Annotated in this window: 112 protein-coding genes, 1 tRNA gene, 3 pseudogenes and 1 riboswitch (1 of these 117 cut by a window edge); of the genes and pseudogenes, 66 read left to right on the forward strand and 50 right to left on the reverse strand. The window is 69.8% G+C overall.

Annotated elements, in window-relative coordinates:
- The 7 genes from ACIBK3_RS40775 to ACIBK3_RS40805 form a co-directional block, all read left to right on the forward strand.
- Positions 1 to 303 carry the final stretch of a hypothetical protein gene (locus ACIBK3_RS40775; protein WP_399373156.1) on the forward strand. Its footprint begins 909 nt before the window's first position, so 303 of the gene's 1,212 nt are visible here — the last part of the coding sequence; its start codon lies beyond the left edge, outside the window; its stop codon occupies positions 301 to 303.
- A gap of 371 nt (positions 304 to 674) precedes the next feature.
- Entirely contained in the window at positions 675 to 2,309 is a 1,635-nt protein-coding gene (locus ACIBK3_RS40780; protein WP_399373158.1) for an IS200/IS605 family accessory protein TnpB-related protein, read from the forward strand.
- A gap of 16 nt (positions 2,310 to 2,325) precedes the next feature.
- Positions 2,326 to 3,063, forward strand: a complete 738-nt coding sequence (locus ACIBK3_RS40785) for a DUF2993 domain-containing protein (protein WP_399373159.1) — start codon at positions 2,326 to 2,328, stop codon at positions 3,061 to 3,063.
- 235 nt (positions 3,064 to 3,298) lie between these two features.
- On the forward strand, positions 3,299 to 3,406 hold the full coding sequence (locus ACIBK3_RS40790; RefSeq protein WP_399373161.1) for an Ms5788A family Cys-rich leader peptide: 108 nt from the start codon (positions 3,299 to 3,301) through the stop codon (positions 3,404 to 3,406).
- 130 nt (positions 3,407 to 3,536) lie between these two features.
- Positions 3,537 to 4,376: a sulfurtransferase gene (locus ACIBK3_RS40795; RefSeq protein WP_399373162.1), complete on the forward strand. Its 840-nt coding sequence runs from the start codon at positions 3,537 to 3,539 to the stop codon at positions 4,374 to 4,376.
- 49 nt (positions 4,377 to 4,425) lie between these two features.
- Positions 4,426 to 4,713: a DUF1416 domain-containing protein gene (locus tag ACIBK3_RS40800; RefSeq protein ID WP_010351646.1), complete on the forward strand. Its 288-nt coding sequence runs from the start codon at positions 4,426 to 4,428 to the stop codon at positions 4,711 to 4,713.
- A 120-nt stretch (positions 4,714 to 4,833) separates the two neighbouring features.
- On the forward strand, positions 4,834 to 5,094 hold the full coding sequence (locus ACIBK3_RS40805) for a DUF3099 domain-containing protein (RefSeq protein WP_030673468.1): 261 nt from the start codon (positions 4,834 to 4,836) through the stop codon (positions 5,092 to 5,094).
- 68 nt (positions 5,095 to 5,162) lie between these two features.
- Here ACIBK3_RS40805 and ACIBK3_RS40810 read toward each other — a convergent pair whose 3' ends face one another.
- Entirely contained in the window at positions 5,163 to 5,525 is a 363-nt protein-coding gene (locus ACIBK3_RS40810; protein WP_030673471.1) for a DsrE family protein, read from the reverse strand.
- 250 nt (positions 5,526 to 5,775) lie between these two features.
- Between ACIBK3_RS40810 and ACIBK3_RS40815 the strand changes: the two genes are divergently transcribed.
- The 3 genes from ACIBK3_RS40815 to ACIBK3_RS40825 are packed head-to-tail and all read left to right on the forward strand — an operon-like array spanning position 5,776 to position 7,817.
- Positions 5,776 to 6,351: an FABP family protein gene (locus ACIBK3_RS40815; RefSeq protein ID WP_399373165.1), complete on the forward strand. Its 576-nt coding sequence runs from the start codon at positions 5,776 to 5,778 to the stop codon at positions 6,349 to 6,351.
- Between the two features lie 16 nt (positions 6,352 to 6,367).
- On the forward strand, positions 6,368 to 6,841 hold the full coding sequence (locus ACIBK3_RS40820) for a Fur family transcriptional regulator (protein ID WP_399373166.1): 474 nt from the start codon (positions 6,368 to 6,370) through the stop codon (positions 6,839 to 6,841).
- A 10-nt stretch (positions 6,842 to 6,851) separates the two neighbouring features.
- Positions 6,852 to 7,817 (forward strand): YgfZ/GcvT domain-containing protein, encoded by a 966-nt coding sequence (locus ACIBK3_RS40825; protein ID WP_399373168.1) that lies wholly within the window; start codon positions 6,852 to 6,854, stop codon positions 7,815 to 7,817.
- Between the two features lie 24 nt (positions 7,818 to 7,841).
- Here ACIBK3_RS40825 and dtd read toward each other — a convergent pair whose 3' ends face one another.
- Positions 7,842 to 8,267 (reverse strand): D-aminoacyl-tRNA deacylase, encoded by a 426-nt coding sequence (gene dtd, locus ACIBK3_RS40830; RefSeq protein WP_399373169.1) that lies wholly within the window; start codon positions 8,265 to 8,267, stop codon positions 7,842 to 7,844.
- 189 nt (positions 8,268 to 8,456) lie between these two features.
- Between dtd and ACIBK3_RS40835 the strand changes: the two genes are divergently transcribed.
- The 3 genes from ACIBK3_RS40835 (at position 8,457) to ACIBK3_RS40845 (ending at position 11,494) form a co-directional block, all read left to right on the forward strand.
- A complete protein-coding gene (locus tag ACIBK3_RS40835) occupies positions 8,457 to 9,083 on the forward strand; it encodes an aerial mycelium formation protein (RefSeq protein ID WP_399373171.1) in 627 nt (208 codons plus the stop codon).
- A 72-nt stretch (positions 9,084 to 9,155) separates the two neighbouring features.
- Positions 9,156 to 10,142 (forward strand): asparaginase, encoded by a 987-nt coding sequence (locus ACIBK3_RS40840; protein ID WP_399373173.1) that lies wholly within the window; start codon positions 9,156 to 9,158, stop codon positions 10,140 to 10,142.
- Positions 10,143 to 10,240: 98 nt separating this feature from the next.
- A complete protein-coding gene (locus tag ACIBK3_RS40845; RefSeq protein ID WP_399373175.1) occupies positions 10,241 to 11,494 on the forward strand; it encodes a GNAT family N-acetyltransferase in 1,254 nt (417 codons plus the stop codon).
- A gap of 213 nt (positions 11,495 to 11,707) precedes the next feature.
- Here ACIBK3_RS40845 and ACIBK3_RS40850 read toward each other — a convergent pair whose 3' ends face one another.
- Positions 11,708 to 11,893 carry a hypothetical protein gene (locus ACIBK3_RS40850; RefSeq protein ID WP_399373177.1) on the reverse strand — a complete coding sequence of 62 codons (186 nt, stop codon included), beginning with the start codon at positions 11,891 to 11,893 and terminating at the stop codon, positions 11,708 to 11,710.
- Between the two features lie 174 nt (positions 11,894 to 12,067).
- Here ACIBK3_RS40850 and ACIBK3_RS40855 point away from each other — a divergent pair, with 174 nt between their 5' ends.
- Complete coding sequence (locus ACIBK3_RS40855) at positions 12,068 to 12,985, forward strand: winged helix-turn-helix domain-containing protein (protein ID WP_399373178.1); 918 nt, start codon at positions 12,068 to 12,070, stop codon at positions 12,983 to 12,985.
- A gap of 45 nt (positions 12,986 to 13,030) precedes the next feature.
- On the opposite strand, the gene ACIBK3_RS40860 is transcribed toward ACIBK3_RS40855, so the two are convergent.
- Positions 13,031 to 13,219 (reverse strand): hypothetical protein, encoded by a 189-nt coding sequence (locus ACIBK3_RS40860; protein WP_399373180.1) that lies wholly within the window; start codon positions 13,217 to 13,219, stop codon positions 13,031 to 13,033.
- 163 nt (positions 13,220 to 13,382) lie between these two features.
- Between ACIBK3_RS40860 and ACIBK3_RS40865 the strand changes: the two genes are divergently transcribed.
- The 6 genes from ACIBK3_RS40865 to ACIBK3_RS40890 all read left to right on the forward strand — a co-directional run bounded on the left by ACIBK3_RS40865 (position 13,383) and on the right by ACIBK3_RS40890 (position 20,349).
- On the forward strand, positions 13,383 to 14,288 hold the full coding sequence (locus tag ACIBK3_RS40865) for a GntR family transcriptional regulator (protein WP_399373181.1): 906 nt from the start codon (positions 13,383 to 13,385) through the stop codon (positions 14,286 to 14,288).
- Positions 14,288 to 15,055, forward strand: a complete 768-nt coding sequence (locus ACIBK3_RS40870) for an HAD family hydrolase (RefSeq protein WP_399373183.1) — start codon at positions 14,288 to 14,290, stop codon at positions 15,053 to 15,055. The genes ACIBK3_RS40865 and ACIBK3_RS40870 overlap by 1 nt, the downstream gene beginning before the upstream one ends.
- A gap of 104 nt (positions 15,056 to 15,159) precedes the next feature.
- The gene (locus ACIBK3_RS40875) at positions 15,160 to 16,248 is read left to right on the forward strand and encodes an aminoglycoside phosphotransferase family protein (RefSeq protein WP_399373184.1); all 1,089 of its coding nucleotides are present in this window, start codon (positions 15,160 to 15,162) and stop codon (positions 16,246 to 16,248) included.
- Between the two features lie 253 nt (positions 16,249 to 16,501).
- Entirely contained in the window at positions 16,502 to 17,506 is a 1,005-nt protein-coding gene (locus tag ACIBK3_RS40880; RefSeq protein WP_399373186.1) for an ATP/GTP-binding protein, read from the forward strand.
- A 46-nt stretch (positions 17,507 to 17,552) separates the two neighbouring features.
- Positions 17,553 to 18,158, forward strand: coding sequence for a TetR family transcriptional regulator (locus ACIBK3_RS40885; RefSeq protein WP_399373187.1), 606 nt, complete (start codon positions 17,553 to 17,555; stop codon positions 18,156 to 18,158).
- 49 nt (positions 18,159 to 18,207) lie between these two features.
- Positions 18,208 to 20,349, forward strand: a complete 2,142-nt coding sequence (locus ACIBK3_RS40890) for a HelD family protein (protein ID WP_399373189.1) — start codon at positions 18,208 to 18,210, stop codon at positions 20,347 to 20,349.
- Between the two features lie 138 nt (positions 20,350 to 20,487).
- Here ACIBK3_RS40890 and ACIBK3_RS40895 read toward each other — a convergent pair whose 3' ends face one another.
- Positions 20,488 to 21,330: a nitroreductase/quinone reductase family protein gene (locus ACIBK3_RS40895; RefSeq protein WP_399373190.1), complete on the reverse strand. Its 843-nt coding sequence runs from the start codon at positions 21,328 to 21,330 to the stop codon at positions 20,488 to 20,490.
- Positions 21,331 to 21,551: 221 nt separating this feature from the next.
- On the opposite strand from ACIBK3_RS40895, the gene ACIBK3_RS40900 reads away from it, so the two are divergent.
- The gene (locus tag ACIBK3_RS40900) at positions 21,552 to 22,175 is read left to right on the forward strand and encodes an RraA family protein (protein WP_399373193.1); all 624 of its coding nucleotides are present in this window, start codon (positions 21,552 to 21,554) and stop codon (positions 22,173 to 22,175) included.
- A gap of 129 nt (positions 22,176 to 22,304) precedes the next feature.
- On the opposite strand, the gene ACIBK3_RS40905 is transcribed toward ACIBK3_RS40900, so the two are convergent.
- Positions 22,305 to 23,216: an NAD(P)-dependent oxidoreductase gene (locus ACIBK3_RS40905; protein ID WP_399373194.1), complete on the reverse strand. Its 912-nt coding sequence runs from the start codon at positions 23,214 to 23,216 to the stop codon at positions 22,305 to 22,307.
- A 229-nt stretch (positions 23,217 to 23,445) separates the two neighbouring features.
- Between ACIBK3_RS40905 and ACIBK3_RS40910 the strand changes: the two genes are divergently transcribed.
- The gene (locus ACIBK3_RS40910; RefSeq protein WP_399373196.1) at positions 23,446 to 24,171 is read left to right on the forward strand and encodes a class I SAM-dependent methyltransferase; all 726 of its coding nucleotides are present in this window, start codon (positions 23,446 to 23,448) and stop codon (positions 24,169 to 24,171) included.
- A 328-nt stretch (positions 24,172 to 24,499) separates the two neighbouring features.
- Here the strand turns inward: ACIBK3_RS40910 and ACIBK3_RS40915 are convergent, their stop codons facing one another.
- The gene (locus ACIBK3_RS40915; protein WP_399373198.1) at positions 24,500 to 25,510 is read right to left on the reverse strand and encodes an ABC transporter permease; all 1,011 of its coding nucleotides are present in this window, start codon (positions 25,508 to 25,510) and stop codon (positions 24,500 to 24,502) included.
- Positions 25,511 to 25,549: 39 nt separating this feature from the next.
- A complete protein-coding gene (locus ACIBK3_RS40920; RefSeq protein ID WP_399373200.1) occupies positions 25,550 to 26,590 on the reverse strand; it encodes a substrate-binding domain-containing protein in 1,041 nt (346 codons plus the stop codon).
- A 172-nt stretch (positions 26,591 to 26,762) separates the two neighbouring features.
- Here ACIBK3_RS40920 and ACIBK3_RS40925 point away from each other — a divergent pair, with 172 nt between their 5' ends.
- Entirely contained in the window at positions 26,763 to 27,524 is a 762-nt protein-coding gene (locus tag ACIBK3_RS40925; RefSeq protein ID WP_399373202.1) for an ATP-binding cassette domain-containing protein, read from the forward strand.
- 176 nt (positions 27,525 to 27,700) lie between these two features.
- Positions 27,701 to 28,474, forward strand: coding sequence for an SAM-dependent methyltransferase (locus ACIBK3_RS40930; RefSeq protein WP_399373204.1), 774 nt, complete (start codon positions 27,701 to 27,703; stop codon positions 28,472 to 28,474).
- Between the two features lie 153 nt (positions 28,475 to 28,627).
- Here the strand turns inward: ACIBK3_RS40930 and ACIBK3_RS40935 are convergent, their stop codons facing one another.
- Together ACIBK3_RS40935 and ACIBK3_RS40940 are read right to left on the reverse strand one after the other, a co-directional pair.
- Positions 28,628 to 29,341, reverse strand: coding sequence for an N-acyl homoserine lactonase family protein (locus tag ACIBK3_RS40935; RefSeq protein ID WP_399373205.1), 714 nt, complete (start codon positions 29,339 to 29,341; stop codon positions 28,628 to 28,630).
- A 210-nt stretch (positions 29,342 to 29,551) separates the two neighbouring features.
- A pseudogene (locus tag ACIBK3_RS40940) lies at positions 29,552 to 29,665 on the reverse strand (histidine phosphatase family protein); the annotation flags it as partial.
- A 508-nt stretch (positions 29,666 to 30,173) separates the two neighbouring features.
- Between ACIBK3_RS40940 and ACIBK3_RS40945 the strand changes: the two are divergent.
- The 8 genes from ACIBK3_RS40945 (at position 30,174) to ACIBK3_RS40980 (ending at position 39,248) form a co-directional block, all read left to right on the forward strand.
- Positions 30,174 to 31,022, forward strand: a complete 849-nt coding sequence (locus ACIBK3_RS40945; RefSeq protein WP_399373206.1) for a putative RNA methyltransferase — start codon at positions 30,174 to 30,176, stop codon at positions 31,020 to 31,022.
- A gap of 260 nt (positions 31,023 to 31,282) precedes the next feature.
- Positions 31,283 to 31,504: a type II toxin-antitoxin system VapB family antitoxin gene (locus tag ACIBK3_RS40950; protein WP_399373208.1), complete on the forward strand. Its 222-nt coding sequence runs from the start codon at positions 31,283 to 31,285 to the stop codon at positions 31,502 to 31,504.
- Positions 31,501 to 31,920: a PIN domain-containing protein gene (locus ACIBK3_RS40955; RefSeq protein WP_399373210.1), complete on the forward strand. Its 420-nt coding sequence runs from the start codon at positions 31,501 to 31,503 to the stop codon at positions 31,918 to 31,920. Before ACIBK3_RS40950 ends, ACIBK3_RS40955 begins: the two co-directional genes overlap by 4 nt.
- A gap of 459 nt (positions 31,921 to 32,379) precedes the next feature.
- Positions 32,380 to 33,243 (forward strand): TnsA-like heteromeric transposase endonuclease subunit, encoded by an 864-nt coding sequence (locus ACIBK3_RS40960; protein ID WP_399373212.1) that lies wholly within the window; start codon positions 32,380 to 32,382, stop codon positions 33,241 to 33,243.
- A gap of 261 nt (positions 33,244 to 33,504) precedes the next feature.
- The gene (locus ACIBK3_RS40965; RefSeq protein WP_399373213.1) at positions 33,505 to 35,535 is read left to right on the forward strand and encodes a transposase; all 2,031 of its coding nucleotides are present in this window, start codon (positions 33,505 to 33,507) and stop codon (positions 35,533 to 35,535) included.
- 1 nt (position 35,536) lies between these two features.
- Positions 35,537 to 36,829: a hypothetical protein gene (locus tag ACIBK3_RS40970; RefSeq protein ID WP_399373215.1), complete on the forward strand. Its 1,293-nt coding sequence runs from the start codon at positions 35,537 to 35,539 to the stop codon at positions 36,827 to 36,829.
- Positions 36,826 to 38,040: a TniQ family protein gene (locus tag ACIBK3_RS40975; protein WP_399373216.1), complete on the forward strand. Its 1,215-nt coding sequence runs from the start codon at positions 36,826 to 36,828 to the stop codon at positions 38,038 to 38,040. The genes ACIBK3_RS40970 and ACIBK3_RS40975 overlap by 4 nt, the downstream gene beginning before the upstream one ends.
- 5 nt (positions 38,041 to 38,045) lie before the next feature.
- Positions 38,046 to 39,248, forward strand: a complete 1,203-nt coding sequence (locus tag ACIBK3_RS40980; RefSeq protein WP_399373218.1) for a TniQ family protein — start codon at positions 38,046 to 38,048, stop codon at positions 39,246 to 39,248.
- A 17-nt stretch (positions 39,249 to 39,265) separates the two neighbouring features.
- Here ACIBK3_RS40980 and ACIBK3_RS40985 read toward each other — a convergent pair whose 3' ends face one another.
- Positions 39,266 to 39,862, reverse strand: a complete 597-nt coding sequence (locus ACIBK3_RS40985; RefSeq protein WP_399373220.1) for a nucleotidyltransferase family protein — start codon at positions 39,860 to 39,862, stop codon at positions 39,266 to 39,268.
- An 81-nt stretch (positions 39,863 to 39,943) separates the two neighbouring features.
- Positions 39,944 to 40,444 carry an NUDIX hydrolase gene (locus tag ACIBK3_RS40990; RefSeq protein WP_399373221.1) on the reverse strand — a complete coding sequence of 167 codons (501 nt, stop codon included), beginning with the start codon at positions 40,442 to 40,444 and terminating at the stop codon, positions 39,944 to 39,946.
- A gap of 219 nt (positions 40,445 to 40,663) precedes the next feature.
- On the opposite strand from ACIBK3_RS40990, the gene ACIBK3_RS40995 reads away from it, so the two are divergent.
- The 3 genes from ACIBK3_RS40995 (at position 40,664) to ACIBK3_RS41005 (ending at position 42,503) form a co-directional block, all read left to right on the forward strand.
- Entirely contained in the window at positions 40,664 to 41,224 is a 561-nt protein-coding gene (locus ACIBK3_RS40995; RefSeq protein WP_399373222.1) for a helix-turn-helix domain-containing protein, read from the forward strand.
- A gap of 78 nt (positions 41,225 to 41,302) precedes the next feature.
- Positions 41,303 to 42,037, forward strand: coding sequence for a hypothetical protein (locus ACIBK3_RS41000; protein WP_399373223.1), 735 nt, complete (start codon positions 41,303 to 41,305; stop codon positions 42,035 to 42,037).
- Positions 42,038 to 42,167: 130 nt separating this feature from the next.
- Positions 42,168 to 42,503, forward strand: coding sequence for a DUF2516 family protein (locus tag ACIBK3_RS41005; RefSeq protein WP_399373327.1), 336 nt, complete (start codon positions 42,168 to 42,170; stop codon positions 42,501 to 42,503).
- Between the two features lie 126 nt (positions 42,504 to 42,629).
- On the opposite strand, the gene ACIBK3_RS41010 is transcribed toward ACIBK3_RS41005, so the two are convergent.
- The 3 genes from ACIBK3_RS41010 to ACIBK3_RS41020 all read right to left on the reverse strand — a co-directional run bounded on the left by ACIBK3_RS41010 (position 42,630) and on the right by ACIBK3_RS41020 (position 46,510).
- Complete coding sequence (locus ACIBK3_RS41010; RefSeq protein ID WP_399373224.1) at positions 42,630 to 44,045, reverse strand: PP2C family protein-serine/threonine phosphatase; 1,416 nt, start codon at positions 44,043 to 44,045, stop codon at positions 42,630 to 42,632.
- A 336-nt stretch (positions 44,046 to 44,381) separates the two neighbouring features.
- Positions 44,382 to 45,461: an NlpC/P60 family protein gene (locus ACIBK3_RS41015; protein WP_399373226.1), complete on the reverse strand. Its 1,080-nt coding sequence runs from the start codon at positions 45,459 to 45,461 to the stop codon at positions 44,382 to 44,384.
- A gap of 236 nt (positions 45,462 to 45,697) precedes the next feature.
- Positions 45,698 to 46,510 (reverse strand): class I SAM-dependent methyltransferase, encoded by an 813-nt coding sequence (locus ACIBK3_RS41020; protein WP_399373227.1) that lies wholly within the window; start codon positions 46,508 to 46,510, stop codon positions 45,698 to 45,700.
- Between the two features lie 335 nt (positions 46,511 to 46,845).
- On the opposite strand from ACIBK3_RS41020, the gene mshA reads away from it, so the two are divergent.
- Entirely contained in the window at positions 46,846 to 48,183 is a 1,338-nt protein-coding gene (gene mshA, locus ACIBK3_RS41025) for a D-inositol-3-phosphate glycosyltransferase (RefSeq protein ID WP_399373228.1), read from the forward strand.
- A complete protein-coding gene (locus ACIBK3_RS41030; protein ID WP_399373229.1) occupies positions 48,176 to 48,676 on the forward strand; it encodes a YbjN domain-containing protein in 501 nt (166 codons plus the stop codon). The genes mshA and ACIBK3_RS41030 overlap by 8 nt, the downstream gene beginning before the upstream one ends.
- Before the next feature lie 32 nt (positions 48,677 to 48,708).
- Here the strand turns inward: ACIBK3_RS41030 and ACIBK3_RS41035 are convergent, their stop codons facing one another.
- Positions 48,709 to 49,602: an AraC family transcriptional regulator gene (locus tag ACIBK3_RS41035; protein WP_399373231.1), complete on the reverse strand. Its 894-nt coding sequence runs from the start codon at positions 49,600 to 49,602 to the stop codon at positions 48,709 to 48,711.
- 58 nt (positions 49,603 to 49,660) lie between these two features.
- Here ACIBK3_RS41035 and ACIBK3_RS41040 point away from each other — a divergent pair, with 58 nt between their 5' ends.
- Entirely contained in the window at positions 49,661 to 50,086 is a 426-nt protein-coding gene (locus ACIBK3_RS41040) for a DUF2000 domain-containing protein (RefSeq protein WP_043204514.1), read from the forward strand.
- A 257-nt stretch (positions 50,087 to 50,343) separates the two neighbouring features.
- On the forward strand, positions 50,344 to 51,105 hold the full coding sequence (locus ACIBK3_RS41045) for a phosphoglyceromutase (RefSeq protein ID WP_399373232.1): 762 nt from the start codon (positions 50,344 to 50,346) through the stop codon (positions 51,103 to 51,105).
- Positions 51,106 to 51,183: 78 nt separating this feature from the next.
- Here ACIBK3_RS41045 and ACIBK3_RS41050 read toward each other — a convergent pair whose 3' ends face one another.
- Both ACIBK3_RS41050 and ACIBK3_RS41055 read right to left on the reverse strand, forming a co-directional pair.
- Positions 51,184 to 51,348, reverse strand: a complete 165-nt coding sequence (locus ACIBK3_RS41050; protein WP_399373233.1) for a hypothetical protein — start codon at positions 51,346 to 51,348, stop codon at positions 51,184 to 51,186.
- 201 nt (positions 51,349 to 51,549) lie between these two features.
- Complete coding sequence (locus ACIBK3_RS41055) at positions 51,550 to 52,461, reverse strand: LysR family transcriptional regulator (RefSeq protein ID WP_399373234.1); 912 nt, start codon at positions 52,459 to 52,461, stop codon at positions 51,550 to 51,552.
- Positions 52,462 to 52,670: 209 nt separating this feature from the next.
- On the opposite strand from ACIBK3_RS41055, the gene ACIBK3_RS41060 reads away from it, so the two are divergent.
- From ACIBK3_RS41060 to ACIBK3_RS41070, 3 genes are all read left to right on the forward strand, one after another.
- On the forward strand, positions 52,671 to 53,405 hold the full coding sequence (locus ACIBK3_RS41060) for an SDR family NAD(P)-dependent oxidoreductase (RefSeq protein ID WP_399373235.1): 735 nt from the start codon (positions 52,671 to 52,673) through the stop codon (positions 53,403 to 53,405).
- Positions 53,406 to 53,573: 168 nt separating this feature from the next.
- Positions 53,574 to 54,197 (forward strand): NADPH-dependent F420 reductase, encoded by a 624-nt coding sequence (locus tag ACIBK3_RS41065; RefSeq protein ID WP_399373237.1) that lies wholly within the window; start codon positions 53,574 to 53,576, stop codon positions 54,195 to 54,197.
- A gap of 180 nt (positions 54,198 to 54,377) precedes the next feature.
- On the forward strand, positions 54,378 to 55,244 hold the full coding sequence (locus ACIBK3_RS41070) for a PhzF family phenazine biosynthesis isomerase (RefSeq protein ID WP_399373238.1): 867 nt from the start codon (positions 54,378 to 54,380) through the stop codon (positions 55,242 to 55,244).
- Here the strand turns inward: ACIBK3_RS41070 and ACIBK3_RS41075 are convergent.
- From ACIBK3_RS41075 to phoU, 4 genes are all read right to left on the reverse strand, one after another.
- Positions 55,216 to 55,479 (reverse strand): hypothetical protein, encoded by a 264-nt coding sequence (locus tag ACIBK3_RS41075; protein WP_399373240.1) that lies wholly within the window; start codon positions 55,477 to 55,479, stop codon positions 55,216 to 55,218. The genes ACIBK3_RS41070 and ACIBK3_RS41075 overlap by 29 nt on opposite strands.
- Before the next feature lie 183 nt (positions 55,480 to 55,662).
- Positions 55,663 to 55,911 (reverse strand): SCO4226 family nickel-binding protein, encoded by a 249-nt coding sequence (locus tag ACIBK3_RS41080; RefSeq protein ID WP_399373242.1) that lies wholly within the window; start codon positions 55,909 to 55,911, stop codon positions 55,663 to 55,665.
- A 138-nt stretch (positions 55,912 to 56,049) separates the two neighbouring features.
- Positions 56,050 to 56,208, reverse strand: coding sequence for a hypothetical protein (locus ACIBK3_RS41085; protein ID WP_399373243.1), 159 nt, complete (start codon positions 56,206 to 56,208; stop codon positions 56,050 to 56,052).
- A gap of 109 nt (positions 56,209 to 56,317) precedes the next feature.
- Positions 56,318 to 57,019 (reverse strand): phosphate signaling complex protein PhoU, encoded by a 702-nt coding sequence (gene phoU, locus ACIBK3_RS41090; protein WP_399373244.1) that lies wholly within the window; start codon positions 57,017 to 57,019, stop codon positions 56,318 to 56,320.
- A 236-nt stretch (positions 57,020 to 57,255) separates the two neighbouring features.
- Between phoU and ACIBK3_RS41095 the strand changes: the two genes are divergently transcribed.
- Both ACIBK3_RS41095 and ACIBK3_RS41100 read left to right on the forward strand, forming a co-directional pair.
- A complete protein-coding gene (locus ACIBK3_RS41095; RefSeq protein WP_399373245.1) occupies positions 57,256 to 58,611 on the forward strand; it encodes a sensor histidine kinase in 1,356 nt (451 codons plus the stop codon).
- Entirely contained in the window at positions 58,608 to 59,288 is a 681-nt protein-coding gene (locus ACIBK3_RS41100; RefSeq protein ID WP_015659563.1) for a response regulator transcription factor, read from the forward strand. Before ACIBK3_RS41095 ends, ACIBK3_RS41100 begins: the two co-directional genes overlap by 4 nt.
- Positions 59,289 to 59,440: 152 nt before the next feature.
- On the opposite strand, the gene ACIBK3_RS41105 is transcribed toward ACIBK3_RS41100, so the two are convergent.
- Positions 59,441 to 60,109: a copper chaperone PCu(A)C gene (locus tag ACIBK3_RS41105; protein ID WP_399373247.1), complete on the reverse strand. Its 669-nt coding sequence runs from the start codon at positions 60,107 to 60,109 to the stop codon at positions 59,441 to 59,443.
- 634 nt (positions 60,110 to 60,743) lie between these two features.
- On the opposite strand from ACIBK3_RS41105, the gene ACIBK3_RS41110 reads away from it, so the two are divergent.
- From ACIBK3_RS41110 to ACIBK3_RS41135, 6 genes are all read left to right on the forward strand, one after another.
- The gene (locus ACIBK3_RS41110; RefSeq protein WP_003953493.1) at positions 60,744 to 61,226 is read left to right on the forward strand and encodes a CarD family transcriptional regulator; all 483 of its coding nucleotides are present in this window, start codon (positions 60,744 to 60,746) and stop codon (positions 61,224 to 61,226) included.
- Between the two features lie 337 nt (positions 61,227 to 61,563).
- Positions 61,564 to 62,328 carry a 2-C-methyl-D-erythritol 4-phosphate cytidylyltransferase gene (gene ispD / locus ACIBK3_RS41115; RefSeq protein ID WP_399373249.1) on the forward strand — a complete coding sequence of 255 codons (765 nt, stop codon included), beginning with the start codon at positions 61,564 to 61,566 and terminating at the stop codon, positions 62,326 to 62,328.
- Positions 62,318 to 62,815 carry a 2-C-methyl-D-erythritol 2,4-cyclodiphosphate synthase gene (gene ispF / locus ACIBK3_RS41120; RefSeq protein ID WP_399373250.1) on the forward strand — a complete coding sequence of 166 codons (498 nt, stop codon included), beginning with the start codon at positions 62,318 to 62,320 and terminating at the stop codon, positions 62,813 to 62,815. The genes ispD and ispF overlap by 11 nt, the downstream gene beginning before the upstream one ends.
- 107 nt (positions 62,816 to 62,922) lie before the next feature.
- The gene (cysS, locus tag ACIBK3_RS41125; RefSeq protein WP_399373251.1) at positions 62,923 to 64,323 is read left to right on the forward strand and encodes a cysteine--tRNA ligase; all 1,401 of its coding nucleotides are present in this window, start codon (positions 62,923 to 62,925) and stop codon (positions 64,321 to 64,323) included.
- A 101-nt stretch (positions 64,324 to 64,424) separates the two neighbouring features.
- Positions 64,425 to 65,366, forward strand: a complete 942-nt coding sequence (rlmB, locus tag ACIBK3_RS41130) for a 23S rRNA (guanosine(2251)-2'-O)-methyltransferase RlmB (RefSeq protein ID WP_399373252.1) — start codon at positions 64,425 to 64,427, stop codon at positions 65,364 to 65,366.
- A 119-nt stretch (positions 65,367 to 65,485) separates the two neighbouring features.
- Positions 65,486 to 67,318, forward strand: a complete 1,833-nt coding sequence (locus ACIBK3_RS41135; protein WP_399373254.1) for a DoxX family protein — start codon at positions 65,486 to 65,488, stop codon at positions 67,316 to 67,318.
- A gap of 138 nt (positions 67,319 to 67,456) precedes the next feature.
- Here ACIBK3_RS41135 and ACIBK3_RS41140 read toward each other — a convergent pair whose 3' ends face one another.
- From ACIBK3_RS41140 to ACIBK3_RS41155, 4 genes are all read right to left on the reverse strand, one after another.
- Complete coding sequence (locus tag ACIBK3_RS41140) at positions 67,457 to 68,188, reverse strand: NDP-sugar synthase (RefSeq protein ID WP_399373256.1); 732 nt, start codon at positions 68,186 to 68,188, stop codon at positions 67,457 to 67,459.
- Between the two features lie 117 nt (positions 68,189 to 68,305).
- Positions 68,306 to 68,758 carry a hypothetical protein gene (locus ACIBK3_RS41145; protein ID WP_399373257.1) on the reverse strand — a complete coding sequence of 151 codons (453 nt, stop codon included), beginning with the start codon at positions 68,756 to 68,758 and terminating at the stop codon, positions 68,306 to 68,308.
- Positions 68,759 to 69,031: 273 nt separating this feature from the next.
- Positions 69,032 to 70,168 (reverse strand): ABC transporter ATP-binding protein, encoded by a 1,137-nt coding sequence (locus ACIBK3_RS41150; protein WP_399373259.1) that lies wholly within the window; start codon positions 70,166 to 70,168, stop codon positions 69,032 to 69,034.
- A gap of 378 nt (positions 70,169 to 70,546) precedes the next feature.
- Positions 70,547 to 71,872: an RNA-guided endonuclease InsQ/TnpB family protein gene (locus tag ACIBK3_RS41155; protein WP_399373328.1), complete on the reverse strand. Its 1,326-nt coding sequence runs from the start codon at positions 71,870 to 71,872 to the stop codon at positions 70,547 to 70,549.
- A 173-nt stretch (positions 71,873 to 72,045) separates the two neighbouring features.
- On the opposite strand from ACIBK3_RS41155, the gene ACIBK3_RS41160 reads away from it, so the two are divergent.
- Positions 72,046 to 72,119 (forward strand) — tRNA-Thr (locus tag ACIBK3_RS41160).
- Positions 72,120 to 72,137: 18 nt separating this feature from the next.
- On the opposite strand, the gene ACIBK3_RS41165 is transcribed toward ACIBK3_RS41160, so the two are convergent.
- Both ACIBK3_RS41165 and ACIBK3_RS41170 read right to left on the reverse strand, forming a co-directional pair.
- Positions 72,138 to 73,130 (reverse strand): DUF4037 domain-containing protein, encoded by a 993-nt coding sequence (locus ACIBK3_RS41165; protein ID WP_399373261.1) that lies wholly within the window; start codon positions 73,128 to 73,130, stop codon positions 72,138 to 72,140.
- A 6-nt stretch (positions 73,131 to 73,136) separates the two neighbouring features.
- Entirely contained in the window at positions 73,137 to 73,631 is a 495-nt protein-coding gene (locus ACIBK3_RS41170) for a GNAT family N-acetyltransferase (RefSeq protein WP_399373263.1), read from the reverse strand.
- Positions 73,632 to 73,841: 210 nt separating this feature from the next.
- Here ACIBK3_RS41170 and ACIBK3_RS41175 point away from each other — a divergent pair, with 210 nt between their 5' ends.
- A complete protein-coding gene (locus tag ACIBK3_RS41175; RefSeq protein ID WP_399373265.1) occupies positions 73,842 to 74,486 on the forward strand; it encodes a dihydrofolate reductase family protein in 645 nt (214 codons plus the stop codon).
- Positions 74,487 to 74,518: 32 nt separating this feature from the next.
- On the opposite strand, the gene ACIBK3_RS41180 is transcribed toward ACIBK3_RS41175, so the two are convergent.
- Entirely contained in the window at positions 74,519 to 75,445 is a 927-nt protein-coding gene (locus tag ACIBK3_RS41180) for an aminoglycoside phosphotransferase family protein (protein ID WP_399373267.1), read from the reverse strand.
- On the opposite strand from ACIBK3_RS41180, the gene ACIBK3_RS41185 reads away from it, so the two are divergent.
- Positions 75,444 to 76,097: a rhomboid-like protein gene (locus ACIBK3_RS41185; RefSeq protein WP_399373329.1), complete on the forward strand. Its 654-nt coding sequence runs from the start codon at positions 75,444 to 75,446 to the stop codon at positions 76,095 to 76,097. The genes ACIBK3_RS41180 and ACIBK3_RS41185 overlap by 2 nt on opposite strands.
- A 55-nt stretch (positions 76,098 to 76,152) precedes the next feature.
- On the opposite strand, the gene ACIBK3_RS41190 is transcribed toward ACIBK3_RS41185, so the two are convergent.
- The gene (locus ACIBK3_RS41190; protein WP_399373269.1) at positions 76,153 to 77,133 is read right to left on the reverse strand and encodes a zinc-binding dehydrogenase; all 981 of its coding nucleotides are present in this window, start codon (positions 77,131 to 77,133) and stop codon (positions 76,153 to 76,155) included.
- 59 nt (positions 77,134 to 77,192) lie between these two features.
- Positions 77,193 to 78,353 carry an FAD-dependent oxidoreductase gene (locus tag ACIBK3_RS41195; protein ID WP_399373271.1) on the reverse strand — a complete coding sequence of 387 codons (1,161 nt, stop codon included), beginning with the start codon at positions 78,351 to 78,353 and terminating at the stop codon, positions 77,193 to 77,195.
- Between the two features lie 137 nt (positions 78,354 to 78,490).
- Here ACIBK3_RS41195 and ACIBK3_RS41200 point away from each other — a divergent pair, with 137 nt between their 5' ends.
- Positions 78,491 to 79,243 carry a pentapeptide repeat-containing protein gene (locus ACIBK3_RS41200; protein ID WP_399373273.1) on the forward strand — a complete coding sequence of 251 codons (753 nt, stop codon included), beginning with the start codon at positions 78,491 to 78,493 and terminating at the stop codon, positions 79,241 to 79,243.
- 202 nt (positions 79,244 to 79,445) lie between these two features.
- Here ACIBK3_RS41200 and ACIBK3_RS41205 read toward each other — a convergent pair whose 3' ends face one another.
- Complete coding sequence (locus ACIBK3_RS41205) at positions 79,446 to 79,946, reverse strand: hypothetical protein (RefSeq protein WP_399373275.1); 501 nt, start codon at positions 79,944 to 79,946, stop codon at positions 79,446 to 79,448.
- A gap of 41 nt (positions 79,947 to 79,987) precedes the next feature.
- Here ACIBK3_RS41205 and ACIBK3_RS41210 point away from each other — a divergent pair, with 41 nt between their 5' ends.
- Positions 79,988 to 81,526, forward strand: coding sequence for a M1 family metallopeptidase (locus ACIBK3_RS41210; protein ID WP_399373277.1), 1,539 nt, complete (start codon positions 79,988 to 79,990; stop codon positions 81,524 to 81,526).
- Between the two features lie 18 nt (positions 81,527 to 81,544).
- On the opposite strand, the gene ACIBK3_RS41215 is transcribed toward ACIBK3_RS41210, so the two are convergent.
- Both ACIBK3_RS41215 and ACIBK3_RS41220 read right to left on the reverse strand, forming a co-directional pair.
- Entirely contained in the window at positions 81,545 to 82,486 is a 942-nt protein-coding gene (locus ACIBK3_RS41215; RefSeq protein ID WP_399373279.1) for a GNAT family N-acetyltransferase, read from the reverse strand.
- Positions 82,487 to 82,565: 79 nt separating this feature from the next.
- Positions 82,566 to 83,141: a TerD family protein gene (locus ACIBK3_RS41220; protein ID WP_093721561.1), complete on the reverse strand. Its 576-nt coding sequence runs from the start codon at positions 83,139 to 83,141 to the stop codon at positions 82,566 to 82,568.
- A 147-nt stretch (positions 83,142 to 83,288) separates the two neighbouring features.
- Between ACIBK3_RS41220 and arfB the strand changes: the two genes are divergently transcribed.
- The gene (gene arfB / locus ACIBK3_RS41225) at positions 83,289 to 83,726 is read left to right on the forward strand and encodes an alternative ribosome rescue aminoacyl-tRNA hydrolase ArfB (RefSeq protein WP_399373281.1); all 438 of its coding nucleotides are present in this window, start codon (positions 83,289 to 83,291) and stop codon (positions 83,724 to 83,726) included.
- 118 nt (positions 83,727 to 83,844) lie between these two features.
- Here the strand turns inward: arfB and ACIBK3_RS41230 are convergent, their stop codons facing one another.
- Both ACIBK3_RS41230 and ACIBK3_RS41235 read right to left on the reverse strand, forming a co-directional pair.
- Positions 83,845 to 84,315, reverse strand: a complete 471-nt coding sequence (locus ACIBK3_RS41230) for a GNAT family N-acetyltransferase (RefSeq protein WP_399373283.1) — start codon at positions 84,313 to 84,315, stop codon at positions 83,845 to 83,847.
- A 51-nt stretch (positions 84,316 to 84,366) separates the two neighbouring features.
- Positions 84,367 to 84,951, reverse strand: coding sequence for a flavin reductase family protein (locus ACIBK3_RS41235; RefSeq protein WP_399373285.1), 585 nt, complete (start codon positions 84,949 to 84,951; stop codon positions 84,367 to 84,369).
- A gap of 392 nt (positions 84,952 to 85,343) precedes the next feature.
- On the opposite strand from ACIBK3_RS41235, the gene cdgB reads away from it, so the two are divergent.
- A complete protein-coding gene (gene cdgB, locus ACIBK3_RS41240) occupies positions 85,344 to 86,996 on the forward strand; it encodes a diguanylate cyclase CdgB (RefSeq protein ID WP_399373287.1) in 1,653 nt (550 codons plus the stop codon).
- 117 nt (positions 86,997 to 87,113) lie between these two features.
- A complete protein-coding gene (locus tag ACIBK3_RS41245) occupies positions 87,114 to 88,067 on the forward strand; it encodes a CBM35 domain-containing protein (protein WP_399373289.1) in 954 nt (317 codons plus the stop codon).
- A gap of 53 nt (positions 88,068 to 88,120) precedes the next feature.
- Here ACIBK3_RS41245 and ACIBK3_RS41250 read toward each other — a convergent pair whose 3' ends face one another.
- The 3 genes from ACIBK3_RS41250 to ACIBK3_RS41260 all read right to left on the reverse strand — a co-directional run bounded on the left by ACIBK3_RS41250 (position 88,121) and on the right by ACIBK3_RS41260 (position 91,396).
- Positions 88,121 to 89,050: a 1-phosphofructokinase family hexose kinase gene (locus ACIBK3_RS41250; protein WP_399373291.1), complete on the reverse strand. Its 930-nt coding sequence runs from the start codon at positions 89,048 to 89,050 to the stop codon at positions 88,121 to 88,123.
- 133 nt (positions 89,051 to 89,183) lie between these two features.
- Positions 89,184 to 90,311, reverse strand: coding sequence for an N-acetylglucosamine-6-phosphate deacetylase (gene nagA / locus ACIBK3_RS41255; protein ID WP_399373330.1), 1,128 nt, complete (start codon positions 90,309 to 90,311; stop codon positions 89,184 to 89,186).
- Positions 90,312 to 90,451: 140 nt separating this feature from the next.
- Positions 90,452 to 91,396 (reverse strand): ROK family protein, encoded by a 945-nt coding sequence (locus tag ACIBK3_RS41260; protein ID WP_399373293.1) that lies wholly within the window; start codon positions 91,394 to 91,396, stop codon positions 90,452 to 90,454.
- A gap of 121 nt (positions 91,397 to 91,517) precedes the next feature.
- Here ACIBK3_RS41260 and ACIBK3_RS41265 point away from each other — a divergent pair, with 121 nt between their 5' ends.
- The 3 genes from ACIBK3_RS41265 to otsB all read left to right on the forward strand — a co-directional run bounded on the left by ACIBK3_RS41265 (position 91,518) and on the right by otsB (position 93,982).
- Entirely contained in the window at positions 91,518 to 92,783 is a 1,266-nt protein-coding gene (locus ACIBK3_RS41265) for an ABC transporter substrate-binding protein (RefSeq protein WP_399373332.1), read from the forward strand.
- Between the two features lie 32 nt (positions 92,784 to 92,815).
- Entirely contained in the window at positions 92,816 to 93,052 is a 237-nt protein-coding gene (locus tag ACIBK3_RS41270) for a DUF3263 domain-containing protein (protein ID WP_399373295.1), read from the forward strand.
- A gap of 78 nt (positions 93,053 to 93,130) precedes the next feature.
- Positions 93,131 to 93,982 (forward strand): trehalose-phosphatase, encoded by an 852-nt coding sequence (otsB, locus tag ACIBK3_RS41275; RefSeq protein WP_399373298.1) that lies wholly within the window; start codon positions 93,131 to 93,133, stop codon positions 93,980 to 93,982.
- A 77-nt stretch (positions 93,983 to 94,059) separates the two neighbouring features.
- Here otsB and ACIBK3_RS41280 read toward each other — a convergent pair whose 3' ends face one another.
- Together ACIBK3_RS41280 and ACIBK3_RS41285 are read right to left on the reverse strand one after the other, a co-directional pair.
- The gene (locus ACIBK3_RS41280) at positions 94,060 to 95,457 is read right to left on the reverse strand and encodes a trehalose-6-phosphate synthase (protein WP_399373300.1); all 1,398 of its coding nucleotides are present in this window, start codon (positions 95,455 to 95,457) and stop codon (positions 94,060 to 94,062) included.
- Between the two features lie 72 nt (positions 95,458 to 95,529).
- On the reverse strand, positions 95,530 to 96,474 hold the full coding sequence (locus ACIBK3_RS41285; protein ID WP_399373302.1) for a glucosyl-3-phosphoglycerate synthase: 945 nt from the start codon (positions 96,472 to 96,474) through the stop codon (positions 95,530 to 95,532).
- Between the two features lie 186 nt (positions 96,475 to 96,660).
- A riboswitch (SAM riboswitch) is annotated at positions 96,661 to 96,819 on the forward strand.
- Positions 96,820 to 96,837: 18 nt separating this feature from the next.
- On the opposite strand from ACIBK3_RS41285, the gene thrC reads away from it, so the two are divergent.
- The 5 genes from thrC to ACIBK3_RS41310 all read left to right on the forward strand — a co-directional run bounded on the left by thrC (position 96,838) and on the right by ACIBK3_RS41310 (position 102,925).
- Complete coding sequence (gene thrC / locus ACIBK3_RS41290; RefSeq protein WP_399373304.1) at positions 96,838 to 98,154, forward strand: threonine synthase; 1,317 nt, start codon at positions 96,838 to 96,840, stop codon at positions 98,152 to 98,154.
- Positions 98,151 to 98,426: a MoaD/ThiS family protein gene (locus ACIBK3_RS41295; protein WP_399373306.1), complete on the forward strand. Its 276-nt coding sequence runs from the start codon at positions 98,151 to 98,153 to the stop codon at positions 98,424 to 98,426. Before thrC ends, ACIBK3_RS41295 begins: the two co-directional genes overlap by 4 nt.
- A 430-nt stretch (positions 98,427 to 98,856) precedes the next feature.
- On the forward strand, positions 98,857 to 99,063 hold the full coding sequence (locus tag ACIBK3_RS41300; protein ID WP_007493268.1) for a cold-shock protein: 207 nt from the start codon (positions 98,857 to 98,859) through the stop codon (positions 99,061 to 99,063).
- 391 nt (positions 99,064 to 99,454) lie between these two features.
- Positions 99,455 to 101,080, forward strand: coding sequence for a chaperonin GroEL (groL, locus tag ACIBK3_RS41305; protein WP_399373308.1), 1,626 nt, complete (start codon positions 99,455 to 99,457; stop codon positions 101,078 to 101,080).
- A gap of 285 nt (positions 101,081 to 101,365) precedes the next feature.
- Positions 101,366 to 102,925 carry a carboxylesterase/lipase family protein gene (locus ACIBK3_RS41310; RefSeq protein ID WP_399373310.1) on the forward strand — a complete coding sequence of 520 codons (1,560 nt, stop codon included), beginning with the start codon at positions 101,366 to 101,368 and terminating at the stop codon, positions 102,923 to 102,925.
- A 20-nt stretch (positions 102,926 to 102,945) separates the two neighbouring features.
- Here the strand turns inward: ACIBK3_RS41310 and ACIBK3_RS41315 are convergent, their stop codons facing one another.
- The 8 genes and pseudogenes from ACIBK3_RS41315 to ACIBK3_RS41350 all read right to left on the reverse strand — a co-directional run.
- The gene (locus ACIBK3_RS41315; protein WP_399373312.1) at positions 102,946 to 103,512 is read right to left on the reverse strand and encodes a hypothetical protein; all 567 of its coding nucleotides are present in this window, start codon (positions 103,510 to 103,512) and stop codon (positions 102,946 to 102,948) included.
- Positions 103,513 to 103,545: 33 nt separating this feature from the next.
- Entirely contained in the window at positions 103,546 to 103,797 is a 252-nt protein-coding gene (locus ACIBK3_RS41320; protein WP_399373314.1) for a type II toxin-antitoxin system RelE/ParE family toxin, read from the reverse strand.
- Positions 103,794 to 104,069 (reverse strand): type II toxin-antitoxin system Phd/YefM family antitoxin, encoded by a 276-nt coding sequence (locus tag ACIBK3_RS41325; protein ID WP_399373316.1) that lies wholly within the window; start codon positions 104,067 to 104,069, stop codon positions 103,794 to 103,796. Before ACIBK3_RS41325 ends, ACIBK3_RS41320 begins: the two co-directional genes overlap by 4 nt.
- A 47-nt stretch (positions 104,070 to 104,116) precedes the next feature.
- Positions 104,117 to 104,992: a hypothetical protein gene (locus ACIBK3_RS41330; RefSeq protein WP_399373318.1), complete on the reverse strand. Its 876-nt coding sequence runs from the start codon at positions 104,990 to 104,992 to the stop codon at positions 104,117 to 104,119.
- Between the two features lie 235 nt (positions 104,993 to 105,227).
- On the reverse strand, positions 105,228 to 105,761 hold the full coding sequence (locus ACIBK3_RS41335) for a DinB family protein (protein ID WP_399373320.1): 534 nt from the start codon (positions 105,759 to 105,761) through the stop codon (positions 105,228 to 105,230).
- A gap of 25 nt (positions 105,762 to 105,786) precedes the next feature.
- Positions 105,787 to 106,005 (reverse strand): DUF397 domain-containing protein, encoded by a 219-nt coding sequence (locus ACIBK3_RS41340; RefSeq protein ID WP_399373321.1) that lies wholly within the window; start codon positions 106,003 to 106,005, stop codon positions 105,787 to 105,789.
- A pseudogene (locus tag ACIBK3_RS41345) lies at positions 105,989 to 106,764 on the reverse strand (Scr1 family TA system antitoxin-like transcriptional regulator). The gene ACIBK3_RS41340 and the pseudogene ACIBK3_RS41345 overlap by 17 nt, the downstream one beginning before the upstream one ends.
- 33 nt (positions 106,765 to 106,797) lie before the next feature.
- Positions 106,798 to 107,421: pseudogene (locus tag ACIBK3_RS41350) on the reverse strand (RNA-guided endonuclease InsQ/TnpB family protein); the annotation flags it as partial.
- Positions 107,422 to 107,510: the final 89 nt, after the last annotated feature.

The following is a 107,510-nucleotide window of genomic DNA, read 5'->3' on the forward strand; positions in this document are numbered from 1 at the left end:
ACCGTGGGCGCCGCCGCGGTGGCGGTCGCCGTCCTGGCCCGGGCGCTGCCCCTGCCCACCCCGGTCTCCGTGCTCGTCTCGCTGCTCGCCGCGGCGGGGGCGGGCATCGCGGTCGGCGGGATGACCGGCCTGGGCGAGAAGGGCGCGCTGCTGGGCGCGGGCGCGGCGGTGTGCGCGCTGATCGGACACCGGGTGGCGAGCTACGACTACCCGTCGAGGTTCGTGCACTTCACGGCGGGCGTGGCGCTGCCGCTGGCCGCGGCGGCACCGGCCGTGTATGTGCTGGGGCGGGCGCTGGGGTAGGACCGCCGGCGGATCAGGTCCTGCGGGTCACCAGGGGTTCCTGAGGGGCGTCGCCGAGGCCCGGTGCCTGTCCTGGCCTGTCCTGTCCTGTCACAGATGATCGACAATTCCCCGAACCGCACAGCGGTCGGGGTCGGGAACTGCTGCCGGTTTACCGAGCGTAAGTGCCTTCTGGTCAGTGTGAGTGAGTGTCCGTGCTGGATGCACATGTTCCGTTGTGCGTCCAGCAGTGTGTCCTCCGGCCTGGGATGTCCTGTGGTCGTTTATTGTCGGGAGGGGAACGGGGGTTCCTGAGTCGAATGGGTGACCTTTGCGGGGGCTGCTCGTTGACTGCGGTGACGGGGAGCTTCGGCAGGGCGGGAGGGGAGCGGGTGGGTGCGCTGCGGGAGTTGGCGGCGTCGTTCGTGGTGCCCGGCCCGGCCGGGGTGGCTGTTCGGGCCCGGCTGCGGGTGAGCGAGCCGGACGCAACCGTTCTCACCGAGGTGGGCGTGTACCTGGGGTCGCTGGCTGCCGGGGATCTCGCCGAGCGCTGTGGGCAGGGGTTGGCGCATGATGCGGCCTCGTGGGCGGTGCGGAAACGGTCGCTGACGGGGAGGTCGTCGGCGCGGTGGGCGGGGAGTATCACCAAGGCCACCCATGATCAGTGGGCGCTGGCGCGGCGCGGGCAGGCCGCCCATGTGGCGTGGCTGCGTGGGCAAATCTCGTCCATCGAGGCGCGGCTGGCCCGGCCGCTGGGCGCCAAGGCGGACAGGCGGGAAGGGCTGGCGCGCGGGTATGCATCACGCGTGGAGTGGCATGCCAAGTCTCGCCGCCTGCAGATGCTCAAGGACCGGCTGACGGTGGTGGAGGCCGAGTGGGCGGCGGGCCGCGTCCGGGTGGTGCGCGGCGGCAAACGCCTCGCCCACACCCGCCACCACCTGCAGGCGGCCGGACTGAGTGAGCAGGCGTGGCGGGAGCGGTGGCGTTCGGAGCGGATGTTCCTCGCCGCCGACGGGGAGTCCGGCAAGCGCTTCGGCAACGAGACGATCCGGGTCACCGACACCGGACAGGTCTCCCTCAGACTCCCGGCCCCGCTGGCCCACCTGGCCAACGCACCGCACGGCCGCTACCTGCTGGACACGACCGTGACGTTCCGGCACCGGGGGCAGGAGTGGCGCGACCGGATAACCGCGAACCGGGCGGTGGCCTACCGCATCCACCACGACCCCGTACGCGGCCGCTGGTACGTCACCGCCTCCTGGCAGCGCGCCACCGCCCCCGTCCTGCCAATGGAAGCGGCGCTGGCCCGGGGCGTGGTGGCGGTGGACATGAACGACGACCACCTCGCCGCCTGGCACCTGGAAGTACACGGCAACCCAGTCGGTGAACCACAACGGTTCTTCTACGACCTGAGCGGCAGTACGGAGCATCGGGACGCGCAGATCCGGCACACGCTGACACGGCTGCTGCACCACACCCGGCGCTGTGAGGCGTCCGCGATCGCCATCGAGGACCTCGACTTCACCGACGGCACAAGCCGTGAGAAGCACGGCCGCAACAAACGCTTCCGCCGCCTCATCTCCCGCTTTCCCACCGCCAAACTCAAAGCCCGCCTCGTGTCGATGGCCGCCGAACAGAACGTGGCGGTCGTGGCGGTCGACCCGGCCTACACCAGCCGGTGGGGTGCCCAGCACTGGCAGAAACCGCTGACCACCCCACGACGCACAATGTCCCGGCACGATGCGGCAAGCGTCGCCGTCGGGCGACGCGCCCTCGGATATCCGATCCGGCGACGGACGGCACCGCCCCCACACGACCAGAGCGATCGTGTGGGGCATCGGACCGCCCAGGCCCGACCGGACACCCGTGGGCGTGAGGAAACCCGCCCCCACATTCCCGGACCGCGCACCGGATGCGCGCCGCCCGGCCGTGGAGCGAAAGCGGGCGACCAGGATGCCCAACACCGTTCGGGGCACCCGGCTGAGCACGGGTCCTCGCAACAGGACCCACTCCCACTCAGTCTTTAGGAACGGTAATCACCGCATGCGCGCCCTGCGAATCCTGCTGATCCTCGTCGTGATCCTCGGCGGCCTCTTCGTGATCGCCGACCGCGTCGCGGTCAACTTCGCGGAGGGCGAGGTCGCGGACAAGCTGAAGGCCAGCGAGAACCTGGCCGCCACCCCGGACGTCTCCATCAAGGGCTTCCCGTTCCTCACCCAGGTGGCCGGCGGCGAACTGGACGACGTCGAGGTCGGCATCGACGGCTACGAGGCGGACACCGGCACCAGGAGTGGAACGATCCGTATCGACGACCTCCGCGCCGACATGAAGGGCGTCGTCTTCTCCGGCGACTACAGCTCCGCCACCGCGGCCACCGCCACCGGCACCGCGTCGATCACCTACGCCGAACTGCTCAAGGCGGCGAAGTCCGAGCCCACCCAGGTCGCCCCCGGCGTCACCGCCAACATCGTCGGCCTCTCCGACGGCGGCAACGGCAAGATCAAGGTCGAGGTCGACGCGACGGTCCTCGGCACCAAGCTGCCGAAACCGGTCTACGTGCTGAGTACGGTCACCGTCCAGGGCGACACCGTGAAGGTGCACGCCGACTCGCTGCCCTCGTTCGGCTCTGCCGAACTCGCCGAGAACCGGGTGCGGACGATCACCGACTTCGAGCAGAAGATCGAGGGTCTGCCCGGCGGCATCAAGCTGGACAGTGTGCAGGCGGCGAAGAGTGGTGTGGAGATCACGGTGAAGGGTTCGGGCGTCAGGCTGGCGGGGTAGGACGGACCGGGTAATGGCCGGCCGTCGGTCACGGGCCACCACCCATCACCCACCACCCGCCGTCCGAGTGACGAGACGACTGTGTCCGTAGCGTAGATGTGAGCACAGGCGCATCCGCCCCCCAGTCGCGGACCACGGCCTGGGGCGACCTCTTCTTCTCACATCCCGGACGATCGCGTCTCAAGATACGACACACCGGTGACACGCCCGCCTGTCCGTCCCTACGATCGAGCCCATGCGGTGTTCGACGAGCGTCCTCCGGTCGCGGGGACAGGCGGATCTGACGAAGCGGCGGGCAGTAGACCTGTGCCGCGTCGCCGCCATGCTCTGTCGACCCTTCTGAGCGGAAGCACCGACTTCCGCATCCCCGACGCCCTGCCCAGGGCATCCGTGCGCGCATGCCCCTGACGGCCTGCACGCGCACGCCTCTCGACTCGCACGCCCCGCCGTAACTGCCCCGGAGGAGAAAGAGCATGAGCCGCAGCGACGTCCTGGTTGACGCCGACTGGGTGCAGGAGCACCTGGACGACCCCACCATCGCGATCGTCGAGGTGGACGAGGACACGTCCGCCTACGAGAAGAACCACATCCGCAACGCGATCCGCATCGACTGGACCCAGGACCTCCAGGACCCGGTCCGCCGTGACTTCATCGACCAGGAGGGCTTCGAGAAGCTCCTGTCGGCGAAGGGCATCGCCAACGACACGCTGGTGATCCTCTACGGCGGCAACAACAACTGGTTCGCGTCCTACGCCTACTGGTACTTCAAGCTGTACGGCCACGAGAACGTCAAGCTTCTCGACGGCGGCCGCAAGAAGTGGGAGCTGGACGCCCGCGAGCTGGTCGAGGAGGTCCCGGAGCGTCCGGCGACCACCTACCAGGCCAAGCCGCAGAACACCGCGATCCGCGCCTTCCGTGACGACGTCGTCGCCGCGATCGGCTCGCAGAACCTGGTCGACGTCCGCTCGCCCGACGAGTTCTCCGGCAAGCTGCTCGCCCCGGCCCACCTGCCGCAGGAGCAGTCGCAGCGTCCGGGGCACGTCCCGTCCGCGCGCAACATCCCGTGGTCGAAGAACGCCAACGACGACGGCACCTTCAAGTCGGACGAGGAGCTCAAGGAGCTCTACGCCGAGGAGCAGGTGGACCTGGCCAAGGACACCATCGCGTACTGCCGCATCGGTGAGCGCTCGGCCCTGACCTGGTTCGTCCTGCACGAGCTGCTCGGTGTCGAGAACGTCAAGAACTACGACGGCTCGTGGACCGAGTACGGCTCCCTCGTCGGCGTCCCGATCGAGCTCGGCGCCAACAAGTAAACCCCCCACCGACCTTTCAGCCTCTCTCAGGACCCTTCAGGAGTACGACATGTGTGGAGCGAAGGCCGGCGGCCCCGACGCCTCGACGATCAAGCCCGGTGAGACCACCATCCAGGGCCAGGTGACCCGTGACGGCGAGCCGGTGACCGGCTACGTCCGCCTCCTGGACTCGACCGGCGAGTTCACGGCGGAGGTCCCCACCTCCGCGACGGGCCAGTTCCGCTTCTACGCGGCGGAGGGCACCTGGACCGTCCGTGCCCTCGTTCCCGGCGCAACCGCCGACCGCACGGTCGTCGCCCAGCAGGGCGGCCTGGCGGAGGTCGCGATCGCGGTCTGAGCAGAGATCGCGGTCTGAGCAGAGATCGCGGTCTGAGCAGAACCTGACGGCCGAAGGGCCGCACTTGGCGCTGGACGCCTTGGTGCGGCCCTTCGGCGTTCTCCGGCCTACCCTGGACGTATGTTGGCCCGCCGACGACGCGCTTATTTCGCGATGATGGGCACCTGCATCGCGCTGTTCGTCCTGGCCTGGGGAGTCGTCCGCATCTGGTCGGTTCCCGTGGCCGTCGGAATGTGTGTGGTGGCCATGGTCATCCCGCCGCTCGCCGCGATCGTCGCGAACCGGCGCGGTCCCGACGACCGCTGGTGGGACGACCCCTCCGGCGACCCGACGTCCGACGAGTGGTGGGACGAGCTGGACGGCAAGAAACGGCCCAGGTAGGCAGAGAGTCGAGCCGCCCCCCGTAGACCTCAGTAGACCTCAGTAGACCTCGGTAGACCTCGTAGTTCTCAGTACACGAGCGCCTGTGTCTCGTCCCCCAGGGCCTCCTGGACGAAGACCTGGGCGCCGGCGATGCGGACGCCCTCGATGACGTCCTTCTCCGCGATGTCGCGGCGCGCCGCGCACTGGGTGCACAGGGTGACGCGGCCGGCCGCGAGGACGGAGTCCAGGAGATCGGGGAGCGGGGCCGCGTGCGGCAGCTCGAACTCGGCCGCCCGGCCCGGCAGCGCGAACCACGCCGACTCCCCGGTCAGCCACAGGGACACCTCGACCCCGCTGGCCACGGCCACCGCCGCCACCGTGAACGCCTGCGAGCAGCGCTCGGGGGCGTCCGCCCCCGCCGTCACCTTGATCACGAGCTTCTTCGCCATGACCGAATCGTAATGGGCGTACCTCACACGAAGGCCCGGGTCCCGGCCGCGTAAGCTGGGGCCCGGCTCTTGTCCACTGCCGCGTGTCTTGTGCACTGCCCCACCACGATCGTCCGAGGAGCACCCCCGTGGAGACCTTCTTCGAAGCCCTGCTGATTCTGGTGTGCGTCGGTGTGCTCGCCTTCGCCTGGCTGACCGTGAAGAAGCTGTACCAGGGCCAGCGCTGACCCACGTCGAGGAACCGCCACTCATGATCGAGATCCCGTCCGACCTCCACAAGGACCTCGTGCCCCTCGTCTTCCTGCTCGGCAACTGGGCCGGCGCGGGCGTGCACGACTTCCCCGGCTCCGAGAAGTGCAACTTCGGGCAGGAGGTCACCTTCACCCACGACGGCCGGGACTTCCTGGAGTACCGCTCCCACACCTGGGTGCTGGACAACGAGGGCAACAAGGTCCGGCCCCTGGAGTCCGAGTCCGGCTTCTGGCGCGTCGACGCCCACCGCAAGGTCGAGGTGACGATGACCCGCGACGACGGTGTCGTCGAGATCTGGTACGGCGAGCTCGCGGCCAAGAAGCCGCAGATCGACCTGGTCACCGACGCGGTCGCCCGCACCGCCGCCTCCGGCCCGTACACCGGCGGCAAGCGCCTGTACGGCTACGTCAACAGCGACCTGATGTGGGTCGGCGAGAAGCAGACCCCCGAGGTGGAGCTGCGTCCCTACATGTCGGCCCACCTGAAGAAGGTCGTCACCCCGGAGGACGTCGAACGCTGGGCCAAGGCCCTTCCCGACGACATGCCGGACGACGGCATCGCCTTCTTCAAGTAGTCCTAGACTCGTGGGTGTGGTGAGCACCGACTGGAAGAGCGATCTGCGGCAGCGCGGTTACCGGCTGACCCCGCAGCGGCAACTCGTGCTCGAAGCCGTGGACACCCTGGAGCACGCGACCCCCGACGCCATCCTCGTGGAAGTACGCAAGACGGCGTCGGGGATCAACATCTCCACGGTGTACCGCACGCTGGAACTGCTGGAGGAGCTGGGGCTCGTCTCGCACGCCCACCTCGGGCACGGTGCGCCGACGTACCACCTCGCCGACCGGCACCACCACATCCACCTGGTCTGCCGGGACTGCACCAACGTGATCGAGGCGGATGTGAGCGTGGCCGCCGAGTTCACCGCCAAGCTCCGGGAGGAGTTCGGCTTCGACACGGACATGAAGCACTTCGCGATCTTCGGCCGGTGCGAGGACTGCGCCCGCAAGGCCTCCCACACGGCCTCCCGGACTTCTTCACTCAAGGGTTCAACTACCGAGTCGTAGGCTTAGGCATATGAAAAGCCCCCTGCTGACCCTGCCCGGCGCCGTCCCCGCCGAAGGTGTGGACGAAGGCGTCGCCGCCCACTACGGCGACCTGTTCCGTGAGCAGCGCGCCCTCGCCGACGGCACCGGCTTCGTGGACCTCTCGCACCGCGGAGTCGTCACCGTCTCCGGCGAGGACCGGCTGAGCTGGCTGCACCTGCTGCTCACCCAGCACGTCAGCGACCTCCCCACGGGGCAGGCGACCGAGGCACTGATCCTGTCCGCGCACGGCCACATCGAGCACGCCCTGTACCTGGTCGACGACGGCTCGACGACCTGGGCGCACGTCGAACCCGGCACCCAGGACGCGCTGATCGCCTACCTGGAGTCGATGAAGTTCTTCTACCGGGTCGAAGTCGCCGACCGGACCGAGGAGTTCGCGGTCGTCCACCTGCCGGCCGGTTCCATCGCCGACGTCCCGGAGGGGGTCGTCGTACGCGAGACGTCGTACGGCCGTGACCTGTTCCTTCCGCGCGTCGAACTGGAGTCGTACGCCGAGAAGTCCGGCCCCGCGGTCGGGATCCTCGCCTACGAGGCACTCCGCGTCGAACAGCACCGCCCCCGCCTCGGTTTCGAGACCGACCACCGGACGATCCCGCACGAGCTGGGCTGGATCGACACCGCGGTGCACCTCCAGAAGGGGTGCTACCGGGGTCAGGAGACCGTCGCCCGGGTGCAGAACCTCGGCAAGCCGCCGCGTCGGCTGGTCTTCCTGCACCTCGACGGCAGCGAGGTCCATCTGCCCCCGGCCGGCACCGAGATCCGGCTCGCGGACGAGGGCCCCGACGGTCGCAAGATCGGCGTCATCACGACGTCCGTACGCCACCACGAGCTCGGCCCGATCGCCCTCGCGCTGGTGAAGCGGAACGTGCCGCTGGACGCGCGGCTGGTGGCGGACTCGACGGCGGCGGCCCAGGAAGTCGTCGTAGCGCCCTGAGACGCCTGGCCGAGGCCTGGAGACCTAGATCTCGATCAGGACCGTGAACGGGCCGTCGTTCGTCAGTGAGACGCGCATCTGCGCGCCGAAGCGGCCCGTCGCCACCGTCGCCCCGAGGGAGCGCAGCCGCGCGACCACCTCGTCGACCAGCGGCTCGGCCACGTCACCCGGGGCGGCGGCGTTCCAGGTGGGACGGCGGCCCTTGCGGGCGTCGCCGTAGAGGGTGAACTGGCTGATGACGAGGAGCGGGGCGTCGATGTCGCTGCACGACTTCTCGTCCGCCAGCATGCGGACGGACCACAGCTTGCGGGCGAGTTGGGCCGCCTTCTCCTTGGTGTCCTCGTGGGTCACGCCGACGAGCACGCACAGCCCCTCGCCGTCGAGCTCCCCGACCGTCTCGCCGTCCACGACGACGCTCGCGCCGTCCACCCTCTGCACCACTGCCCGCATACGACCATCATGCCGGGCGTCCGATCGCGCTCCGCACCAACCCTCTTCCTTGTCCTCAACCTCCCACCAACCCCCCATCAACCCCTCATCTGGGGCCGTTCGGGGCTGATCGGGGGCGCTCGGTCACATAGCGGCCACTTGGGGTGGCACGATGCTTTCCACACGCCGGTCGAGGGGACGGTAGAGCACATGAGCACACCGAGTACCGGGCAGCTTGGCATGACCAGCCAGCGGCCGCCCGTACAGCGCACCGACAGTCCGCCCGTACAACGCACCGACAGTCCGCCCTGCGCGCTGCGCGCCGGCCCGCCCGAGCCCGAACTGGCCGTGCTGAGCCTGCCCGAACTGCGCACGCTGCGCCGGGAAGCCCAGCGCGACGAGGCCGACCTCAGCTACGTACGGCGGCTGCTGCAGGGCCGTATCGACATCCTGCGGGCCGAGTTGGCGCGGCGGACTCCCGCGGGCGCCGCGTCCGTGCCGGCGCCGGGGGAGGCGTCCGTGGTCGAGCGGCTGTCGGAGATCCTCACCGACGCCCCGGCCCGGCACCGTTCCTCCGCCCGGCATGTGACGCTGGGCACCCCGCACAGCGAGGAGTACCGGCTGCTGGCCGCGGAGATGCTCGCCGAGGTCGAGCTCTCCGACCTGGACGCCCGCACGGACCTGGAGCTGAACACCGCGATGGGGCGGCTGGTGCGGTACGAGCAGCAGGTGTCCCGGCGTCGGCAGCGGCTGCAGCGGACGGCGGACGACTGCAGCGCGGAGATCGCCCGCAGGTACCGTGAAGGGGAAGCACAAGTCGACGACCTGCTCATGTGACACGGCGGCCGTACCGGCGATCCCGGGGCCCGTGGCCGGGGCGGGTCCCCTCCGTCCGGAAGGCCGCCGCCGATGCCCGCGTCCGCTGTCATACCGCCCGTGTCGTCCCTGGAAGAACGTGTCCCGCCCGTCCTCGCCGAGGTCGTCCGCTCCGGGTTCGTCGAGGGGCGGCACCGGGGGAGTCTGGTCCTGCTGGACGCGGACGGGGCGGTGGAACTGGCGCTCGGGGACGTGACCTCGCCCGTCTTCCCGCGCTCCTCCAACAAGCCGATGCAGGCGGCGGGCGTGCTGAGGGCGGGCCTGGACCTGTCCGGCGTGCGGCTGGCGATGGCCGCCGCCAGCCACTCCGGCGAACCCTTCCACCGCGACCTGGTCCACAAGATGCTGGACGAGCAGGGCCTGGACGAGACGCTCCTCCAGTGCCCGCCGGACCTCCCGCTGGACGCCGAGGAACGGGAGACGTACCTGGCGTCGGGCGAGGTCCGCTCCCGCGTCACCATGAACTGCTCCGGCAAGCACACCGCGATGCTGGCGGCGTGCGCGCTGCGGGAGTGGCCGCGGGACTCCTACCTGGACCCGGCCCACCCGCTCCAGCAGCTCATCCACCAGGTGGTGGAGGAGGCGGCGGGCGAGAAGGTGGCGGCCGTGGGCACGGACGGCTGCGGGGCGCCCCTGCTGGCGATCAGCCTCACCGGCCTGGCCCGCGCCTACCGCACCTTCGTCCTCGCCGACCCTGCCTCCGCCGAGGGCCGCGTCGCCACGGCCATGCGCACCCACCCCGAGTACGTCGCCGGAACCCGCCGCCCCGACACCTGGCTGATGCGTGCCGTCCCCGGCACCCTCTCGAAGATGGGCGCGGAGGCGGTCCAGGCGGTGGCCCTCCCCGACGGCCGGTCCCTCGCGTTCAAGGCTGAGGACGGCGGCGGCCGCGCGCTGGGCCCCGTCCTGGCACGCGCACTCCGGCTCATGGGCGTGGAGTCGCCGGTGGTGGAGCGGATCGGGCGGGCGCCGGTGTCGGGGGGAGCGGGGGTGGTGGGGGAGATCCGGGCCACTTTCTGAGACGGAGCAGGAAGCGGGACTCAGGAATGGGGGATCGGGGGTGGCGGGGGTGAGGAAAAACACCGGCACATCCACGCCCCCGCCCCTACCGTGGCCGCATGACCCGTCCGCGCCCCGACATCGACGTACGCCCCATCACCGAACCCGAACTCGTCGACTGGCTCCGTGCCGTCAGGACCGGCTTCCTCCGCGAGCCCACCGTCCCGGACAGCGAACTGGAAGCCCGCCGCAGCCAGTTCCAACCCGGCCGCTATCTCGGCGCCTTCGACGGCGGCCGCTGCGTGGCCACCTTCAAGTCCTTCGACCAGCAGGTCACCGCCGTGGGCGGCGCGGCCGTCCCGGCCGACGCCATCACCGGTGTCACGGTCACCGCCACCCACCGCCGCCGGGGCCTGCTGACCCGCATGATGGCCCGGGACCTCGCCGCCGCGAAGGACCGCGGCGACGTCGTGGCCACGCTGATCGCCGCCGAGTACCCGATCTACGGCCGCTACGGCTTCGGCCCCGCCACCTGGATGACCGAGTGGACCGTCGACATCCCGCGCACCGGCCTCGACCTCCGACGGCCCGTCCCGGACGACGGCGGCCGTATCGACCTCGTCGACGGTGACGACGTCCGCAAGCTCGGCCCCGACCTCCATGAGCGGATACGCCGGTCCCAGCCGGGCGCGGTCAGCCGCGACGAGATGTGGTGGCGGTCCACGACGGGACTCGTACGGCTGGAGCCGTCGTGGACCGAACCGTTCTACGCCGCGTACCGCTCGCCGGACGGCGAGGTCGAGGGACTGGCCAAGTACTACACGGACGACAACTGGCACGACAAGCAGCCGCACGACACGGCGAGCGTGAACTGGCTGATCGCCTCCACCCCGGCCGCCGAGCGCGCCCTGTGGCGCTACCTCTGCTCGATCGACTGGATCACGCGGGTGAAGAGCGGCTGGCGTGCCCCGGACGACCTGCTCCCGTTGGTCCTGCCCGACCCGAGGGCGGCCAGGATCACCGCGCAGTCGGACTGGCTGTGGGTGCGGCTCCTGGACGTCGTACGGGCGCTGGAGTCGCGGACGTACGCGGGGGAGGGGGCGCTGGTTCTGGAGGTGAGGGACCGGGACGGGCTGACCGGCGGGCGGTACCGGCTGGAGGCGTCGCCGGAGGGCGGGTCCTGTACGCGGACGACCGCGGACGCCGACCTGACGCTCGACGTGGCCGACCTGGCGGCCCTGTGGCTCGGCGACGAGTCGGCCGTACGGCTGGCGGCGCTGGGGCGGGTACGGGAAGAACGAGAGGGCGCCGGCCGGTCGGCCGACGCCCTGCTGCGCACGTCCAGGCGTCCTTGGTGCCCGGACATGTTCTGACGCTCCTTCTCCTCGGGGACAGGTGCTGCTCTGCATCCGTAGCGAGCTGTTCCGTTGTGGCTGTTCCGTTGTGCTTGTTCAGTTGTGGCTGTGCTTTCGTACGTCCGTGCGGACGCCGGTATCCAGTTGTGGCTGTGCGAGGGTGCTGACGTTCTTCAGTTGTGGCTGTGCGGACCGACCGGGCTCCCGGCTCCCCTCCGGAAGGGAGCCCGGTCAGCCGGACTGGGCGAGCAGCATCACGAGGATCACCGCTCCGATGCCGCCGATCGCGACGCTCTTTGCCTTGATCCCGGCGGTGAGCGCGACCAGGGCGACGATGCCCATCGCGCCCAGCTTCCACTGGACGAGTTGTTCGAAGCCGACGGCGAGGGCGGCGATGGCGAGGGCGATCAGCGGCATGTCGGTCCTCCTCCGGGACGGTGGTCCCTGTCGGTCGCCTTGCTGGCCAACCTTGTGGAAGATTGACCATGTTGCTCAAGTTGGCGACCAACTTCACTGTACTTATCTCCGCTTGGATGAGGCTTGTAACCACCCTTCGATGAGCTGCCGAAAGATGGCGAGAAGTTGTAGTGTTTGGTCGTGGACCCGAAACACGCCGCCGTCAATGGGCGGAAGAGGGCACAGCGGCCACACAAGTCCCATCGCGAGGTGGCCGACGAGCTGCGCGCCCGGATCCGGTCCGGGAAGCTGCGACCGGGCCAGCGCATGCCCACGCAGGCCAAGCTGGCCGACGAGTTCGGGGTCGAGCGGGGCGTCGTACGGCAGGCGCTGTACATCCTGCAGTCTGAGCACCTGCTGACCAACGTTTCGAAGGGAAGCCCGGCGACCGTCGCCCCGGATCCTGACCTGACCAGGCCTCAGACCGGGCCCGCCGCCCCGCCGCTGCCCACCACGGTGGCCCTCGCGCCCCGTACAGCGGCCGCCTTCGCCGCCCCGCACGTCGAGATCGACGCCCTGTGCCTGACCTCGGTCTCCCTCACCCTCGCCATCGGCGAGCCGCTGCGCCAGATCCACGCCGGGCGAATGAAACCGGCCAAGGTCGACGTCCGCGTCCTGCTCCCGTCACGGGACATCGACCTCGCCTTCCCGGTGGCGGTCGACGGGCGCGGGGACGGCGACCTGGTGCACGAGCGCTGGCTGGCCATGCGCAACGCCCAGGGCCAGGTGCTGCGGCACAACCTGCTCGCGCTGCGCGCCACCCATGGCATCGATGTCCACGTCTCCTTCCGGGCGCTGCCCTTCACGCCGCCGGTGAAGCTGTACCTGCTCAACGGGGAGGAGGCGTTGTTCGCGTACTACACGCTGGGCCGTCATGAGGCGGAGATCGACCAGGAGTACTTCCAGACGTACGACGCCGAGGGCACCCAGTCGATGCTGTTCGCCTTCGAGCAGGGCGTCGCACTGCGGGACACGACCTTCGTCGAGCAGTCCCACCTGTGGTTCAACGCACTGTGGGAGACGATCAGTTCGGAGCTGACGCTCACGACCTGACGTCTCCCACAACGAGCTGACCGGGCTGCCGTCGACCTGGTCGACTCATAGGGCGGGACCCGCGACCAGCAGTGCGAGAACGACCGCCCCCGCGGAGCTGACGGCCGGGTTCTTGGCCTTGATGCCTATGGTGAGAAGGAGCAGACCGGCGACGCCGACGACGCCGTACTTCCACTTGAGGGTCTGTTCGACGCCGACGACGAACACGGCGGACAGGAGGGCGAGAGCAGGCACGGTGTTCCCCTTTCGGATCCGGGTCCTGCCGGCGAATGAGGAGGCAAAGCGTCCGCCAACTGAACCAAGTTGGTAACCAACTCAATACTAGTTGTCCCCACTTGGTCGCCACTTCAAAACAACTTTCAAACAACTCCACATAGATGGATAGAAGTTGTAGCGTTTGGTCGTGACCCAGGAGGACGTGGCGGAGAACGTGGCGGAGAACGTGGCAGTGAACGGCAGCAGGAAGCTCTCGCCCCAGGAGATCGCCGACAACCTGCGGGAACGGATCCGCACCGGCGACCTCAGGGCGGGTGACCGCCTGCCCACCCAGGCCGAGCTCGCCGAGGAGTTCGGCGTGGAACGCGGCACCGTTCGGCAGGCCCTGCGCGCCCTTCAGGACGACGGCCTCCTGAGCAACGTCAGCAAGGGGAGCCCGCCGAGGATCGCGGAACCGCCCCGCACGGTCGGGGAGCAGCCGCAGCCGACGATGGTCGGACTGGCCCCGAGGCTGGTCGAGGGCTTCTCGGTGCCGCGCGTCCGCGTGGATGTCGTGTGCCACACGGCCGAGACCCTGATGCTGGCCCTCGGCGAACCGCTCCGCCAGATCCACGAGGGCCGGATCCACCCCGAGTCGGTCGATGTCCGCATCCTGCTCCCCTCGCGCGACATCGACCTCGCCTTCCCGGTGGCGGTCGACGCGAGCGGGGACGACAACCCCGTGCACGAGCGCTGGCTGGCCATGCGCAACGCCCAGGCGCAGGTGCTGCGGCACAACCTGATGTCGCTCCGCTCCTCCCACGGCATCGACGTCCACGTCTCCTTCCGGGCGCTGCCCTTCACCCCGCCGGTGAAGCTGTACCTGCTCAACGAGGAGGAAGCGCTGATCGGGTACTACATGCTGACCCGGCGCGAGGAGGAGTGGGGCAGCCAGACCCTGGACATGTACGACGCCCTCGGAGCCAAGTCCCTGCTCTTCTCCTTCGTCAGGCAGGCCGACCGGCGTGACGCCGCCTTCGTGGTGGAATCCCAGAAGTGGTTCGACGCCCTCTGGGAAACCATCACGACGGACCTGACACTCTCCTAGTGACTTCTGATACGACGCAGACTGAACTGGTGACAGCGGAGACCGAGGCACTGCGAGGGCTGATCACGCGCGCGCGTGTCGTGCTCTGGGACTTCGACGGCCCGATCTGCCGCCTGTTCGCCGGCCACGCGGCGGACAAGGTGGCGGACGACCTCGTGGAGTGGCTCGAGGGCCGCGGCCTGCACGGGCTGCTGACCGACGAGGAACGACGGTCCCTGGACCCGCACATAGTGCTGCGCGCCGTCGACCGCAGACATCCCGGCAGCGACCTGGTCGACGAGTTGGAGGAACGTCTCACCCAGGAGGAACTGCGGGCGACCTCCTCCGCCATGCCCACGGCGTACGCCGACCCGCTGATCCGCACCTGGAAGGCGGTGGGGGCCAGGCTGGCGATCGCCACCAACAACTCCCCGCGGGTGGTCCGCACGTACCTGGCGAGTCGCGGCCTCAGCTCCTGCTTCATGCCCCACATCTACGGCCGCACCCACATGCTCCAGCACCTCAAGCCCGACCCGTACTGCCTCAACCGGGCTCTGAACGCGATGGGTTCGGCACCCGGGGACGCCCTGATGATCGGTGACACCCCGTCGGACCTGCTCGCCGCCGTCGCGGCCGGCGTTCCGTTCCTCGGCTACGCGCGCAACGAACACAAGGAGAAGCTCCTGAGGGACGCGGGCGCCACGACGGTCGTCGCCTCGCTGGAGCAGGTGCTCGCTCTGGTCCGTGCGACGTCCGGCTGCTCACCGAATAGTTCAGGACAACTCTGAATTACTCCAAATAGGGTGTTTAGGCTGTGGGACATGCCACAGCCTTTGCAAAGTCATGCGCCAGCGGACGTGATCTTGAGGCCGAACCGCTAATCTCGGCCATCATGCCTCGTCTGTCACACGTAGCGCGCCGGGCGCTGGCGCACCGCCTGCTGGAGTCCCGCCGACTCCGGGGCAGGGGCGAGGTGCTCAGGGGCCACCACAACACCAACTACGTTCTGCGCGTGGGGTTGTGGCCGGCCCTGCTGCTGGGTGTGATGCCGTTCGTGCGGTTGAAGTACCGAGTGCCGCTGAACAGCGTGGAGGTCGTCCCCCGCATCTGGCCGCGCGAGGCCGAAGTGCTCGAGGTCGTCTGCCGTCATCTGCGCGAGGTACCGCGCTGTCTGGCCGTCCTGGGCGACCGCTCTGTGCACACGTTCCGCAGGGGCGACGCGCTCAGTGAGCTGAATCCCGACGGCGCCGTCGGCGAGAGCCTGATGCGGGAGTTCGCGGCGTTCTTCGTCCGGACCGCCCGCGTGCCGGTCGAGGACCTGCCGCCGCTCCCCGGGAACTGGCCGGCCGACGGCGACAGTGACGGGTTTCTGCACTGGCTCGTCGACTTCGCCGAGACGCGTGTGCACCAGCCCAACCGGGAACGGTTCGGTGATCTCTTCGCGGCCGTGGGGATCCCCGAGGACGCGATGACGAGGTTCAAGGAGAACCACCACGGCCTGACCTCCCGGCCCTTCACGCTCCTGCACACCGACGTCCACCGCGCCAATGTCGTGGTCCGCAGGGGCCGTATCGCGGTGATCGACTGGGAACTGGCCCTCTGGGGCGATCCCCTCCACGATCTGGCGACGCACATCGTCCGGATGAGGTACGGGAAGATGGAGCGGGACCGCATGGCCGAGCTGTGGGCCCAGGCCATGCGGGAGGCCGGCCGCGGGGAGCTGACCGCGGGCCTGCACCGGGACCTCCAGACCTACCTCGCCTTCGAGTACGCGCAGTCGGTCTACCCGGACGTCATGCGGGCGGCTCTCGCGCTGCCCGTCGACGCGGAGGAACAGCACTTCCGAGCGGCCGCACAACAGGTGAGCCGGGCCATGGGCCGAGCCCGTGAACCCTTGCGGCTCGTGGACGTCGCGGATGTGGAACAGATCGTGGAAGCCCTGCGGAAGTGGCACGGCATGTCCGCGCGTACGGCCGCGTGACGACCGTACGACGGGAGAACGGGCCACAGGAGAGCGGGCGTTCCGTGCGGACGGCCGCACGGCGCACTGTTCCTGCCGGCGCCCGGGGCGATGCTCTCCGACGACTTCCGGGTGAACCACTTCGAACGACTTCCCGGCCATGGTCTCCCGGCCCTGATCGCGCGGGCGATCGAGCCGTCCCCTTCCTGACCGCCCGGCTCAGCGGGCACCATGAGCAGGCTTGAGTCAAGTAGGCGGCTCACTGGGGGAATTGGTGTCGGACACAAGGCGGTCATGGGGTGCAGGACTGGCGGCCGGCTGGGAACGCGCGGAGTCCACGGTCACGCGGCTCTTCCTGGCCGTCGTGTTCGGCGTCGGACTGGTGGCCCAGTTCGTGAAGCCGGTCGGCGACGCGTTGCAGGACAAGGTCTACCTGGGCGGGGCGCTGCTCACCGTGGTGGGCTACGTGTTGTACGCCGAGGTGCAGCGGCTCAACGAGGCGCACTCGGCGCAGCGGGCGACCGAGGAGTCCCTGGCCGCCGTGGTACGGCGGCTCGACGACGAGGTGCGGAGGCTGAACTCCGTCCTGCGGCCACGGGCCGGAGCGGTGGTCACGTCGGAAGAGCTGAAGCGTGAGTTCCGGGAGGCGCTCCACGCCGGGGGAGAGGTCCGGCTCACGGCGATGGGATTCACCGGCGAGACGTTCGCCGGTCCCCTGATCAGCATTCTTCAAGGGCTGCCCAGAGACCCCCTGCGCAAGGTGAGCCTGCGCGTGCTGGTACCGGACTTCGCCCGGGAGACCGAGGTCCCGGGCCGGGTGGGCCCGGACGGCAAGGCCTGCGACTCCCCGGAATTCCGGGCGGACCTGAGGCGTCAGATCGCGGGCCACGAGAGCGCTCTGAACGGTCAGATAGGCCGGATGGCCTTTGCCGAGCGGGGAACGCTGACCGTCGAGTTCCGCGTGCTGCACATGTCACCCTCGCTCAAGCTGTACTTCATCGACAACGCCGTGGTGTACGAGGGGATCTACGACAAGATCGACCTGCGCCCCGACCCGTGGGCTCCCGCCGTCCCCACGGCGCCCGACTCCGGGGCGGGCGCCGGTCAACTCCTTGACCTCATCGGCAACGACTCCCTGCTGGCCCGCTGGTCCAGGGACGGCGGCGACCACGCTCTCGAGATCATCAGGCGTCGGAGCACCTTCTTCGAGACGCTCTGGAGCAAGGCTCACCCACTGTCACCCACGCCCCGCCTCCCACCCCGGCCGGATGTCTCCTGAACGCGGGCGGAGGGGGCACCGCGAAACCTGTGCGTAGGCTCGCCCCATGAGTGAGGCAGGCCTGCGGGAGCGCAAGAAGCAGCGGATGTACGAGGTCGTGTCGGAGGTGGCGATCGGGCTGTTCCTGGAGAAGGGCTTCGACGCCGTGTCGGTCGCGGAGGTGGCTGCCGCGGCCGAGATCTCCAAGCCCACGCTCTTCCGGTACTTCCCGGCCAAGGAGGACCTCGTCCTGCACCGGTTCGCCGACCATGAGGACGAGGCGGCGCGTGTCGTCGCCGGGGCGGACTCGCCGCTCGGGGCGCTGCGGCGGCACTTCCTCGACGGACTGGAGCGGGGCGATCCGATCACCGGCCTCAACGACCACCCCCAGGTGCGCGCCTTCTACGCACTGCTCTACGGGACGCCCGCGCTGGTCGCCCGGCTGTACGCCTACCTGGAGCGCTCGGAGGCCGCGCTCGCCGAGGCGCTCGGCGGTGATCTGCAGGCGCGGCTGGCGGCCGGACAGATCATCGCCGTCCAGCGGATCCTCGCCCAGGAGAACTGGCGGCGGATCACGGGCGGGGAGCGGGTGGCGGACGTACGGGCGGACGCGCTCGCGGCGGCGGAGCGGGCGTTCGATCAGCTGGCGAGCGGACTGCCCCATCTCACCTGAAGCAGAGTAACGAATTTAACCTGGTTACATTTTCCCCTATGCTCAGGGAATGACGTCACCTCACCCAGGTCTCCAGGACGCCCTCCACCACGAACGCACCCACCACGACCGCTGCCGTACCGCGCTCGCCGCCATGGTCGCCGGGGCGCAGGAACACGTCGTCACCGGCGAGGACGTCTCCGCCTCCGGTGCCGACGCCGAAGTTCTCGGGTATCGCCTGCGCACGCAGGCCAAGGAGCTGCGGGACCTTCCGGAAGGGCCGCTGTTCTTCGGGCGGCTGGACTTCGCCGAAGGCGCCGCCGCGGACCACTCGGGGCAGAGCTACCACATCGGGCGGCTCAGGATCAGCGAGCATCCGGCCGCCCCGCCCCTCGTCGTGGACTGGCGCGCACCCGTCTCCCGCGCCTTCTACCAGGCGAGCGCGCACGACCCGCAGGGCGTCGCCGTGCGGCGCCGGTTCGGCTGGGCGTCCGGCAGCCGGGGCGACTCCGCCGACCTCACCGGCCTGGAGGACGAGCACCTCGGCCGGGGGGAGTCGGGGGCCGGTGGCATCGTCGCCCGTGAGATCGAGCGGCCCCGGGTCGGCCCCATGCGGGACATCGCCGCGACCATCCAGCCGGAGCAGGACGATCTCGTACGAGGAGACCTGGACGTCTCGGTGTGCGTGCAGGGCGCCCCGGGCACCGGGAAGACCGCCGTCGGGCTGCACCGGGCCGCCTACCTGCTCTACACCCACCCGCAGCGCATCCGCCGCGGCGGACTGCTCATCCTCGGCCCCAACCGGACCTTCCTCTCCTACATCGCCGAGGTGCTGCCGGCGCTGGGCGAGACCGGCGTACGGCAGTCGACCCTCCAGGAGGAGATCGCCCGGCATCCGGTCACCGGCGCCGACACCGAGCGGGCCGCCGTCGTCAAGCACGACGCCCGGATGGCGGAGGTGCTGCGGCGGGCGCTGTACGCGCGGGTGTCTTGGGAGTCGGGGGAGAGGGGCGCCGATCGCGTCGTCCCTGATCGCGCCGTCCCGGATCTCACCGTCCCCGACGGCTCGTACCGCTGGCGGGTGCCCGGTGGCGAACTCGCGCGGATCCTGCGCGACGTACGCGCCGAGGAACCGCCGTACGGCGTCGGGCGGGAGCGGGTGCGCAGCCGGGTCGTGCGGTGTGTGCAGCTCCGGGCCGAGCGGCGGGCGGGCCCGCAGAGCGGCGCCTGGGTGCAGAAGATCTCGCGGTCGCGGGCGGTCGGGGCGTACGTGGACGCCGTATGGCCTCGAGTGCGGGCCGAGGAGGTGCTGGCCGAACTCCTCACCGACGAGCGGGTGCTGGCGGCCGCGGCCGACGGGCTGCTGGATGCGGACGAGCAGCGGGCGCTGCTGTGGGCGCGACCGCCGCGGTCATGGAAGTCGGCGCGCTGGTCGGCCGCCGACCTGGTCCTGCTCGACGAGGTCGCCGGGCTCGTCGAACATCCCGAGGGATACGGCCATCTCGTCGTCGACGAGGCGCAGGACCTCTCCCCGATGGAGTGCCGGGCGATCGCCCGCCGGGCCGCCTTCGGCTCGCTCACGGTCCTCGGCGACCTGGCCCAGGGGACCACGCCCTGGGCGGCCCGGACGTGGGACACGACCCTGCGGCACCTCGGGAAGCCGGACGCGGCCGTGATCCCGCTGACCATCGGGTTCCGGGTGCCGCAGGCCGTGGTGAAGCTGGCGAACCGGCTGCTGGAGAGGCTGGACGTGGAGGTGCCGGTGGGGCGCTCGCTGCGTACGGACGGGGAGTTGAGGATCCGCGAGGCGGGGGCAGGGGCGGATGCGGTGGGCGGGGTGCTCGACGTGGTCGTGGACGCCGTACGGGAGGCCCTGGCGCGGGAGGGATCGGTCGGTGTCATCGCCGCGGACGCGGACGTGGACCGGGTGCGTGCCGCGCTCGCCGCGGCCGGGATCGCGGCGGCGGGGCCGGACGAGCCGGCCGCCCGGCTGAGCGTCGTCCCGGCGACCCTGGTCAAGGGCCTGGAGTACGACCATGTCGTCGCCGTCGAGCCGGCCGCGATCGCGGAGGGGGAGGGGCAGGAGGAGGGGGACGGGGATGCGGAGGTGGGGGACCTCACTGGCGGCCGGGGGCTGCACCGGCTGTACGTCGTGCTGACGCGGGCGGTGTCGCGGCTGGATGTGGTGCATGGGCGGCCGTTGCCGTTCTGACGGCCGACTGCTCGGCGGGGGCTGCCCGGGAGGCCGGGCCGTTCGGTCGGTGGCTGCCCGGGAGGCCGGACCGTTCGGTCGGTGGCTGCCCGGGAGGCCGGACCGTTCGGCCGGTGGCCGCCCGGGGGCCCGGGGTGCTCAGGTGCCGGCGTCGAAGAGCGGGATGAGTTGCTCCTCCTCGTACGTCAGGTGGGCCTCCAGCTCCCTCGTGAGGCGCTCGACCTCCGAGCGCGCCGTGTCCCGGTCCGCGTTCTCGGCGGTCACCGCGTGGCGGAGGTCCTCGACGAGGGCCGCGATCTTCTCGTGCTCCTCGCGCAGGCGGGCGATCGCCGGGGCGGCCTTCGGGTGGCGGTCTCCGAGGAGGGGGAACATGCCGAGGTCCTCGCCGGTGTGGTGGTTGTGCAGGCCCTGGCAGAACGTCAGGCAGTTCACCCGGAGCTGGGCGCCGAGCGTGGCGGTACCGGTGCTCATCTCCTTGCGGATCTGGGCGAGTTCGCGGCGGAAGGCGTCGTGCACGACCTTGATCGCCTCGCCGAGGGAGCCGGCGTTGATGTTCGGCGGGCCGCTCTGTGCGACCTCGTGGAGGGCGACCACCGGGATCACCCGGTCCGTCTTCTCCTGGTACGCCGCCCAGCCCGGGTCCGCCTCCACGGCCCGCGCGAAGGCCTGGTCGCGCTCCTCGCCGGTGAGGACCTCGGCACGGGCCTCGTAGGTGAACGCACCGCTCTCCACGGTGACGTGGGGATCGGCGAGGAGGTTGCGGTACCAGTCGGGGTGGCGCGGGGAGCCGCCGGCCGAGGCGATGACGAGGATGCGGTCGCCGCCGTCGGGGAGGTAGCCGACGGGGGCGGTGTGCGGGGTGCCGGCGCGGGCGCCGGTGGTGGTGAGGAGGATCAGGCGGGCGCCCTCGAAAGCACCGCTCATCCGGCCCCTGTTGGCGCGGAACTCGTCGATGATCTGGTCATTGAAGGGATTGGGCACGCTGTCTTCTTTCTCTTTCTCTGTCGCTGGTGTCTTCGTCGCTGGTGTTCTGCGAACTTCGAAGGCGGCACAGAGAAAGAGGCGGGCTCCTGGCCCTCCCCCACTCCCGAACTCGCTCGAGCGGGGGGACCCCCGTCGGCCTCACTCAGAGGCCGGGCACCCAACTCGCTCACGGCACAAGGCCGACCCGGCAGTCATACGGGCAAGGTAGCGTCGGCCGCGTGATCGACACCACCGAGTTTCTGGACATCCCCACGACCACTCTGGCCGATCTGCTCGGCCGTGAGCGGGTCATGGACATCGGCATACGGCCGCTGTGGGAGCCGGTACCGCGGATCGCCGGGCCGGCGTTCACCGTACGGTGCCCGGTCGGCGACAACCTGATGCTGCACGCGGCGATCCACCGGGCCGCGCCCGGTTCGGTGATCGTCGTGGAGTCCGGCGACCTCGACTACGCGCTGGCCGGCGGCAACGTCTGTGCCGTCGCCCAGCGCCGGGGCATCGCCGGTTTCGTCGCCGACGGGCTGATCCGCGACCTCGCCGAGGTACGGGCGATGCGCTTCCCGGTGTTCGCCCGAGGCGTCATCCCGATCCCGGCCGCCAAGTCCGCCGTCACGCGGTTCGGTGAACGGGTGCGCTGCGGCGGGGTCCCGGTCGACGCCGGCGACATCGTGGTCGCCGACGAGGAGGGAGTCGTCGCCGTCCCCGCGTCCCGCCACGAGGAGATCCTCACCGCGGCCCGCGCCAAGCTGGCCAAGGAGGCGGCGGAGACACTGGACGAGTGGGAGGCGGCACATCGGGCCCGGGTCGACGAGATCCTCGCGCGGGGCGGGTTCGAGGGCTGAGAGTTCTTGCCGCTCCTCCAACTCCTCCCGCCACTCCCGGCCCCTGCCCCTCCCTCGACTCCGGTCCCCGGTCCCCCTGGCACCCGGCCCCCGCCTTCGGCACCCGGTCCCGGGCCCCCCGCCCCCGTCTCACTGGCGGCCGAGCACCTCCGTGACCCGCATGAACCCGTCCGTTCCGTGGCCGAGGCCGATGACGCGGCGGGCCTGGCCCTCGGCGGCGCGCAGGACGGCGGCGTCGATGCCGTGGGCCTCCGAGGTCTGGATGATGTGTGCCATCGAGGAGACCGCCGAGGTGATCGGGTTGCCCTCGCCGGAGAAGGTGCCGCTGTCGACGTCCTCCGCCCACTCCTCGATGAGCGGCGGCAGGATCGCGGCGATGCCCTGTGCGAAGGGGGCCAGTTCGCGGGCGGTGACGCCTTCCGCGCGGGCCACCGCGAGGGCGTGCGCGAAGCCCGCCGTCGCCGTCCAGAAGAGGTCGAGCAGGGCGATGTCGTACGCGGCGGCCCGGCCGATGTCCTCACCGAGGTGGGTGTGGGTGCCGCCGAGCGTGTCCAGGACGGGCCGGTGCTCCCGGTAGAGGTCCTCGGGGCCGCTGTAGAGGAACACCGCGGCGGGTGTTCCGATGGTGGTGGTCGGCGTCATGATCGCGCCGTCCAGGTAACGGATACCGTGGGCGTCCGCCCAGCTCGCCGTGGACCGGGCGCGGTCGGGTGCGTCGGCGGAGAGGTTGACGACCGTACGGCCTTTGAGGGCGTCGGTGACCGGCGCGTCCCGCAGTACGGTGTCCGCGGCGTCGTAGTTCACCACGCAGACCACGGTCAGCGCACTCGCGGCGACCGCCTCCGCCGCCGACCGCGCACCGACCGCCCCGCGCTCGACCAACTCGCGGTCCCGGCCCGGCGTACGGTTCCAGACGGTGGTCCGTAATCCGGCCCTCAGGAACGCGTCGGCCAGCGCGCGCCCCATCGGACCCAGGCCCAGGACGGTGACGGTGGCGGTGGCGGTGGCTTCGGCGGCGGACCGGTCAGTGGACATGGGCATGCTTCAACTCCGGTAACTCAGAAGAGGGTTGTCGAGCAAGGCGAGCCGGGACGCGCGCCTTGCTTCGTGACGTCCTTCAGCCTCTGCCGCGCGCCGGATGCTGCCAAGTACGTACAAAAAAGTAAGTACCGCTCCGCCGGGCGAGGCGACGTGGCGGCTCTCGAAATCGGTTGCCGGGCGGAGGGGCGGTTGGGCAGCATCACGGGCATGCGATACCGGGAGCATGCGCATGGCTGACGAGTGTTTCGCACATCCACGGCTCGCCTCGATCTACGACGCCCTCGACCCCGACCGCGGCGACCTCGACGCGTACGTCCGGATGACCGAGGAGTTCGGGGCGCGCCGCGTGCTGGACATCGGGTGCGGGACGGGAGTCCTCGCCCTCCTGCTGGCCGGCCGCGGGCTCGATGTCGTCGGCGTCGATCCAGCCGCGGCCTCCCTCGATGTGGCCCGGGCCAAGCCGGGCGCCGACCGGGTGCGCTGGATCCACGGCGACGCGACCGCCCTCCCTCCGCTGCGGGTCGACCTCGCGACGATGACGGCGAACGCCGCCCAGCAGATCGTCGAGCCGGAAGCTTGGCGGGGGACGCTCCGCGGCGCCTACGAGGCACTCCGGCCCGGTGGCCGCCTGGTGTTCGAGACCCGGGTTCCGGCCAGGCGGGCGTGGGAGGAGTGGAACCGCGACGCGTCGTACGCGGTGACGGAGATTCCGGACGTCGGCGCGGTCGAGACCTGGGTCGAAACGGTCGAGGTGAGCGGCCCGCTGGTGACGTTCCGCCAGACTTATGTCTTCGCCGCGGACGGCCAGGTGCTGACGTCGGACTCGACCCTGCGCTTCCGTGGGCGGGAGGAGGTGGAGAGCGACCTGGCCGCCCAGGGATACGAGGTGGAGGACGTCCGCGAGGCACCGGACCGGCCGGGCAAGGAGTACGTGTTCGTCGCCCGTCGACCTTAGGTCCGACGTCGGCGTGACCGGGCCGGCCCGAGGTGGACCGTTCCTCGTCGGTGTCACGGCTGAGCAGCGCGTCGAGCTCGGGGTCGCGACAGGCCTACGCAGCAGTGGCAGTGGCAGTGGCACTGGCACTGCATGAGCCAGGGGGGATCACGGACATGCGCAAGACACCCGACCGGGCCGTCCAGCCGCAACGAGCCGCGCGACACCCGCTCATGGGCGAGGAGGACCGACGCCGTCTCGGGTGACGGCACCACGGCGCGGCCGACAACCGCAGAGAGCGGCGAAGGGCTGTGGAACACCACGGGCAGCCACGGCCTGAACCCCGGTGTCAGCGTGAGCCGCTTCTGCGGAGGACCTGGTCGATGCCGACCGCGACGACGATGAGGGTTCCGGTCGCGACATCCTGGTAGAGACTGTCGATGCCCGCCTGGGTGAGACCGGAGCGGAGCACGTTGACGATGACGGCCCCGATGAGTGTGCCGATGATGCTGCCCCGGCCGCCGAACAGGCTGGTGCCGCCGAGCACGACGGCGGTGATGCTCTCCAGGTTGGCCGTCCGGTAGGCGTTCGGGTCGGCGTTGGCGATGCGGCCGAGGGCCTGCCAGGCGGCGATGCCGTAGAGGAACCCGGCGGTCACGTAGACCGAGAGGACTGTGCGCCACACGCTGATGCCGGTCAGACGGGCGGACTCGGGTGCGTCGCCTACGGCGTAGATGTGCCGGCCCCAGGCGGTGTCCGCGAGTACGTACCAGAACAACGCGTAAAGGCCCATGAGCAGGAACGTCCCCCAGGTGAGGAGCACCGCCCCGAGCTGAATGCCCTCCCCCCAGAAGAGAAGCAGATCGGAGGTCACCTGATAGCTGCGCGACTGGGAGTAGAGACTGCTCACCGCGAAAACGACGGTCAGGGCTCCCAGGGTCACGACGAAGGGGGGCAAGCCCAGGCGGGCGACGAGCAGGCCGTTCACCAGTCCCAGGAACGTCGCCACGGCCAGGCCGAGAAGCAGGGCACCCCCGGGGTTGCCGCCCTCGAAGGCGATTTTGGCCATGACGATCGTGCCGAGGACCGCGATGGCGCCGTTCGAGAGGTCGATGCCGGCGGTGAGGATGATCAGCGACTGGCCCAGTGCCAGTGTGCCGATCACGATGGACTGCTGGAGCACCAGTGAGAGGTTCTGCGGGGTCAGGAACGTCTCCGTGGTGATCGAGAAGACCACCACGCAGATGAGCAGAGCGGCGAGAGGGCCGACGACCGGCGTGCGCAGGGCGTACCGGAGTTTCTCCCGGGACTGGGCGTGTCGTTCACTGCCGGCGGCACGACTGGTGACAGGTGTTCTCATCGGTCGTCCTGATCCCTTCGACCGCTCGGCGTCGGTACCTCATCCCCAGCAATGCTTCAGTCCCCAGTGCGTATTCTGGGAGGCCAGTCCGTCCGCCGGCTTGTCGGTGATGACCACGGCGCCCGTGTCCACGAGTCGGTGCGGCTTCTTCCCGCTCCTGGCGTACTCGACGACCGAGTCGACGCCTCGCGTGGCCATCGTGACCGGGAACTGCATCACCGTGGCCGCGTACTTGCCGGACCGGACGTCGCGGACGCCGTCGCACCCGCCGTCGATGGAGCCGATGGTCACCTTGTGGCTGAGGCCGCGGGCCGCCATGGCCGCGGAGGCGCCGCCGGCCACCGGCTCGTTGATCGTGTAGACCGTGTTGATGTTGCTCGTGCGCTCCAGAAGGTTCTCCGTCGCGGTCTGTGCCGGATTGCGTTCTCCATTGGTGTTCGCCTGCCCACGGATCGCAGGGGAGTCGTTCGCGATGCCGAAGCCCTTGAGGAATCCCTCGTGGCGCTGCTGGCTGACGGTGGAGTCGTCCGTGCCGTCGAGCATGATCACCTTGGGCGGCCGGCCGGCGAGAGCCGCCCTGAGATAGGCACCCTGGAGGCGTCCCGCCTTGACGTTGTCCGTCGCATAGGTGGCGTCGGTCGCGCTCGGCGGCTCGGTCGTGGAGTCCAGCGCGATCACCACGATGCCCTGGCGGCGGGCCTCCGCGATGGTGCTCAGGAGACCCGTGCCGTTCGACGGGGTGATGAGGATGCCCTGCACACCGCGGGAGATGAGGCTCTCCATCGCGGCGACCTGGCCCTCGTTGTCCCCGTCGAACCGGCCGGCCAGGGCGATGAGCTTTGCGTGGTTCTTCTTCGCCGCCGCCGCGGCGGCCTTGCGCAGGGTCACGAAGTACGGATTCGTCTCGGTCTTGGTCACCAGACCGATCGTGACCTTCCCCGACGCCGCGCCACCGCTGTGGCTCTGCCCCCCGCCGCATCCGGCGGCGCCGAGCAGGAGGCCACCCGCCGCGAGGAGCGCCACTCCCCGTCGGCAACGCCGCTGCTGTGCGCGCTTGCGGCTCGAACGGCCGTGTGCCATGGTCACGCCCTCCTCCGGCCGGTCCAACGTCCCACGGGCTTTTACCTCTGCCTCATGGGCGAGAGTATGCCGAAAAGTCACGTAAGCGAGCTTTGACCTACTGTTGACTAGGGGCGGATTTCCACCGAGCCCTGAGCTCTCAGCGCAGTCGCACGGGGAAGGCGAGGTACGCGTGACCGGTTCGCCGCTGCTCGCGCTGCGTGGCATCTCCAAGCGGTTCGGTGCCGTGCAGGCACTCAAGGACGTCGAGCTGGAAGTCCACCCAGGTGAGGTCGTCGCCCTTCTGGGAGACAACGGCGCCGGCAAGTCCACTCTCATCAGGGTCATCGCGGGTGTCACACCCGCCGACACCGGCGTGATCAAGTGGGAGGGCCGGGCGGTGCAGATCAGGACTCCTCAGGACGCCCAACGCCTCGGTATCGCGACCGTGTACCAGAACCTGGCGCTGTGCGACGGCCTCGATGTGGCCGAGAACCTCTTCCTCGGCCGGGAGCGGAGACGCCCCGGGGTTGTGGGCCGCCTCTTCCGGCAGATGGACAAGAGCAGCATGCGCGGGGAGGCACGTAGGCAGCTGGACGCACTGGGCATTCACGTCCCCGACGTGCGCACACCCGTGGCCACGCTGTCGGCGGGCCAAAGGCAGACGGTCGCGATCTCCCGCGCGCTCCTGGGCAAACCGAGGGCCGTCCTGCTGGACGAGCCCACCGCGGCACTCGGCATCCAGCAGGCGGGCCATGTCCTCGATCTGGTCGAGGAGCTCCGCGAACAGCGGATCGGGGTGATCCTCATCAGCCACAACATGGGAGACGTCAAGGCCGTCGCGGACCGGGCCGCAGTGCTGCGGCTCGGCCGCAACAACGGCTTCTTCCATGTGCCGACCGCACCTCAGGACCGGATCATCTCCTCCATCACGGGCGCCTCGAGCAACCCCTGACCCGCGCGGGACCCGCCCCCACGCGGGACCGGCTTGCGAGCGGGTGAAGCTGTGGGTGCGGCCGATCGGGGTAAATACGCGGCGGGCATACCAGGTGCGGGGCCGGTCGTCCGGGTCGGTCGAGCCGGATACAAATCGCTCGGCACGCCACTCGGGGAGAACTAATGTTCCACTCCATGGCAATCGCTTCCGATCTTCCCCCGCGTCTCGGCAGTCTGACCTTCCACGGACCGCTCTCCGAAGCCCGCGCCGGGCGCATCGTCGCGCGGCTCGCCGCCGTCTCGCCCTCCACTGTTCTCGACATCGGCTGCGGCTGGGGCGAACTGCTGCTCCGCGTTCTGGAGTCCGTCCCGGGATCGACAGGCGTCGGCCTCGACATCAACGCCGAGGATCTGGCCAGGGGCAGGGACCTTGCGAAGGGGCGCGGACTGGCCGGACGGGTCGAATTCAGCGAGGAGTCGGCCCTTGGCACGGCACGCGGGCCCGTGGACGCGGTGCTCTGCCTGGGGGCTGGGCAGGCGCTGTGCGACCCCGAGCAGCCGTACGATCCCAGCGTCGTACTGCACGAGCTGCGCCGCTTGGTCCGCCCAGGCGGACGTGTCGTCCTGGGCGAGGGCTTCTGGGATCGCACCCCGACGGACGAGGAACTCGCGGCCATGTGGCCCGGGGCGCAAGCAGGCGACCACCTGCGGCTCGGACCGCTCGTCGACCTCGCTGTCGAGGCGGGCTTCCGGCCGGCCTGGATAGAGTCGGCGAGCCGTGAGGAGTGGGAGGAGTTCGAGTCCGGATACCGCCACGACACAGAACTCTGGCTCGCCATGAACCCGGACCATCCACTCGCCGCCGAGACCCGCGAACGAGTCGACCGCCAGCGGTCGTCCTGGGCTGACGGCTACCGCGACATCCTTGGCATCACGTACTTGACCCTCGTCCCGGTTACCAGAGCCTGAACGCTGCCGAAATCCGTGTGTCCTGTCCCGGTTAAGCGTGGGTGATGCGAGGCCGTGACCTGGGGTGCTTCGTTTTGTCCGGGACGCGCTGACCGGGGTTGTCCCGCTCATGTGCGGGCAGTTCGGCGTGTGGCATGTGCCGGAGAGTCGGGTTCAGCGGACTTTGGTCTGCGGGGGTTCCCAGACCGAGCAGTCGTGGGCGAAGAGCACACGTCGTGGGTCGAAGTCGGCGAGTCGGTCCAGCCAGTGCTGATAGGGAGGAAGCGGCTGCTCCACGCCGTGGAGTGTCGCGTGGCGGGCCAGTTGCTCGGACGCGAAGTGGGAAGCGAAGTCGTGTGCCTGGCCGGCGAGGACCACTGTGCCGTCGCCTTGCCGGAGGACCAGTGACTGGTGCCCTTGCGTGTGCCCAGGCGTCGGAATGACCCAGACTCCTGGCCAGACCTCGGTTTCGCCGGCGACTTCCTCGTAGGTTGCGCCGGGGAAGTCGATCAGCTCGTCGAAGGTGTAGTCGCCCCGACGAGCGGTGGCCAGTTCGACGTCCTGGACCAGGATGGGCTTGCCGGCCAGGAGAGGGTTACCGCCGCAGTGGTCGAAGTGCAGGTGGCAGTTGACGACCATGGAGATGTCATCGAGGGCGACTCCGGACGCTGACAGGGCGTCCTGTAACGCGCGGCGTCGGGGTCGGTAGTGCGCTTCGGTCTCCGGGTCCGCGTCGCCGATGCCGGTATCGAAGAGGATCAGCCCGTTGTCGTGTCGCACCAGGTAGGCAAGGACAGGTTCGACTCGTGGCTGTGGGCCGCCCGTCTCCGACGCGGGCCGGACGAAGTATCCGAGATCGAGCCGACGCACCGCCATGTTCTTCCCCATAAGGCCATCCTGGCAGCAGGCCGCCGTACGACATCCAGCCGGTCTGCCGACAGCAGAACCGCCATGGACCTGCTGCGGGTCGCGTCGCGGACAGGAGGACTTCGATTGGTCAGATGTGGAGTTCGGGCGGGAAGCCGGTCCAGCGGAGTTCTGCGGGCAGGTGCCGCATGTCGTTGTAGACGTAGATCGCCGAAAGCGGCGTGTTCAGGAGCGTTCACCGAGCAGAACGGATTGGCGTCGGCCGCTTTCCGTCAGGGTTGTCTCATCTGCTGACGCTTCACCGTGCCGAGCGAGGTAGAGGTATCGAGTGGCTGCGTCTGTCATGTCCTGGGCTCCGTCGTCATCCGTGATCTTGTATGTCAGGGATGGACGCCGAGCTCTTTGTGCATAGTTCCGTCGCGGCTGTCCTGCCTCAGACCTGGGCTTTCGGAGGCCGATTGGGGGCAGGAGGGCTTCGAATGCCCCTTTGCGGACCTGCAAGGACTGGGCAGCTCGAATGGGACGAAACCCCTCGTCCAGGTGATTGCGCAGTCCGGTGCGATCCCCCGCCGCTGGTCCGCGTCTCTCAACTGCTGAGGGTGGCAAGGGGCTTTCGGCAAGCCTCGTAAGGTGTAGGCATGTGGACCCAGCACATCCAGGCTCTGTGATCACGAGGCGTTGAGGGCGATGCCGGAGGGCGTCGCCCTCCTTGGTGTGCCTGTTCCGTGATCCATCTCCCTGCGCCACCCGCGCTGAGGTGGCGGGATGCCGGGCGTCGTTCTTCTTGGGACGGCGGCTTCCGAGAGCGAGTACAGGCACGGTCCCTTCCCTTCGCCGTTGCCAGGAGTGCCTCGTGCCCGCGTTGCTTCCCCCTGCTCTCGAACCGTTTCTCGACGTGTTGCGCTGCCCGGTGTGCCGCGCCCGTCTCCGACCCGACCGTGGCTCACTGCGCTGCCCGGCGGGCCACACCTTCGACATCGCCCGTCAGGGTTACGTCAGCCTGCTGACGGGCATCCGCGCCACCAGCGGTGACGACGCGGCCATGGTTCAGGCCCGAAACCGGTTCCTGTCCACCGGCAGGTACGCCCCTGTCCACGAGACCCTGACCCGTATGACGGCCGACGTCCTGTCTGGCCAAGGCACGGTCGTGGACGTCGGATGCGGCACCGGCCACTACCTGGCCGGCGTACTCGATCAACTGCCCGGCACCCGCGGCCTGGGACTGGACACGTCAGCAAGCGCCCTGCGCTCAGCGGCCCGAGCCCATCCGCGAGCTGCGGCGGCGAGCTGGGACGTCTTCCGCCCCTTCCCCTTGGTCGACCAGGGGGTCGACATCGTGCTGGACGTGTTCGCCCCGCGCAACCCGTCCGAGTTCCACCGAGTGCTCCGTCCGACCGGCCGGTTGATCGTGGTGCGCCCCGTCGAGCGGCACTTGGCCGAGCTACGGGGCCAGGTGCCCGCGATGGTCACGATCGACCCGGACAAGGAACAGCGCCTGCAACAGGCGTTGGCCCCCCACTTCCGGGCCGCCGGTACCCAGCACGTCGAATACACCACACCACTGACCAGGCAAGAAGTCATCGATCTGGTGGGCATGACACCGAGCGCACGCCACCTGACCCACGCGGACCTGAGCGGTTACGGTCGCCTGCCCGACCAGGTGACCGTCTCCGTGCTGGCCACCTCCTACCAGCCTCGGTGACCAGGAGCGGCGGACACGCCTACTGCCCGACGAACCGAATGAGCGCGCTTGGCGCCCCACCCTTTCTGGCGACTCTGGGAGGGTGGGGAGTCCGAATGAACGGCATGCAGTCCGCCCGGGGCGAAGCCGCGACCTCGTCTGTCGGCGTTCAGCGAACCACGACAGGAGGTATGGGGGGTGGAACGCGCCGGTGGTCCGGGACAGGCACGCATCCGGCGGATACATATACTGAATGTTGTCCTTGAATAAAGGAGTCCAGTATGAGCGTGACGACGATCGACCTCGATGACGATGCGCTGGAGAAGGCCATGCGTGTCGCCGGTGGTGGCACCAAGAAAGACGTGGTCAATGCCGCCCTTCGCGAGTACGCCGAACGCCATGAACGGGCCGCGCTCGTAGCCAAGCACTTCCACGCCGCCCAGCAGTGGGACTACGAGGGCTGGCAGCAGCGCCGCGTCGACGAAAAGCAGGGTGGCGCGTGATCCACTACCTGCTCGACTCCTCGGGCCTGTGGCGCCTCCTGCGCGAGGAGCAGTTGAGGGACGCGTGGCTGGAGACCACCACCCTCCGGGCCATCGGGTCGTGCGCTCCCCAGCGGACCGAGTTCCGGCGCTCAGCGCGCAACGCAGTGGAGTACGAGGCCATGGGGGAAATGTTCATGGATCTGTACCCCGACGTACCTCTCCCGAAGAGGTTGTGGGACTGGATTGAAACAGCCCAGTACGCGCTCGCGGAGAAGGGGGCGCTCGGTGCGGCCGGGCCGCTCGACCTGATGATCTGCGCGACCGCCGTGCACCATGGACTGGTTGTACTGCACGACGACGCTGATTTCGTCACCGTGGCCCGCTTCCTGCCCGACGTCAGAGAGCGGAACGTGCGCAACGCTCCAGGCCTCTAGCATCCTTGGCCGTCGTGGACGCGCGGGTACACCGGAGCCCCGCCTTCATCACGCGCCCGGCCGAGCCGGCAGCGGGTACGTCGTGGAAGACGTACGCGACACTCCTGACAGGCCGGGCACGGAGTTCGTCTTCGTCGTGCGGCGCCCGTAAGAGAACCTGCGAGAGACCTCGCTGCCCCGATCGACCGGGACCCGATCACGTCACCGAGCAGATCCCGCGGAAGTCCGCACAAACACTGGGAACGGACAGACGAGACACTCGGGTGCGGCTCGGTGAGACGGAGCGAGCTAGTTGTCGTCAACTCGGCAGCCTGACCAGGGGGTTTCTGGACCGCTGAGCACGACAACTGTCGTCAGATTCGCATCGTTCTTGGCGTGGACCGCACTTATTGCAAGCAAGTTGTCGCCAACTCCGAAGACCACCGACTCCCGGGAAGGGGGTGCCGTTTGTCTGGCTACATGACTGATCTACAAGACGTCGCCGCCCCGTACGCCGGCGAGGGCGCGTCGTACAGCTCGGGTCCGTTGTGGTCTCACCGGTGTACGTGGGAGGACCTGCTGATACCGGTCTCGGTGGACGCCGGGCGGGACGGCCTGGATGTGTCCGACGGCTGGGCGGACCGGTGGACGGCGACGTGGAGGTACGCCGGGGACGAGGTGACGGGTCCGGTACGGCATCTGGGGCATGCGCCGGTGGCGGGCCGCCGGCCGATGCGGGGGTTCACCTGGCGGCGCGATCAGCGGCACCGGCCCGGTCTGGAATCGCTGCTGGCGACGGGGCGTCTTCACGGGTTCGAGAGTCTGGAGGAGGACCAGCTGCTGGTGGCCCTGGACTTCGCTGGTGATCTGGTCGAGGTGCTGTCGCAGCCGCTGTGTATCCGGTTCCGCACGCGGGAGAAGTGGCGCAGGCACACGCCGGACTTCTTCGCTGTCACGCGGGCGGGGGTCTGGCTGATTGATGTGCGGCCCAGACCGCTGATCGGGCCGGAGGATCTTGAGAGCTTCGCCGCGGCGGCGGAGGTGGCGTTGGTCTGTGGGTGGCACTACGTGGTGGCGGCCGAGTGGCGTCCTCATGTGAAGTCCACGCTCGACGCGATGTATGCACGGCGCCGTCCGCTCCGTGACGTGCTCGGTGTCCAGCCGGGCCTGCTCGTGCATGCCCAAAAGGGACTGCCCTTCGGGGAGTTGGCTCTGACGGAGACGTACTGGCCGGTGGCCCGCGCGCATCTCCTTCATCTGCTGTGGCATCGCCGCATCGGTGTCGATCTTTCTCAGTCGCTGACGGACGGCTCACGAGTGGTGCTGGCGGGAGGTGCCTCGTGAACGCGTTGGCCACGCTGGATCTCTCGCCCGGTGCCGGCATCGTGCTGGATGACGTGGAGTGGCGGGTCGAGCGGCAGGAGCCGCATCTGGGCCGGGTGCAGCTGGTGCGTCCGGACGGTGGCAGGCAGCGGGTGACTTTCCGCTTCCTGGTCAACCACCCGAAGTGCCGTCCCTCGTCGCGCACGGCCGCGGAGGGGGTCAACCGGGGGGGGGCGTCAGCCGGCGGCGTGGAGCGACGTCAAGCCGGAGAAGCGCCAGCTGGTGCAACAGCGCTTCGAGCACCTGATGGAGGTGAAGTGCGGTTTCCGCAGTGGGGATCCTCTGCGTCCCGAGCCGGGCGAGCCGCGTCCCGAGTACGACCCGGACCGCACGACGCTGACCGCGCGCCGGGCGGCGAAGGCGGCCGAGCTGGCGGCCTTGCGGCCTGCGGAGCTCAAGTTGCTGCTGGGTGTCGGCCACGTCGGGGTACGCACGCTGGAGCGGTGGGAACGCCGACGCAGGAAGTACGGGATGGTCGGCTGCGCCGATCACCGGTGGCTGCGGGAGAGCGGGGGCCATCCCAGCGTCGGTGAGGAGGTCCGTGAGGCGATCCTGGCGGTCAGGGAGGAGACGCGCCACCACCGCTCCAGGGTGAGTGGACGCACCCGCGAGAACATGATCCACCGCTACCTCCGGGAGACCTTCCCGGAGGAGGAGATCGAGATCCCGAGCTACCACACGCTGCTTCGGATCTGGAAGGAGTGGTTCGGTCCGGGCGGTGCCCGGCCGCGCTACGACCGGTCGGCCGAACTGCCCGCCAAGAACGGGCACGTGGTGGTGACCCGGCCCGGACAGGTCGTCGCCCTGGACACCACGATCTTGCCGGTGATGGTCCGCGAGAACGTCTTCGGCGATCCGGTGACCGTTCATCTCACGCTGGCCCTGGACGTCTACACCCATTCGATCTGCGCGTTCCGGCTGACTCTGGTGTCGGACTCCTCGGTGGACGTGGCGATGGTGCTGCGGGACGTCATGTTGCCGCTGCCGATGCGGGCTGAATGGGACGACGAGATGGAGTGGCCCTATCCGGGCCTGCCGGCCGCGGTGGTCGCGGAGTTCGCCGGGCACAAGGTGGCTGCCCTGCCGTTCTTCACGCCGGAGACGGTCACCTCCGACCACGGTTCCGTCTATCGCAACCACCATCTCGTGGATGTCCAGGAGGCGATGGGCTGCCGGATTCTGCCGGCTCGCGTCTTACGGCCTACTGACAAGCAGGCGGTGGAACGTGCGTTCGGCAGTTCTCGTTCGCTGCTGTTCGAGAAGCTGGCCGGCTACACGGGAGTCGACGTCGCCGATCGGGGCGCCGACCCGGAAGGCGACGCGGTGCTGACCATGAGCGAGATGGAGCATCTGATCGCGACCTGGGTCGTGAAAGTGTGGCAAAACCGCAGGCTGGGGGAGTTCGCGCCCTTCTGGGACCCGGGCGGCGATCACAGCCCCAACAGCCTGTTCGCGGCCTCTTTCGCCCAGGAGGGCTTCGCGATGGACATCCCGTCGCCGGATCTGTACTACCGCTTCCTGCCCGAGCACCATGTGAAGCGGATCTACCGGCGGGGCGTGAAGATCAAGGGGCTTTGGTACGACGCCGAGATGCTGCACGACCCCGACCGGCACTCCACACGGGGCGGCCGATACAAACAGACGTGGGTCATCCACCGTGAACCCCGTGACCGGCGCGTGGTGTTCTTCCAGGATCCCGAAACGCACGAGTGGCACACCCTGCGCTGGACGGGCCTGCCGTCCGAGGACGACGTTCCCGCCTTCGGGGACGCCCGTGTCGAAGAACTCCTCACACGCGTACGCGAGGCCGGGCTGAAGCCGCGCTCCGACACCGATCTTCTCCCGGTTCTCCTGGAGATGATCGGAGCCGTCGATCCCGTTGCGGGCTGGCCGTCGCAGATGACCAAGTCCCAGCGCGTCCAGCAGGCCCGTGAGATCGAGCAGGCCCGCGCGGCGGACGCAGACCGTCCGCAGGCTCCGAAGGAGCCGGGCGAGGAAGCACCTCTGGCGGCTGTCGGTACACCGGCAGCGGGTTCGTGGCAGGAGCGGGCCCAGCAGGCCGCCAGGAGCCTGGACTCCCACCGGCGCCGACGGCGCGAGGAAGTCCTGTCCTCCTCGTCTTCCTTGGCAGCGCCCGCACCGCTCGGCACCAGGCGCCGAGGCCGCAACCTGTTCCTCCTGGCGGACGACGAAGGCGACGACTGCGCCGAAGGCACCGAGCGCCCCGACTCGCAGACGACGGACGAGGAGTGAGATGAGCGACCACGGCATCTCCGCGGCGGACAACCCCGTCCCGTTCCTGCGCTTCGGCCCCAGGCCGGACCGGACCACCTACGAGGGCTGGCAGGAGTTCCGCAAGACCCGGGACCTGTTCGTGCCGGTCAAGAAGATCACCTTGGCCGAGTACCAACTGATGAGCCCGCGCAAGAAGTCCCTGCACGACCTGCACCGGGCCGCCACCCACGTCAACATGACGTTGCTGGAGACACCGATGAGCGTGGCGGTCACCGATCTGATGCGCTCGCGCATCCAGAACAACGCCATGCGCTTCGGTCCCGGCACCCTGGACGGGCTGATGATCAACGGCGGTGGCTACCAGGGCAAGACGGAGACCGCCTGCCGGACGGCCGCCGAGTTCGAGGATGACTGGCGGGAGCTCTTCGAGCAGTACCGATCCCACTACGTGGATGCGATGCCCGGCACCCGGGATCTGATCGCACCGATCGCTTACTGCCAGACGCCGGTGAAGGCCACCCCGATCGCTTTGTGCGAGGCGATCCTCGACTTCTACGGCGCCCCCTACGGCAAGAACCTGCGCGGCATGATCCGCAACGTCCGGGAGTCCATCAAGGTGCACGCCACCACCGTCTTGATGATCGACGACATCACGCGGCTCAGGATGCACCGTGAGGACGACCAGGACACCCTGGACCTCATCCGTGGCCTGATGGACCTGGACGTCACGCTTGTCCTCATCGGCGTGAACATCCCCCGCTCCGGGCTGCTCAGGGAGGGCTGGCACGATCCCCGCACCAAGCAGTGGGTCTACGCGCCCCTGACGAGGGGCAAGAGCTATAACCCCGACGCCTCCACTCAGACCGAGCGCCGCTTCGACCTGATCAACCTCGACCCCTTCGACTACAGCACCGACGCCGGCACCGAGGCGTTCATCGAGCACCTCGTCGGCATCGAGAACCAGATTCGGCTCTTTCACGCAGGCCCGGGCACTCTGTCCGAGGGCAACATGCCCGAGTACCTTCGCCGTCGCACGCACGGCATCGTCGGGCTTCTCCGGCGTCTGATCGAAGACGGCCTGGTCAAGGCGATGGACAGTGGCCTGGAAGACCTGACCACCGACCTCCTCGACGAGATCCCCATCAACCTCGGCAACGTCCCGGGCAAGGGCAACGAGCGCGACGCCGAAGCCGGGGAGATCCCCGACGTCGACACCGCGCCCCAGCCGAAGCAGAAGCCGCAGCAGGCGCCCAAGAAGGGCCGCAACAAGGTCTACGACGATCCGGGCACCCCCGCGGCGGTGGAAGCATGAACCGCCGCCCGCTCTCCCGCAGCCTGGTTCCGCTCGATGACGAGTCGCTGGCAGGGTTCGTGCTGCGCTTGGCCAAGTACACCGGGTGCTCGCCGGCCGTGATCGCTGATCGTATGGGCCTTGGCCAGTACTACCGGGCAGCCATGCCCGTCGGATCCCTGCTCACGCTCTCCTCCGAGCAACTCGCTGAATGCGCGCATGTCGCCCGCCTGTCCCATGCGGAGATGGAGGGCCTTCTCCTCGCTCCCCTGGGGCGGCGCTACGGCCCGCTCAACCACCAGCTCTGGCCCTGGTCCGGCCCTCAACAACTCACCTACCTGAGACGCTGGGTCTATCTCAGGAACACCCAGTTCTGCTCACGCTGCCTGACCTCGGACAACAGCGTTTTCGGGGTCCTGCTCGGCGGTTCGTGGAAGAGGCGCTGGCACCTTGCCGTCTCCTTCGCCTGCGCCGAGCACCGACGACTCCTCAAGCGGAACTGCCCCCGCTGCCAGCACCCGGCACAAGCCGCCCGAGCGGGCATCATCGAGCACGCCGCCGAGGAAGACCTTCACCCCACGCAGTGCCGCGCTTCGATCCACTGGAAAACGAGCAGCAAGAGCGGGTTGATATGCGGCACTTACCTGACGGACGGCCCGAACAATGCCCCGATCTCCAGTGACCCCAGTACCAGAAACGAGCTTCTGGCCCTCCAAGGACGTATCGACACCCTCCTGTCCACCAACGGACCTGACACAGCGGCCAGTTGCGGACAGCCAGTCCCGGTCGCCCAGTACTTCCTGGACCTGCGCGCCGTCGCCGCGCTGATCTTCATCTCGTGGCCCCAGGCCCGCCCCTCGGCCGTCACCCCGACCCTGGCCAGGGTCATCAGTGGAGAAGCCACCCGCCGCCGCCAACGAGCCTCGGACACACTCCGACGAGCCAAGAGCGCGCCCATAGGCGACATCTTCCTCGAACCCCCGACACGCCCCATGGCCACCGGGGCCGTCCTCAGCACCGCTGAACAACTCCTGAACGCCGCCTGCGACTCCGAGGGCCGAGCGGCACTCGCCGAGCTCTACCAGCAGTCGGAACAAGCACGTCCCACCGTCAGCCGAAGAATCGCCGACACTCCCGGCATCTCCCCGGTCTTGCGCAGTTCCTTCGGCCTGCCGGTCCGCCGCCCCGGCACCCGCCCACGCCGCCGGGCAACAGCACAAGAGGCGAGGTGAACCGCATGCGACCGCTGCCCCGCAGCCTCGACCCGCTGCCCGACGAGACCCTCACCGGATTCATCCTTCGTCTCGCCCACCGAACGGGCACCACACCCGGCGAGATCACCATCCGCACCGGCCTGGCACCCCACGACCGCCCCGGCCTGCCCACCCGCCTGCCACTCGGCTCCCTGCACCACCTCAACGACGAGCACGTCACCACCTTCGCCGACGTGACACACCTGACGCCCGGCGAAGTCACCGGACTACTGCTCGCCCCGCTCGGAGAGCGCTACGGACCACTGAACCCCGCACTCACGCCACGCAAAACACCCGCGCGGATGATCTACGACAACCCATGGGTCCTGACCCGCTCCACCCGCTACTGCCCGCCCTGCCTCGCCGGGGACGGAGATGCCATCCAGGACAGCCACGGCGGAGCCTGGCAACGCCTCTGGCGCCTCCCCGTGGTCTTCCTCTGCCTCCGCCACCAGCGCCTCCTCCAGCACGAATGCCCCGGCTGCGGAACACCCGTCCACTCCGTCCGGACAGCCAACGCCAACGCCATCGCGCGACTGTCCGACGACACGCTCCACCCCTGGCAGTGCCGCTTCCCGACCCGGCCGACCCCACAGCACCAGCCCGAAACCGCCTGCGCCACCGACCTGAACCGCCTTGATCCGCCTTCTGCGGAACCCGACACGATCACCATGACCGTGCTCCTACAGCTCCAACAACAGCTCGTGGACCTGCTCACGGCGGGCGGCGGCCCCGAGACGGCCATGAGCGCGGGTGCACCGGTCCCCGCCGCCCACTACTTCGCCGACCTGCGCGCCACGGTCGCCATGGTCTTCCGAACCTGGCCCGTCGCCCGTGAGTACGCCAGCACGCCTTGCCTGGCCGCCGCCCTCGACACGGAGTACACCTCCCGCATCGCGCAGGCCGAGCCGCTGCTCAACATCCCCGGCAAGAAGAAGACCTCCAAGCCCTACACCGCACCGCCCAGGGACTCCCTGGCCGCCGGCGCTGTCCTGGACATCGCCTCGCAGCTCCTCCAAGCTGCCGACCCGCCCGAAGCACGGAAGCGTCTGACCCCACTCGTCCAGCGACTGCGCGACGCCGACCGCGCTCTCAGCACCTACCTCAGACGCCCCGCATGGATCTCGCAACCACTCCGGGCCGCCGTCAAGGACAACTGGCCCGCCGGAGAGGAACTCGCCGCATGACCACTCGCATCCGATCGTCAGCCCGGCCACGGCAGCACGGTGAGCTGCGGCCACGTGTCCTTCCAGCGCGCTGCCTTGGCTTCGTAGACCTCCTGAGGGGCAAGCACCGGGTTGGGCCGGACCACGAGGTTGAACACGTCGGACAGCCCGTGGGGCGCATAGACACGCCACTCACCGCCGGGCTCCAGCCGCACCCCCAGACAGCACGTCGTCGCGGCGAACGAGTCGATCGCGGCCTCGGTGGAATCGTGAGGCGGGCAGGGCACGCCGAATTTCTGCTCGTACCAGAGATGCACACGGGCCTCGTTGCGGATCTCCACCTCGGCCGGCAGCCCGGCGAACACCTCCTGCCCTGCCTTGATCACGGCATCCTCTGCCTCCCAGGACAGGTCGGTGCCGTCGAAGTAGAAGATGTCGTAGTCCTTGATGCCGCTGGTCGGGGGCCTGTCGGTGACCACATTCCACACCGTCTGGAACAGGCAGCCCGCCGTCACATACCAGCCGGGCAGTTCCAACGTCGCCGCCCTGGTCATCACGTCGGTCAGAACCTCGTTCCGGGAGAGAACGGACCGCAAGCCATCGAGTTGCTCAACGAGCGGGAGTCGACCAAGCATCCGTACTCCCTATCACGATCAGCCGCTCTCACAAGGCGCGTTGGCCGCAAGCAGGCATCCCAGCCCGAGAGGCGAGAGAGGTCAGGACTGCGCGCTCCGGAACGCGAGATACCGGCTGAAGGCTTCGTGGCTGTCGGGGGTGAAGCGCCACTCCGACAGGGCCGAGTCGAGCTCCGGCTCGGTCAGCCAGCCATGCCAGGCGACCTCATCGGGATCGGGGACCACGGCGTCCGGCACCACGGCTTCGTGCACGCCGAGCCAGTGAGGGCTCAAGCCGCTGCGGTTGATGAACGTGAACAGCAGGCGCGGCAGCGCATGAATGCCCAGCTCTTCGGCCAGCTCCCGCGCGGCGGCCTGTTCATAGGACTCGCCGACATTTGCGGCGCCACCGACCTCGACCTCATAGAGCCCGGGGAAGCGCGATACCTGCTCCGACCGCCGGTGGACGAGGATCCGGCCACGGTCATCACGACACACCGTCACGGCGACCCGATGCAGCCAACCCTCCCGGATGGCCTCCCGGCGGCTGACCACCCCCAGCACGCGATCTTGACCGTCTACACGCTCCACCAATTCATCCACGACGCACACCCTGGCAGAGCCCACCGACAACGCCGTTTCTCGGCGACTCGCGGAGGCCGGCCCAAAAGCACCTGCACCAGGAGGCCGGACGCGGATGACGACAGTTGTCCTGCAAATACGACACCTATCGCGCTCAGGCTCACTCGGTCGCACGTGGCGTGACACACTATTGCAAGCGGGTGCTTGCAATAGTTAGCGGGGGTGGGGCAAGGTGGGGGCATGGCATCGCTCAACGTCGGCAATCTCGGTGAGTATCTGCGCGAGCAGCGGCGCACTGCGCAGCTGTCGCTCAGGCAGCTCGCCGATGCCGCCGGGGTGTCCAATCCGTATCTGAGCCAGATCGAGCGCGGGCTGCGCAAGCCGAGCGCGGAGGTGTTGCAGCAGGTCGCCAAGGCGCTGCGGATCTCCGCCGAGACGCTGTACGTGCGGGCCGGGATCCTCGACGCCGAGCGGGACCGGGACGAGGTGGAGACCATCGCGGTCATACTCGCCGATCCCGCGCTGAACGAGCGGCAGAAGCAGGTGCTGCTCCAGATCTACGAGTCCTTCCGCAAGGAGAACGGATTCGGGATCGACGAGGCGGGCGAGGAGGACGGCGGGACGGACAAAGGGGTCAAGGTCGGCGCTCCGGGTGACGATGCCCTGAGTGACGGCGACCCGGCCGCCCGGAACGGTGACCTCGCCGTACGAGAGACCCGCACGGCGGGCGGGCGCACGCCCACCCGACGTACTCGCACAACCGGCGGCAATGACGCCGACCCGCAGCAGACGGCCAGTTGAGCCGGACCAGGGCACCGGCCGCCTGACTGCGGACCACCACAACCCTCAGCCGAACGTGAATCCGGGAGGACCCTCACCATGGCCATCACCGACGACCTGCGCAAGACCCTCAGCGACCCGACTCCGCTCTACTTCGCCGCCGGCACCGCCGACCTGGCCCTTCAGCAGGCCAAGAAGGTGCCCGGTCTGGTGGAGCAGCTGCGGGCCGAGGCTCCGGCGCGGATCGACGCCGTACGCAACACCGACCCCAAGACCGTCCAGGAGAAGGCCCAGGCGCGCGCCAAGGAGGCCCAGGCCAAGGCGAAGGAGGCTCAGGAGAGCATCCAGGCCAAGGTCGGCGAGTTCCTCGGCGGCCTCGACGGTGACATCAAGAAGCTCGGCAGCACCCTCGACGCGGACCTGAAGAAGCTCGGCGAGACCGCCCAGGACTTCGCGCTGCGCAGCGTCGGCGTCGCCGCCGAGTACGCCGTCAAGGCCCGCGAGACCTACGAGAAGGTCGCCGAGCACGGCGAGCAGACCGTGAAGACCTGGCGCGGCGAGGCCGCCGAGGAGATCGAGGAACTGGCGATCGCCGTCGAGCCCGACGTCGCGCCGAAGTCGACGCCGAAGTCGACACCGGCGCCGAAGCCGGCGTCGACGCCGGCCCCGGCCGCGGTCAAGGCCGTGCCGAAGCCCGCCGAGACCAAGGTCGAGCCCGCTTCGGCGAAGAAGCCGGCCGCCGCGAAGAAGGCTCCGGCCCGCAAGCCCGCCACGACCACCACGGCCAACACGCCCACCGCCACCGCCAAGAAGGCCACGCCGCCCGCGAAGTAAGGCACCGCGGTACGGATCACGGGCCGGGCACTCTCGGAGTGCCCGGCCCGTTCAGCGGGTAGCGGGCTTCCGGGAACGGGTACGGTGACCGCGTGACGACGAGCCGAGTCTGGTGGTGGACGTAGTGCTGATGCAGGGATTCGCCGGGTTCATGTGGCTGCTGAGCATGGCCCTGATCCTTTTCAGTGGCTTCGCGCTGATCGACGCCGCCACGCGCCGTGAGGACGCCTACCGCGCGGCCGACAAGAAGACCAAGCCGTTCTGGCTGATCATCCTCGGGCTCGCCTTCGTGGTGAACCTGATCTTCAACATCCTGTCGTTCCTGCCGATCATCGGCGTCATCGCCACGATCGTGTACATGGTTGACGTACGTCCCGCCCTGCGCGGCCTCCCGGGCGGCGGGCGCAGCAGGCGCGGCGGCTCCAGCAGCGACGGGCCGTACGGGCCTTATAACGGCGGCCGCTGAGGAGACCGGTGGGTGGTGTCGACCGGCGGCCCCGCCGCGCGGGACCCGGGCACCTGCCGCGAACGCCCTCGATGACAAGGCGGGTTGGCCGAGCTTCACGGCCGGCGCGTCATCGTGTGTTCCCGCTCAGGCCGTCCGGTCCAGCAGCAGCACCGCCACGTCGTCCGTCAGTTCGCCCCCGTTGAGATTTCGGGCCTCGTTCACGGTGGCCCGCAGCAACTCCTCCCCGCGCAGCCCCTCGGAGAGCTGGCGGCGCACCAGCTCCACCATGCCGTCCTGCCCCAGCCGCTCCCGGCCCTCACCGACATGGCCCTCGATCAGGCCGTCGGTGTAGAGCATCAGGCTCCACTCGGCCCCCAGCTCCACCTGTGTCCGCGGCCAGCGCGCACCGGGCAGCATGCCGAGGGCGGGGCCGTTGTTTTCGTACGGCAGCAGCTGGACGGGCCGGCCGGGGCGGGCGATCAGCGGGGCCGGGTGCCCGGCGAGGCACAGGCCCGCGTGGCGGCCGTCCGGTGCGATGTCGACCGTGCACAGCGTGGCGAAGATCTCGTCGTCGGAGCGCTCGTGCTCCAGGACCTGCTGGAGCGTGCCGAGCAACTGGTCGCCGCACAGTCCCGCCAGCGTCAGCGCGCGCCAGGCGATGCGCAGCTCCACACCGAGCGCCGCCTCGTCCGGGCCGTGTCCGCAGACGTCGCCGATCATGGCGTGGACCGTGCCGTCCGGGGTGCGCACGGTGTCGTAGAAATCGCCGCCGAGCAGCGCGCGGGAGCGGCCGGGGCGGTACCGCGCGGCGAAACGGAGCGAGGATCCCTCCAGGAGGGGCGTGGGCAGCAGACCGCGCTCCAGCCGGCGGTTCTCCTGGGCGCGCAGCCTGCCCTCGGCGAGCCGCCGCTCGGCCGTGTCGGACCGCTTGCGCTCCACGGCGTACCGGATCGCCCGGCTCAGCAGCCGGCCGTCCAGCTCGTCCCGGAAGAGGTAGTCCTGGGCGCCCACGCGTACGGCTTCGGCGCCGCGCTCGGCGTCACCGGAGGCGGTCAGCGCGAGTACGGCGTGCCGGGGCGCGAGTTCCAGCACATGCCGGAGTACGGCCAGCTCGTCGTCGTCCTGGGCCGGGCCGGGGGTGGGCAGCGCGAGGTCCAGCAGGATGCAGTGGACGTCGTCGGTGAGCAGCCGCCCGGCCTCGGTGAGGTTGCGGGCGGTTCGCACCCGGATCGGCTTGCCGGCCGAGTCGAGCAGCTCGGGCACGACCGCGGAGGCGCCCGGGTCGTCCTCGATCACCAGGAGGGTGAGGGTGGGGGCACCCGCCTGGACGCCGGCGCCGGCAGGACCGGTGGTGCCCGAGGCGGCGATGGCGGTGCCGGCGTCGGTGCCGGGTGTGGCAGGGGCGGTGCGGCCGGTGGACCCGGCCGCGGTGTTGCCGGCCGGGGCCGCCGCCTTGCGCGAGGCCCCTTCCGGTGAGGGGCCGGCGCCTGAGGACGCGGCCTGCGCCTGACCACTCTCCGCGGCCGGGATCGCTCTCTGCCGCGGTACGGGTACGGGCATCGTCGTGGGTTCCTTCCCTCCCCCCGAGGGCATGGCAGGACGAGGGACCTCGGCCTACCGACGGGGACCATAGCGGTAGTCGGCGTCGCAACGGAATGGTGTGGGACACCCGGTATGGCCGCGCGCCGCTGTCATATGCCGCGATCCGTACCGCAGTTGGACAGGTCGCCAATGCTGCCAGGATGACGAACGTCACGTCCGCAGCAGGTTTGAGGTGGGCCAGGTCACGTGGCCCGCGCCACCTGCAGACGCTCACGCGCCCGGTCTCGCACGGCCCGCGCCACCTGCAGACGCTCACGCGCCCGGTCTCGCACGGCCCGCGCCACCCCCAGACGCTCACGCGCCCGGCCGCACCACCCCGAGTATCGGCATCGACCCGGCCCCCGTGACCGTCACCGTGCGCCCTGGACGCGGGGCGTGCACGACCGCGCCGTCGCCCAGATACATCGCGACATGACTGGCGTCGCCGAAGTAGATGATCAGGTCTCCGGGGCGCATGTCCTTGACGGGCACATGCTTCAGCTGCTGCCACTGCTGCTGGGAGGTGCGCGGGATCGGGCTGCCGGCGCTCGCCCAGGCCTGCGAGGTCAGACCGGAGCAGTCGTACGTGTCCGGACCCTCGGCACCCCATTCGTACGGTTTGCCCATCTGGGCCGTGGCGAACTCCACCGCCTTCCGGCCCGCGGCGGAGGCCTTGCCCTTGATCTCGTCGAGGACTCCGGAGTCCAGCCAGGCGGTCTGCGCCTTCAGCGCGGCCCGGCGGTCCAGCTCCGCGAGGCGCTCCTTCTCCTCCTTCCGCAGCCGCGACTCGAGCTTCTCGGCCGCCGCGATCTGCTCCTTGATCTCCTTCTTGGCCGCCGCCTTGGCCCTGCGGCCCGCCTCGAGCTTTCTCCACTGCGAGGAGGCGCCCTTGGCGTACTGCCGCAGGTCCTGCTGGGTGCGGGTCATTTCCCTGATGAGGGCCTTGGTCGCGCGCTGGCCCTGGAGCACCCGGCCGGCGCCGTCGAGGAACTCCTGCGGGTTGTCGCTGAGCATCAACTGCGCCTCGTCCGGCAGCCCGCCGCCGCGGTACTGGGCACGGGCCGCGGCACCGGCGCGGTCCTTCAGCCGGTCCAGCTTCTCCTCGCCCTCGACGATCCTCCTGGCCAGCGCGACGATCTCGGCCGACTGCCGCTCGGCCTTCTCCTCGGCGTCGTTGTACGCGTCCGTGGCCACCGCCGCCGCGTGGTAGAGGTCGTCCAGTTTCTTGCGTACGGCCTCAAGGTCCTTGTCGGACGCGGGCGTCGGGGAGGTGGAGGGGGTGGGGGCCGGCGTCGGCGTCGGAGCCGCGAACGCCGTGCCCGGTGCCGCCAGCACGGTCACCGCGCAGACGACGGTCACAGCCGCTGTGATCAGCCCGCGCTTGCCCGCTCGCATATCCCTGCCCCCAAAACTGATTAACCGTCAGTAACCTACGGACGCCTGGGGATGGTGCCATGTCATGGCGCAAAGCGACAGAGGCGGTGGCTTCCTCCCCCGGTTCCGGCCGTCGAATGACGATCCCCCTGTCTTTGTGACGAACGACTCACGGAGATCGTTCCGCGATCGTTCCGCGCACTTCAGCCGGACCCCGGAAACGAGGGAAGGGGCGTTGGCGTACCGGGGATGACCCGTCACCCTCGAGGCGCCAACGCCCCCCACGACACCGTCACTTCCCCCTGCCGCCAGCGCACCGGTCCGTCCGTCACCGGCCAGTCGGCGGCGAGGTCCCGTACCGCTCGCATCCAGCGCTGGCGGGCACCGTAGGAGGCGTAGGGCGCGGCGGCCGCCCAGGCGCGGTCGAAGTCGCGCAGGAAGGCGTGCACAGGCTCGCCCGGGACGTTGCGGTGGATCAGTGCCTTCGGCAGTCGCTCGGCGAGGTCGGAGGGGCGCTCCAGCGAGCCCAGCCGGGTCGCGAAGGTGACCGTGCGCGGCCCCTCCGGACCGAGCGCCACCCACACATGCCGGCGCCCGACCTCGTCGCAGGTCCCCTCGACGAGCAGCCCACCCCGGGAGCCCTGGCCGACCGGGGCGAGCCGGGAGCAGAGCCGTTCCCAGACGGCGGCCACCTCGCCCTCGTCGTACTGACGCAGCACATTGGCGGCCCGGACGAGCAATGGCCGCCCGGGCACGGGGACCTCGAAGCCGCCGTGCCGGAAGAGAAGCCCGTCCCGCTCGTACGGTCGCGCCGCCGTGACCCGCGCCGGTTCTATCTCGACGCCGACCACGCGCGCGCGGGGAGCGACGGTACGCAGGCGCAGCAGCAACTCGACGGCCGTCCAGGGGGCGGCACCGTAGCCGAGGTCGACGGCGACGGGATCGGCTGCGCGGCGCAGTTCGGCGCCGTGCGTCGCGGCGATCCAGCGGTCCATGCGACGCAGCCGATTGGGGTTCGTGGTCCCGCGCGTGACTGTACCCACGGGGCGGGTGGCGGCGCGGGGTGACATGCGTACGAGGGTATGCGGGTACTCGGCGGGTCCTTGCTCGACGACCTCGACGCCTCGATGACTTTGAGGACCTCGGCGCCTTTGGTGCCTTCGGTGCCTTCGAAGGCTGCGATGGCTGCGATGGCTGCGACGACTGCGACGACTCGGAAGGGTCCTCACCCGACGGCACCGTCCTTACAGAACGCACGTCGATCTCGAACGGTTGAGCGGCACCCGGTAACGCCTCGGCAAAAACCGCCCCGCCCGGAATGGGAACCCCTCCGTCCGGTGTTCCCGCTCATGGAGGGTGCCCCACACCCTCCGTCCGGCATGTCCGTAGCAAGGAGGAACGCCACGTGAGCCAGTACGTCAGCAGGCTCGGGCGTCGCTCTGTAACGGCACCCCCGCGCCTGCGACTGCACCGACGCCCCCGCCGCGTCGCCATGCTCTCCGTGCACACCTCACCGCTCCACCAGCCGGGCACCGGCGACGCGGGCGGCATGAACGTCTACATCGTGGAGCTCGCGCAGCGTCTCGCCGCGATCAACATCGAGGTGGAGATCTTCACGCGGGCCACCACGGCCGCCCTTGCGCCGACCGTCGAACTCGCGCCCGGCGTCCTCGTCCGGCACGTCGACGCCGGCCCTTACGATGGCCTCGCCAAGGAGGAGCTCCCCGCCCAGCTGTGCGCCTTCACGCACGGCGTGATGCAGGCCTGGGCCGGCCACCGCCCCGGCTACTACGACCTGGTGCACTCCCACTACTGGCTCTCCGGCCACGTCGGCTGGCTCGCCGCCCAGCGCTGGGGCGTCCCTCTGGTGCACGCCATGCACACCATGGCCAAGGTCAAGAACGCCAACCTGGCCGACGGCGACACGCCCGAACCCGTCGCCCGCGTCATCGGCGAGACCCAGATCGTCGCCGCCGCCGACCGCCTCATCGCGAACACGGCCGAGGAACGCCAGGACCTCGTACGGCATTACGCCGCCGAACCCGGCAAGGTCGCCGTCGTTCACCCCGGCGTGAACCTCGACCGCTTCCGCCCGGCCGACGGCCGCGCCGCCGCCCGCGCCCGCCTCGGGCTCCCTCAGGACGCCCTGGTCCCGCTCTTCGCGGGCCGCATCCAGCCCCTGAAGGCGCCGGACGTGCTGCTGCGCGCGATCGCCGTCCTCCTGGACGAGCGCCCCGACCTGCGCTCCCGGATCGTCGTCCCGATCGTCGGCGGCCTCAGCGGCAGCGGCCTCGCCAAGCCGGAGGGCCTGCAGAAGCTGGCGTCCCGGCTCGGTATCGCGGATGTCGTACGGTTCCACCCGCCCGTCAGCCAGGACCAGCTCGTCGACTGGTTCCGGGCGGCGTCGGTGCTGGTCATGCCGTCGTACAGCGAGTCCTTCGGCCTGGTCGCCATCGAGGCGCAGGCAGCCGGCACCCCGGTACTGGCGGCCGCGGTCGGCGGGCTGCCGGTGGCCGTGCGCGACGGACGGACGGGTGTCCTCGTACAAGGGCACAATCCCGCCGACTACGCGCGCGTGCTGCGCGATTTCGCCGACGAGCCCGCGCGACCGGCGCGGATGGGCGAGGCCGCCGCCCGGCACGCGCAGTCCTTCGGCTGGGACACCGCGGCCGCCGCCACGGCGGACGTCTACACGGCCGCCGCCCAGTCGTACCGGCGTCACGTACGCTCCCACCATGGCTGACGCGGACCGGACGGCACAGGTCATCGAGGCGTTCCTGAAGGACGCCGAACTGGAATGGGAGAGCCCCGCACCCGGCACCTACGTGGTGAAGCTCCCCGGCACCCGCAAACTGTCGACCACGGTGTCCCTGCTGGTGGGCCGCCACTCCCTGTCGCTCAACGCCTTCGTCATCCGTCACCCCGACGAGAACGAGCCCGGCGTCCACCGCTGGCTCCTGGAGCGCAACCTCAAGCTGTACGGCATCAGTTACGCCGTCGACCCGCTCGGCGACGTCTACGTCACCGCCAAGCTGCCCCTGGCCGCGGTCACCGCCGACGAGATCGACCGCCTCCTCGGCCAGGTCCTGGAGGCCGCCGACGGCGCCTTCAACACCCTGCTGGAGCTGGGCTTCGCCTCCGCCATCCGCAAGGAGTACGCGTGGCGGGTGTCCCGGGGCGAGTCGACCCGGAACCTGGACGCGTTCGCGCACCTGACCCGACGCTCGGACGGCTGATTCCGGGACCACCGACCGCGGCCGAGGTCTCCTCACATGCGGGAGCTGTTGCGGTACCGCCCCGGAGTCACGCCCACCAGCTTCTTGAAGTGCCGGGTGAGGTGGGCCTGGTCGTGGAAACCGGTCAGGGCGGCGACATCGGCGGGTCCCCGGTCCGCGAGCAGCAGCCGACGGGCCTGGTCGACGCGGCGGGCGTTCAGATACTGGTGCGGGGCGATGCCGTACGCGCTGCTGAACGCCCGTACGAGATGCGCCGGATGAGCCTGGACCAGCCGTGCCGCCTCCTCCAGCGAAAGCCCCTCGACAACGCGCTCGTCGAGGAGTTCACGCAGACGGCGGGCGAGGACCGGGTCGCGGCGCGGACCGCGTGACGCCTGCTGCCCCGGGCGCAGATGCGTGCGCAGCCGCTCGCCGACGAGGGTCAGCCTGCTCGCCGCCTCCAGCTCGTCGCCGGGCCGGGTGAGCGCGGTGTGCAGTTGCCCGACGCGCAGCCGCAGCAGGGGGTCGCGCAGGTCGGGCGCGTCGACGGCGGGCCCGATCAGGTCGTCCCCGAGCCGGCTGCTGTCGAGGTACAGCACCCGCTTGCGGAAGCCGTCCGGGGTGACGGGGGAGCCGTTGTGAGGCACGTGCGGCGGCAACAGGGACACCGTGTCGTGCGGGGTGCCGTGCTCGTGCCGGTCCAGGTCGTACCGTACGGCCCCGTCGTCGACGATGAGCAGCGTCCACGCGTCATGGACGTGCATCGGGTACGCGTACTCGGTGAAATGGGCGTGGAAGACCTCCACGACACCCGGGACGGCCGGATGCCAGGCGGAGACGTCACGCCGGCCTTGCGGAGTCTGCCGGCCTTGCGGAGTCTGTCGGCCTTGCGGGGTCTGTCGGGCTTGAGGGCCCTGCCTGGCTTGCCGGGCCTCTTGAGCGGCCATGCAAGAAACGTACAAGACGCTGTCGTACGACGTTCGGCAGTCTCGCTCCATGAGCTCCATGAGTACTGAACCCATCCGATTCGACACCAAGATCGCCGTCCTGCTGCGCGAGGACCTGGAGCCCTGGCAGCGGCTCAACGTCACGGCGTTCCTGGTCAGCGGCCTGGGCACGCAGGTTCCCGAGGTGGTCGGCGAGCCGTACGAGGACGCCGACGGCGTGCCCTACCTGCCGATGTTCCGCCAGCCCGTCATGGTCTTCGAGGCCACGAAGGAGACCCTGACGACGGCCCACGCGCGCGTGCTGTCCCGCGCCCTGCCGCGAGCCCTCTTCACGGGTGACCTCTTCGCTACGGGCAACGACCGCGACAACCGCGCGGCGGTACGGGCCGTACCGACGGCCGAACTCGACCTGGTGGGGCTGGCGGTGTACGGCCCGCGCAACGCGGTGGACAAGGTCGTCAAGGGGGCACGGATGCATCCGTGAGCGACTTCGGCGCCAGCCGGTTCCTCGGTCGGGTTCTCGACCGGTTCGGCCGTCGGCATACGCGGCATCAGGGCGGCGTAGCCGATGGCCGCCGCCGTGGCCGAGCACGGCCGCACGAGCACGACCAAGGTGGATCCTGTCGTCAGGTGGATCCGATGGATCAGGTGGATCCGGTGCATCCCGTCGGCCGAGGGCCGAACCGTCCGCCTACCGAGCGGCCGTATGCCCCGTCGACCCCGTGGATTACGCTCATCCACATGGCCGACGCACCGTACAAGCTGATCCTCCTCCGCCACGGCGAGAGCGAATGGAACGCGAAGAACCTGTTCACCGGCTGGGTGGACGTCAACCTCAACGAGAAGGGTGAGAAGGAGGCAGTCCGCGGCGGTGAGCTGCTCAAGGACGCCGGCCTGCTCCCCGACGTGGTCCACACGTCTCTCCAGAAGCGCGCCATCCGCACCGCTCAGCTCGCCCTGGAGTCCGCGGACCGCCTCTGGATCCCGGTCCACCGCTCCTGGCGCCTGAACGAACGCCACTACGGCGCCCTCCAGGGCAAGGACAAGGCCCAGACCCTCGCGGAGTTCGGCGAGGAGCAGTTCATGCTCTGGCGCCGCTCTTACGACACCCCGCCCCCGCCGCTGGCGAACGACGCGGAGTTCTCCCAGTTCGACGACCCGCGCTACGCGACGCTCCCGCCGGAGCTGCGCCCGCAGACCGAGTGCCTCAAGGACGTCGTCGTCCGCATGCTCCCGTACTGGTTCGACGGCATCGTCCCCGACCTTCTCACCGGCCGCACGGTCCTCGTCGCCGCCCACGGCAACAGCCTCCGCGCCCTGGTGAAGCACCTCGACGGCATCTCCGACGCCGACATCGCGGGCCTCAACATCCCGACGGGCATCCCCCTGTCCTACGAACTGGACACGAACTTCAAGCCGGTGACGCCGGGCGGGACCTACCTCGACCCCGAGGCGGCTGCGGCGGCCATTGAGGCGGTCAAGAACCAGGGAAAGAAGAAGTAAGTTTTGTGATCACGCCCCCGACCTGCGCATACGGCGCAAGTCAGGGGCGTTTTCATGGCCTGGATCCTCTGTGGGACCTCAGTGCCCGGAGTCCAGCTCGTCGACGCACAGTCCGAGAATCTCGCCCTGTCGCAGTCCGCGTCCGGCGCCCATGTCGACCATGGTCCGGAAGCGCTCAACCATGGCGTCACGGAGGGCGAAAACGCTGTCCGGCTGCCAGGTGACGACACGGGGCGTGCCCATTTCGGGGAGCGTCACGGTGCGCGAGTTGCATGGGGTCCGGCGCGAGTAGCCGTACTCCACTGCTGCGGAGAGAACAGCGCGGGCATTGGAGAAAATCACGCGGGCGTACGCGCCGGACAGGCCGGAGGCTTCGAGCTCAATTCCTTCGCCATTGCTGGGACCGCGTGCCTGCTTTGGCGCTGCTGTTGTCAGTCGGACTGCTCAGCCGCGTTTTGAAACGGCATCGCTTCCAAGCTGCCACATTTCATAGTTCCCGCATTCTGCCGTGATCTCGGCCGTTTCCTGAGCCGCGGTGAAGAAGTCATCGACCACCGGCGAGGTGCGCGATGCCGCCGCCGCGAGGCACACCTGGTCGGGTGCCAGATCCGGGATGGGCACATAGATGACGTCCGGATGTGAGTAGAACACGGACGCCGAACGGGCCAGGAACGAGATGCCCCGGCCGGCCGCGACATGCTCGAGTGTCTCGTCCACCCCGCGCACCAGGTACCCGGCGTTGGGGTGCGGGCGCCTGGTGGGCTGCGTGCTCGGGTCGGCATGCCAGACCAGCGGTTCGCCGGCCAGGTCGGCCTCGGTGACCTCCTCCTTGCCGGCCAACCGGTGGCCGGCGGGCAGCACCGCCACCCGCGGCTCGGCGTACAGCGGGGTGACGCGCAGGCCGGTCTCGTCGATGGGCAGCCGTACGTAGCCGACGTCGATGCGGCCGTCGAGCAGCATCGGGGCCTGGTCGTCCCCTTCGATCCGCTGCACGTCCACGACCACGTCCGGGTGCCGGGCCTCGAACGCCCGCGCCGCCGGGATGACCGGGATGCCCGCCCGGAAACCGACCATCAGCCGCCGGCTGCCGCGGGCGGCCACGGACACCCGGCGGCGGACCGCGTGCGCGGAGGCGAGCAGCGGACCGGCGTCGGCCAGCAGCTGTCGGCCCGCGTCGGTCAGCGCTACGCCGTGGCGATCCCTGGTGAACAGCGAGGCGCCGAGGTCCTGCTCCAGCGCGCGGATCTGCCGGCTGAGCACCGGCTGCGCGATATGCAGCTCATCGGCGGCGCGGCCGAAGTGCAACTGGTCGGCCACGGCGGCGAAGTAACGCAATTTGCGCAGGTCCAGATCCATCGCGTCTCCCCGTCCGGTGATGCCTTCAGGGTATCACCACGGCTAAAAGAAGTCTTGGACACCCCACTCGGGCCAATGGCAGCCTGAATAGGTGCCTATTGAGGCCGAATCGAATTCGGGACAAGGATTCGACATCGGAACTTGATAGCCGGGCCCGGGCCCAGAATGAGCACACTGTTTCAGATATCCATCAATTCAACGGAGTGATCGTGGGAAAGCTCGATGGCAAGGTAGCGGTGATCACCGGCGGATCCACCGGCATGGCACTGGCCGGCGCCAAACTGTTCGTCGAGGAAGGAGCGCACGTCTTCATCCAGGCCCGGCGGCAGGAAGCACTGGACGACGCCGTCAAGCTGATCGGCCGCAACATCACCGCCGTCCAGGGTGACGCGGCCGAACTGGACGACCTGGACCGCTTGTACGACACCGTCAAGCGGGAAAAGGGCTCGATCGACGTGCTGTGGGCCAGCGCCGGGATGGGCGAACCCGCCGTCCTCGGCGAGATCACCGAGGAACAGTTCCAGCGCGCCTTCTGGCTCAACGCGCGCGGCACCCTGTTCACCGTGCAGAAGGCGCTGCCGCTGATCAACGACAACGGCTCGATCTTCATGACCGGATCCAACGCCTCCCTCGGCGCCTTCCCCGGCTGGAGCCTCTACGCGGGAAGCAAGGCCGTCCAGCAGGCCTGGGCCCGCGTCTGGCTCAACGAACTGCGCGACCGCAAGATCCGGGTCAACGTCCTGACCCCGGGCCAGGTCGCCACCGCCAAACAGGAAGAACTGTTCGACGAGGCGACCAAGGACGCATTCGAGTCCCTCATCCCCCGCGGAAAGATGGGCCGCCCCGAAGAAATCGCCACCGTCGCCCTGTTCCTCGCCTCCGACGACTCCAGCTACGTCAACGGCCTGGAACTGGTCGCCGACGGCGGCACCACCGCCATCTGAACCACACCAGGAATGCCGTGGGCACACCCCACAACAACCCAGTCGCCACAACGAATTGCCGGGAAAGGCTCGGCAGTCGGCCCAGATGCGTCGCGGCCGACGCCTTGCGCCTGAACCGGCACGAACGAGACAGAGCGACACCTCGAGAACGGGAAGAGAGCACACCTCATGAGCAGCATCACCCTCATCGGTACGGGGAACATGGCCCGTACCATCGGCACGCTCGCGGTGGCGGGCGGCAACACCGTCGAGGTCATGGGACGCGATCAGTCCAAGGCCGATGACCTGGCCAAGGCTCTGGGCGGCGGCGCGACGACGGGCACGTGGGGCGCCGTCCCGGCCGGGGACATCGTCATCACGGCCCTGTTGTACGACGGTGTCGTTCCGGTCGTCGCCGAGTACGGAGACGCCCTCGCGGACAAGGTCATCGTCGACATCAGCAACCCCTTCAACGCCACGTTCGACGGACTGGCCCACAGCGAGGAGACGTCGATCGCGCAGGAAGTCGCCAAGGTGGCCCCGGCCGGCGCCAGCGTGGTGAAGGCTTTCAACACCATCTTCCGTAATGTCCTGGAGAAGGGCCGGCCCAACGTCTTCATCGCCGGCGACAATGCTGAGGCCAAGGCGGGCGTGGAGGCATTCATCGAGAGCCTCGGGCTGCGCCCGCTGGACGTCGGCGGCCTGAAAATGGCGCACTGGCTGGAAGGAATGGGCCTGGTCACGGTGGGCCTCGCCGGCAACGGGGTCGGCCACTGGGACTTCGCCCTCGGCGTCAACGAATTCACCGACTGAGCCCCCGGGTCGAGCAGTCGGTGAACAGGGCGCCGTGCGCCCGGACAGTGGTTGATGGATCACCGACTCGCTGATGTCGGACATCAATGCCGGCGGGAACACCCCACGTCCCCGCATCCGGGAACACCCCACGTCCCCGCATCCGGGAACACCCCCCGTCCCTCTCCACGTTGCCCCCACATGACGACCAACGCGCCGCGGCCCGACGTACTCCGATACACCGCCTTCTCCACCGATCCCGACGGTGGGAACCTTGCCGGCGTCGTTCTGGACGCCGGTGACCTCGACGACGCCGACATGCTGGCCATCGCCGCCGAGCTCGGGTATTCGGAGTCCGCGTTTCTGACCGCGCCCCCCGAGGGTCTCGACGGGCGGGCTTACACCATCCGTTTCTTCAGTCCGAAGGCCGAGGTGTCGTTCTGCGGGCATGCCACCGTGGCGACCGCAGTGGCGCTTGCCGAGCGGACGGGACCCGGGGAGTTGGTGTTCGCGACGCGGGCCGGGACCGTGCCGGTGGAGGTGGCCGAGGAGGGCGGGGTGCTGCGGGCCACGCTCACGAGTGTGGAGCCGCACGTCGAGGAGGTCGCCGATGCCGACCTCGCGGAGGCGCTCGGCGCGCTCGGCTGGCCGGTCGCCGATCTCGACCCGGCCTTTCCGCCCCGTATCGCCTTCGCGGGGGCCCGTCATCTTGTTCTCGCGGCGGCGACGCGGGCCCGCCTCGCGGATCTCGCGTACGACTTCGCCGGCCTCGAAGCCCTCATGCACCGCCTGGACCTGACCACCGTTCAGCTGGTGTGGCGGGAGTCGTCCACCGTCTTCCATGTCCGTGACCCGTTCCCCGTCGGCGGCGTCGTCGAGGACCCGGCGACCGGTGCCGCGGCCGCCGCGTTCGGGGCGTACGCCCGCGAGCTCGGCCTGGTTCCCGAGGACGCCGTCCTCACCCTGTACCAGGGCGAGGACCTAGGCCGCCCCGGCGAGCTCACGGTGACACTGCGCGCGGGTGACCCGCGGGTCCGGGTCAGTGGCGCGGGGGCTCGTATCGGCTGACGTGTCCGGCGGGTCCCTGTGCCGGGGCCCCGGCGAGGCGGTGGAACGCCTGCGTGGTGTCGGGGTGGGCGAGCTCGTCCAGAAGATGGCGCCAGTCGGGGTCCACGGCGGTGGGGTGGGCCAGGTCCCAGGCCGTGAGCAGCGGGGCCAGGTTGCTCTCGGTCGGGGGATCGGTCGGGGCCTCGGTTGGAGCGGCCGTCGTGGTGTCCGGCTTTGAGGGGACGAGCTGCTTCATCGGGGGTTTCCTTCCGGACGGGGCTGCCCCAACCTTGGGGATTCGTTGGGCTCGATGCACAACGATGCCGTCGTCCGCTTCCCGGGGCGATGGAGTGGGCCGCCCTGTCGAGAGTGTAGACAGCCGTACCCCGCGAGGGCGGGCGTCCCCCGGCGGCGCGGGGGCGCTCGCCGTCCGGCGGCGTCAGACCACCAGCGGGACCTCGTGGATCTCGTCGGCCCTGTGGCCCGCGCGTTCGTGGACGCGTTGGACCGCGTCGGCCGACGGTGCCTCGGAGAGGCAGTAGATCGTGCCGGAGTTCGGGTCCGCCCAGGAACGTTCGAAGTGCACGCCTTCGTCCTTCTCCATCGAGAGGTCGGCGTCGTGCGCCTGCCTCAGCTGGTCGGGCGTGATGCCCTCGAACCCGTGGTGGACATCCATGAACTGAGCCATGGCCTCGCACCTCCTTGTTCCTGTACCTGTCCCTCTTCCTTTCATGGTGCGCCCGTGCGCCGACTCCGGCGACAGGGACAGACGAAGGGCCCCGGCTCGCACCGGGGCCCGTACCGTCGTACGAAATTCAACGCACCGTCAGCCGCACTTGCACGCGTTGCCCGACTGGCAGCCGCAGCCGCAGCCCGAGCCGCAGCCGCACGCGCCGAAGAGCGGGAGGCTTCTGATCTCTGCGGGCTGCTCGGTCGGGCGTTCCTGCGTGGGGTCGGGGGTGGGAGTGCTGGGGAATTGGGTCATGTTCCCTCCTCAAGGCTGGTGCCTGCGCCCATTGGACGGCCGTTCCCCTGGGCGCATCAACGGCGCACTGTGGCTCGCCCGTGCCCCGGACAGAATCACCCCGGAGGAATCAGACCCCCTCCACCCCCGGCGCCGCCTGGATGTCCGGCTGCACATCCCCCTGCAGCTCGTCCGCGTGCTCGCCCGTCACCAGGAACACCACGCGCTTGGCCACCGACACCGCGTGGTCGGCGAACCGCTCGTAGTAGCGGCCCAGCAGGGTCACGTCGACGGCCGTCTCGATGCCGTGCTTCCAGCGGTCGTCGATGAGGTGCTGGAAGAGGTGGCGGTGCAGGAGGTCCATCTCGTCGTCGTCCTGCTCCAGCTGGAGCGCCAGGTCGACGTCCTTCGTGATGATCACCTCGGCCGCCTTGGCCATCAGGCGCTGCGCGAGCTGCCCCATCTCCAGGATCGTGGCGTGCAGGTCGTGCGGGACCGCGCGGTCCGGGAAGCGCAGCCGGGCCAGCTTGGCCACGTGCTGGGCCAGGTCGCCCGAGCGCTCCAGGTCCGCCGACATCCGCAGCGAGGTGACGACGATCCTCAGGTCCGTCGCCACCGGCTGCTGGCGGGCCAGCAGGGCTATCGCGCGGGCTTCCAGGTCGTGCTGGAGCTCGTCGACCTTCTGGTCGGCCTCGATCACGCTCTCGGCGAGTTTCAGGTCGGAGTCGAGGATCGCCGTCGTGGCGCGCCCGATCGCCGAGCCGACCAGCCGGGCCATCTCCACCAGTCCGTCGCCGATCGAATCCAGTTCCTCGTGGTACGCGTCCCGCATCAGGGGTTCCCTCTCGTACGTGATCTTCGGGGGGCACCGGGGCCGGGGCCCGGCGCGACTGTCGCGTGCAAAACCGGTGCTCGCACCCCACGCTCCCACGTTCCGGCCCGTACGCGTCCGTTTCCGGCACCCCAAATGAACCAATCCTGGCTCCAAGGTGAACTCTGGGCGACGAGTGTTCGAGGTCGCACTCGGACGGCTGTGGCCAGCGGCTCCGTCATGCCTAACCTGGGTGCATGGACGTGAACGCGGCGGTCGCCGCAGCGGCAGCGATCGCCGGTGTACTCACCGGTGTCATCGCCATGCTGGCGTTCCGCTGGAGCGAGCGGGAGCAGAAGCGCCCCACCCGCACATCCCTGCACACCGACCCGGTGCTTCCGCCGGGCGTGGACACCGTCCTGTCCGTACTCCGTTCCTCCGCCGTCGTCCTCGACGAGGCCGACGCCGTCGTCAAGGCCAGCTCCGCCGCGTACGCCCTCGGGCTGGTCCGCGGCGGCCGGCTCTCCGTGGAGCCCATGCTCCAGATGGCCCGGGACACCCGCCGGGACGGGGAGATACGGCAGGTCGAACTGGACCTGCCGAGGCGCGGGACCGGGCGCGGGGAAGCCCTCGCCGTCTCCGCGCGGGTCGCCCCGCTCGGCTCCCGGCTGGTGCTGCTCCTCGTGGAGGACCTCACCGAGGCCCGGCGCATCGAGGCGGTACGACGCGACTTCGTCGCGAACGTCAGCCATGAGCTGAAGACTCCCGTCGGCGCGCTCTCCCTCCTGTCCGAGGCGGTCATGGACGCCTCCGACGACCCGGAGGCGGTGGAACGCTTCGCCGGCCGGATGCAGATCGAGGCGACCCGGCTGACGAACCTGGTGCAGGAGCTCATAGACCTCTCGAGGGTGCAGAACGACGATCCCCTGGAGGACGCCGAACCGGTCCGCGTCGACGAACTGGTCGCCGAGGCCATCGACCGCTGCCGGCACCAGGCCGGCACCAAGCAGATCACGATGGCGGCGAGTGTGGGGGTGTCCGCTGGAGCCGATCAGGCAGGTGCGACACGCCACGCGGGCGGCAACGCCGACCTGCATGTCTGGGGCAACCGCGGCCAGCTCGCGGCCGCCCTCGGCAACCTCGTCGAGAACGCCGTCAACTACTCGCCCGCCCGCACCCGCGTCGGTATAGCCGCCCGACGGGTGAACGCGCCCGGCGGTGACATGATCGAGGTCGCCGTCACCGACCAGGGCATCGGGATCACCGACAAGGACAAGGAGCGCATCTTCGAGCGCTTCTACCGCGTCGACCCGGCCCGCTCCCGTGCCACCGGCGGCACGGGCCTCGGCCTCGCCATCGTCAAACACGTGGCCGCCTCGCACGGCGGGGAGGTCACCGTGTGGAGCGCCGAGGGACAGGGCTCCACCTTCACCCTGCGGCTGCCGGAGGCGGGTGCCGCCCGCGACCGCGCCCACCAGCACCCGGACCTCGACGGCGCCGACGGTGCCGACCGTCCCGGCGGCCTCGACGACGAGACCGGCCGATCCACCTCCCCCTCGTCCCCCCACTCATCCTCTTACGAACCGCTTACCGCCCCGGAGGTCCTTCCGTGACCCGTGTGCTCGTCGTCGAGGACGAGGAGTCCTTCTCCGACGCCCTGTCGTACATGCTCCGTAAAGAGGGCTTCGAGGTCGCTGTCGCGACCACCGGACCCGACGGACTCGACGAGTTCGAGCGCAACGGCGCCGACCTCGTCCTCCTCGACCTGATGCTGCCCGGCCTGCCGGGCACCGAGGTGTGCCGTCAGCTGCGCGGTCGCTCCAACGTTCCCGTCATCATGGTGACCGCCAAGGACAGCGAGATCGACAAGGTCGTCGGCCTGGAAATAGGAGCCGACGACTATGTGACCAAGCCGTTCTCCTCCCGCGAACTGGTCGCCCGCATCCGCGCGGTCCTGCGCCGCCGCGGTGAGCCGGAGGAGGTCACGCCGGCCGCCCTGGAGGCGGGCCCGGTCCGCATGGACGTCGACCGCCATGTGGTCACGGTCTCCGGCTCCAAGGTCGACCTCCCGCTCAAGGAGTTCGACCTCCTGGAGATGCTGCTGCGCAACGCCGGCCGCGTCCTGACCCGTATGCAGCTCATCGACCGGGTCTGGGGCGCCGACTACGTCGGCGACACCAAGACCCTCGACGTCCACGTCAAGCGCCTGCGCGCCAAGATCGAGCCTGACCCGGGAGCTCCGCGCTACCTGGTGACGGTCCGCGGCCTCGGCTACAAGTTCGAGCCGTAAACCGACCTCGCACCTCGCGTACGGCGTACGGCGTACGGCAGGGACGTACGACAGGCAGGGACGCAGGACAAGCAGGGACGGACAAGGCAGTAGGGCGGGGCCTCATCGAGAGGCCCCGCCCTACTGCCTTGTCACGTCTGCCGTACGACCGCTCAGTGGCCCGCCGCCGGTGACCCCGTGACGCTCGCGGAGGAGGCGTCGGTGGGGGTGGTCGAACCGGCGGGGGAGTTGGAGGTGGACGGGCTGGGGGAGCCCGACGTGCTCTCGCCGGCGCCCGGCGACCGGCTGGTGCTCGGCTTCGTCGACGGGACCGCGCTCGGGCCCCACTTGGTGAAGTAGTGGTCGGCCGGGACGACGAAGGCGCTCAGGCTCACCTCGCCGGTCTCGCTGAAGGTGAAGGTGACCTTCTGGGCGTTGCCGTCCTTGACGGACCGGCCGAGGTCGTTGATTGCGGCGGAGGGGTTGCCCTTGCCGCCGAGGATGACGGAGCCGCCGGCCGGGACGGTCAGCCTGCCCTTGCCCTTGGCGGGCGTGATCTTGGCGGCCCCGCCTCCGGCGACGCTGACGGAGTCCAGCGTCTGGGGGGTGTCGCCGTTGTTGAACACGGTGCCGGAGATCACCGCCGGACCCTTGGCCGGGGAGTTGGGCTGGGTGATGACCACGATGTTCTGGAGCTTGATGGGGCCCACGGTCGTGGCGGCGTTGTCCGGCTTGATCTGCAGGGTCTGGGCGTCGTTGCCGGCGCCGCACGCGGCGAGCGAGGCGATCGAGAACGCGATGGCGGCGGCGGCGAGGGCACCGCGTCGAAGGCTGCTGCTCACGGCGGCGGCAACTCCTTGACTCGAGCGAGGCGGCCGTAAAGCCGCGCTAAGTGTCTGTCAGCGACCTCAGGCTATCGAGCCGTTCCCACCGCGCCGCACCCGACCCTCCCCCTGCGGCTCCGCGTCCCTCAGTACGGCGCAAGTACGCCGCGAGTACGGCGCAAGTACGGTCCAGCCACTGCCGTCACAAGTGACTCCTGAGTCACATAGAGCCGGGTGATCGTCAGGCATTCACATAAGTCTCCCCGGTACGGCCCCGAGGATTTTCCGTGGAGGAATCCATGAAGCCGGGAATTGATCACCCTCGGCATGGCCGAGGGCCCGCTTGATCAATTCCGGATTGGTCCCGGACCCGACTCCGGCCGCCGAACGGAGTAACGTAAGTCGCACACTTGGAAGCGGACATATGGGGACGTTCGGCCGCTCGGGGAGGCCTCCGGATGCGTGTAACGTACGCGTTTCACCTCCCCCGGACAGCCGCTCCCACCTGCGAATACCTTCTTCCGCTCGCCGGACGAAGCACGTTCCTGTCGCAGTTGTCAAGCCCCGAGATGCGCCCTGACCTGCGAAAACGCCATTCAGAACACGCGGTTTCCGTGTTACTCTGGATAGCCACGGAAGGGGTACCTGTCACATGACGTTCAAGGTTGGCGACACCGTGGTCTATCCCCATCACGGGGCCGCGCTGATCGAGGCCATCGAAACTCGCCAGATCAAAGGCGTGGACAAGACCTACTTGGTGCTGAAGGTCGCCCAGGGTGATCTGACGGTACGTGTGCCAGCGGACAATGCGGAGTTCGTCGGCGTACGTGATGTGGTCGGTCAGGACGGACTGGACCGGGTCTTCGAGGTGCTGCGCGCGCCGTATGCCGAGGAGCCCACGAACTGGTCGCGTCGTTACAAGGCAAACCTGGAGAAGCTCGCCTCCGGCGATGTCATCAAGGTCGCGGAAGTCGTGCGTGACCTGTGGCGTCGTGAGCGCGAGCGCGGACTCTCCGCCGGTGAGAAGCGCATGCTCGCCAAGGCCCGCCAGATTCTGGTGAGCGAGCTCGCGCTCGCGGAGAACACGAACGAGGACAAGGCCGAGGCCCTGCTCGACGAGGTCCTCGCGTCCTGACGCCGACGCTGGCCGCAGCAAGCAGCCCGCCCAGCTCAGCACATTGAATGCCGCGGTGCCCGATGACGTAGGAAGTCGCCGGGCGCTGCGGCATGTTCGCGTTCCCACGCCGTACTCATGGTCATGTACCCATGGTCCTGGTCCCGGGCATGTACCCATGGTCCTGCTCACGTACCCATGGTCATCTCGGGAAAGCTCCCCCGATACTGTGCGTGCCGGGCCCGGGCAGCAGGCTCGACCAGGGTCACGGAAGGGTTCCGGTCAAGCTGTCGTACCGGGCACGCTTGAGGCCATACCCACCAAGGCCGAGCACACAAACCTGACCTGACAGGAACCGATGTCTGACGTTTCGCGCCCCTCGCCCGCAGAGGGCCGTACGACTCCTCGCACCGCCGCCGTGATCCCGGCCGCCGGCCGGGGCGTACGCCTTGGTCCGGGCGCTCCCAAGGCGCTGCGGACGCTGAACGGCACGCCCATGCTGATCCACGCGGTCCGCGCGCTGGCGGCGTCCCGCGCCGTTTCCCTCGTGGTCGTCGTGGCACCGCCCGACGGCGCCGCCGAGGTGAAGTCGCTGCTCGACCTGCACGCGCTGCCCGAGCGGACGGACTTCCTGGTCGTCCCGGGCGGCGAGAGCCGGCAGGAGTCCGTGAAACTCGGCCTGGACGCGCTGCCGCCCGAGTACGACATCGTCCTCGTCCACGACGCCGCCCGCCCCCTCGTCCCGGTCGACACCGTCGACGCCGTCATCGAGGCCGTACGGGAAGGCGCCGTGGCCGTCGTCCCGGCGCTGCCGCTCGCGGACACCGTGAAGGAAGTGGAGCCGGCCACGACCCCGGGCGACCCGGAGCCGGTGGTGGCCACCCCCGAGCGGGCCCGCCTCCGAGCCGTCCAGACCCCCCAGGGCTTCGACCGCGCCACCCTGATCCGCGCCCACGGGACGGTCACCGACAACGTCACCGACGACGCGAGCATGATCGAGCAGCTCGGCGAGACCGTCGTGGCCGTGCCCGGTCACGAGGAGGCCTTCAAGGTCACCCGCCCCCTCGACCTGGTCCTCGCGGAGGCGGTCCTGGCCCGCAGGAGGCTCAACGATGGCTTCTGAGACGGCCTACCCGCTGCCCCAGGTCGGCATCGGCACCGACATCCACGCCTTCGAAGAAGGCCGCGAGCTGTGGTGCGCCGGACTGAAGTGGGAGGGCGAGGGCACCGGCCTGGCCGGTCACTCCGACGCGGACGTCGTCGCCCACGCCGCCTGCAACGCCCTCTTCTCCGCCGCCGGCCTCGGCGACCTCGGACAGCACTTCGGCACCGGACGTCCCGAATGGTCCGGTGCCTCCGGCGTCACCCTGCTCACGGAGGCCGCGAGGATCGTCCGCGAGGCGGGCTTCACCATCGGCAACATCGCCGTACAGGTCGTAGGACCGCGTCCGAAGATCGGCAAGCGCCGGGACGAGGCGCAGAAGATCCTGTCGGACGCCGCCGGGGCCCCCGTGTCGGTGTCCGGCGCGACCACCGACGGGCTCGGCTTCCCCGGACGCGGCGAGGGCCTGATGGCGGTGGCGACGGCGCTGGTGGTGCGGACCGGCTGACGAGACCGGCCGATGAAACCGGCCGGCGAGACCGGCCGACGTCACGAATCTGTGCCCTTGGCGGCAACGGGCGCAAGACACCGCCCTACGCCTACTACCCTGGACTCGTGACGATTCGCCTGTACGACACCAGCGCCCGGCAGATCCGTGACTTCGCCCCGCTCCAGCCGGGCTGTGTCTCGATCTACCTGTGTGGCGCCACCGTGCAGGCCGCACCGCACATCGGGCACATCCGCTCGGGCCTGAACTTCGACATCATGCGCCGCTGGTTCGAGTACCGCGGCTACGAGGTCACGTTCATCCGCAACGTCACCGACATCGACGACAAGATCATCGCGAAGTCGGCCGACCAAGGCCGCCCCTGGTGGTCGATCGGCTACGACAACGAGCGCGCCTTCGACGACGGCTACACCGCGCTCGGCTGCCTCCCGCCGACGTACGAACCGCGCGCCACCGGCCACATCACCGAGATGGTCGAGATGATGCGCGGCCTCATCGAGCGGGGCCACGCCTACGAGTCCGACGGCAACGTCTACTTCGACGTCAAGTCGTTCCCGGAGTACCTGAGCCTGTCCAACCAGGAACTCGACAACCTGCTGCAGCCCTCAGGAGAGGGCGAGACCGGCAAGCGGGACGCCCGCGACTTCGCCCTCTGGAAGGCGGCCAAGCCGGGGGAGCCGAGCTGGGAGACGCCGTGGGGCCGCGGCCGGCCCGGCTGGCACCTGGAGTGCTCGGCGATGGCGCACAAGTACCTCGGCTCCGTCTTCGACATCCACGGCGGCGGCCTGGACCTGATCTTCCCGCACCACGAGAACGAGATCGCCCAGGCCAAGGCCTACGGCGACGAGTTCGCCCGGTACTGGGTGCACAACGCCTGGGTCACCATGAGCGGCGAGAAGATGTCCAAGTCGCTCGGCAACTCGGTCCTCGTGTCCGAGATGGTCAAGACATGGCGCCCGATCGTGCTGCGCTACTACCTCGGCACCCCCCACTACCGCTCGATGATCGAGTACAGCGAGGAGGCCCTGCGCGAGGCCGAGTCGGCGTTCGCGCGGATCGAGGGCTTCGTGCAGCGCGTGGTGGAGAAGGCCGGGGGAGCCGTCGAGCCCGCCGCCGACGTGCCGCCCGCCTTCGCCGAGGCGATGGACGACGACCTGGGTGTCCCGCAGGCCCTCGCCGTCGTGCACACCACCGTCCGGCAGGGCAACAGCGCGCTCGCCGCCGACGACAAGGAAGCCGCCGTGGCCCGCCTCGCCGAGGTCCGCGCCATGCTCGGCGTCCTCGGCCTGGACCCGCTCGACCCGCACTGGGCCGGCGAGGCCGACCGCGGGGACGATCTGCACGGCGTCGTCGACAGCCTCGTACGCCTGGTCCTCGACCAGCGCGAGGCGGCCCGCGCCCGCAAGGACTGGACCACCGCGGACGCCATCCGCGACCAGCTCAACCAGTCCGGACTCGTCATCGAGGACAGCCCGCAGGGACCGCGCTGGAGCCTCGGCCCGCGCTGACCCCTCTTGATCGATTCCTTGATCGATTGTGCCGCTCGGCCATCCGGGCGGCACACTGCATAGACGTACGTACTTCACCGCTTTTCACAGACAGGTAGGTCATGGCAGCCAACAACCGCCGCATGTCCGGCAAGAAGGGCGCGCAGGTCGGCAGCGGCGGCCAGCGACGCAGGGGCCTCGAAGGCAAGGGCCCGACCCCGCCCGCCGAGATGCGCAAGGGTCACAAGAAGAACCGCGTCGCGGGCGCCAAGGCCAAGCAGACGGTACGCCGGCCCGCACCCCGGGGCCGTGGCGGCAAGTCGGCGTCCGAGCTGGTCGTCGGCCGCAACCCGGTCGTCGAGGCGCTGCGTGAGGGCGTGCCCGCCTCCACGTTGTACGTCCAGCAGTTCATCGACAACGACGAGCGGGTCCGCGAGGCGCTCCAGCTCGCGGCCGAACGCGGCGGGATCAACCTCATGGAGGCCCCCCGCCCCGAACTCGACCGCATGACCAACGGCCTCAACCACCAGGGCCTCGTCCTCCAGGTCCCGCCGTACGAGTACGCCCACCCCGAGGACCTCGCAGGCGCCGCCTACGACGACGGCCAGGACCCCCTCATCGTCGCCCTCGACGGCGTCACCGACCCGCGCAACCTCGGCGCCGTCGTCCGCTCCGTCTCCGCCTTCGGCGGCCACGGTGTCGTCGTCCCCGAGCGGCGCGCGGCCGGCATGACCGCCGGCGCCTGGAAGACGTCCGCCGGTACGGCCGCCCGTACCCCCGTCGCCCGCGCCACCAACCTGACGCGCGCCCTGGAGGGCTACAAGAAGGCCGGCATCGTGGTCGTCGGCCTGGCCGCCGACGGCGAGGCCGAGGTCGGCGAACTGGCCGCACTGGACGGCCCGGTCGTCATCGTCGTCGGCAGCGAGGGCAAGGGCCTGTCCCGCCTCGTGAGCGAGACCTGCGACCACCGGGTGCGGATTCCGATGCCGGGCGGGGCCGAGTCGCTCAACGCCGGTGTGGCGGCGGGGATCGTGCTCTACGAGGCGGCGCGACGACGGGCGTGAACGGGTCTTCGACCTAGTCACCCACACGGGGTATTCCTGGCGTCCAGGGCAACCTTGACGGAGACCGGACAGATCCGCCCCGGTCAAAGCAGTGTCCTAACCACACGTCACTCGGTTAGATGAGTGTGGACACCAGAACACCCCGCACACCCACGGGGGACGGCCCGTCGGGATTCGACGACGCTCCCGCGCTGAGCATGGTGAAGGTGCCGAGCGATCCGGCGCAGGTCATCGTCAATCATGTGAGCTTCCGCGTGCAGTTGGGCGCGTCGACCCGACGCATCCAATCCCCGCGGATCGCACGGCACTTGAGTGCCGCCGTGGACACCGCGCGCATGCCCGCCGCCGGCGTGGCCGGCAGACCGGGCGGCAACGCCGCCGCCCGCCGCCGGCCCGTCGTGTGGAGCGGCAAGTCCGCCCCCGACGACACCGGCGCCCACCGCCTGCTCCAGGCCGTGCGGGGCGGCAGCGTCGGCCACGGCGAAGACTCCGCCCCCGCCCCGACCGCCGACGCCGGAGCCACCCAGGTCATCCCCCGCGTCGACGTCAACGGCGACTACAGCGACCAGAGTTACGCCGACGGCGGCTACGGCAACGGCGGCTACGGCAACGGCGGCTACGGCAACGACGGATACTCCAACGACGGCTACGCCAACGACGGATACTCCAACGACGGCTACGACGACGGTTATGGCGACCTCGCCCAGACCGTCGAAACCCCGGTCGTCGGCGCCCAGCGCACCCACGGCAGCCACCGCTCCGACGGCACCCGCCTCCTGCCGAACATGCGGACCGTGGGCAGTGCCTACGACGAACCCGCCTACACCGGCGAGGAGTACGAGGAATACGAGGAGTGCGAGGAGTACGACCACCGCGCCGCGGGTGCCGGCTCCGACTCCGACCCCGACTCCGCCGGGGACCGGCCCGGCAGGCCGCACGGCGACGACCCCTCACGGCACGCCTACTACCCCGGCCGCCGCATGAACCTCGGCGTCGTCCTCCTCCCCCTGCGCATCTTCCTCGGCTTCATCTCCATCTACGCCGGCATGGGCAAACTCTGCGACCCCGTCTACTTCGACGGCGGCGAACGCGGCTCCATGGTCAAGTGGCTCAACACCCTGCACCCCTGGGAAGTCGCCGAGCCACTGCGCCAGTTCGCCCTCCAGCACCCCATCGGCGCCGGCCTCGTCATCGCCTTCCTCCAGGTCATCGTGGGCGTCCTCACGATCCTGGGCTGCTGGCAGCGGGTCGCCGCGGTCGTCGGTGCCGGCCTGTCCGCCGCTCTCCTCGTCACCGTCAGCTGGAAGAGCGTCCCCGCCTACGACACCCCCGACATCATCTACCTCGCCGCCTGGTCACCGCTGATCATCGCCGGCGCCCCCGTCTACTCCGTCGACGGCCGCCTCGCCGGCGGCGCCTGGCGCCGCCTCGGCCCCCGCGCCGACATCTGGGACCTGCGCCGCCACGTCCTGCGCCGCGGCGCCCTCATCACCGCCGTCGCCACCGGCATCACCCTGCTGATCGGCTCACTGCTCGGCGGCGCCGTGCGCGACGCCGACCGGGTGGTCGTCCCCGGGCCCGGCGAACCCCCACGCAACGAACTCCCCGGCTCCCCGCTCCCACGGGACCCCGCCAAGCGCCACAGGACAACCCCGTCGGCCTCCGTCCCGCCCACCCGGAGCACCACCGCCGGAACCGCCGGCCCGACCGCCGGCACCACCACCCCGGGCGCCACCCGCGACACCGGCACCGCGACCGGCGGCGGCACCCCCAGCCAGACCCAGGGCACCGGCGGCCAGGTCCCGCCCCAGCACACCTCCCCGGCCCAGCAGGCCCCCAGCACCAGTTCCGGCCCCACCTCTGGCGGCAGCGCCTCCAGCGGCTCGACAGGCGGCACCGGCAGCGGAGACTCCACCTCCCAGCCGGGCCTGGTGGGCGGCCTGTTGGGGTAACCCCGCCGGTGGGCGGAATCCTGGGCACGCCTGCCGGCTGAACCACCTCTTGGCCCAAACGTCGATGGGGTCCCGCACTCAACAGTGCGGGACCCCATCGACGTAATACCTGCGGACGTAGAAACAGCTACCGGCCGGCTACCGCCCCATCGCGGCCAGCTCCTTCGCCGCCTCCGTCAGATCCTTCGCCGTGTCGATGGCCCGCCAGTACGCACCCTGCGGAATCGGGAAACCGGCCAGCTGCCGCTCCCGCGCAAGATGCGGAAACGTCGTCCGCTCATGATCCCCACGCTCGGGCAGCAACTCCACGAAGCCCGGCGAGAAGACGTAGACACCCGCGTTGATCTCGAACGTCGACGGCGGTGCCTCGATGAAGTCGGTGATGTGCCCGAAGCCGTCCGTCTTCACCGCCCCCCACGGAATCCGCGGGCGCGCCAGCGCGAGGGTCGCGAGCGCGTCACGCTCGGTGTGGAAGTCCGCCATGTCGCGCAGCGAGAAACGGGTCCAGATGTCGCCGTTGGTGGCGTACCACGGGCGGTCCGGGTGGGGCAGGTGCGCGGCGGCGTACTTGAGGCCGCCGCCACGGCCCAGCGGTTCCGTCTCGACGACCGTCGTGACGTTCACCGGCAGATCCGCGGACTCCAGCCACTTCTGCAGGACGTCGGCGAGATGGCCGCAGCTGATCACCACGTCCGTCACGCCCTCTTCCGCGAGCCAGACGAGCTGATGGCCGATGATAGGAGTCCCCGTTCCGGGGATCTCGACCATCGGCTTGGGCCGGTCGTCGGTGTAGGGGCGCAGTCGGGAACCCTGGCCCCCGGCCAGGACGACGGCTTGAACGGGGCGGGACGCGGCGTTCGGATCGGTCATGAATCGAACTGTACGGTGCGTCCCGCCCGGTGCTGGTTCCGGCAACCTTTCCTTAATCAGCCGTTACCTCCTTTCGGCGGGACGCCGGGAGATCCCGCGGGAAGGGAGGGGGCGCGCTCAGCTGTGCGCCGCCGCGACGCCCGACGCGAAGGACGTGTCGCAGACCGGGCGGGCGTACGACTGCGCGCGCGTGGGCCCGTACACACGGACCGCGGCACGGCCCAGCGCCCTGGCGATGGACGCGCAGTGCCCGGCCAGCTTCGGATGGCCGTTGACGGCCTCCTGGAGGTGCGTGAGCGCGACGCCCGGGTTCTTCTCCTGGAGTTCGGTCAGGAGCTGGTCGCGCAGCACGTCCTGGGGGGCGCGGGGCGCGGCGGGCTTGGCGTCCGACAGTGTGGCGTCCGATGCCGTGAGCACCGAGTTCGAGGGATCCCCCGACCAGTTGACCCGGGTGACCGCGAGGGTCCCGGAGAGCACCAGGACGACGGGCAGGACGAGGGCGAGGGAGCGGCCGATCCGGCGGGCGGGGCCCCGGCCGCGTCGCGTCTGTTGGTTAGTGGAGTACTTCACGCGTGTGAGGGTAGCGTGGGGTGATGATTTGGCGACATTGAGTCACCGGTTCGAGGGACGGGTTGCGCCACTTCTTGGGTAGCAGGTTGACGCACACTGCTCGAAATGACCGGTCTGCCGGGGTATTTGTCGACAACGAGAAGCACTCAACGAGTACGGGCCCAACGAGTAGGGGTCCAACGAGTAAGGACCCAACGAGAAGGGCCCCGCAGCAGCCTGCGGGGCCCCTCTTCGTCAACGTGGGTGAATCACCCGGGATCGCGCCACCCGTACTCAGTCGGAGAGGCGCTCGCCCGTGGAGGTCGAGAACACGTGGGTCTCGCCCGGCCGCGGCACGACGTGCAGCGTGGCGCCCTTCTCCGGGACCGCGCGGCCGCTGACGCGGACGACCAGGTCCTTGAGGTCGTCGCCGACCTTGGCGCTGCCGTAGACATAGCCGTCGGCGCCGAGCTCCTCGACGACGTTCACGGAGACCGCGAGACCGGCCGGAGCGTCCTCGGTGTCCTTCGACAGGGCGGAGGCGGCGGCGCCGTTGTGCTCCACGATGTCGAAGTGCTCCGGACGGACACCGACGGTGACGGTCGTGTCACCCTTGTCGGAGGCGGCCTTCAGGGCGTCACGGTTGATCGGGACGACCGAGTTGCCGAACTTCACGCCGCCGTCGGTGATCGGGACCTCGACCAGGTTCATCGCGGGCGAGCCGATGAAGCCGGCGACGAAGAGGTTCGCGGGCCGGTCGTACATGTTGCGCGGCGAGTCGACCTGCTGCAGCAGACCGTCCTTCAGCACGGCCACCCGGTCACCCATCGTCATGGCCTCGACCTGGTCGTGGGTGACGTAGACGGTGGTGATGCCCAGACGGCGCTGCAGCGACGCGATCTGCGTACGCGTCGACACACGGAGCTTGGCGTCCAGGTTGGACAGCGGCTCGTCCATGAGGAACACCTGCGGCTCACGCACGATCGCGCGACCCATGGCGACACGCTGACGCTGACCGCCGGAGAGCGCCTTCGGCTTGCGGTCCAGGTACTCCGTCAGGTCGAGGATCTTCGCGGCCTCCTCGACCTTCTGCCGGATCTCCGCCTTGTTGACGCCGGCGATCTTGAGCGCGAAGCCCATGTTGTCGGCGACGGTCATGTGCGGGTACAGCGCGTAGTTCTGGAACACCATGGCGATGTCCCGGTCCTTCGGCGGCAGATGCGTGACGTCACGGTCACCGATACGGATGGAACCGGCGTTCACGTCCTCGAGCCCCGCGAGCATCCGGAGCGAGGTGGACTTGCCGCAACCCGACGGACCGACGAGGACGAGGAACTCGCCGTCCTCGATGTCGATCTCAAGAGCGTCGACGGCGGGCTTCGTGGAACCCGGGTAGATCCGGGTCGCCTTGTCGAACGAGACAGTGGCCATGGTGAAGGGCCCCCTTCTACCGGCAGGAACGTGCCGGACGATCCGTTGTAGGAAGGTGGTGAGCCGCCCCGGGCATGCCCAGGGTGGTGTAGTCCACACGCGTGAACTGGGTCAGGACGGTACCTGGCGTTCGCCCGGCTGTCAGTACTCCGGGACATGTGAACTTCGCGGAAATTTTCGAACGGGGAAGAGCAACTCACTTTTGGCCATGCTTGGGCAGGGGCAAAGCACCGGCTTTTTGACCTCGCTTCAAGTTTCCTGCTTCACCGCCCACTGCCTGCCGCGCACGGCCCTGGTGAGCTGTGCCCGACGGGTCTTACGTGGGCTCCACAGGCATTCCGGCCGACGGCCCGTCGGTCCGTACCGCACCGGCCGCACCTACGCGGCCAGCAACCGCATCCCCTCATCGCGGAGATTCACGGCCGCATTCACATCTCGGTCATGGAGCACACCGCACTCGGCGCAGGTCCACTGCCGAACCGAGACGTCCAGCTTCGGCCCCATGACATGGCATGCCGAGCATCGCCGCGTAGAGGGAAAGAAACGGTCGACAACCACGAGCTTCCGGCCGTACCACTCGCACTTGTACCGCAGCTGCCGCAGCAACTCACCCCATGAGGCATCGACGATCGCCTGGTTCAGCTTCGCCTTGCGCTGCCTCCCCTTGCCGCGCCTCGCACGCATCAAGGTCACGACAGACAGGTCCTCCACCACGAGCACTTGGTTCTCGCGCACGAGGCGGGTGGTGAGCTGGTCCAGCATGTCCCTGCGTACGTCACCGATGAGCGCATAGAGGCGCGCGATCTTCTGCCTGACCTTCCCCCGGTTCTTCGACCCCTTCACCTTCCTGTGCAGCTCCCGCTGCAACCGCGCCAGCTTCTCCGCGTACCGCTTCAACAACCGCGGATGATCAAGTTTCGTCCCGTCGTCCAACGTGACGAGAGACGCCAGCCCCACGTCCACCCCGACCGCCTTCGGCTCCCGAGTACCCGGCACGAACACCGGCGGCAACGGAGCTATGCGCTCCTCCACCAACGTCGACACGAAATACCGGCCCGCCCGATCCCGCGTCACCGACAACCGCACCGGAACCACACCGGCGGGCAGCGCCCTCGACCACCGGACGTCCAACGGCTGCGACTGCTTGGCCAGCGTGATCAACCCCGTACCGGGCCGATCCGGATCCTCCACCCACTTGAAGCCCGTACGCACATACGTCGCCGCATCCCGCGACCGCCCCTTCTTCTTCCGCTTCGGATACTTCGCCTCCCCCTTGAAGAAGCGGCCGTACGCCTGATCCAGATGCCGCAACGACTGCTGAAGGACCGTCGACGACACCTCCTTCAACCACGCCGTCTCCTCGGCCCGCTTCCAACCCGTCAGCGCCCGACACGTCTCCGCGAACCCCACATTCACCCGATGCCGCTCCCACGCCCCGGACCGCAGCGCCAGCCCCTCGTTGTAGACCCATCGGCAGGCACCGAACGTCCGCTCCAGCTGCTCGGCCTGCTCCTTGGTCGGATAGAAGCGGAACCGGTACAGGCGGTGGTGTGTGTCCGGCTCCTTCGCGTGGGACTGCAGCCGAGTCGCCTCGCGCGTGTGGTGCTTACGGCGGTCACCGATGCCGAGGACCTCGCGCTTGACGCGCTGGGCCTCCTCGCCCTTCACCGCTGTCGGTTTCGGTTTCTCCGCAGTCTTCCCCATGGACCCCTCCCTGACGATCCGATCTTCGGAACGGCACGTCAGATCGATCAACGAACGGGTGCGCGGATGGTTACGCAGGGTTTTTCCGGTCGCTTGAGGGGGGAACTTCATGGCTTGGGGAAACGGTCTCTGTGTACAGTGGTGGCGCCTTCGCGTGCGGCGTTGCACGCGCTGCCTCCTTAGCTCAGCTGGAACGAGCGGCTGTCTTGTAAACAGCAGGTCGTCGGTTCGAATCCGACAGGGGGCTCAGCGAGAAAAGCCCAGGTCAAAGCCCTTCTGGCCTGGGCTTCTCCCTGCCCCGGCCCTCTAACGCCGCAGCGAACCTCTCCGCCCCCAGCACCCGGAATGGCCTGCTGTGATACGGCCGCACGCTCTGGTCGACCGGATCCGTCAGGCCGAGTTTGTTGTGCAGGCCCGCGACAGTCTCGTACGCCTGGCACAGGCGTTCCTCCCGGGTCCGCCAGTCCGTTGCCGCGAGGGCTGCCGTGAGGACCGGGGTGAGGCGGGCGCCTGTCGGGGTGCGGGTGAAGGCGGAGCCGAGCCATTTGCTGTACGGCGGGTAGCGGTGGTGCATGAGGAGGCACAGGCGCATCAGGTGGCGGGTCTGGCGGGCGGCGACGATCGCGGAGCCGAGTTCGTCGCCGACCTCGCCGCAGCGGCCGACGAAGGCTTCCTCCTCGGCGAGGTGCCGCCAGTGGTCGGCCAGGGTCCGGAGCCAGATGTCGTGGGGGTACCAGGCCAGGGACGCGCGGACGGGGGTCAGGGTGCCGAGGCCGTCGTGGAAGACGGCGCCCTCGGTGGCTTCGGCGAGGAGCTGGGTGGGGGTGGAGAGCCAGGTTTCCGGGGGTATGCCGGTCGTCGGGTCGAAGCCCAGGTGGTGGGTGAACCACGTCGGTACGTCGGCGATGTCGATGCGGTGGTGGACGGGGCCGTCGGTCCGTCGCATGACGCGGACGTGGGGTTCCTCGGTGGGGGCGAAGTGGGTGGGGTAGCCGAGGAAGGTTTTCGGGAGGTGTTCGGAGAGGTACGCGGAGAGTCGCTCGGCGTGGTGGGGTGCGTCCTCGGGGCGGAGAAAGAGCTGAAGGCGTGGGCCCCATTCGTGGTCGGCGGAGCGGGGGGTGTCGAAGCCGAGGACTTCTGAGCCGCTGCCGATGCGGGCGGCGGAGTGGGGGAGGCCGCGAGCGGTGTCCTCCAGTAAGGGGCGGACGGCTTCGGTGTAGAAGCGGCGGGAGAGTTCCAGGCCCTGGATGAAGGTCATGGGAGGTTATTTCCCCGTCGCTGGTGTGCCGGTTCCGAGGGTGGTGAGGGCTTTGTCTGTGAGGCGGTAGGTCGTCCATTCGGTCTGCGGGCGGGCGCCGATGGATTCGTAGAAGGCGATCGTGGGGGTGTTCCAGTTGAGTACGGCCCATTCGAGGCGGGCGTAGCCGCGTTCGACGCAGATGCGGGCCAGTTCGGTGAGGAGGGCTTTGCCGTGGCCGGTGCCTCGGGCGGTGGGGCGGACGTAGAGGTCTTCGAGGTGGATGCCGTGGACTCCGCGCCAGGTGGAGAAGTTCAGGAACCAGATGGCGTAGCCGACGGGTTCGTCTGTGGTGTCGTCGGTGGCGATGTGGGCGTGGGCTGTGGGGTGGGGGCCGAAGAGGGCGTCGTGGAGTTGGTCGGGGGTTGCCTTGGCTTCGTCCAAGGCTCTTTCGTAGTCGGCGAGTTCGCGGATCAGGGTGTGGAGGGCGGGGATGTCTGCGGGGGTGGCGGGTCGGATCATGGGGCAACGCTAGTGCGGTGAGCGCGGAGGTTGCCGGGGACGACGGTGGTCAGTCGGCGGCGGCGCCGTGCACGCGGTCAGGACGAGCGCGCCCGCGAGGCCGGCCCGTGCGGTGTGGGCCATGCGGCGTCGGCCGTGTCGGCGCGGCGATGAGTTTTCGGGGCCGGGGGAGTCTCATCATCGTTGTCGGCAACTCAGGAGGAGGAGTACGTGGCTCAGCTATTGAGAGTGCAGAACTTCGTCGTCTCCAGCGACGGCATCGGTGCCGGTGAGGACCAGAGCCTGGAGAGGCCGTTCGGTCATGTCGACCCGGGGAGGCTGTTCGCCTGGGCCGGGGCGACGGCGAGTTGGCCCAATCGCACGGAACCGGGAGGGAGCCGGGGTCTGGACGACTACTTCACCCGGGACTTCGCGCACAACATCGGCGCGGAGATCATGGGTCGCAACAAGTTCGGGCCGCAGCGGGGGCCCTGGCGGGACCTGGAGTGGCGGGGTTGGTGGGGGGAGGAGCCTCCGTTCCACACGCCGGTGTTCGTCATGACCCATCATGAGCGTCCTTCGTTCACGCTTTCCGACACCACGTTCCACTTCGTCGACGGCGATCCGGCCGCGGTCCTCGAGCAGGCGCGTGAGGCGGCGCGGGGCAAGGACGTCCGGCTCGGCGGAGGGGTCACCACGATCCGGGAGTTCCTGGACGCGGATCTTGTCGACACCCTGCATGTGGCGGTTTCGCCGGTGAAGCTGGGGTCCGGTCTGCGGCTGTGGGAGTCGCCCGATGAGTTGCTCGACCGGTTCCATCTGGAGGTCGTGCCCAGCCCGAGCGGTGTGACGCATCACCTGTTCTGGCGGAAGTGACATGAGACCCGCTTCCTTCGGTGGGGCGGGTCTTAACGGCCGGTGTCGCGCAGGCGTCTGGCGATTTCGAGTTGTTCGGGTTCCAGGGGGCGGCCGTCCTCGATTTCCCAGAGGCAGTTCTGGAGGACCCGTCCGAGGGTCCAGGCGCGGGCCCGGGCGGGGTCGAGGGTGAGGATGTCGGTCATGGTGTCGAAGCGGTGGCGGATGTCGGTGGGGTCGAAGCGGTTGTAGAGGGCGGGGAGGAGTTCGAAGGCGGGGTCGCCGGCGAGGGGTTTGGGGTCGATGGCGAGCCAGGGGGCGCGGTCGGCGGCGAGGACGTTCTCGTAGTGGAGGTCCCAGTGCAGGAGGCGGTCGCCGGGTTCGGTGGCGACTTCGCGTACGGCGGCGGCGCAGTCGGCGAGGAGGCGGCGGGCTTCGGGGTCGGGGACGTGGGTGAGGGCCTGGGGGGTGTCGTCGAGCATGGCCTGGGTGATGTCGCCGAGGCGGCGCAGGCCGGGTGGTGCGGGGGTGGTGGTGAGGTGGGCGAGGAGCCGGGCGATGACGGCGGCGGCTTCGTGGGTGTCGGGGTGCTGGGACAGCATGCGGGTGGGGTCGAGGCGTTCCAGGAGCATGGTGCCGGTGGGTTCGTCGTGGTCGAGCAGGCGTACTGCTCCGTCGCCGTTCCAGGCGCGCAGGGCGATGGGTTCGCCTCTGCTTTCGTCGTCGAGGAGTTGGAGTTTGAGGACGGCGGGGGTGTGGTCCGGGCGGTGGAGGACGGGGAGGACGAGGGCGGAGACGCCGTGCATGGGGCGTCCGTCGAGTTTCAGGTCCCAGCGGTCCAGGAATTCCGCCGCCAGGTGGGGCAGGCGGGCGATGAAGGCGCGTCCGGTGGTGCCGTTGTATTTCTCCTGTGCTGCGGCCAGTGCGTCCGGGATGTCGATCACGTACGGGACGATACTTGCGTGCGTGAATCGGCTCATGTGGATGGGTGGGCGCCTGGACCGGGTGGTGAGGTATGTCCGTGGTGCGCCGGGGACGTATGTCTGGCTGGCGCTGCTGTTCGTGACGACGGTCGCGGTGCGTCACATGTCCCCGGGTTTCGAGCGGGAGTTCCTGCTGGAGCGGTCGACGAACATTCAGGGGCTGTCGGAGAATCCGGCGCGGGCTCTGGTCGCGAGTGCGCTGTTGATCGACGGCGGGAGGTGGTTGCCGCAGGTCTTCCTCTACAGCGTCTTTCACGCGCCGGCGGAGCGCTGGCTGGGGACGGTGCGCTGGCTGGTGGTGTGTGTGACGGCGCATGTGCTGGCGTCGCTGGTCAGTGAGAGTGCGGTGCTGGTGGCGATGTGGGACGGGCGGGCGCCGGCGTCGACGGCGGACACGTTGGACATCGGGGTGAGTTACGCGCTGGCCGGGGTGGTCGGCGTGCTGGTGTACCGGATCGCGCGGCCGTGGCGGTACGGGTATGTGGTGGCGGTGCTGCTTGTGTACGGCGTGCCGCTGGTGGTGGGGCGGACGTTCACCGATGTCGGGCATTTTGTGGCGTTGTTGATCGGGTTTGCGTGTCATCCGGTGACGCGGGGGCGGGGGGAAGCGTGGGATCCGGGGGAGGTGTTTGCTGCTCGGAGGGGCTAGTTTTTCCATCTGGTACGTGGATGACGGGCTGCCTGCGGTGCGGGAGCCGGGGAGGTCATGGCTCCAGTACCACCTTTCCGGTGGTCGCGCGGGTCTCCAGGGCTCGGTGTGCGGCGGCCGCCTCGGCGAGTGGGTAGCGCTGCACGGTGGGGGTGAGGCGGCCGGCGGCGGCCTCGGTGAGGGCGCGCAGTTCGAGGGTGCGTACGGGGTTGGGGCCGGCCGCCTTCCGCATCATCACGGGGCCGAGGACCTGTTCGGAGAGGCCGTCGACGAGGTAGGGCGTGCCGTCGTGCGGGCCCTGGCTCGACCAGCCGAACACGATGTGCCGGCCGCCGGGTCCGAGCAGGGCGACGGCCTCGCGGGCGACGTCACCGCCGACGCCGTCGAAGACGACGGTGGGGGTACGCCCGTCCAGATACGCGCGGACCGTGTCCGGCCAGGTCGGGTCCTTGTAGTCGACGGCGAGGTCGGCGCCGTTCTTCTCGACGCGGGCCGCCTTTTCGGGGCCGCCCGCCAGGCCGATGACGGTGGCGCCGGCGTTCTTCGCGTACTGCACGAGCAGGGTGCCGATGCCGCCGGCGGCGGCCGGGATCACGGCCACGGTGTCCGGCCCCGGCTCGGCGAACTGCAGGATTCCCATGGTCGTACGGCCTGTTCCGATCATGGCGACGGCTTCGGCGAAGTCGAGGTTGTCCGGGATCTCGTGGGCGCGGTCGACGTCGGTGACGGCGAGTTCGGCGTAGCCTCCCGGTGCGAATCCGAGGTGGGCGACCACGCGTTTGCCGAGCCACAGGCCGGCGACGCCCTCGCCGAGGGACTCGACCGTGCCGGCGACTTCCCGGCCGGGGATCGTGGGCAGGGCGGGCGGTTCGGGCAGGGGGCCCCGGATGCCCTCGCGCAGGGCGGTGTCCAGGAGGTGGACACCGGCCGCTCGCACGGCGATACGGATCTGGCCGGGGCCCGGTGCCGGGTCCTCGGCCTGTTCGTAGGTGAGGTTCTCGGCCGGGCCGAAGGTGTGCAGGCGGACGGCGTGCATCGGGGGTCCCCCTCGGAAGTGGTGTTCTCGGTGGGCAGGTCACCGTCCACTGTTCAACCTCAAGCTTGCTTGAGGTCAAGGGTGTGCCGGCCGAGGGCGAGCGAGACCGCGGTCAGGGCGCTGTTGAAGGAGACCTCGGACAGCACGCCGGGGGCGGCGACCTGGTCGCCCGCGAGATAGACGCCGTCACCGCGGTCGATCGCGGGCCGGTCGCGCCAGCTGGTGCCCGGGAGGTCGACGGCGCCGGTACGGCCGTTCGCTACTGCTTCGCGCCGCCAGGTGACGCGCTCGCGCCAGCCGTCGAAGGCGAGGTCGAGGAGCTGTTCGGCGCGTGCGACGCCGTCGGCCTTGGTCTCGTCCGGGCCGATGGGGATCTGGCCCTGGATCAGCTGCTCGCCGGTGGGGGCGAGGGTCCGGTCCTGGGCGGTGAACCGTTCGATCCAGCCGGGGGAGTCGAGGTCACAGACGGCGAAGGCGTCCCCGCGCCGGGTGCGCACGGCGAGGTCGAGGAGTGTCGTACGGCCGCTCGGCCAGGTCAGTGACTCGTCGCCGAGGAGTCGCCGGGCGGCGTCGAGGGAGGTGGCGACGACGACGGGGGTGTCGGTGGGGAGGGTGTCGACGCGGGACAGCGTCTCCATCCGGACGCCCAGGTTCCAGGCCCGGGCGGCCATCCGGTCGATGAGTGCGCCCCAGCCGCCGCGCGGGTAGTGGGCCTCGGGCGGGAGCTTGGTGGCGCGGCGCAGCCGTTCCTGCACGAACGCGGCGGACAGGGCGCCCGGGTCGTGGTGGAACAGGGCGACGGCGCAGTAGTGGGCGGCGGCCCGGGCACCCTCCTCGCCGGCCTGATCGGTGGCCCAGGTCAGGAAGTCGACGTCGACGGGTGCCTCGCGGGCACCGCGGCGCAGCAGCTTGAGCATCGCGAAGGGCGGGGTGCGGCGCAGGACGCCCTGGTGGCGCAGCCGCAGCCGGGCCGCCTCCAGCGGGGGGAGGGGCGCGAGCGGTCCGATCAGGTCGCGCTGCCGGAGCCAGGCCCAGTGCGGGCCGCCGTTGTAGAGGGCGTGCGGTCCCTCGTTCGTCCGGTACGGCCCCTCGGCGGTCCGGGCCCGCCCGCCGAGGGTGTGATGGGCCTCGTGCACGGTGACCTTGGCGCCCGCCTCGGCTGCGGTGATGGCCGCGGTCAGTCCGGCGAAGCCGCCGCCGATGACGGTGATGCGGTGCATGTCTGTGGTCTCCCTCGGGGTCGGGGTCGCTTTCTCACCTTTCTCTCGGTACGACTCTTGCGGCGGCCGGAATGTGACATGGATGTGCCCCTTCGCAGGTCAGGGCGGTTGTCAGTGGTGGGGTGCAGCATGGGGGCATGGCGAGGAGAGCGGTGGGCGGGACGGGTGGGTCCGGCGGGAGCGGTGGTTCTGGCGGGAGTGGGTGGTCAGGTGGTGCGGGCAAGGCTGCCGGCTCCGGCGGGGTGAAGGCGGCGCGGCGGCCGGGGGTGCGGCTGCCTCCGCTGGAGCCGTACGGCGGTGGGGAGTTGGAGCCGGACGGGGACTATGACGGGCTGGAGTTCCGGGAGGTGGACTTCGTCGGGCAGGACGGTGGGGGCGCCCGTTTCATGGACTGCGCGCTGACGGGGTGCGCGCTGGACGAGACCCGGCTGACGCGGGCACGGGTCCTGGACTCGGTCCTCACCGGCCCGCGCGGCGTCGGCACCGAACTCGCGGAGGCGACCCTGCGGGACGTCGAGGTGATCGACGCCCGCATGGGCGGGGTACAGCTGCACGGGGCAGTGCTGGAGCGGGTCCTGATCCGCGGCGGCAAGATCGACTACCTGAACCTGCGTTCGGCCCGTCTCAGAGACGTCGTCTTCGAGAGCTGCGTCCTGGTCGAGCCGGACTTCGGCAGCGCCCGCCTGGAGCGGGTGGAGTTCGTCGACTGCGCGCTGAAGGGCGTCGACCTCGCCGCGGCGACGCTGACAGACGTCGACCTGCGCGGCGTCGCCTCGCTGGAGATCGCGCGCGGGGTGGACCGGCTGGCGGGGGCGGTGATCAGCCCGGCCCAACTGCTCGATCTGGCGCCGGTGTTGGCGGGGGCGCTGGGGATTCGGGTGGAGGGCTGACGGGCCTTCGAGGGGACGGGCCTTCGGGGGACGGGTCTTCGCAGACCTGGGCCGGAGAAGTCGCCGCCCCGCAGTCGGGACAGCCGGGGTTCGGGACAGTCGGGGTTCGGGACAGTCGGGGTTCGGGACAGTCGGGGTTCGGGACAGCCGGGACTCAGAGCGTCCCGGACTCAGAACATCCCGGACTCAGAGCGTCCCGGACTCAGGACACCCGGGGAAAGCGGGCCTGCAGGGTCCAGATCGCCGGGTTGTCGGCCAGGTCGTCGTGGAGGTCGGTCAGGTCGGCGATGAGGTCGTGGAGGAAGTCGCGGGCCTCGCGGCGGAGCTCGGCGTGGGAGAAGGTCAGCGGGGGCTCTTCCACCGGCATCCAGTCGGCCTCGATGTCGACCCAGCCGAAGCGGCGCTCGAAGAGCATGCGGTCGGTGGACTCGGTGAAGTCCAGTTCCGCGCGCTGGGGGCGGGCGGCGCGGGAGCCGGCCGGGTCGCGGTCGACGCGCTCGACGATGTCGCACAGGGCCCACGCGAAGTCGAGCACCGGAACCCATCCCCAGGCTGTGGACAACTCCCGGTCGGCCTTGGTGTCGGCGAGGTAGACGTCACCGCAGAACAGGTCGTGCCGCAAGGCGTGGACGTCCGCGCGGCGGTAGTCGGTCTGCGGGGGGTCCGGGAAGCGGTTGGAGAGGGCGTAGCCGATGTCGAGCACATACGTGATGGTGTCACGCGGCTAGTCATAGGATCACGGCCGTGTCCCGATCCGCACCGGTTGTCCCGGTCTTCGCCCCGGCCCGTGTCCCGGCCTGTACGTCGCTCCTCCTCGCCCTCGCTCTGGCCCTGACCGCGTGCGGCGGGGGAGCACACGGCAAGCGCGGGGGTTCCGGTGTCGGCGACCCGTACTTCCCGAAGGCGGGCAACGGCGGCTACGACGTCACGCACTACGACCTCACTCTCGCCTACGACCCGAACTCGAACCCGGACGCGGACTCGAACTCGGACGCGGACGCGAACCAGGACGCGGACCGGAACCAGGACGCGGACTCGAACCAGGACGCGAACCCGGACTCGGACCGCCTGTCCGGTACGGCCGTGCTCACCGCCCGCGCCACGCGGGACCTCTCCGCCCTCGACCTGGACCTCAAGGGCCTGGACGTCGAGAGCGTCACCGTCGAGGGCCGCCCCGCCCACTTCCACCGCACCGGCCAGGAACTCACCGTCCGCCCGCACGACGACCTCGACAAGGGCGAGACGTTCCGCGTCGCCGTCCGCTACTCCGGCACCCCCGAGACGATCACCGATCCGGACGGCTCCCAGGAGGGCTGGCTGCGCACGGCCGACGGGGCGCTGGCCCTCGGCGAGCCCACCGGATCCATGACGTGGTTCCCCGGCAACCACCATCCCTCCGACAAGGCGTCCTACGACCTCACCGTGACCGTGCCCAAGGGCCTGCGGGCCGTCTCCAACGGGGAACTGACGGGCGAGACGACCAGCGGGAACCGTACGACCTACACCTGGCACACCCCCGAACCCATGGCGAGCTACGTCGCCACGCTCGCCGTCGGCCGATACGACATCACGCGCTACGACATCCCCCTCTCCACCGCTCCCTCCGGCCTGCCGGTGTACGTGGCCGTGGACCCGACGCAGGCCGGGGCGAGCCGGAAGGTCCTCGCCAGGCTTCCCGAGATCATGGAGTGGGCGGAGGACAACTTCGGTCCCTACCCCTTTTCGTCCACCGGAGCCGTCGTCGACCGGGCCGACGACGCCGGATACGCCCTGGAGACCCAGAACCGGCCGGTCTTCCCCGGCCCGCCCGACACCGCGACCCTCGTCCACGAACTCGCCCACCAGTGGTACGGCGACTCGGTCACCCCGAAGACCTGGCGGGACATGTGGCTCAACGAGGGCTTCGCCACGTACGCGGAGTGGCTGTGGGACGAGGACCACGACGGCGACAGCGCCCAGCAGACCTTCGACGCGCTCTACGACCACGGCGAGGACAGTTACGACGACCTCTGGTCCTTCCCGCCCGCGAAGCCGGCGAGCGCCGCGCACATCTCCGACAGCCCGGTCTACCAGCGCGGCGCGATGGTCCTGCACAAGATCCGGCAGACGGTCGGCGACGACACCTTCTACGACATCATCCAGGGCTGGTCCGCCACCCACCGCCACGGCACCGCGGACACCGCGGACTTCACCGCGTACGTCGAGAAGAAGGCACCCGGCAAGGATTTCACCGGGATCTGGAGGGACTGGCTGTACGGGGAGGGGAGGCCGGCGCACGGTTGACCCGGAGGCTGAGGGGGGCTACTTCAACTCGTCCAGCAGCCGCGCCAGGTCGGGCGGCAACACCGGTTCGGCTGCCTCGGCCAGCTCCTGCCGGGTCCACCAACGCCAGGCGAGGATGCCCTCGTCGGTGTGGACGGCGGTCACGTCGGGGCCGGCCGGATCGCGGTGGGGGCCGTGGGCGACGTAGATGTGCTCGTGCTGGTGGATGAGGGAGTCGCCGTAGGTGAAGTCACGTTCCCATGTGCACAGGAGGGGACCCGGTTCGAGGTCCGTCCAGCCGGTTTCCTCACTCAGTTCGCGCAGGGCACCCTCGCGCGGGCTCTCGTCCGCCTCCAGGCCGCCACCGGGCAGCAACCAGTGCACGCCGGTCTCGACATTGTCGTACCGGAAGAGGAAGACCGCGCCGTCCGGATCCAGTACGGCGACCCGGGCCGCGCGGCGCGGGGTGCGGAGCGGTTTGCGCAGCACCGTGCAGGGGCGGCCCTTCCGCAGGTCCTGGCGGTGGGTGATCGGCTGGTAGCCGAGGCCTGTCCAGAAGGCGAGGGCGCGTTCGTTGCCGTCGAGGACGGCGAGGCGTACGGCCGTGCGGCCCGCGGAGCGGAAGCGGTCTTCGACGAGCGACGCCAACCGGCGGCCGTGGCCCCGGCGGTGGACGTCCGCCGCCACCATCAGCAGGCCGATCCACGGGTCCGGGTCGGCCGGGTCGGGGTGGTGGGACAGGGTGATCGCGATGCCGACCAGCCGGCCCTCGCTGCGGGCGAGCAGTACCTCCACGTCCGGGTGCGCCAGCTCCTCCGCGAGCGCGGCCGCGACCTGCTCCGGGCGGATGTCGTCCGGATCGGGGAAGTCACCGCTGAGGGCCTGGAACTCGCGGTTGTCGGCGTAGAGCGCGGTGAGTTCGGTGAGGAGGGCGGCCGGGATGTCGTGGTCCGGGGTGAGCGCGAGAGAGGTCAGGAGCACGCGGGCAACCTACCAAGACGCCGAAACCCCCGGCCGGAGCCGGGGGTTCACGTTCACCGTGGTGTACGGCGTGGTGTTCTCAGACGTTGACGCCGAAGTCCTGGGCGATGCCGACCAGGCCCGAGGCGTACCCCTGGCCGACCGCGCGGAACTTCCACTCGGCGCCGTTGCGGTACAGCTCGCCGAAGACCATCGCGGTCTCGGTGGCCGCGTCCTCCGAGAGGTCGTAGCGCGCGATCTCGGCGCCGCCCGCCTGGTTGACGATGCGGATGTAGGCGTTGCGGACCTGGCCGAAGTTCTGCGAGCGGTTCTCCGCGTCGTAGATCGAGACCGGGAAGACGATCTTGTCGACGTCGGCGGGGAGGCCCGCGAGGTTGACGTTGATCGCCTCGTCGTCGCCCGCGCCCTCGCCGGTGCGGTTGTCACCGGTGTGGACGATGGTCTGGTCCGGGGTCTGCTTGTTGTTGAAGAAGACGAAGTGGGCGTCGGAGTAGACCTTGCCCTGTGTGTTGACCGCGATCGCGGAGGCGTCGAGGTCGAAGTCCGTGCCGGTGGTGGTGCGGACGTCCCAGCCGAGGCCCACGGTGACGGCGGTCAGGCCCGGAGCCTCCTTGGTGAGCGAGACGTTGCCACCCTTGGACAGGCTTACAGCCATTGTTGGGAGTCCCTTCCCTCGTTATGTAACGGGCACGAAGCTACAGCTACCTCCTTGAACGCGGCGGGGGGTGGCCAAGGTTCCCCGTCTCTTTACTTTCTTTACCAAGAGATATTTGGGTGACGTGGACGGGTCAGGGGCGGGAACATGGACACCATGTCCGGTCCCTATCTCATCCGCGGCTCCGTCTCGCTCCCCGAGGCCGAGCTCGTCTGGCGTTTCTCGCGGTCGTCGGGACCGGGCGGGCAGCACGTCAACACCAGCGACACCCAGGTCGAGCTTCGCTTCGACCTCGCCCGCACCGAGGCTCTTCCCGAGGTGTGGAAGCAGCGGGCGCTGGCCAAACTGGCCGGGCGGCTGGTCGACGGTGTCGTCACCGTCCGCGCCTCCGAGCACCGCTCCCAGTGGCGCAACCGCGAGACCGCCGCCGTACGCCTGGCGTCGCTGCTGGCCGAGGCGACGGCCCCGCCGCCCAAGCCGCGCCGGGCCACCCGCATCCCCCGCGGCATCAACGAACGCCGCCTGCGTGAGAAGAAGCAGCGCTCGGACACCAAGCGGGGACGCCAGGGCCGCGACTGGGGGTGACGGTCCCCGCCCTGACCGGGCGCCTTGACCGGCCCCTCAGACCGGCGGCCTTGACCGGTCACCCAGACCGGCGACCCTGACCGGCCCCCCCCAGACCCGGCCCCCTCACCGTGCCGACTCAGGACAGCTCAAGTACTCCGACGGTCTGCCCTCCGCTTGTCTCCCCGTTCGGCCGGAAGCCGAGCCGCAGATAGAAGTTCTCGGGGCCGTCCGGTCCCGGGTGCCAGGTGACGTACATCTCCTTGTCGCCCCGGCGGCGCAGCTCGGCGGCGACGGATTCCACGGCGAACCGGCCGTAGCCCCGGCCCTGTTGCCCGGCCGCGATGTTCAGCCGCCACAGTCCGGAGCGGAACAGGGTGCCGTCCTCCTTCCAGTCGATGCCGAAGAAAGCCATGAGGAAGCCCACGGGACGGTCGCCGTCCACGATCAGCCGGGGCCAGGCGACGCCGGGATGGACGTACGCCTCCGCGAGCGACTTCACCACCGGGGCGACCGCGCGTTCCTGCTCGGGGCGGACCCGTATGGCGATCGCGGCCTCGACATTGCGGGAAGTGACCTCTTCGAGTCCGAGTGTGGGCGTCGATGTCATCCGGTGACGGTAAGCCGGACGTTCGACCGGCCGCCACGGGATTGCGGGCACTCACCCCAACTGCCGGTACCGCCCCCGGAAATACAGCAGCGGGCCGCCGTCCGCGCTCGGCAGGGACGCTGTCAGGACGCGGCCGATGACCAGGGTGTGGTCGCCGGCCTCCACGCGTTGTTCCGTGCGGCACTCCAGGGTGGCCAGGGCGCCGCCCACCAGGGGAGCGCCGGTCGCCTCGCCGCGGACGTACGGGACGTCCTCGAAGAGGAGGCGGTCGCTGATGCGGCCCTTCATGGCGAAGCGGCCCGCGATGTGCCGCTGGCTCTCGGAGAGCACCGACACCGCCCACAGGTGCTGCTCGTCCAGCAGGTCGTCCATGCGGGAGCCCTCGCGCAGGCTGACCAGGACCAGGGGAGGGTCGAGGGAGACCGACATGAACGCGGTCGCCGTCATGCCGACGTCCTCGCCGACGGGCGCCCGCGGGTCGTCCGGGTCGAGGGACGCCTCCTGCGCGGTCACCAGGACCACGCCGGCGGCCAGCCGGGACAGGGCGGCGCGGAACTCGTCGTTGCTCACCCCCACAGCATGCCCGGAGGCGAGCAGGGGGGCGGCGGCGGAGAGGGCGGGGGGAGTGTTCGGCACGGCTGAAACGCTAATCTCCGGGCCGCGCACGGCGCATCGGGCCTTGGGCCGATCATGGTCCTAGGACTCATGGCGGAGTTGTCTGTACGGTCGCCAGGTCAGGATCTCCCCGCCCCGGCCTCCGCGTCGGTCTCCCGGTCACGGACTCCACATCCGGGCAAGATTTATGTTCAGTAAACGCACCGGGAAAACACAGAAACCCCACTCAATTGTTCATCTTTAGCTGTGACTTGAGTCACAAGGGGCGGTAATTGTTGACCCTGTGTACCGAGTGGGCAGCGCGCTGTGATTCAGTGGCGGGGAACCTATAGGGGAAACAGCAAGCGCACCACCGACCAGAAGCGCCGAGAACAACCCTTGATTCGCTGCGAGGTCTCGGGGGGAGGGCGAGCATGGAGGCCGAGTCGGAACCCTACGTCCGTCTTGCGTCTCTGCGACAGCTGCACCAGGTCATGGCCGACATGAACACGGCCCGCAGCCTTGCGGACACGCTGCAGACGGTCGCCGAGGGCGTGGTCCAGGCTCTCGGGTACGAGCTGGCGTGCGTCAATCTCGTACGCCCCGACGGCGACCTCGTGGTCGCCGCCTTCGCGGGCAACTCCGCCGCCGAGGCGCTGATCACCGGGCGGGTCGGCTCGCGCGATTCCTGGGAGCGCCGGCTGAGCATGGGCGAGCACTGGGGCGACCTGGTGTTCATACCCCACACCGAGGGCTGGGTCCTCGACGACGACGACGTACCGCAGTGGTACACCGACGGTCCCGCGCCCCGCTTCGAGGACGAGTGGCACCCCTCCGACCGGCTCTTCGCTCCCATGTACACGCCCGCCGCGCCGGGCGGCGGGTCCTGCGGCGAACTGATCGGCGTGCTCTCCGTGGACCGGCCGCGCAACGGCCGCAGGCCGGGCGCGTGGGGACGCGAAGCGCTTCAGATGTACGCGTTCCAGGCCGCCATCGCGATCAGCAACGCACGTCTGCGCGCCAACATGCAGCGCGCACTGGTCAGGCTCGAAAGGGAGCAGCAGGCCCTGCGCGCCAGTGAGGAAAGCTTCCGGCAGGCCTTCGAGTACGCCCCCTCCGGCATGGCCATCGCCGAGATGGGCGGCGACCAGCACGGCCGGATCCTGCGCACCAACGACGCCCTGTGCCGGCTGCTGGGCCGCCCCGCGTCCGCGATGCGCCGCTACTCCTTCTCCGACCTCGTGCACCCCGAGGACATCGGCACCCTGCTGCGGACCTCGGCGGAGGGCGGCCGCGCCGAACTCCGCCTCGGGCGCCGCGACGGCACCTACGTCTGGGTGTCGCTGCGCAACTCCGTCGTGGCCGACGCCGCCGACGGGCCCCGCTTCCTGCTCACCCACGTCGAGGACATCGAGGAGCGCAAGCGCCGCGAGCTCCAGCTCGCCCACCGCGCCTCCCACGACTCCCTCACCGGCCTGCCGAACTCCGCCGAGCTGCGTTCCCGGCTGTCCTCGCGGCTGTGCCGGCGCGCCACGCACGCCGGCGAGCTGGAGTCGATCGACGCGGCCTACGGGCACCCCGCCTTCGACGCCAACGGCTTCGACACCTACCGGCCGGGCGCCGAGGCGTTCGACGCCTACGACCACCATGTGCACACCGTCGCCCCCGAGGGTGACCTCGACGACGGCACCAAGGGGCTCGCGGTGCTCTTCTGCGACCTCGACGGCTTCAAGTCGATCAACGACCGGTTCGGGCACAACGCCGGTGACGCGGTGCTCATCGAGGTCGCCCGGCGGCTGTCGCGGGGGGTCCGCGACGGCGACACCGTGGCCCGGCTCGGCGGTGACGAGTTCGTGGTGCTGGCCGACGGCCTCGGCCGGGCCGACGCCGAGGACCTGGCCGTACGGCTGCGCAACGAGATCATCCAGCCCATCCGGGTCGACGGACGGGCCATGCGGGTCGGCGCCAGCTTCGGCATCGGCTGGGCCCACTGCGGGATGACCGCGGACGAAGTGTTGAAATCCGCTGACGAGCGGATGTACGTCGAGAAACGATCCCGTCCCAAACAGCACAGACGCGCGGGATGATCCGCAGGTCAGCGAGCTGATGCGATCCGAGTCACCCGTTTGGGCCGTCAGGAGCGGGTAGGCTCGCCCTTCTCACCACGAACGCATCCGCACCGCACCCGCTGAGGAGACCTAGGGATGACGGCCGGCAACAACGGCGCGAGCACGCCCGAGGACGACGACCCGTTCGGCTACCTCTACGCCGACGGGCAGGCCAACGGCGCCCAGCCGCCGTCCGGCGGTGGCTACGGTTACCCGAACTCCATCAACCGGGCGCGAGCGGTCGGCCAGCGGCAGTACGGCCAGCCGGCCCAGGCCGCCGCGACCGCGCCGTACGGCCAGGTCCCGCAGCAGGCCCAGGCCCCCGGCCAGCCGAACACGCACTACGCGGCCCCCGAGACGTTCCCCGGCGGCCCCCCCACCCAGCAGCCGCCGTACGGCGGCGGCGATGGCGGTGGCGGTCGTCGCGGCCCCAACACCAAGGGCCTGCTGATCGGCGCGATCGCGGTCGTCGCCGCGGTCGTCATCGGCATCGGCGTGGCGATGATGAACGGCAACGGCAACGACGACGACAAGGCCGGCAACCAGGCGTCCAGCACGCCGACGACCTCCCAGAGCTCCGAGCCGAGCCCCTCGAGCAGCAACAGCGCGGCGAGCGAGGACGACCTGCCGAAGGCCGACGCCAAGGTGCTCAACCTCTCGCCCGGTATGACGACCGCCACGGATGTCAAGGGCGCCAAGGCCGACGGCGGAACCTACGTCACCGGCTTCAACCAGGTCGGCGCCGCCGTCACCTGGAACGTCGACGGCATCCCGAAAAAGGGCAAGTACACCATGTACGTCGGCTACAGCGTCCCCGGCAAGGACGCCACCGCCACCCTCACGGTCAACGGCACGGCCGCCAGCACGCCGGTCGGCATGGACAACTACGCGAACGCGGCCGAGGGCGACTACGAGAAGGGCTGGACGAGGACCTACAACTGGATCCAGCTCAACCCGGGCACCAACACGATCAAGATCTCCTGCGAGCAGGGCAACCAGTGCGACGCCCTCCTCGACCAGGTGTGGCTGGTGAAGGGCTGGGTCAAGTAGGGCTGGTCGGGCCGCGCCGACCGACCTCGCCGGCCTCCCTGGCCTCCTCGGTCTCAGGCCGCGCTGACCTCCCCGGTCACCGACACCCTTCCCAGCAGCTCCTCGTACGCCGCCCGGTCGAACTCGCCCGCCACCGGTGCCAGCACCGTCGCCGCCGACAGGGCGACCGCGCGGGTCAGCCGGTCCGGCCACGGCAGCCGCTCCACCAACCCCGACAGCAGGCCCGCGACCGCCGAGTCGCCGGCGCCCGTGGGGTTGCCGTGGACGCGGGCGGAGGGGGTGGCACGCCAGCGGCCTTCGGGGGTCACCGCGAGCAGACCCTCCGGGCCGAGCGAGGCGACGACCGCGTGGGCGCCGCGCCGGCGGGCGTCCTGGGTGGCGCGCGACGGCTCGTGGGAGCCGGTCAGTTCGGCCAGTTCGTCGGCGTTCGGCTTGACGATGTCCGGGCGGGCGGCCACCCCGCGGCGCAGGGGTTCGCCGCTGGTGTCCAGGAGCACCGGGACGCCGGCCGCCCTGGCGGTCCGTATGAGACCCGCGTACGCCCCCACCGGCACCCCCGGTGGCAGGCTTCCGCACAGGGCCACCGCGGCGGCGGACGGTACGAGATCCTCGTACGCCTCCTGGAAGGCGGACCACTCGCCCGGGGTGACCGTCGGGCCGGGCTCGTTGAGCTGGGTGGTGTCGCCGGTCTGCTCGTCCACCACCGCGATCGTGCGCCGGGTCGGGCCGCCGACCGGGACCAGGGCGTCCACCAGCCGCGGTGCGGCGGCGAGTTGGTCCTGCACGGCGCGTCCGGTCCCGCCGCCGGTGAAGCCGGTGACCGTCACCTCGTGTCCGAGGGCTGTGAGCACCCGGGCCACGTTCACGCCCTTGCCGCCCGGCCGTTCGGTCACCTCGGTGACCCGGTGGGAGGCGTGCGGGCGCAGGGACCGTACGCGATAGGTGATGTCGAGAGCGGTGTTCAGCGTGACCGTGAGGATCACCGGTCCGACCTCCCCCGAAGGAAACTGCGGTGAGCGCGCCTGCCGTCCGGCTGCCTGGATAGTCGATCATGCCAAACGGGCGGCGGCCGTCCCAGTTTCTCAGGACAACCGCCGTCCTCAACAGCGGGACAGATCATCCCAGTTGGGGATCGACCACCCATTCCCCGCGACGCATCACGCCCTTGAGGGCGAAGTCGGCGTCCAGCAGGACCAGGTCGGCGTCCTTGCCGGGCTCCAGGGAGCCGATGGCGTCGTACATCCCCAGCACCCGGGCCGGGTTGGCGGACAGGGCCGCGACCACGTCCCGCACCGGGAGCCCGTCGGTCGTCACCGCCCGCTGGAACGCGCGGTCCAGGGTGAGCGTGGAGCCCGCGATCGAGCCGCCCTGCACCAGGCGGGCCACGCCTTCGCTGACCTCGACCTCCAGCGGACCGAGCACATAACGCCCGTCGCCGAAGCCGGCCGCGTCCATCGCGTCCGTGATGAACGCCACCCGCCCCGCGCCCGCGTGATGGAACGCCAGTTGGAGGGAGGCCGGGTGCAGGTGCGTGCCGTCGTTGATCAGCTCCACGGTGACGCGCTCGTCCTCCAGGAGGGCGGCGACGGGGCCGGGGGAGCGGTGGCCGAGCGTCGGCATGGCGTTGAAGAGGTGGGTCGCCACGGTGGCGCCCGCCTCGATCGCCGCCACCGTCTGCTCGTACGTCGCGTCCGTGTGCCCGATCGCCGCGATCACGCCGTGCTCGGCCAGCAGCCGTACGGAGTCGATGCCGCCGGGCAGTTCGGTGGCGAGCGTGACCATCTTCGCCTGGCCGCGCGCCGCGTCGATCAGCTTGCGCACCTCCGCCGGGTCCGGGTCGCGCAGCAGTGCCTCGGAGTGCGCGCCCTTGCGGCACGGGGAGATGAACGGCCCCTCGAAGTGGATCCCGGCGATCTCGCCCTGCTCGGCCAGCTCGGACAGCAGCCCGGCCTGCCGGACCAGGAAGTCCATGTCGTCGGTGACGGTCGAGGCGACGAGGGTGGTGGTGCCGTGCAGGCGGTGCGTGCGGATGGCTTTCTGCACGTCCTCGGCCGGGCCGGAGAAGGAGGCTCCGCCTCCGCCGTGGTTGTGGATGTCGACGAAGCCGGGCACCAGCCAGTGGCCGGTTACGTCGACGACGTGGGCGTTTTCCGGAGTGGTGCCGGTGATACGGGTGCCGTCGATGATCACCTGGCCGTCTTCGACGATTCCGGTGGGGAGGACGACGTCGGCCCCGGAGAGGATGAGGGGCGCGTTGCCGGTCGCGGGGTGCGGGATCGTCGTAGCCGGTCGCTCGCCCACTCCCGGCTTCGCCCGGGCGGGGGAACCCCCGTCGCGGCCGAGCCGCATGTCGACGCTGTCCCGCGCCCCTGGGTCGGCTGCCATCAGGGGGTTACCTCCGTACGGTCGGTGTGGTCGAGGAGATCCCAGGCCAGGAGCCCGGCACCCAGGCAGCCCGCGGTGTCCCCCAGAGCCGCGGGGACGATCGACGGCAGCTTCTGGAACGTGACCCGTTGCCGGACGGCGTCCCGCAGGGGGGTGAACAAGGTCTCCCCCGCTTCGGCGAGGCCGCCACCGATGATCAGCGTGCGGGGATCCAGCAGGGTGAGCGCGGTGACCAGGCCGTCGGCGAGCGCGTCGACGGCGTCCCGCCACACCCGTACGGCGTCCGGGTCGCCGGAGTCGACGGCCTTCGCGCAGTCGGCCGCGTCCGCGTCCGGGTCCCCGCAGGCAGACGCCCACGCCTCGCTCACCGCCGCGGCCGACGCGTACCGCTCCAGACAGCCGCGCTGCCCGCACGGGCAGTCGGTCCCGCCGGGCCGTACGACGATGTGACCGATCTCGCCCGCGAAGCCGTGCGCACCCGCCTCGACCCGGCCGGCGATGCCGATGGCGCCCGCGATACCGGTGCCCAGCGGCACGAACAGGAAACGGTCGGCTCCCCGGCCCGCGCCGATCCGGCCCTCGGCGAGGCCGCCGGTGCGCACGTCGTGCCCGAGGGCGACCGGGACACCGCCGAGCCGCGCGCCGAGCAGGTCGCGCAGGGGTACGTCCCGCCAGCCCAGGTTGGCCGAGTACGAGGCGACACCGCGCTCCTCGTCGACGATGCCGGGGACGGCGACACCGGCCGCCGCCGCGGGCTCGCCGAGGTGTTCGGCGCCGTACGCGCTGAGCTCGGCGGCGAAGTCGAGGATGCCCTCGACCACCGCGTCCGGCCCGCGTTCGCGCCCGGTGGCGCGGCGGGCCTGGTGCAGGAGCTCGCCGTCCGCCCCTGCCAGGGCGGCCTTCATCCCGGTGCCGCCCACGTCGAGGGCGATGACATGTCTCACAGGGGACAGTGTGACCGAGGACCCGCGAGAGGTCTAGTCCACTTACGTGGTGTAGACCTTATGCTCGGTAATATGTAGGACCTTTCGAGAGTTTCGAACAGTGATCTTGGGGCGGTTGGCAGTGCAGCGGCGTAGGACGGGAACGATCGCGGTGGCGTCCGCGCTGGGCATGACGGCGGTCCTGGGCGGCTGCGGCCTCACCGGGAGCTCCGACGAGGTGACCCTGAAGCTGGTCGCCGCCGATTACGGCAACAGCGCGCAGAACAGCTCCCAGAAGTACTGGGACAAGCTCGCCGAGGAGTACGAGTCGAAGCATGAGGGCGTGAAGGTCGACGTCACCGTCTACTCGTGGAACGACGTCGACAGCAAGGTCAAGAAGATGGTCGACGCCGGCCACCCGCCCGACATGGCGCAGATCGGCGCGTACTCCGACTACGCGGCCAAGAACCTCCTCTACTCGGCCGACGACCTGCTCTCCATCCCCACCCAGGCCGACTTCGTCTCCCAGCTCGCGCAGGCCGGAGAGGTCAGGGGCGTCCAGTACGGGCTCCCGTTCGCCGCCTCCACCCGCGTGCTCTTCTACAACAAGACCCTCTTCAGCCGGGCCGGCCTCGACGCGCCGAAGACCTGGAACGACCTCGCCGCCGACGCCGAGGCGCTGAAGGCGGACGGGGTGAAGTACCCGTACGCGCTGCCCCTCGGGCCGGAGGAGGCGCAGGCCGAGACGATGCAGTGGCTGCTCAGCGGCGGGGGCGGCTACACCGCGGCGGGCGGCAGCTACGCCATCGACTCCCAGGAGAACGTCGACACGTTCACCTGGCTGAAGAACGACCTCGTCGGCAAGGGCCTGACCGGGCCGGTCGCGCCCGGCAAGCTCAACCGCGCCGCCGCGTTCGCCGCGTTCGCGGCCGGGGACGTCGGCATGCTCAACGGGCATCCCTCGCTGATGAAGATGGCCGCCGAGAAGGGCGTGAAGTACGGCATGGTGCCGATGCCCGGCGCCGACGGACCCAGCGAGGTCTCCATGGGCGTCGCCGACTGGATGGCCGCGTTCCGCAAGAACGGCCACGCCGACCAGATCGGCGAGTTCCTCGACTTCGTGTACGACAAGAAGAACGTCCTCGACTTCTCGCGCGAGTACGACCTGCTGCCGGTGACCACGTCCGCGTCCCAGGTCATGAGCGGGGCGAAGCGGGACTCGGACCTCAAGCCGTTCCTGGACGAACTGCCCGTGTCCGAGCTGCCGCCCGTCGGGCAGACGTCCTGGGCGCAGGTCAGCGCGGACATCAAGCAGCGGATCGGCCAGGCCGTCGCCCCGAACAGCAGCCCCACCTCGGTCCTGAACCAGCTCCAGGCGAAGGCGACCACGGCCCAGTCCGCGGAGTAGCGCTGTCAGTGGGGGCGGATACGGTGCCGGACATGAACCAGGAGCAGCAGCTCGGCCGCCGCGAGCGGGACATCCTCGCGCTGGAACGGCGCGGCTTCAGCGGGCCCGGCGCGAAGGAGCGGGCGATACGCGAGGAACTGGGCCTGGCACCGGTCCGCTATTTCCAACTGCTGAACGCCCTGCTGGACGACGAGCGGGCGCTGGCCCACGACCCCGTGACGGTGAACCGCCTGCGACGGATCCGGGAGAGCCGCCGCGGCGAACGCTGACACGGGGAAGGCTGGGGACGACCGAAAAGGCTGACGCTCGTCGGGAATGGGTGCGGCCGTCGCGGATATGGTCAGTCCATGGGCAGCCATGACACGCACTCCACGGAAGCCACCCCTCTCCCCACCCCCGCGACCGCGGCGGGCCGGGACGGCCTCGACGCCCTCCTCCGGCGGCCCTCGCGTGCCGTGATCGCGCTGGACTTCGACGGGACGCTGGCGCCGATCGTGGCTGATCCCGAGCAGGCGCGGGCGCATCCGGAGGCGGTGTCGGTGCTCGCCGCGCTCGCGCCGAAGGTGGCTGCCGTCGCCGTGGTGACGGGGCGGCCGGCCGGGGTCGCGGTGCGTCACGGCGGGTTCGCGGGCGTGCCCGGGCTGGAGCATCTTGTCGTGCTCGGTCACTACGGCGCCGAGCGGTGGGACGCCGTCACCGGTACCGTCGACGCCCCCGCCCCGCATCCCGGAGTCGCCGCCGCCCGCGCCGAACTGCCCGGCCTCCTCGACGGAACCGGCACCTGGATCGAGGAGAAGGGCCGCGCGGTGGCCGTGCACACCCGCCGGGCCACCGATCCCCAGGCCGCCTTCGAGGCGCTGCGCGGGCCCCTCACCGACCTGGCCGCCCGGCACGGACTGATCGTCGAGCCGGGGCGGATGGTCCTCGAACTGCGTCCGCCCGGCATGGACAAGGGCGTCGCCCTCCTCGAATACGCCCGCGAGATCTCCGCCGAGTCCGTCCTCTACGCCGGCGACGATCTGGGCGACCTTCCGGCCTTCGCCGCCGTGGAGAAGCTGCGTTCCGACGGCACGCCGGGCCTGCTCGTCTGCAGCGGCAGCGACGAGGTCACCGAGCTGAGGGAACGGGCGGATCTGGTGGTCAGCGGCCCGGAGGGGGTCGTAGGGCTGCTGCGAGGCCTGGCGGCCCGCCTGAGCTGACCGGCCGACTACCGGCTGACCGGCTGACTACCGCCTGACCGCCTGACCTCAAGCGCCTCCGACAAGCCCGACTCGCCTCACAGCGCGTTCAGCTGGTCCAGGAACCACTGCGCCGGCGGGAGCGCCGTCGCCGCCGCGGCCAGTCGCTTCGTGCGTTCCGCGCGTTCGCCCGCCGGCATCGACAACGCCTCGTGGAGCGCGCGGGCCGTGCCGATCACGTCGTACGGGTTCACGGTGATCGCCTCCTCGCCCAGCTCCTCGTACGCCCCCGCCTCCCGCGACAGCACCAGCACGCACCCCTCGTCGGAGACCACCGGCACCTCCTTGGCGACGAGGTTCATGCCGTCCCGGATGGGGTTCACCAGTGCCACGTCGCCGAGGCGGTAGGCGGCCAGGGAGCGCGCGAAGTCGTCCTTGACGTGCAGGACGACCGGGGTCCAACCCGGTGTGCCGTACCGCGCGTTGATCTCCTTCGCGACCCGCTGCACCTCGGCCGTGTAGTCGCGGTACACGGCGAGGTCCTGGCGGGACGGGTAGGCGAACGCCACGTGGACCACGCGTTCGCGCCACTCGGGGTGGTCGTCGAGCAGCTGTCGGTACGCCAGCAGGCCGCGCACGATGTTCTTGGACAGCTCGGTGCGGTCGACGCGGACGATCGTCCTGCGCGCACCGCCGTCGGGCGCCGTGCCGATCTCCTCCCGCAGTGCCGCCATCCGCTCGTCCACGTCCGCCTCGCGCGCCCGCTCGCGCAGGAAGTCCGCGTCCGCGCCCAGCCCGTGCACCCCGACCCGGGTACCGCCGAGCCCGTCGGCGAACTGCTCCGCGCACGCGGTGAACGCGTCCGCCCAGCGGTGGGTCAGGAAACCCAGCCGGTCGGCGCCCAGCATGCCGCCGAGGACCTGCCGCGCCACGTCGTCCGGCAGCATCCGGAAGTACTCCGGCGGCGCCCACGGCGTGTGCGAGAAGTGACCGATCCTGAGGTCCGGGCGCAGCTCGCGGAGCATGCCCGGCACCAGGGTGAGGTGATAGTCCTGGACGACCACGGCCGCACCCTGCGCGGCCTCTTGCGCCAGCGCCTCGGCGAACGCGCGGTTGTACGTCTCGTACGACGCCCACTGGCGCCGGAACTCCGCGTCGAAGACCGGCTCCAGCGGCGTCTGGTACAGCATGTGGTGAACGAACCACAGCACCGAGTTGGCGATGCCGTTGTACGCGTCGGCGTGCACGTCGGCCGGGATGTCGAGCATGCGGACGCCCGTTTCGCCGACGCCCCGCCGGACCGCTTCCCGGTCGCCCTCGGACAGCGCGGAGCACACCCACAGGCTGCCCGCGTCCGAACCGATCGCCGACAGGCCCGAGACCAGCCCGCCGCCACCCCGTTTGGTGTGGAGCGAGCCGTCCTCGCGCACGTCGTACGAGACCGGGCCGCGGTTGGACGCGACCAGCACCTGAGCAGCACTGTTGGTTGACGCCATACGCCACAACCTAGCCCGGCCCGGAAACGCTCAAACGTACGGATCCCCTCCGCGGGGGGCCGGTGCGGTCCGTCAGGCGACCTTCCGCTCCGCGTACTCGGCGATCTCCGCCATCGGCGGCCGTTCCTCGGTGTCCACGGAGTAGGTACGCGGCTCGAAGCCCGACGGTCCCCGTTCGAACTGGGTGAGGGACGGCCGGATCAGGTGGCCGCGGGCCAGCCGGAGCTGGGCGGTGCGGTAGATCGCCGCGGACATCCGGCCCAGCGCCTGGCCGTCCTGGTGGCGGTGCTTGCGGACGCCGACGTCGACCTGGGCGAGGGCGTCCAGGCCCACCAGGTGCAGGGCGTCGATCAGCATGCCCAGCTCCACCCCGTATCCCACCGGGAAGGGAAGCTGTTCCAGGAGCGAGCGGCGGGCCGCGTACTCACCGCCGAGCGGCTGCACGAAACCGGCCAGCTGCGGCCAGTGCATGTTCAGCAGCGGACGGGCCATCAGCTCGGTGACCCGGCCGCCCTGCCCGGCCGCGCCGGCCAGGGGACGGTCGTACATGCCCTTGACGAGGTCCACCCCCGGGTCGGTGAGCAGCGGCCCCACGATCCCGGAGACGAAGTCGGAGGAGAACTCCTTCAGGTCGGCGTCGATGAAGCAGACGATGTCCCCGCTCGTGACCAGCAGCGAGCGCCACAGCACCTCGCCCTTGCCGGGGACGGTCGGGATACGGGGCAGGATGTCGTCGCGGTGGACGACACGCGCCCCGGCCGCGGCGGCCACCTCGGACGTACGGTCGGTCGATCCGGAGTCGACGACGACGATCTCGTCGACGAGCGGGACCTGCTGCATGAGGTCGTGACGGATCACGGCGACGATGTCGCCGACCGTCTCCTCCTCGTTCAGCGCGGGCAGCACGACGCTGACCGACTGTCCCGTGGCGCGTTTCGCGGCCAGGATCTTGTGGAGCGGGCGGTCGGTCTTCGACCAGGAGCGGGTGCTCAGCCAGCGCTCGACTTCATTCAGCACAGTGCGCGGCTCCTCTGCGTTCTCTCGGCGAGCTGCGATCCATGGTCTCCGACGGGCCATGTGATCCATCTCGCGGTTCGGACGGCTCACTCAACTGTCCTGGCCTTCGGTTACAGTCTTGAACAACGCTGATGACCATCGCATGTCGGGGTCGGCGTTCCGTTTCAACGATCAACAACTTCATACCGCTCATCCAGAGGGGCAGAGGGATACGGCCCGATGAAGCCCCGGCAACCCTCCAGCCGGTCTCGTAGCGATCACCGTCGATCGTTTTCGCGAGGCTCCCCGGCTAGGGAAGGTGCCAAATCCGTCTCACGGCGAGATGCGTCGTGAGGAAGATGAGGAGAAAGGGCCTCGCCTCACATGGCTGCGCAGACTGTTGCAAGCACCACCGACAGCACGGTCGACACCACCGACCGTACCGCCGGCTCCCCCGTAGACCTCGGCCCCGCCGCCGCGCTGAGCTGCCGCGAGTGCGGTCACCGCGTGCCCCTCGGCCCGGTCTTCGCGTGCGAGGAGTGTTTCGGCCCGCTCGAGATCGCGTACGACTTCTCGGCCTACGACACCGAGGAGCTCCGCAAGCGGATCGAAGCGGGACCCTCGAACATCTGGCGTTACGCGCCGCTGCTGCCCGTCCCCGCCGACGTGGCCACCAAGCCGAACATCAACCCCGGCTGGACCAAGCTCGTCAAGGCCGACAACCTCGCGCGCGAGCTCGGCGTCACCGGCGGACTGTATGTGAAGGACGACTCCGGAAACCCGACGCACTCCTTCAAGGACCGCGTCGTCGCCCAGGCCATCGAGGCCGCCCGCGCCTTCGGCTTCACGACGCTCTCCTGCTCCTCCACGGGCAACCTGGCCGGTGCCGTCGGCGCCGCCGCCGCCCGGGCCGGCTTCCGTTCCTGCGTGTTCATCCCGCACGACCTGGAGCAGGGCAAGGTCGTCATGGCCGCGATCTACGGCGGCGAGCTCGTCGGCATCGAGGGCAACTACGACGACGTGAACCGGTTCTGCTCCGAGCTGATCGGCGACCCGGCCGGCGAGGGCTGGGGCTTCGTCAACGTCAACCTGCGGCCGTACTACGCCGAGGGCTCCAAGACGCTGGCCTACGAGATCTGCGAGCAGCTCGGCTGGCAGCTGCCGGACCAGCTGGTGGTGCCGATCGCCTCCGGCTCCCAGCTCACGAAGATCGACAAGGGTCTGAAGGAGCTCATCGAGCTCGGACTCGTCGAGGACAAGCCGTACAAGATCTTCGGTGCGCAGGCCGAGGGCTGCTCGCCGGTGTCCGTCGCCTACAAGGCCGGGCACGACGTGGTCCGCCCGCAGAAGCCGGACACCATCGCCAAGTCCCTTGCCATCGGCAATCCGGCGGACGGGCCGTACGTCCTCGACATCGCCCGCCGTACGGGGGGTGCGGTGGAGGACGTCGACGACGAGCAGATCGTCGACGCGATCAAGCTGCTCGCGCGGACCGAGGGCATCTTCGCGGAGACCGCCGGTGGTGTGACGGTGGGTGTGACCCGCAAGCTGATCGAGAACGGTCTCCTCGACCCGACGAAGACCACGGTCGTCCTGAACACGGGGGACGGCCTCAAGACCCTCGACGCGGTGGCCGACACCGGCCTGACCGCCACGATCCGTCCGAACCTCGACTCCTTCCGAGAGGCTGGCCTCGCATGAGCGTGACCGTCCGCATCCCCACCATCCTGCGCACCTACACCGGCGGCAAGGCCGAGGTCACCGCCGAAGGGGCCACCCTCGGCGAGGTCATCGGCGACCTGGAGAAGAACCACACGGGTATCGCCGCGCGTGTCCTGGACGATCAGGGCAAGCTGCGCCGGTTCGTCAACGTGTACGTCAACGACGACGACGTCCGCTTCGAGCAGGGTCTGGAGACGGCCACTCCGGACGGGGCCGGCGTGTCCATCATTCCGGCCGTGGCCGGCGGCTGATCATTACCTTCGGTAACATCAGTTACCGAGCGTTCATCGAATTGCCCCCTCCGTGAGAGAAGCGGAGGGGGCAATTCAGTGTGGTTGAGCGCGGTACAGTTGGGGAAGGCGCTGCCGCACAGCAGGTTGGCTGCCTTTGTTTCTGCCTTGTGCCCGACAAGATGTAGCCAAAGTGTGCGCCTCTTTCGCGGCTTTTGTGAGCTTTGCGGGGCCCGACTTGCCCTGAATTCAGGCGAATTCTCGCCACATTCCGGATCGCGCGCGTCCTGAATTCTCGTCCGATTGACCTGTTGCAGACGGCAGTTGGGCAGATACATTCGGCCGCGGTCGACGCGTTCCGGCGCACGCCCCCAATCATGTGGGGGGTGAGGTCTGACCCGGATCCACGAAGTGTGGATCTGTGCAAGGGCCAGTAATAGGGGAGTTAGGCATGGCTCAGGGCACCGTCAAGTGGTTCAACGCGGAGAAGGGGTACGGCTTCATCGCGGTCGACGGTGGTGCGGATGTTTTCGTCCACTACAGCGCCATCCAGATGGACGGGTACCGCACCCTGGAAGAGGGGCAGCGGGTCGATTTCGAGATCTCACAGGGTCAGAAGGGGCCGCAGGCGGACATGGTCCGTCTGGCGACCGGCTGAATCGCGCCGGGTAACTGCAGCGACGTTCTTCTGTTCTTCTTCGAAGGGCTCGCACCTCTCACGGGGTGCGGGCCCTTCGGTGTGTCCGGGGTGCCGGGGCGCTGCAGCGGGGCCCTGTTCACCTGCGGATCCCTCCAGGGCGCTTGCGCCCGCCCGTCGCCCGACCACCACCCCTCAACGAGCACTCGCTTCGCGAGTGCGCCTTGCACTCTCGGGGGGCGAGTGCTAATCATTGGCGTTAGCACTCTGAAGGTGAGAGTGACAACGAAGGACCGGGTCGGTGAGGCCCGCAGGCCGGGTGGGGCAAGGAACCACAGGCGTGCGAGCCGTCCGTCGCGGGCGCGGGCGCGGTCCGAAGGAATCACCCCCAGTCCTGGAGGGACCACTTCACATGGCCAAGATCATCGCGTTCGACGAGGAGGCACGGCGCGGCCTCGAGCGCGGCATGAACCAGCTCGCGGACGCCGTGAAGGTGACGCTGGGCCCCAAGGGTCGCAACGTCGTCCTCGAGAAGAAGTGGGGCGCCCCCACGATCACCAACGATGGTGTTTCCATCGCCAAGGAGATCGAGCTCGAGGACCCGTACGAGAAGATCGGCGCCGAGCTGGTCAAGGAAGTCGCCAAGAAGACGGACGACGTCGCCGGTGACGGTACGACCACGGCGACCGTGCTCGCCCAGGCCCTGGTCAAGGAGGGCCTGCGCAACGTAGCCGCCGGCGCCAACCCGATGGCCCTCAAGCGCGGTATCGAGAAGGCCGTCGAGGCCGTCTCCGGTGCCCTGCTCGAGCAGGCCAAGGACGTCGAGACCAAGGAGCAGATCGCCTCCACGGCCTCCATCTCCGCCGCCGACACCCAGATCGGCGAGCTCATCGCCGAGGCGATGGACAAGGTCGGCAAGGAAGGCGTCATCACCGTCGAGGAGTCCCAGACCTTCGGTCTGGAGCTGGAGCTCACCGAGGGTATGCGCTTCGACAAGGGCTACATCTCGGCGTACTTCGCCACCGACATGGAGCGTATGGAGGCGTCGCTCGACGACCCGTACATCCTGATCGCCAACTCCAAGATCTCCTCGGTCAAGGACCTGCTCCCGCTCCTGGAGAAGGTCATGCAGTCGGGCAAGCCGCTGCTGATCATCGCCGAGGACGTCGAGGGCGAGGCCCTGTCGACCCTGGTCGTCAACAAGATCCGCGGCACCTTCAAGTCCGTCGCGGTCAAGGCCCCGGGCTTCGGTGACCGCCGCAAGGCGATGCTGAACGACATCGCCATCCTCACGGGCGGCGAGGTCATCTCCGAGGAGGTCGGTCTCAAGCTCGAGAACACCTCCATCGACCTCCTGGGCAAGGCCCGCAAGGTCGTCATCACCAAGGACGAGACCACCATCGTCGACGGTGCCGGCTCCTCCGAGCAGGTCCAGGGCCGGGTCAACCAGATCCGCGCCGAGATCGAGAACAGCGACTCGGACTACGACCGCGAGAAGCTGCAGGAGCGCCTGGCGAAGCTCGCCGGCGGTGTCGCGGTCATCAAGGCCGGTGCCGCCACCGAGGTGGAGCTCAAGGAGCGCAAGCACCGCATCGAGGACGCCGTGCGCAACGCGAAGGCGGCCGTCGAGGAGGGCATCGTCGCCGGTGGTGGCGTGGCGCTCATCCAGGCCTCCAGCGTCTTCGAGAAGCTGGACCTGGAGGGTGACGAGCTGACCGGCGCCAACGCCGTGAAGCTCGCCCTGGAGGCCCCGCTCAAGCAGATCGCCGTCAACGGTGGTCTCGAGGGCGGCGTCATCGTCGAGAAGGTGCGCAACCTGCCCGTCGGCCACGGCCTGAACGCCGCGACCGGTGAGTACGTCGACATGATCGCCGAGGGCATCATCGACCCGGCGAAGGTGACCCGCTCTGCCCTGCAGAACGCCGCCTCCATCGCCGCGCTCTTCCTCACCACCGAGGCCGTCATCGCCGACAAGCCGGAGAAGGCGGGCGCTGCCCCGGCCGGCGGCGGCATGCCGGGCGGTGACATGGACTTCTGATCGGCCCCGGTCGATCACCGTCCTTCAGTACCGAGGGCGGCACTCCCTGGAAACGGGGGGTGCCGCCCTCGGGCGTGCTCGGGGTCACAGGGGTTGTCGGGGGCCGGTGGAATGCCCGGGCAGGCCCGGGTCGTTGAGGCGGGAGGGCGGTTGATGCGCGCGCACATACCGTCTGGAATGCCCAGCTGAGTACCCGAATCCCCGACTCCGGCGCGAGGCCTGGGTGACATCGTCGTGGGTGACAGCAATGATTCAGGCAAGCAACCATCGACCTGACGGCGAGGAGTGCCCACCGTGACGACGACCGAGGCCCGAAACCCGGAGGTCCGTACCGTGTCGGGTGCGGTGCGCGGGCGCGCCGAGGACGGGCTGACCGTCTTCCGCGGTATCCCGTTCGCCGCGCCACCGGTCGGCGAGGCACGCTTCCAGGCGCCTCGCCCGGCCGAGGCGTGGGACGGCGTCCGGGACGCGTACGCCTTCGGCCCGCCGCCCCCGCAGGACGCGGGGGGTCTGGGCGGTGGCGTCGCACCGGAGGTGCCCCCGGGTGACGACTGGCTGACGGTCAACGTCTGGACACCCGACCCGGATCCGGCCGCCCGCCGCCCGGTCATGGTGTGGATCTACGGCGGCGCCTACAAGCTCGGCCACACGGGCAGCCCCGGCTACGACGCCCACCGCATCGCGCGGGACGGCGACGTCGTGGTCGTCACCCTGAACTACCGCGTCGGCATCGAGGGCTTCACCCGCATCGAGGGGGCGCCCGCCAACCGAGGTCTGCTCGACCAGGTCGCCGCGCTGGAGTGGGTACGGGACAACATCACGGCGTTCGGCGGCGACCCCGGCCAGGTGACCGTCTTCGGCGAGTCGGCCGGCGCCGGATCGGTGGCGGCCCTGCTCGCCATGGAGAGCGCGTCCGGACTGTTCTGCCGGGCCATCGCACAGAGCGTGCCGGGCACGTACTTCTCCGAGGCGCTGGCCCGTGACATCGCGACGGCGATCGCCGCGGAGGCGGGCCTGCGTCCGACGGCCGCCGACCTGTCCACGATCGACCCGCACCGGCTGACCTCGGCGGGCGCGGCACTGGGCGCGAAGATGCTCCAGTACGTGGACAGGTGGGGCCGGGCCGCCCCCACCCAGACCCCGTTCTCCCCGGTGGTCGACGGCGAGGTCCTGCCGGTCACGCCCTGGGCGGCGCTGAAGGCCGGGGCCGCCCGGGACGTGGAACTGGTCGTCGGCCACAACCGGGACGAGTTCCGGCTGTTTCTGGCGATGAGCAGGCAACTGGGGAGGATCACGGAGGAGCAGGAGCGGGGGGCGCTGCGAATGTTCGCGCCCGGCGCGGCGGGTCAGTCGGACGCGGCGAGTCAGTCGGGCGAGGACAGGTACCGTGCCGCGTTCCCCGACGCCTCGCCGGGCGAGCTCTACGAACGCGTCCAGACCGACTGGCTGTTCGCCATGCCGAGTCTCCATCTGGCCGAGGCGCAGGTCGCGGGTGGCGGCCGGGCCCATGTCTACGAACTGACCTGGCCGGCGCCGGCCATCTCGGGCGCCATGGGTGTCTGCCACGGCCTCGACATCCCGTTGCTCTTCGGCACGTTCGGCGCCGATCTCGGCCTGCTGCTGTTCGCCGGGGAGGTCACGGCTGAGGCGGAGGCGCTGTCGGCCCGTTTCCGGCGGTCCTGGACGGCGTTCGCGAGGACCGGCGACCCGGGCTGGCCGGCGTACGACACCGAGGCGCGGCTGGTGCAGGTGCTGGACGCGGAGCCGCAGGTCAGGGCGTACCCAGAGGAGTCGAGGCGGCTGTGGGAGGGGTACGAGTTCGCGGCGCTGCCGTTGTTGGACTGAGGTCTCTTGGGCCGAGGTCTCTACAGGTTGCCGAGCGGCTCGATGTCGACGCGTACCGGGGTTCCCCACACCCGCACCACCTCGTAGTCGGTGAACTCGTGCACCAGCCGGTACGCCATGGCGGCGTGGGGCCCGCGGCGCTGGGCCGCGAGATACAGCTCGGCCTCCCGCCGGTCCCGGCGGGGCGTACCGCACAGCTGCCACACCTGGCCGTTCCACAGCTCCGGCAGCCAGCGCTGCTGGGGCTGCGGGCGGTCCTCCCGGACGCCGTAGCGGGAGGGGGCGGGGTCGGCGGAGTACGCGGGTGCGGGGCCGTTGATCTCGGAGCGGCGGGCCGCGCGACGCCGGGTCTCGCACAGCAGACAGAGGTCGTGCGCATTCTCGTCGACCGGCCCGTTGGGATGCTCGTGACACCGGGTGGTCGGCGCGGCGGCGCTGACGCTGTCCTCCAGCAGGTCAAGGGCCCGCTTCAGATCGGCCTTGACCTCGTGCAGCCGGGCGTCGGGCGTGTCCCCGGTCAGCGTTTCCCCATGCTCGCCGAGAAGACGCAGCGCGCGGCCGAGGGCGGTGAGCTGGGCGTGGTTCATGGGGTGGGGCTCCTGCGGTCGCGGGGGGCTCGGTCAGGTACTGCGGCCGACCTTCAGCACATGGACTGTCACGGTGTCGCCGTCCGGGCGGTACAACACGCGCCAACTTCCGATGTGCAGCCGGTAGTAGCCGGAGGCACCGAGGGCGTGAGCTGCCTCCGGGCGGGGGTCGTCAGCGAGTGCGCCTACCGCTGCGGCTGCTGCCTTCGCTCCCACAGGGTCGACGGCGCGCAGTCGCCGGAACTCGTTCATGGCAGGGTGCTCCCAGACCACCGTATGCGTCACGAAGCGGCTTCCCGTCGGTCCTCGGCCTCGAGCTGGGCCATGAACTCGTCGTGAGACAGGGAAGGACCGGACGCAGCCACCTCGCGGGCCCGTGCCTCCGCGATGTCCGCCTCGTCACGCAGCCGCTGTAGCTCTTCCAACTCGCTTATCGGGATGAGGGCGGCGGCGGGCCTGCCGTACTCCGTGATCAGGATGTGCTCCTGACCGTGCCGGACCCGGCCAACCAGCTGACCCAGTTGGTTGCGGGCTTCCACGAGCGGATACGTCTCCATGCAAAGACTGTACACACCTGCGAGTGTGTGCGATGCGCTCATCCGACTCACCTTCCTGACATGGCGGCGCGAATCCCCGAGGCGCGAGCGTGGACCACGGAGGCGGGGAGAACAGCGTCGGTGCGGTACCTGGGTCCGTGATCACCTCGGCAGGTGGCGCATACACCGCCCGGCAATGCTTCCGGGCGGCCTGGGATGCCGCACTTGGCGCACTCCAGGATGCGCAGGGGCGGATGCGGGGGCGGGGTGGGTGCGGGTTGCGGCGGGAGCTTGGTGGTGAGGCGCCGGTGCACCAGGGCCGCCGGGTGGTGGACCGGGGTGGGCAGGCCGGCGGTCAGGGCGCGGAGGACGTCCGTGTCGGTAGCGCCTCGGGCGTACCACTCGGTGACCAACGGGGCGAGGGCCGCGCAGTCGGCGGCTGAGAGGGACAGGGCGGGGGCCTCGCGGCCGAGGGCGGCGAGGAGGATGTGGGCGCGGGAGCGGGTCTGGGCCGGGCGGTCGGGGACCGGTTGTGGCTCCCTCGGTACGTCGCCCCGGGTGAACGCCGCCCACCAGTCGTCGTCACGTGCGGTACGGCTGAACCACGATCGGGTGATCCAGTGTGCGGACCCGGAGTCGGCGGTCAGATGTTCGCGCCCCCGGCGCAAGTGCCCGGCCCGTTGGAGGTTGTTGAGGGCGGTGCGGAGGGCGCATTGTCCGTACGTCAGCGCCTTGGCCAGCGTCTTTACGGAAATGTCGGCGCCCTCGGGGAGCCGGTCGATGTACGCGGCGATGGCGGCTTCGCGGGGCGGGAGGTGCGCGAAGTCGTGCGCGGTACGGGGGTGTTGGTCGGGGACGGAACGCTTGCCGTACCCCGGCTTCGCCATCGGGTGGGAGAAGGCGTGCGCGGGCAGGAAGGCAGCACTAAGCTTGGCTTCAGCCATGGGATCGAACTTGTCCTTCGATCTCGTAGGTCAGGCCCCCGCAGGTGTTGCTAGCACCTGGCGGGGGCTGTTCGTTATCCGGGCACGCTAGACGACTGTGACTGTGCGTGGCAAGCCGAACGCGTCAAGTCAACACGCGGGGAGGGTGGGTGGGTTGAGGCCTTCCACCCATTCCTTGAAAAGAGGGCTCGGAGCTGGGGGCTTGAGCTTCGGGCCGGGCCGGGCCGGTCGGTGGTCAGCCCATGCTCTTGGCGCCGTCCAGGGACTCCCGGATGATGTCGGCGTGGCCGGCGTGCTGGGCGGTCTCGGCGGCGATGTGCAGCAGCACCCTGCGGGCCGACCATCGAGCCCCTGGCTTGTTCCACGGGGCCTTGGGCAACGGGTGGGTGGCGTTCAGGTCGGGCAGGGCCGTGACGAGTTCGTCCGTCCGGCGGGCCGTCTCGTCGTAGTCGGCCAGCACACCGGCCAGCGTCTCGCCGGGCAGCATCCGGAACTCGTCGGCCCGCCGGGCGAAGTCGGCCTCGGTCATGGCGGTGAAGTCGGGCATCGCCGACGGGCCGTTGAGGATGAAGTCCGCCCAGTTCCGCTCCACCGACGTGACGTGTTTGATCAGGCCGCCCAGGCACAGCTCGCTGACGGTGGTCCGCTGCCCGGCCTGTTCGTCGGTGAGGTCGCGGGTGGTGAAGCGCAGGAAGTGCCGGCTGTGGGCCAGCATTTCCAGCAGGTCGGTGCGCTCGTCGGTGGGGATGGCGTGTGTGGTGTCGGTCATGGGGCCACGTTAGAAGTCATTGAGGTCAGATACTGACCTCAATGACCGCCTCGACGAATGTCGTCCACGCCTCCGGCCGGAACACGAGCTTCGGGCCCCGGGGGGTTTTGGAGTCGCGGACCGGGATGAGGGTGGGGAGGAAGTCGTGGGTCACTTCCAGGCAGTCGCCCCCGCTGCCGCCGCTGTAGCTGGACTTGTGCCAGGTGGTCGCCGCGTCCTGGTCGTACTCAGGGTTGCTCCTCATGTCCGTAATCCTGCGCCATCGCCTCGATCACGGCCAGGGAGTTCTCCGGCGAGAGCGCGTGGGCGGTGAGGAGTCCGTAGGTCAACCGCTGATACCTGACCGTCGCCGGGTCGTCCTCCAGCCTTCCGGTGCCGACTCCTTCGAAGTAGACAAGCGGTGGTGCGTCTTCGAAGTCCATCAGCTTGATGGCCCCCTCCATCGCCGGATGTGCCCCCGCATCGAACGGCAGCACCTGCACGATCGCCCGCTTCCGGTGGATCACCGAGGCGAGGTATCGCAGCGCCTCCGCCATCACCTCACGCCCACCCGTCACCCTGCGCAAGGCGGCCTCGTCGATCACCGCCCACAACAAGGGCTCTGTTGGATCGATGAGGATGCGCGCCCGCTCCATCCGGGCCATCACCAGCTCCTCGATCACCTCGTCCGGTGCCGTCGGCTGGTAGGCGCGGCACACCGCCCGTGCATACGCGGGAGTCTGGAGCAGACCGGGGATCAGGAGAGGCGTGTACTGCCGGATCTCCGTCGCGGCTTCCTCCGCCTCCGCCGCCTCCGCGAAGTGCTCCGGATACTTCGACTTCGCCGCCGCCCTGCAGTTCCGTAGGAAGAGTCCTCTGTCTCCAGGACCTCGTCCAGCATGCGCGCGTACTCCGGCTGCATCCGCCGTGTCCCCGCCTCCAGCTGGCCGATGAACGACCCGCTCAGGAACAGCCGTTGGCCCAGTTCGTCCTGGCTGAGGCCGGCCTTCTCTCTCGCTTGAATCCTCCCCTCCCTGAAGGGGAGGGGATTCCTGGCTCAGGCCGCCTCCTGGAGCAGCGCTCCAGGAGGTCTTCCGCCATCAGCACCAGCCGGGTCGAGACCAGCCCGGACGAGCATCACGCGGGCGGAGTTCTTGTCCCGCGGGGACACGGCTCCGCACGCGGTGCAGGTGTAGGTGCGCTCACCCAGCGGCAGGCGATGCTTGGCTCTCGCATCGCAGTGCGCGCAGTCCATCGTGGTGTGCGCGGGGTGGACCAGACGGATGTCCCGCCCGTGCTTGCGGCCCATCTCGATCAGAGCGGCCTTGGTGGCGCCGATGGCGGCGTCAGCGGCCTTGCGGGCCATGGAGGTCCTGGCCAGGAACTTCGCCCGGAAGTCCTCGACCGCGACGGCATCATGGTCGCGGACCACCTTCTTGGCCCACTTACGGCCAGTGTCCTCCCGCTGCCTGGCGACCTTCTTGTGCGCCTTCGCCCGCAGGTGTTTCGCCTCGCGGTAGCCCTTCGATGCCGCTTGTCCCTTCTTCGGCCTGCGGCGGGCCATCATCCGGTCGTACCGGGTCAGCTTCGCCCGGGCCTTCCTGCCGTGCCCGGCGTGCGGCAGGTCGTGCGCGTCGGAGGTGGTGGTCGCGGTCTCCTTCACGCCCCAGTCGACACCTAGGCGGTTTCGTTTGGATCATCGGGCGGACCAGAGGAAGATGCCTGCGATGTGGAGTCCGGCCAGGTAGATGGTGGCGGTCTTCTCGTAGC

Source organism: Streptomyces sp. NPDC050287 (genome assembly GCF_044459385.1).
GTDB lineage: Bacteria > Actinomycetota > Actinomycetes > Streptomycetales > Streptomycetaceae > Streptomyces.

What these genes read in the sequence shown, in the direction of transcription:
- ACIBK3_RS41220 (WP_093721561.1), bottom strand. Translation starts at nt 83,141, where the DNA reads ATGGCTGTAAGCCTGTCCAAGGGTGGCAACGTCTCGCTCACCAAGGAG.
- ACIBK3_RS41150 (WP_399373259.1), bottom strand. Translation starts at nt 70,168, where the DNA reads ATGGCCACTGTCTCGTTCGACAAGGCGACCCGGATCTACCCGGGTTCC.
- thrC (WP_399373304.1), top strand. Translation starts at nt 96,838, where the DNA reads ATGGCTGCGCAGACTGTTGCAAGCACCACCGACAGCACGGTCGACACC.
- ACIBK3_RS41295 (WP_399373306.1), top strand. Translation starts at nt 98,151, where the DNA reads ATGAGCGTGACCGTCCGCATCCCCACCATCCTGCGCACCTACACCGGC.
- ACIBK3_RS41065 (WP_399373237.1), top strand. Translation starts at nt 53,574, where the DNA reads ATGAGCAGCATCACCCTCATCGGTACGGGGAACATGGCCCGTACCATC.
- ACIBK3_RS41330 (WP_399373318.1), bottom strand. Translation starts at nt 104,992, where the DNA reads ATGGCTGAAGCCAAGCTTAGTGCTGCCTTCCTGCCCGCGCACGCCTTC.
- ispF (WP_399373250.1), top strand. Translation starts at nt 62,318, where the DNA reads ATGGCTTCTGAGACGGCCTACCCGCTGCCCCAGGTCGGCATCGGCACC.
- ACIBK3_RS41340 (WP_399373321.1), bottom strand. Translation starts at nt 106,005, where the DNA reads ATGAGGAGCAACCCTGAGTACGACCAGGACGCGGCGACCACCTGGCAC.
- ACIBK3_RS40960 (WP_399373212.1), top strand. Translation starts at nt 32,380, where the DNA reads ATGACTGATCTACAAGACGTCGCCGCCCCGTACGCCGGCGAGGGCGCG.
- ACIBK3_RS41000 (WP_399373223.1), top strand. Translation starts at nt 41,303, where the DNA reads ATGGCCATCACCGACGACCTGCGCAAGACCCTCAGCGACCCGACTCCG.
- otsB (WP_399373298.1), top strand. Translation starts at nt 93,131, where the DNA reads ATGGGCAGCCATGACACGCACTCCACGGAAGCCACCCCTCTCCCCACC.
- ACIBK3_RS41135 (WP_399373254.1), top strand. Translation starts at nt 65,486, where the DNA reads ATGAGTGTGGACACCAGAACACCCCGCACACCCACGGGGGACGGCCCG.
- ACIBK3_RS40980 (WP_399373218.1), top strand. Translation starts at nt 38,046, where the DNA reads ATGCGACCGCTGCCCCGCAGCCTCGACCCGCTGCCCGACGAGACCCTC.
- ACIBK3_RS40875 (WP_399373184.1), top strand. Translation starts at nt 15,160, where the DNA reads ATGCCTCGTCTGTCACACGTAGCGCGCCGGGCGCTGGCGCACCGCCTG.
- ACIBK3_RS41030 (WP_399373229.1), top strand. Translation starts at nt 48,176, where the DNA reads ATGGCTGACGCGGACCGGACGGCACAGGTCATCGAGGCGTTCCTGAAG.
- ACIBK3_RS40910 (WP_399373196.1), top strand. Translation starts at nt 23,446, where the DNA reads ATGGCTGACGAGTGTTTCGCACATCCACGGCTCGCCTCGATCTACGAC.
- ACIBK3_RS40915 (WP_399373198.1), bottom strand. Translation starts at nt 25,510, where the DNA reads ATGAGAACACCTGTCACCAGTCGTGCCGCCGGCAGTGAACGACACGCC.
- ACIBK3_RS40905 (WP_399373194.1), bottom strand. Translation starts at nt 23,216, where the DNA reads ATGCCCATGTCCACTGACCGGTCCGCCGCCGAAGCCACCGCCACCGCC.
- ACIBK3_RS41185 (WP_399373329.1), top strand. Translation starts at nt 75,444, where the DNA reads ATGTGGATGGGTGGGCGCCTGGACCGGGTGGTGAGGTATGTCCGTGGT.
- ACIBK3_RS40790 (WP_399373161.1), top strand. Translation starts at nt 3,299, where the DNA reads ATGCGGTGTTCGACGAGCGTCCTCCGGTCGCGGGGACAGGCGGATCTG.
- ACIBK3_RS40845 (WP_399373175.1), top strand. Translation starts at nt 10,241, where the DNA reads ATGACCCGTCCGCGCCCCGACATCGACGTACGCCCCATCACCGAACCC.
- ACIBK3_RS41140 (WP_399373256.1), bottom strand. Translation starts at nt 68,188, where the DNA reads ATGACCGATCCGAACGCCGCGTCCCGCCCCGTTCAAGCCGTCGTCCTG.
- groL (WP_399373308.1), top strand. Translation starts at nt 99,455, where the DNA reads ATGGCCAAGATCATCGCGTTCGACGAGGAGGCACGGCGCGGCCTCGAG.
- dtd (WP_399373169.1), bottom strand. Translation starts at nt 8,267, where the DNA reads ATGCGGGCAGTGGTGCAGAGGGTGGACGGCGCGAGCGTCGTCGTGGAC.
- ACIBK3_RS40850 (WP_399373177.1), bottom strand. Translation starts at nt 11,893, where the DNA reads ATGCCGCTGATCGCCCTCGCCATCGCCGCCCTCGCCGTCGGCTTCGAA.
- ACIBK3_RS40815 (WP_399373165.1), top strand. Translation starts at nt 5,776, where the DNA reads ATGATCGAGATCCCGTCCGACCTCCACAAGGACCTCGTGCCCCTCGTC.
- ACIBK3_RS41010 (WP_399373224.1), bottom strand. Translation starts at nt 44,045, where the DNA reads ATGCCCGTACCCGTACCGCGGCAGAGAGCGATCCCGGCCGCGGAGAGT.
- ACIBK3_RS41095 (WP_399373245.1), top strand. Translation starts at nt 57,256, where the DNA reads ATGGACGTGAACGCGGCGGTCGCCGCAGCGGCAGCGATCGCCGGTGTA.
- ACIBK3_RS41015 (WP_399373226.1), bottom strand. Translation starts at nt 45,461, where the DNA reads ATGCGAGCGGGCAAGCGCGGGCTGATCACAGCGGCTGTGACCGTCGTC.
- ACIBK3_RS40970 (WP_399373215.1), top strand. Translation starts at nt 35,537, where the DNA reads ATGAGCGACCACGGCATCTCCGCGGCGGACAACCCCGTCCCGTTCCTG.
- ACIBK3_RS41020 (WP_399373227.1), bottom strand. Translation starts at nt 46,510, where the DNA reads ATGTCACCCCGCGCCGCCACCCGCCCCGTGGGTACAGTCACGCGCGGG.
- ACIBK3_RS40890 (WP_399373189.1), top strand. Translation starts at nt 18,208, where the DNA reads ATGACGTCACCTCACCCAGGTCTCCAGGACGCCCTCCACCACGAACGC.
- ACIBK3_RS41035 (WP_399373231.1), bottom strand. Translation starts at nt 49,602, where the DNA reads ATGGCCGCTCAAGAGGCCCGGCAAGCCAGGCAGGGCCCTCAAGCCCGA.
- ACIBK3_RS41110 (WP_003953493.1), top strand. Translation starts at nt 60,744, where the DNA reads ATGACGTTCAAGGTTGGCGACACCGTGGTCTATCCCCATCACGGGGCC.
- ACIBK3_RS41170 (WP_399373263.1), bottom strand. Translation starts at nt 73,631, where the DNA reads ATGATCCGACCCGCCACCCCCGCAGACATCCCCGCCCTCCACACCCTG.
- ACIBK3_RS40835 (WP_399373171.1), top strand. Translation starts at nt 8,457, where the DNA reads ATGAGCACACCGAGTACCGGGCAGCTTGGCATGACCAGCCAGCGGCCG.
- ACIBK3_RS40975 (WP_399373216.1), top strand. Translation starts at nt 36,826, where the DNA reads ATGAACCGCCGCCCGCTCTCCCGCAGCCTGGTTCCGCTCGATGACGAG.
- ACIBK3_RS40825 (WP_399373168.1), top strand. Translation starts at nt 6,852, where the DNA reads ATGAAAAGCCCCCTGCTGACCCTGCCCGGCGCCGTCCCCGCCGAAGGT.
- ACIBK3_RS41300 (WP_007493268.1), top strand. Translation starts at nt 98,857, where the DNA reads ATGGCTCAGGGCACCGTCAAGTGGTTCAACGCGGAGAAGGGGTACGGC.
- ACIBK3_RS41050 (WP_399373233.1), bottom strand. Translation starts at nt 51,348, where the DNA reads ATGGGCACGCCCCGTGTCGTCACCTGGCAGCCGGACAGCGTTTTCGCC.
- arfB (WP_399373281.1), top strand. Translation starts at nt 83,289, where the DNA reads ATGGACACCATGTCCGGTCCCTATCTCATCCGCGGCTCCGTCTCGCTC.
- rlmB (WP_399373252.1), top strand. Translation starts at nt 64,425, where the DNA reads ATGGCAGCCAACAACCGCCGCATGTCCGGCAAGAAGGGCGCGCAGGTC.
- ACIBK3_RS41045 (WP_399373232.1), top strand. Translation starts at nt 50,344, where the DNA reads ATGGCCGACGCACCGTACAAGCTGATCCTCCTCCGCCACGGCGAGAGC.
- ACIBK3_RS41085 (WP_399373243.1), bottom strand. Translation starts at nt 56,208, where the DNA reads ATGACCCAATTCCCCAGCACTCCCACCCCCGACCCCACGCAGGAACGC.
- ACIBK3_RS40840 (WP_399373173.1), top strand. Translation starts at nt 9,156, where the DNA reads ATGCCCGCGTCCGCTGTCATACCGCCCGTGTCGTCCCTGGAAGAACGT.
- ACIBK3_RS40795 (WP_399373162.1), top strand. Translation starts at nt 3,537, where the DNA reads ATGAGCCGCAGCGACGTCCTGGTTGACGCCGACTGGGTGCAGGAGCAC.
- ACIBK3_RS40800 (WP_010351646.1), top strand. Translation starts at nt 4,426, where the DNA reads ATGTGTGGAGCGAAGGCCGGCGGCCCCGACGCCTCGACGATCAAGCCC.
- ACIBK3_RS40930 (WP_399373204.1), top strand. Translation starts at nt 27,701, where the DNA reads ATGGCAATCGCTTCCGATCTTCCCCCGCGTCTCGGCAGTCTGACCTTC.
- ACIBK3_RS41315 (WP_399373312.1), bottom strand. Translation starts at nt 103,512, where the DNA reads ATGAACCACGCCCAGCTCACCGCCCTCGGCCGCGCGCTGCGTCTTCTC.
- ACIBK3_RS40810 (WP_030673471.1), bottom strand. Translation starts at nt 5,525, where the DNA reads ATGGCGAAGAAGCTCGTGATCAAGGTGACGGCGGGGGCGGACGCCCCC.
- ACIBK3_RS41280 (WP_399373300.1), bottom strand. Translation starts at nt 95,457, where the DNA reads ATGGCGTCAACCAACAGTGCTGCTCAGGTGCTGGTCGCGTCCAACCGC.
- phoU (WP_399373244.1), bottom strand. Translation starts at nt 57,019, where the DNA reads ATGCGGGACGCGTACCACGAGGAACTGGATTCGATCGGCGACGGACTG.
- ACIBK3_RS41080 (WP_399373242.1), bottom strand. Translation starts at nt 55,911, where the DNA reads ATGGCTCAGTTCATGGATGTCCACCACGGGTTCGAGGGCATCACGCCC.
- ACIBK3_RS41230 (WP_399373283.1), bottom strand. Translation starts at nt 84,315, where the DNA reads ATGACATCGACGCCCACACTCGGACTCGAAGAGGTCACTTCCCGCAAT.
- ACIBK3_RS41200 (WP_399373273.1), top strand. Translation starts at nt 78,491, where the DNA reads ATGGCGAGGAGAGCGGTGGGCGGGACGGGTGGGTCCGGCGGGAGCGGT.
- cdgB (WP_399373287.1), top strand. Translation starts at nt 85,344, where the DNA reads ATGGAGGCCGAGTCGGAACCCTACGTCCGTCTTGCGTCTCTGCGACAG.
- ACIBK3_RS41075 (WP_399373240.1), bottom strand. Translation starts at nt 55,479, where the DNA reads ATGAAGCAGCTCGTCCCCTCAAAGCCGGACACCACGACGGCCGCTCCA.
- ACIBK3_RS41270 (WP_399373295.1), top strand. Translation starts at nt 92,816, where the DNA reads ATGAACCAGGAGCAGCAGCTCGGCCGCCGCGAGCGGGACATCCTCGCG.
- ACIBK3_RS41325 (WP_399373316.1), bottom strand. Translation starts at nt 104,069, where the DNA reads ATGGAGACGTATCCGCTCGTGGAAGCCCGCAACCAACTGGGTCAGCTG.
- ACIBK3_RS41165 (WP_399373261.1), bottom strand. Translation starts at nt 73,130, where the DNA reads ATGACCTTCATCCAGGGCCTGGAACTCTCCCGCCGCTTCTACACCGAA.
- ACIBK3_RS40885 (WP_399373187.1), top strand. Translation starts at nt 17,553, where the DNA reads ATGAGTGAGGCAGGCCTGCGGGAGCGCAAGAAGCAGCGGATGTACGAG.
- ACIBK3_RS41190 (WP_399373269.1), bottom strand. Translation starts at nt 77,133, where the DNA reads ATGCACGCCGTCCGCCTGCACACCTTCGGCCCGGCCGAGAACCTCACC.
- ACIBK3_RS41245 (WP_399373289.1), top strand. Translation starts at nt 87,114, where the DNA reads ATGACGGCCGGCAACAACGGCGCGAGCACGCCCGAGGACGACGACCCG.
- ACIBK3_RS41180 (WP_399373267.1), bottom strand. Translation starts at nt 75,445, where the DNA reads ATGAGCCGATTCACGCACGCAAGTATCGTCCCGTACGTGATCGACATC.
- ACIBK3_RS41005 (WP_399373327.1), top strand. Translation starts at nt 42,168, where the DNA reads ATGCAGGGATTCGCCGGGTTCATGTGGCTGCTGAGCATGGCCCTGATC.
- ACIBK3_RS41195 (WP_399373271.1), bottom strand. Translation starts at nt 78,353, where the DNA reads ATGCACCGCATCACCGTCATCGGCGGCGGCTTCGCCGGACTGACCGCG.
- ACIBK3_RS40785 (WP_399373159.1), top strand. Translation starts at nt 2,326, where the DNA reads ATGCGCGCCCTGCGAATCCTGCTGATCCTCGTCGTGATCCTCGGCGGC.
- ACIBK3_RS41155 (WP_399373328.1), bottom strand. Translation starts at nt 71,872, where the DNA reads ATGGGGAAGACTGCGGAGAAACCGAAACCGACAGCGGTGAAGGGCGAG.
- ACIBK3_RS41335 (WP_399373320.1), bottom strand. Translation starts at nt 105,761, where the DNA reads ATGACCGACACCACACACGCCATCCCCACCGACGAGCGCACCGACCTG.
- ACIBK3_RS41055 (WP_399373234.1), bottom strand. Translation starts at nt 52,461, where the DNA reads ATGGATCTGGACCTGCGCAAATTGCGTTACTTCGCCGCCGTGGCCGAC.
- ACIBK3_RS40805 (WP_030673468.1), top strand. Translation starts at nt 4,834, where the DNA reads ATGTTGGCCCGCCGACGACGCGCTTATTTCGCGATGATGGGCACCTGC.
- ACIBK3_RS40985 (WP_399373220.1), bottom strand. Translation starts at nt 39,862, where the DNA reads ATGCTTGGTCGACTCCCGCTCGTTGAGCAACTCGATGGCTTGCGGTCC.
- ispD (WP_399373249.1), top strand. Translation starts at nt 61,564, where the DNA reads ATGTCTGACGTTTCGCGCCCCTCGCCCGCAGAGGGCCGTACGACTCCT.
- ACIBK3_RS41070 (WP_399373238.1), top strand. Translation starts at nt 54,378, where the DNA reads ATGACGACCAACGCGCCGCGGCCCGACGTACTCCGATACACCGCCTTC.
- ACIBK3_RS40920 (WP_399373200.1), bottom strand. Translation starts at nt 26,590, where the DNA reads ATGGCACACGGCCGTTCGAGCCGCAAGCGCGCACAGCAGCGGCGTTGC.
- ACIBK3_RS40950 (WP_399373208.1), top strand. Translation starts at nt 31,283, where the DNA reads ATGAGCGTGACGACGATCGACCTCGATGACGATGCGCTGGAGAAGGCC.
- ACIBK3_RS40995 (WP_399373222.1), top strand. Translation starts at nt 40,664, where the DNA reads ATGGCATCGCTCAACGTCGGCAATCTCGGTGAGTATCTGCGCGAGCAG.
- ACIBK3_RS40935 (WP_399373205.1), bottom strand. Translation starts at nt 29,341, where the DNA reads ATGGGGAAGAACATGGCGGTGCGTCGGCTCGATCTCGGATACTTCGTC.
- ACIBK3_RS41040 (WP_043204514.1), top strand. Translation starts at nt 49,661, where the DNA reads ATGAGTACTGAACCCATCCGATTCGACACCAAGATCGCCGTCCTGCTG.